At 62.8% G+C, this 113088-nt stretch carries 102 protein-coding genes, 2 tRNA genes and 1 pseudogene (2 of these 105 running past the window's edge); 40 read left to right on the top strand and 65 right to left on the bottom strand.

Translation table 11 applies throughout. The annotated features are described in order from the left end of the window. The 3 genes from EJ066_RS25750 to EJ066_RS25740 all read left to right on the top strand — a co-directional run. Positions 1-1179, top strand: partial view of a hypothetical protein gene (locus EJ066_RS25750; RefSeq protein WP_126042759.1) — the 3' portion only. The gene continues 57 nt to the left of window position 1, outside the view; 1179 of the gene's 1236 nt are visible here — the last part of the coding sequence; the start codon falls outside the window, past its left edge; its stop codon occupies positions 1177-1179. Between the two features lie 232 nt (positions 1180-1411). Beyond that, the gene (locus EJ066_RS25745; RefSeq protein ID WP_126042758.1) at positions 1412-3973 is read left to right on the top strand and encodes an FAD-dependent oxidoreductase; all 2562 of its coding nucleotides are present in this window, start codon (positions 1412-1414) and stop codon (positions 3971-3973) included. 129 nt (positions 3974-4102) lie between these two features. Beyond that, positions 4103-4951: a DUF1194 domain-containing protein gene (locus EJ066_RS25740; RefSeq protein WP_126042757.1), complete on the top strand. Its 849-nt coding sequence runs from the start codon at positions 4103-4105 to the stop codon at positions 4949-4951. A gap of 149 nt (positions 4952-5100) precedes the next feature. Here the strand turns inward: EJ066_RS25740 and EJ066_RS25735 are convergent, their stop codons facing one another. The 3 genes from EJ066_RS25735 to EJ066_RS25725 form a co-directional block, all read right to left on the bottom strand. Further along, positions 5101-6102 (bottom strand): GlxA family transcriptional regulator, encoded by a 1002-nt coding sequence (locus EJ066_RS25735; RefSeq protein WP_126042756.1) that lies wholly within the window; start codon positions 6100-6102, stop codon positions 5101-5103. Positions 6103-6394: 292 nt separating this feature from the next. Next, the gene (locus tag EJ066_RS32445) at positions 6395-6529 is read right to left on the bottom strand and encodes a hypothetical protein (protein ID WP_123152082.1); all 135 of its coding nucleotides are present in this window, start codon (positions 6527-6529) and stop codon (positions 6395-6397) included. Positions 6530-6844: 315 nt separating this feature from the next. After that, complete coding sequence (locus EJ066_RS25725; protein WP_126042755.1) at positions 6845-7054, bottom strand: hypothetical protein; 210 nt, start codon at positions 7052-7054, stop codon at positions 6845-6847. 231 nt (positions 7055-7285) lie between these two features. Between EJ066_RS25725 and EJ066_RS25720 the strand changes: the two genes are divergently transcribed. After that, entirely contained in the window at positions 7286-8185 is a 900-nt protein-coding gene (locus EJ066_RS25720) for a LysR substrate-binding domain-containing protein (protein ID WP_126042754.1), read from the top strand. Positions 8186-8411: 226 nt separating this feature from the next. Here EJ066_RS25720 and EJ066_RS25715 read toward each other — a convergent pair whose 3' ends face one another. The 11 genes from EJ066_RS25715 to EJ066_RS25665 all read right to left on the bottom strand — a co-directional run bounded on the left by EJ066_RS25715 (position 8412) and on the right by EJ066_RS25665 (position 17766). Continuing rightward, positions 8412-9419 carry an alpha/beta hydrolase gene (locus EJ066_RS25715; RefSeq protein WP_126042753.1) on the bottom strand — a complete coding sequence of 336 codons (1008 nt, stop codon included), beginning with the start codon at positions 9417-9419 and terminating at the stop codon, positions 8412-8414. 265 nt (positions 9420-9684) lie between these two features. After that, positions 9685-9870, bottom strand: coding sequence for a hypothetical protein (locus tag EJ066_RS25710; RefSeq protein ID WP_126042752.1), 186 nt, complete (start codon positions 9868-9870; stop codon positions 9685-9687). A gap of 191 nt (positions 9871-10061) precedes the next feature. After that, the gene (locus EJ066_RS25705; protein WP_126042751.1) at positions 10062-12131 is read right to left on the bottom strand and encodes an ASKHA domain-containing protein; all 2070 of its coding nucleotides are present in this window, start codon (positions 12129-12131) and stop codon (positions 10062-10064) included. A 128-nt stretch (positions 12132-12259) separates the two neighbouring features. Beyond that, positions 12260-13234: a methyltetrahydrofolate cobalamin methyltransferase gene (locus tag EJ066_RS25700; protein ID WP_126042750.1), complete on the bottom strand. Its 975-nt coding sequence runs from the start codon at positions 13232-13234 to the stop codon at positions 12260-12262. A gap of 75 nt (positions 13235-13309) precedes the next feature. Next, a complete protein-coding gene (locus EJ066_RS25695; protein WP_126042749.1) occupies positions 13310-14401 on the bottom strand; it encodes a methylenetetrahydrofolate reductase in 1092 nt (363 codons plus the stop codon). Further along, positions 14398-14997, bottom strand: coding sequence for a methylenetetrahydrofolate reductase C-terminal domain-containing protein (locus EJ066_RS25690; RefSeq protein WP_126042748.1), 600 nt, complete (start codon positions 14995-14997; stop codon positions 14398-14400). Before EJ066_RS25690 ends, EJ066_RS25695 begins: the two co-directional genes overlap by 4 nt. After that, positions 14990-15292, bottom strand: a complete 303-nt coding sequence (locus EJ066_RS25685; protein ID WP_126042747.1) for a virulence factor — start codon at positions 15290-15292, stop codon at positions 14990-14992. Before EJ066_RS25685 ends, EJ066_RS25690 begins: the two co-directional genes overlap by 8 nt. A 195-nt stretch (positions 15293-15487) precedes the next feature. Continuing rightward, positions 15488-15997: a GNAT family N-acetyltransferase gene (locus tag EJ066_RS25680; RefSeq protein ID WP_126042746.1), complete on the bottom strand. Its 510-nt coding sequence runs from the start codon at positions 15995-15997 to the stop codon at positions 15488-15490. Continuing rightward, the gene (locus EJ066_RS25675; protein ID WP_126042745.1) at positions 15985-16251 is read right to left on the bottom strand and encodes a DUF1778 domain-containing protein; all 267 of its coding nucleotides are present in this window, start codon (positions 16249-16251) and stop codon (positions 15985-15987) included. Before EJ066_RS25675 ends, EJ066_RS25680 begins: the two co-directional genes overlap by 13 nt. A gap of 58 nt (positions 16252-16309) precedes the next feature. After that, positions 16310-17092, bottom strand: coding sequence for a formyl transferase (locus tag EJ066_RS25670; protein WP_126042744.1), 783 nt, complete (start codon positions 17090-17092; stop codon positions 16310-16312). A 101-nt stretch (positions 17093-17193) separates the two neighbouring features. Next, the gene (locus EJ066_RS25665; protein WP_126042743.1) at positions 17194-17766 is read right to left on the bottom strand and encodes a DUF4893 domain-containing protein; all 573 of its coding nucleotides are present in this window, start codon (positions 17764-17766) and stop codon (positions 17194-17196) included. A gap of 156 nt (positions 17767-17922) precedes the next feature. Between EJ066_RS25665 and EJ066_RS25660 the strand changes: the two genes are divergently transcribed. Beyond that, positions 17923-18813 carry an NAD(P)-dependent oxidoreductase gene (locus EJ066_RS25660; RefSeq protein ID WP_245454978.1) on the top strand — a complete coding sequence of 297 codons (891 nt, stop codon included), beginning with the start codon at positions 17923-17925 and terminating at the stop codon, positions 18811-18813. 3 nt (positions 18814-18816) lie between these two features. On the opposite strand, the gene EJ066_RS25655 is transcribed toward EJ066_RS25660, so the two are convergent. Beyond that, positions 18817-19446: a DUF1638 domain-containing protein gene (locus EJ066_RS25655; protein ID WP_126042741.1), complete on the bottom strand. Its 630-nt coding sequence runs from the start codon at positions 19444-19446 to the stop codon at positions 18817-18819. Between the two features lie 56 nt (positions 19447-19502). Here EJ066_RS25655 and EJ066_RS25650 point away from each other — a divergent pair, with 56 nt between their 5' ends. Then, positions 19503-19643: an entericidin A/B family lipoprotein gene (locus EJ066_RS25650; RefSeq protein WP_126042740.1), complete on the top strand. Its 141-nt coding sequence runs from the start codon at positions 19503-19505 to the stop codon at positions 19641-19643. An 80-nt stretch (positions 19644-19723) separates the two neighbouring features. On the opposite strand, the gene EJ066_RS25645 is transcribed toward EJ066_RS25650, so the two are convergent. Then, positions 19724-20422, bottom strand: a complete 699-nt coding sequence (locus EJ066_RS25645) for a B12-binding domain-containing protein (protein WP_126042739.1) — start codon at positions 20420-20422, stop codon at positions 19724-19726. 309 nt (positions 20423-20731) lie between these two features. Here EJ066_RS25645 and EJ066_RS25640 point away from each other — a divergent pair, with 309 nt between their 5' ends. Together EJ066_RS25640 and EJ066_RS25635 are read left to right on the top strand one after the other, a co-directional pair. Next, positions 20732-22306 (top strand): trimethylamine methyltransferase family protein, encoded by a 1575-nt coding sequence (locus tag EJ066_RS25640; RefSeq protein WP_126042738.1) that lies wholly within the window; start codon positions 20732-20734, stop codon positions 22304-22306. 107 nt (positions 22307-22413) lie between these two features. Next, entirely contained in the window at positions 22414-23082 is a 669-nt protein-coding gene (locus tag EJ066_RS25635) for a 4Fe-4S dicluster domain-containing protein (RefSeq protein ID WP_126042737.1), read from the top strand. 28 nt (positions 23083-23110) lie between these two features. Here the strand turns inward: EJ066_RS25635 and EJ066_RS25630 are convergent, their stop codons facing one another. Continuing rightward, entirely contained in the window at positions 23111-23395 is a 285-nt protein-coding gene (locus tag EJ066_RS25630; protein ID WP_126042736.1) for a hypothetical protein, read from the bottom strand. 156 nt (positions 23396-23551) lie between these two features. On the opposite strand from EJ066_RS25630, the gene EJ066_RS25625 reads away from it, so the two are divergent. From EJ066_RS25625 to EJ066_RS25615, 3 genes are all read left to right on the top strand, one after another. Beyond that, on the top strand, positions 23552-24289 hold the full coding sequence (locus EJ066_RS25625; protein ID WP_126042735.1) for a dienelactone hydrolase family protein: 738 nt from the start codon (positions 23552-23554) through the stop codon (positions 24287-24289). Between the two features lie 89 nt (positions 24290-24378). Continuing rightward, positions 24379-24939 (top strand): RNA polymerase sigma factor, encoded by a 561-nt coding sequence (locus tag EJ066_RS25620; RefSeq protein WP_126042734.1) that lies wholly within the window; start codon positions 24379-24381, stop codon positions 24937-24939. A 2-nt stretch (positions 24940-24941) separates the two neighbouring features. After that, on the top strand, positions 24942-27032 hold the full coding sequence (locus EJ066_RS25615) for a VWA domain-containing protein (RefSeq protein WP_126042733.1): 2091 nt from the start codon (positions 24942-24944) through the stop codon (positions 27030-27032). Positions 27033-27134: 102 nt separating this feature from the next. Here EJ066_RS25615 and bmt read toward each other — a convergent pair whose 3' ends face one another. Both bmt and EJ066_RS25605 read right to left on the bottom strand, forming a co-directional pair. Continuing rightward, positions 27135-28151 carry a betaine--homocysteine S-methyltransferase gene (bmt, locus tag EJ066_RS25610; RefSeq protein WP_126042732.1) on the bottom strand — a complete coding sequence of 339 codons (1017 nt, stop codon included), beginning with the start codon at positions 28149-28151 and terminating at the stop codon, positions 27135-27137. Between the two features lie 89 nt (positions 28152-28240). After that, entirely contained in the window at positions 28241-29083 is an 843-nt protein-coding gene (locus EJ066_RS25605) for a helix-turn-helix transcriptional regulator (protein WP_126042731.1), read from the bottom strand. 228 nt (positions 29084-29311) lie between these two features. On the opposite strand from EJ066_RS25605, the gene EJ066_RS25600 reads away from it, so the two are divergent. Together EJ066_RS25600 and EJ066_RS25595 are read left to right on the top strand one after the other, a co-directional pair. Next, complete coding sequence (locus EJ066_RS25600) at positions 29312-30322, top strand: fatty acid desaturase (RefSeq protein ID WP_126042730.1); 1011 nt, start codon at positions 29312-29314, stop codon at positions 30320-30322. 84 nt (positions 30323-30406) lie between these two features. Continuing rightward, entirely contained in the window at positions 30407-31207 is an 801-nt protein-coding gene (locus tag EJ066_RS25595) for a PhnD/SsuA/transferrin family substrate-binding protein (RefSeq protein WP_126042729.1), read from the top strand. Positions 31208-31213: 6 nt separating this feature from the next. Here EJ066_RS25595 and EJ066_RS25590 read toward each other — a convergent pair whose 3' ends face one another. From EJ066_RS25590 to EJ066_RS25575, 4 genes are all read right to left on the bottom strand, one after another. Beyond that, positions 31214-32581, bottom strand: a complete 1368-nt coding sequence (locus EJ066_RS25590) for a Xaa-Pro peptidase family protein (RefSeq protein ID WP_126042728.1) — start codon at positions 32579-32581, stop codon at positions 31214-31216. Between the two features lie 57 nt (positions 32582-32638). Continuing rightward, positions 32639-34210 (bottom strand): glycosyltransferase family 39 protein, encoded by a 1572-nt coding sequence (locus EJ066_RS25585; protein WP_126042727.1) that lies wholly within the window; start codon positions 34208-34210, stop codon positions 32639-32641. A 56-nt stretch (positions 34211-34266) separates the two neighbouring features. After that, a complete protein-coding gene (locus tag EJ066_RS25580; RefSeq protein WP_126042726.1) occupies positions 34267-36852 on the bottom strand; it encodes an FAD-dependent oxidoreductase in 2586 nt (861 codons plus the stop codon). A gap of 96 nt (positions 36853-36948) precedes the next feature. Then, the gene (locus tag EJ066_RS25575; RefSeq protein ID WP_126042725.1) at positions 36949-38526 is read right to left on the bottom strand and encodes a trimethylamine methyltransferase family protein; all 1578 of its coding nucleotides are present in this window, start codon (positions 38524-38526) and stop codon (positions 36949-36951) included. A gap of 327 nt (positions 38527-38853) precedes the next feature. On the opposite strand from EJ066_RS25575, the gene EJ066_RS25570 reads away from it, so the two are divergent. The 4 genes from EJ066_RS25570 to EJ066_RS25550 all read left to right on the top strand — a co-directional run bounded on the left by EJ066_RS25570 (position 38854) and on the right by EJ066_RS25550 (position 45867). Then, positions 38854-40722, top strand: a complete 1869-nt coding sequence (locus EJ066_RS25570) for a phospholipase D-like domain-containing protein (protein ID WP_126042724.1) — start codon at positions 38854-38856, stop codon at positions 40720-40722. A 229-nt stretch (positions 40723-40951) separates the two neighbouring features. Further along, the gene (locus EJ066_RS25565; RefSeq protein ID WP_126044044.1) at positions 40952-42112 is read left to right on the top strand and encodes an MFS transporter; all 1161 of its coding nucleotides are present in this window, start codon (positions 40952-40954) and stop codon (positions 42110-42112) included. 83 nt (positions 42113-42195) lie between these two features. After that, the gene (locus tag EJ066_RS25560; RefSeq protein ID WP_126042723.1) at positions 42196-44265 is read left to right on the top strand and encodes a prolyl oligopeptidase family protein; all 2070 of its coding nucleotides are present in this window, start codon (positions 42196-42198) and stop codon (positions 44263-44265) included. Positions 44266-44487: 222 nt separating this feature from the next. Further along, on the top strand, positions 44488-45867 hold the full coding sequence (locus EJ066_RS25550; RefSeq protein ID WP_126042721.1) for an aspartate aminotransferase family protein: 1380 nt from the start codon (positions 44488-44490) through the stop codon (positions 45865-45867). Positions 45868-46196: 329 nt separating this feature from the next. Here EJ066_RS25550 and mmsB read toward each other — a convergent pair whose 3' ends face one another. Together mmsB and EJ066_RS25540 are read right to left on the bottom strand one after the other, a co-directional pair. Then, positions 46197-47081, bottom strand: coding sequence for a 3-hydroxyisobutyrate dehydrogenase (gene mmsB, locus EJ066_RS25545; protein ID WP_126042720.1), 885 nt, complete (start codon positions 47079-47081; stop codon positions 46197-46199). Between the two features lie 157 nt (positions 47082-47238). Next, entirely contained in the window at positions 47239-48405 is a 1167-nt protein-coding gene (locus tag EJ066_RS25540; RefSeq protein WP_126042719.1) for an isobutyryl-CoA dehydrogenase, read from the bottom strand. Positions 48406-48558: 153 nt separating this feature from the next. Here EJ066_RS25540 and EJ066_RS25535 point away from each other — a divergent pair, with 153 nt between their 5' ends. Both EJ066_RS25535 and EJ066_RS25530 read left to right on the top strand, forming a co-directional pair. Continuing rightward, positions 48559-49173, top strand: coding sequence for a dimethylsulfonioproprionate lyase family protein (locus EJ066_RS25535; RefSeq protein ID WP_126042718.1), 615 nt, complete (start codon positions 48559-48561; stop codon positions 49171-49173). After that, positions 49173-50648 carry a cobyric acid synthase gene (locus EJ066_RS25530; protein WP_126042717.1) on the top strand — a complete coding sequence of 492 codons (1476 nt, stop codon included), beginning with the start codon at positions 49173-49175 and terminating at the stop codon, positions 50646-50648. The genes EJ066_RS25535 and EJ066_RS25530 overlap by 1 nt, the downstream gene beginning before the upstream one ends. On the opposite strand, the gene EJ066_RS25525 is transcribed toward EJ066_RS25530, so the two are convergent. From EJ066_RS25525 to EJ066_RS25515, 3 genes are all read right to left on the bottom strand, one after another. Then, positions 50645-51067: a VOC family protein gene (locus tag EJ066_RS25525; RefSeq protein ID WP_126042716.1), complete on the bottom strand. Its 423-nt coding sequence runs from the start codon at positions 51065-51067 to the stop codon at positions 50645-50647. The genes EJ066_RS25530 and EJ066_RS25525 overlap by 4 nt on opposite strands. Before the next feature lie 106 nt (positions 51068-51173). Beyond that, the gene (locus EJ066_RS25520; protein ID WP_126042715.1) at positions 51174-52007 is read right to left on the bottom strand and encodes an AraC family transcriptional regulator; all 834 of its coding nucleotides are present in this window, start codon (positions 52005-52007) and stop codon (positions 51174-51176) included. A 99-nt stretch (positions 52008-52106) separates the two neighbouring features. Further along, positions 52107-52277, bottom strand: coding sequence for a hypothetical protein (locus EJ066_RS25515; RefSeq protein ID WP_126042714.1), 171 nt, complete (start codon positions 52275-52277; stop codon positions 52107-52109). A 145-nt stretch (positions 52278-52422) separates the two neighbouring features. Here EJ066_RS25515 and EJ066_RS25510 point away from each other — a divergent pair, with 145 nt between their 5' ends. Beyond that, positions 52423-52854 (top strand): TerB family tellurite resistance protein, encoded by a 432-nt coding sequence (locus EJ066_RS25510; RefSeq protein WP_126042713.1) that lies wholly within the window; start codon positions 52423-52425, stop codon positions 52852-52854. A gap of 22 nt (positions 52855-52876) precedes the next feature. On the opposite strand, the gene EJ066_RS25505 is transcribed toward EJ066_RS25510, so the two are convergent. The 5 genes from EJ066_RS25505 to EJ066_RS25485 all read right to left on the bottom strand — a co-directional run bounded on the left by EJ066_RS25505 (position 52877) and on the right by EJ066_RS25485 (position 59584). Beyond that, the gene (locus EJ066_RS25505) at positions 52877-54520 is read right to left on the bottom strand and encodes a dipeptide ABC transporter ATP-binding protein (protein WP_126042712.1); all 1644 of its coding nucleotides are present in this window, start codon (positions 54518-54520) and stop codon (positions 52877-52879) included. After that, entirely contained in the window at positions 54517-55386 is an 870-nt protein-coding gene (locus EJ066_RS25500; protein WP_126042711.1) for an ABC transporter permease, read from the bottom strand. Before EJ066_RS25500 ends, EJ066_RS25505 begins: the two co-directional genes overlap by 4 nt. Further along, positions 55383-56330, bottom strand: coding sequence for an ABC transporter permease (locus EJ066_RS25495; RefSeq protein ID WP_126042710.1), 948 nt, complete (start codon positions 56328-56330; stop codon positions 55383-55385). The genes EJ066_RS25500 and EJ066_RS25495 overlap by 4 nt, the downstream gene beginning before the upstream one ends. A gap of 318 nt (positions 56331-56648) precedes the next feature. Continuing rightward, positions 56649-58130, bottom strand: coding sequence for an ABC transporter substrate-binding protein (locus EJ066_RS25490; protein ID WP_126042709.1), 1482 nt, complete (start codon positions 58128-58130; stop codon positions 56649-56651). 164 nt (positions 58131-58294) lie between these two features. Further along, entirely contained in the window at positions 58295-59584 is a 1290-nt protein-coding gene (locus tag EJ066_RS25485; protein ID WP_126042708.1) for an acetylornithine deacetylase/succinyl-diaminopimelate desuccinylase family protein, read from the bottom strand. A gap of 207 nt (positions 59585-59791) precedes the next feature. Here EJ066_RS25485 and EJ066_RS25480 point away from each other — a divergent pair, with 207 nt between their 5' ends. Continuing rightward, positions 59792-60220: a L,D-transpeptidase gene (locus tag EJ066_RS25480; protein WP_126042707.1), complete on the top strand. Its 429-nt coding sequence runs from the start codon at positions 59792-59794 to the stop codon at positions 60218-60220. Here the strand turns inward: EJ066_RS25480 and EJ066_RS25475 are convergent. Next, positions 60217-60729, bottom strand: coding sequence for a hypothetical protein (locus EJ066_RS25475; RefSeq protein WP_348629265.1), 513 nt, complete (start codon positions 60727-60729; stop codon positions 60217-60219). The genes EJ066_RS25480 and EJ066_RS25475 overlap by 4 nt on opposite strands. Before the next feature lie 153 nt (positions 60730-60882). Continuing rightward, the gene (locus tag EJ066_RS25470; protein ID WP_126042705.1) at positions 60883-62286 is read right to left on the bottom strand and encodes a selenium-binding protein SBP56-related protein; all 1404 of its coding nucleotides are present in this window, start codon (positions 62284-62286) and stop codon (positions 60883-60885) included. Positions 62287-62605: 319 nt separating this feature from the next. Between EJ066_RS25470 and EJ066_RS25465 the strand changes: the two genes are divergently transcribed. From EJ066_RS25465 to EJ066_RS25455, 3 genes are all read left to right on the top strand, one after another. After that, entirely contained in the window at positions 62606-63688 is a 1083-nt protein-coding gene (locus EJ066_RS25465) for a substrate-binding domain-containing protein (protein ID WP_126042704.1), read from the top strand. 84 nt (positions 63689-63772) lie between these two features. Beyond that, complete coding sequence (locus EJ066_RS25460; RefSeq protein WP_126042703.1) at positions 63773-66028, top strand: ABC transporter permease; 2256 nt, start codon at positions 63773-63775, stop codon at positions 66026-66028. Continuing rightward, positions 66021-66800 carry an ATP-binding cassette domain-containing protein gene (locus EJ066_RS25455; protein WP_126042702.1) on the top strand — a complete coding sequence of 260 codons (780 nt, stop codon included), beginning with the start codon at positions 66021-66023 and terminating at the stop codon, positions 66798-66800. The genes EJ066_RS25460 and EJ066_RS25455 overlap by 8 nt, the downstream gene beginning before the upstream one ends. Before the next feature lie 203 nt (positions 66801-67003). Here EJ066_RS25455 and EJ066_RS25450 read toward each other — a convergent pair whose 3' ends face one another. The 8 genes from EJ066_RS25450 to EJ066_RS25415 form a co-directional block, all read right to left on the bottom strand. Then, positions 67004-67999 carry a lipid A biosynthesis lauroyl acyltransferase gene (locus EJ066_RS25450; protein ID WP_126042701.1) on the bottom strand — a complete coding sequence of 332 codons (996 nt, stop codon included), beginning with the start codon at positions 67997-67999 and terminating at the stop codon, positions 67004-67006. 4 nt (positions 68000-68003) lie between these two features. Beyond that, positions 68004-69032, bottom strand: coding sequence for a zinc-binding dehydrogenase (locus EJ066_RS25445; protein WP_126042700.1), 1029 nt, complete (start codon positions 69030-69032; stop codon positions 68004-68006). Between the two features lie 36 nt (positions 69033-69068). Next, on the bottom strand, positions 69069-70340 hold the full coding sequence (locus EJ066_RS25440; protein ID WP_126042699.1) for a beta-ketoacyl-ACP synthase: 1272 nt from the start codon (positions 70338-70340) through the stop codon (positions 69069-69071). A gap of 179 nt (positions 70341-70519) precedes the next feature. Then, the gene (locus EJ066_RS25435; protein ID WP_126042698.1) at positions 70520-71707 is read right to left on the bottom strand and encodes a beta-ketoacyl-ACP synthase; all 1188 of its coding nucleotides are present in this window, start codon (positions 71705-71707) and stop codon (positions 70520-70522) included. Between the two features lie 167 nt (positions 71708-71874). Beyond that, positions 71875-72159 (bottom strand): acyl carrier protein, encoded by a 285-nt coding sequence (locus EJ066_RS25430; RefSeq protein WP_126042697.1) that lies wholly within the window; start codon positions 72157-72159, stop codon positions 71875-71877. A 176-nt stretch (positions 72160-72335) separates the two neighbouring features. After that, entirely contained in the window at positions 72336-73478 is a 1143-nt protein-coding gene (locus EJ066_RS25425; RefSeq protein ID WP_189644362.1) for a slipin family protein, read from the bottom strand. Positions 73479-73855: 377 nt separating this feature from the next. After that, a tRNA-Leu gene (locus EJ066_RS25420) sits at positions 73856-73921 on the bottom strand. 1 nt (position 73922) lies between these two features. Further along, positions 73923-73992 (bottom strand) — tRNA-OTHER (locus tag EJ066_RS25415). A 256-nt stretch (positions 73993-74248) separates the two neighbouring features. Here EJ066_RS25415 and EJ066_RS25410 point away from each other — a divergent pair. Then, positions 74249-74503, top strand: a complete 255-nt coding sequence (locus EJ066_RS25410) for a hypothetical protein (RefSeq protein WP_126042696.1) — start codon at positions 74249-74251, stop codon at positions 74501-74503. Beyond that, the gene (locus EJ066_RS25405) at positions 74500-74952 is read left to right on the top strand and encodes an SRPBCC family protein (RefSeq protein WP_126042695.1); all 453 of its coding nucleotides are present in this window, start codon (positions 74500-74502) and stop codon (positions 74950-74952) included. The genes EJ066_RS25410 and EJ066_RS25405 overlap by 4 nt, the downstream gene beginning before the upstream one ends. An 840-nt stretch (positions 74953-75792) precedes the next feature. Here the strand turns inward: EJ066_RS25405 and EJ066_RS25400 are convergent. Then, on the bottom strand, positions 75793-76341 hold the full coding sequence (locus EJ066_RS25400; protein WP_126042694.1) for a histidine phosphatase family protein: 549 nt from the start codon (positions 76339-76341) through the stop codon (positions 75793-75795). 168 nt (positions 76342-76509) lie between these two features. Here EJ066_RS25400 and EJ066_RS25395 point away from each other — a divergent pair, with 168 nt between their 5' ends. From EJ066_RS25395 to EJ066_RS25385, 3 genes are all read left to right on the top strand, one after another. Then, positions 76510-77457, top strand: a complete 948-nt coding sequence (locus EJ066_RS25395) for an AEC family transporter (RefSeq protein ID WP_126042693.1) — start codon at positions 76510-76512, stop codon at positions 77455-77457. A gap of 202 nt (positions 77458-77659) precedes the next feature. Then, complete coding sequence (locus EJ066_RS25390; protein WP_126042692.1) at positions 77660-79117, top strand: NAD-dependent succinate-semialdehyde dehydrogenase; 1458 nt, start codon at positions 77660-77662, stop codon at positions 79115-79117. A gap of 6 nt (positions 79118-79123) precedes the next feature. Beyond that, positions 79124-80149: an aldose epimerase family protein gene (locus EJ066_RS25385; RefSeq protein WP_126042691.1), complete on the top strand. Its 1026-nt coding sequence runs from the start codon at positions 79124-79126 to the stop codon at positions 80147-80149. Positions 80150-80420: 271 nt separating this feature from the next. Here the strand turns inward: EJ066_RS25385 and EJ066_RS25380 are convergent, their stop codons facing one another. The 12 genes from EJ066_RS25380 to EJ066_RS25325 form a co-directional block, all read right to left on the bottom strand. Next, the gene (locus EJ066_RS25380) at positions 80421-81191 is read right to left on the bottom strand and encodes an isochorismatase family protein (RefSeq protein WP_245454977.1); all 771 of its coding nucleotides are present in this window, start codon (positions 81189-81191) and stop codon (positions 80421-80423) included. 91 nt (positions 81192-81282) lie between these two features. Continuing rightward, the gene (locus EJ066_RS25375) at positions 81283-82203 is read right to left on the bottom strand and encodes an MBL fold metallo-hydrolase (protein WP_126042690.1); all 921 of its coding nucleotides are present in this window, start codon (positions 82201-82203) and stop codon (positions 81283-81285) included. Further along, the gene (locus EJ066_RS25370; protein ID WP_126042689.1) at positions 82200-82748 is read right to left on the bottom strand and encodes a transporter; all 549 of its coding nucleotides are present in this window, start codon (positions 82746-82748) and stop codon (positions 82200-82202) included. Before EJ066_RS25370 ends, EJ066_RS25375 begins: the two co-directional genes overlap by 4 nt. 29 nt (positions 82749-82777) lie before the next feature. Beyond that, the gene (locus EJ066_RS25365) at positions 82778-83650 is read right to left on the bottom strand and encodes an alpha/beta hydrolase (protein WP_210211039.1); all 873 of its coding nucleotides are present in this window, start codon (positions 83648-83650) and stop codon (positions 82778-82780) included. Between the two features lie 25 nt (positions 83651-83675). Beyond that, positions 83676-84506: an alpha/beta hydrolase gene (locus EJ066_RS25360; RefSeq protein WP_189644561.1), complete on the bottom strand. Its 831-nt coding sequence runs from the start codon at positions 84504-84506 to the stop codon at positions 83676-83678. 146 nt (positions 84507-84652) lie between these two features. Continuing rightward, positions 84653-85621, bottom strand: coding sequence for an alpha/beta hydrolase (locus EJ066_RS25355; protein ID WP_126042688.1), 969 nt, complete (start codon positions 85619-85621; stop codon positions 84653-84655). A 75-nt stretch (positions 85622-85696) separates the two neighbouring features. Further along, complete coding sequence (locus EJ066_RS25350; protein ID WP_126042687.1) at positions 85697-88435, bottom strand: winged helix-turn-helix domain-containing protein; 2739 nt, start codon at positions 88433-88435, stop codon at positions 85697-85699. A gap of 609 nt (positions 88436-89044) precedes the next feature. Further along, positions 89045-90037: a nitronate monooxygenase gene (locus tag EJ066_RS25345; protein ID WP_126042686.1), complete on the bottom strand. Its 993-nt coding sequence runs from the start codon at positions 90035-90037 to the stop codon at positions 89045-89047. Between the two features lie 804 nt (positions 90038-90841). After that, on the bottom strand, positions 90842-91192 hold the full coding sequence (locus EJ066_RS25340) for an ethanolamine utilization protein (RefSeq protein WP_126042685.1): 351 nt from the start codon (positions 91190-91192) through the stop codon (positions 90842-90844). Positions 91193-91212: 20 nt separating this feature from the next. After that, positions 91213-91976, bottom strand: a protein-coding gene (locus EJ066_RS25335; RefSeq protein WP_126042684.1) for an IS5 family transposase whose coding sequence is annotated in 2 segments (ribosomal slippage) — positions 91213-91643 and positions 91643-91976 — 765 coding nt in all. Because the reading frame shifts where the segments join, the coding sequence is not laid out codon by codon here. Between the two features lie 129 nt (positions 91977-92105). Next, complete coding sequence (locus tag EJ066_RS25330) at positions 92106-93041, bottom strand: pirin family protein (RefSeq protein ID WP_126042683.1); 936 nt, start codon at positions 93039-93041, stop codon at positions 92106-92108. 174 nt (positions 93042-93215) lie between these two features. After that, positions 93216-94109 (bottom strand): LysR family transcriptional regulator, encoded by an 894-nt coding sequence (locus tag EJ066_RS25325; protein ID WP_126042682.1) that lies wholly within the window; start codon positions 94107-94109, stop codon positions 93216-93218. 154 nt (positions 94110-94263) lie between these two features. On the opposite strand from EJ066_RS25325, the gene EJ066_RS25320 reads away from it, so the two are divergent. From EJ066_RS25320 to EJ066_RS25310, 3 genes and pseudogenes are all read left to right on the top strand, one after another. Then, complete coding sequence (locus EJ066_RS25320; RefSeq protein WP_126042681.1) at positions 94264-94914, top strand: hydrolase; 651 nt, start codon at positions 94264-94266, stop codon at positions 94912-94914. A gap of 187 nt (positions 94915-95101) precedes the next feature. Beyond that, positions 95102-95443: a hypothetical protein gene (locus tag EJ066_RS31530; protein ID WP_189644361.1), complete on the top strand. Its 342-nt coding sequence runs from the start codon at positions 95102-95104 to the stop codon at positions 95441-95443. Then, positions 95416-95894, top strand: a pseudogene (locus EJ066_RS25310) (galactose-1-epimerase); the annotation flags it as partial. The gene EJ066_RS31530 and the pseudogene EJ066_RS25310, both read left to right, overlap by 28 nt. A 97-nt stretch (positions 95895-95991) precedes the next feature. Here EJ066_RS25310 and EJ066_RS25305 read toward each other — a convergent pair. Continuing rightward, positions 95992-96735: an amino acid ABC transporter ATP-binding protein gene (locus EJ066_RS25305; protein ID WP_189644560.1), complete on the bottom strand. Its 744-nt coding sequence runs from the start codon at positions 96733-96735 to the stop codon at positions 95992-95994. A gap of 243 nt (positions 96736-96978) precedes the next feature. Here EJ066_RS25305 and EJ066_RS25300 point away from each other — a divergent pair, with 243 nt between their 5' ends. Next, positions 96979-97950: an IS481 family transposase gene (locus EJ066_RS25300; protein ID WP_126039676.1), complete on the top strand. Its 972-nt coding sequence runs from the start codon at positions 96979-96981 to the stop codon at positions 97948-97950. On the opposite strand, the gene EJ066_RS25295 is transcribed toward EJ066_RS25300, so the two are convergent. The 4 genes from EJ066_RS25295 to EJ066_RS25280 are packed head-to-tail and all read right to left on the bottom strand — an operon-like array spanning position 97947 to position 102493. After that, positions 97947-99035, bottom strand: coding sequence for an amino acid ABC transporter permease (locus EJ066_RS25295; RefSeq protein ID WP_245454976.1), 1089 nt, complete (start codon positions 99033-99035; stop codon positions 97947-97949). The genes EJ066_RS25300 and EJ066_RS25295 overlap by 4 nt on opposite strands. A 2-nt stretch (positions 99036-99037) precedes the next feature. Then, positions 99038-100153, bottom strand: coding sequence for an ABC transporter permease subunit (locus EJ066_RS25290; protein ID WP_126042679.1), 1116 nt, complete (start codon positions 100151-100153; stop codon positions 99038-99040). Between the two features lie 59 nt (positions 100154-100212). Then, complete coding sequence (locus tag EJ066_RS25285) at positions 100213-101247, bottom strand: transporter substrate-binding domain-containing protein (protein WP_126042678.1); 1035 nt, start codon at positions 101245-101247, stop codon at positions 100213-100215. Between the two features lie 31 nt (positions 101248-101278). Next, on the bottom strand, positions 101279-102493 hold the full coding sequence (locus EJ066_RS25280) for a PLP-dependent transferase (protein ID WP_126042677.1): 1215 nt from the start codon (positions 102491-102493) through the stop codon (positions 101279-101281). A 78-nt stretch (positions 102494-102571) separates the two neighbouring features. Here EJ066_RS25280 and EJ066_RS25275 point away from each other — a divergent pair, with 78 nt between their 5' ends. Further along, on the top strand, positions 102572-103468 hold the full coding sequence (locus EJ066_RS25275; protein WP_126042676.1) for a LysR family transcriptional regulator: 897 nt from the start codon (positions 102572-102574) through the stop codon (positions 103466-103468). 388 nt (positions 103469-103856) lie between these two features. Further along, on the top strand, positions 103857-104645 hold the full coding sequence (locus tag EJ066_RS25270; RefSeq protein WP_126042675.1) for a thioredoxin family protein: 789 nt from the start codon (positions 103857-103859) through the stop codon (positions 104643-104645). A gap of 164 nt (positions 104646-104809) precedes the next feature. Here EJ066_RS25270 and EJ066_RS25265 read toward each other — a convergent pair whose 3' ends face one another. Beyond that, positions 104810-106750 (bottom strand): EAL domain-containing protein, encoded by a 1941-nt coding sequence (locus EJ066_RS25265; protein ID WP_245455235.1) that lies wholly within the window; start codon positions 106748-106750, stop codon positions 104810-104812. Between the two features lie 373 nt (positions 106751-107123). On the opposite strand from EJ066_RS25265, the gene EJ066_RS25260 reads away from it, so the two are divergent. Continuing rightward, a complete protein-coding gene (locus EJ066_RS25260; RefSeq protein WP_126042674.1) occupies positions 107124-108164 on the top strand; it encodes a class I SAM-dependent methyltransferase in 1041 nt (346 codons plus the stop codon). A 227-nt stretch (positions 108165-108391) separates the two neighbouring features. Here the strand turns inward: EJ066_RS25260 and EJ066_RS25255 are convergent, their stop codons facing one another. Then, complete coding sequence (locus EJ066_RS25255) at positions 108392-109321, bottom strand: sugar kinase (RefSeq protein ID WP_126042673.1); 930 nt, start codon at positions 109319-109321, stop codon at positions 108392-108394. A gap of 60 nt (positions 109322-109381) precedes the next feature. Here EJ066_RS25255 and EJ066_RS31525 point away from each other — a divergent pair, with 60 nt between their 5' ends. From EJ066_RS31525 to EJ066_RS25245, 3 genes are read left to right on the top strand one after another with little or no spacing between them, the layout of a single operon-like run. After that, the gene (locus EJ066_RS31525) at positions 109382-109615 is read left to right on the top strand and encodes a hypothetical protein (protein ID WP_189644585.1); all 234 of its coding nucleotides are present in this window, start codon (positions 109382-109384) and stop codon (positions 109613-109615) included. Then, complete coding sequence (locus EJ066_RS25250; RefSeq protein WP_126042672.1) at positions 109534-109983, top strand: FixH family protein; 450 nt, start codon at positions 109534-109536, stop codon at positions 109981-109983. The genes EJ066_RS31525 and EJ066_RS25250 overlap by 82 nt, the downstream gene beginning before the upstream one ends. Positions 109984-109996: 13 nt before the next feature. Beyond that, the gene (locus EJ066_RS25245; RefSeq protein WP_126042671.1) at positions 109997-111196 is read left to right on the top strand and encodes a cytochrome c peroxidase; all 1200 of its coding nucleotides are present in this window, start codon (positions 109997-109999) and stop codon (positions 111194-111196) included. Positions 111197-111408: 212 nt separating this feature from the next. Here EJ066_RS25245 and EJ066_RS25240 read toward each other — a convergent pair whose 3' ends face one another. Beyond that, on the bottom strand, positions 111409-111678 hold the full coding sequence (locus EJ066_RS25240; protein WP_126042670.1) for a GIY-YIG nuclease family protein: 270 nt from the start codon (positions 111676-111678) through the stop codon (positions 111409-111411). 211 nt (positions 111679-111889) lie between these two features. Next, positions 111890-112342, bottom strand: coding sequence for an Lrp/AsnC ligand binding domain-containing protein (locus tag EJ066_RS25235; protein ID WP_126042669.1), 453 nt, complete (start codon positions 112340-112342; stop codon positions 111890-111892). A gap of 162 nt (positions 112343-112504) precedes the next feature. On the opposite strand from EJ066_RS25235, the gene putA reads away from it, so the two are divergent. Further along, positions 112505-113088 carry the 5' end (the start) of a bifunctional proline dehydrogenase/L-glutamate gamma-semialdehyde dehydrogenase PutA gene (putA, locus tag EJ066_RS25230; RefSeq protein ID WP_126042668.1) on the top strand. The gene runs 3028 nt beyond the window's last position, so 584 of the gene's 3612 nt are visible here — the first part of the coding sequence; the start codon lies at positions 112505-112507; the stop codon falls past the right edge of the window.

Below are 113088 nucleotides of genomic sequence, written 5' to 3'. Positions count from 1 at the left end.
CTGGCATGGGGTGAGGGCACCTATGCGCGCCTTGCCGCGCCGATCGGGGCGGCGGCCTTTGCGCTCTACATCCTTTTGACCGCCGTGATGGCATGGTTCATGCCCGACGCCAATTGGGACATGCTGCCCTATCTCGCGGTCGCCGAGGAGGGCGCCTATCCCGATGTGCAGGCGCTGCACGACTATGCCTATGGCACCGTCAAGGCCGGTGTGTCGGCTGATGAGTACAAGATATTGACGGACGATAGCGGCGGCTTTCGCAGCCATATGGCCGGGAATGCCGCCGACTTCCATTCGCTGCTCGGCATGTACCGGATCAAATTCCTCTATGCCGAGATCCTGTCGACGATGAGTTCCGTGATGTCGCCGGTCGAGGCGATGCGCGTGGTCTCGGTTTTGTCAGTGCTGCTGTTCGGTACGATCGCGCTGCTCTGGCTGCGGTCCGAAGGCGCGCTGGCGCTGGCGCCGGTCGTCGGCGCGGTGCTGATCATGGCCGATTTCGGCGACGCGGCGCGGGCTGCGACGCCGGATCTGCTATGCTCGGCCCTGTTCCTCGGCGGGCTCTTTGCCTATGTGCGCGGTCGCGAAGTGGCGACGGCGATCCTGCTCTTCCTCGCCTTCATGGCGCGGCCCGACAACATTGTCTTCCTTGCCATCTTCGCCGTGCTGCTGGTCGCCTTCCGGCAGAAGGCGTGGGGCGCGCTGGCCGGCTTTGCCGCCTCCCTGGCCGCCTATTTCGCCATCTCTCATTGGGCGCAGCATCCGGGTTGGTGGTCGCATCTGTGGTTCTCCTCGATCGAGCAGCACTACAATATGGACGGCTTCGATCCGCCGTTCTCGGCTGTCGCCTATCTCCGGGCCTTTGCCGTCTCCATGGCCCGCGCCGTCAGCCTGAACAACTGGGTCGGCGTCTCGGTGCTGGCGCTGGCTGGATGGTTTGCCTCAAGCCGCGCCGGCTTCAAGCTCGACTGCCGCGCCGGCATCCTGTTTGCGGCATTGGTGCTCGGCGTGCTGGCGAAGTTCACCGTCTTCCCGATCCACGACACCCGCATCTACTTTCCCAATCTGATCCCGCCGTTCCTGCTGCTCGCTGGCCCATTCATGGCGCTGTGGGCGTCAGCGGGCATCAAAGGGCGTCGCGCCGCGGTGTTGCACGTGGTTCCAGGAGATAAATCATAAGCTTCCGTCTCCAGCTGGCACGCGTCATTTCGCGTGCAAGAACGCTGTAGAACTTTTCTCCGCGCATAATCCCCAGCGAAAATCGGTTCCGATTTTTCAGGGCCGTGCGCCGGGGTCGCGGCGCACCTGCAGCGTGTCGCAAACAGGCGGTAGCGCGATGGCCGTCGCCTGCATATTGTGCGCCGGTCAAGCGGGCGCCGGCGCCCGTAACAGCACTTTGGAGTCACGGGCAATGGCAGGGTTTCCGGAAAAGGCGAAGGTCGTCATCGTCGGGCTGGGCGGCATTGTCGGCGCGTCGGTCGCCCATCACCTGATCGAGCGCGGATGGGACGATATCGTCGGCATCGACAAATCAGGCATCCCGACCGATATTGGCTCGACAGCGCACGCCTCCGACTTCTGCTACACGACCAGCCATGATTTCCTGTCCTGCTGGACGACGCTCTACTCCATCGATTTCTATGAGAAGATGGGCCATTATGCGCGTATCGGCGGCCTCGAGATCGCCCGCGTCGGCGACGACGATCGCATGGAGGAGATCAAACGCAAGATCGCCTCTGCAAAGGCCTTCGGCACGCGTGCCCGCCTGATCGGTCCGGCCGAGATCAAGCAGAAGTTTCCGCTGATCGAAGAAGAGATGGTGCAGGGCGGCCTGTGGGATCCCGATGCCGGTCTCGTCATCCCGCGCTCGCAGACGGTCGCCGGCAAGCTGGTCGACCAAGCGGAAGCCTCCGGCAAGCTTAGATCTTTCGCCAATACGCCGGCCAGGTCGCTTATCGTCGAGAACGGACGCATCAAGGGCGTGGTGACCGACCGCGGCACCATCGAAGCCGACTACGTGATTGTTTGTGCAGGTATTTGGGGCCGGTTGATCGCGGAAATGGTGGGCGAGGACCTGCCGGTCATGCCGATCGACCATCCGCTCACCTTCTTTGGGCCGTATACGGAGTTCGCCGGCACCGGCAAGGAGATCGGTTGGCCGCTGCTGCGCGACCAGGGCAATTCGGCCTACATGCGCGACACGGGAGACCCCAAGACCGCCGAAGGCGGGCAGATCGAGTGGGGCTATTACGAAGAGACCAGTCCCCGCCTTTGCCATCCGCGCGACCTTCTGGAGAAGAACCAGGCCCGTCTTTCGCCGTCGCAGCGCGACCTCGACATGGAACAGATATTGGCGCCGCTCGAGCGCGCCATGGAACTGACGCCGATCCTGGGCGAACTGGGCTACAATGAGAGCCATTCCTTCAACGGGCTTCTGCAGGTGACGGCAGACGGCGGCCCCTCGATGGGCGAGAGCCAGAAGGTGCGGGGCCTCTGGTATGCCGTTGCGATCTGGGTCAAGGACGGGCCTGGCATGGGCAAGCTCATCGCCGACTGGATGACGGACGGCCGGACGTCGATCGACCACCACGCCATCGACTACTCGCGCTTCTATCCGCACCAGACGCAAGAGCAGTTCATCTGGGACCGCTGCACCGAAACGGCGATGAAGGTCTACAATCCGGCGGTGCATCCACGCGAGCCTTTTTCGAAGGGCCGCAACATCAGGCGCTCGCCGTTCTGGGAGCGCGAAAAGGAACTCGGCGGCTATTTCATGGAACTGGGCGGGTGGGAGCGCGCCCATGGCTATGCCGCCAACGAGCACCTTTTGGAGAAGTACGGCAACCGGGTGCCGGTGCGCGAAAACGAGTGGGACAACCGCCATTTCTGGCGCGTCTCCAATGCCGAGCATCTCGCCATGAGCGAAGATTGCGGCATCGTGAACCTGTCGCATTTTGCGATGTACGACGTGGAAGGCCCGGATCATGTCGCGCTGATGGAATGGCTGTGCGCGGCCAAGATCGGCGGCGATACCAATATCGGCAAAGGCATCTATACCCACTTCCTCGACGACGAGGGCATGGTGCGCGCCGACCTGACCGTGATCCGCATGGCCGACCGCTGCCGCGTCATCGACGGCGCTGATGCCGGCCCGCGCGACTTCCAGTACATGCGCAGGACGGCACGAGACAAAGGTTTCGATGCCACCGTCACGGATGTGACCGAAAAATACGTGACCATCGGCATCTGGGGTCCGAACGCGCGTTCGGCATTGCAGAAGGTCGTTGAGAATCCGGACGGGCTGACGCCGGAAAACTTTCCGTTCGCCGCGATCAAGCCGGTCAGAATCGCCAGTAAGGACGTGACCGCTTTCCGCATCTCCTATGTCGGCGAGCAGGGCTGGGAACTGCATATGCGATACGAGGACGGCCTGGCCGTCTGGGACGCGCTGCGTTCGACCGGCGTGATGGCCTTTGGCGTCGAGACCTACGCCAACAGCCGCCGCATGGAGAAGAGCCTGCGCCTGCAGAATGCCGATCTTCTGACCGAATACAATCTGCTGGAAGCCGACCTTGCCCGGCCGAAAGTCAAGGAGGCCGATTTCAGCGGCAAGGCAAAGCATCTGGACTATCGTGCTCGCGCGCATCGGCCGGCCATGCTTTGCACGCTTGTCATGACTGACAATGTCGATTCCAAGGGCATTGCCCGTTATCCGGTCGGCACGATGCCGGTGATGGACCCGGAAACGGGTGAGACGCTGGTCGACGAACTCGGCCGCCGGTCTTTCACGACCTCGGTGGCCTACGGCCCGACCATCGGCAAGAACATCGCGCTGGCCTACTTGCCCTGGGCGTATTGCCAGGAGGGCCGAAGGCTGACTGTCGAGTATTTCGGCGAGACGTATCCGGTCGAAGTGACCGCTGTCGGCTACAGGCCACTCTATGACCCGGAGAACCTCAATCCGCGCAGCTGAACGTTGATTGCTTGCCGATCCTCCCACAACGGAGGGTAAGGGGCGGACTCGCAAAAATGTGACGCAAAGGCCTGGTCCGGCGCCGGGCTTTTCGCTTTGTGGCACGACGATTCTCGCTTACCTTGCGGCATGTCTGCTTTTGCCCGCACGAGACATCTCCTCTCAGGCGCCGCCGTGCTGGTGCTGTTGCTCGGGCTGGCGCCAGAATCCCTCGCTGCCGAGCCGGTCGATATCGAACTGGTGCTGGCGGTCGATGTTTCGCTCTCGATGTCGCCGGCTGAACTCGAAATCCAGCGTCAAGGCTATGTAGCGGCGCTGACGCACGACACGGTGCTGCAGGCCATTGCCGACGGCGCCTATGGCAAAATCGCCGTCACCTACGTCGAATGGGCCGGCACGACCTGGCAGCATGTCATAGTGCCGTGGACGGTGATCGCCAGTCGTGCCGACGCCGAGCGGGTGGTAGAACAGCTCTCCGCCCATGCGCCCAACAGCGCCCGGCGCACCTCGATTTCCGGTGCCCTGGAATTCGGCAGCGATCTCTTCGCCGAAAGCGGTTTTCAAGGCGTGAAGCGCGTCATCGACATTTCAGGCGATGGCCCCAACAATCAAGGTGCTCCCGTCGACATCACCCGTGACAGGCTGGTCAAGCAAGGCATCACCATCAATGGCCTGCCGCTGATGACCCGAAGCGGCTTCACCAGCGTCTACGACGTCAATTATCTCGACCGCTACTACACCGACTGCGTCATCGGTGGGCCTGGCGCGTTTATGATCCCGGTCAATGATTGGACGCAGTTTCCGGAAGCGATCCGCCGCAAGCTGATGCTCGAGCTTGCCGGGCCTGCCTCGCCGCAATGGGTGGCGGACGAAGCTGCGCATCCGCCGGTGGTGCTGGCACAAGACGAGCCGGCCACCGACTGCCAGGTCGGTGAGAAAATGTGGCGCGACCGAAGCTGGATGTACGACAGCCGCTAGGGCGGCGGGACTTTCAAGTCGAAGTGTACCGCCGCTCTATCGCGTCTTGTTTGAGCATCGGATCCTCCCAAAACCGGTATCCACTTTTGGGTCCGATGCTCCAGATTTCGAGCACTCCTCGCCAGAGGCTACGCACCGAGATGTCGCCTTTACGCGACCAGCAACTGCTTGCGGTCGACGCGCTCCTGCTGCGGCGAGCGCGCATAGAGTTCGCGGTAGCATTTGGAAAAATGCGAGGCGGAGACGAAGCCGCAGGCGACCGCCACCTCAACCACCGGCAGTGACGACTGGATCAGCAGGTGCCGGGCCCGGTCGAGCCGGATTTCCAGATAGTAGCGGGCAGGGGATCGTCCCATCTCGGTGCGGAACAGGCGCTCGATCTGCCGGCGCGACAGGTCGACATGATCGGCGATCTCGATCAGCGACAGCGGCTCGGAAAGGTTTGCTTCCATCAATTCGATGATGGTCAGCACCTTCGAGTTCTGCACGCCAAGGCGCGCGCGCAGCGGCAGGCGCTGGCGATCGGTCGGGCTGCGCACGCGGTCGGTCAGCACCTGCTCGCACACCCGGTTGACGAGGCTCTCGTCGAAATCGTCTCCGATCAGCTTCAGCATCATGTCGAGCGCCGCGGTGCCGCCGGCGCAGGTGTAGATGTTCTGGTCGATCTCGAAGAGGTCGGCGAAGACATTGGCCTTCGGGAACGCCTCGGAAAAGCCCGGCAGGTTCTCCCAATGGATGGCGCAGCGCTTGTTGGACAACAGGCCGGCGGCGGCCAGTATATGTGCGCCAGTGCACAGGCCGCCGACGGCGACGCCGCGGTTGTATTCCTCGCGCAGCCAGGCGAAGGCCGACCTGTTCTGGTAGCGCTCGACATTGATGCCGCTGCAGACGACCGCCATGTTCGGTCGCTCGGGGCCGGACATCTTCTTGCGTTCGTCCTCCAGCGAGGTGTTTACGGCGCATTCGACGCCGTTCGAGGCGCGCACCGGCTTGCCGTCGATGCTGGTGAGCCGCCAGCGGTAGGCCTCGTAGCCGAGCATCCGGTTGGCCGAGCGCAACGGATCGAGCGCCGTTGCAAAGGCGATCATGGTGAAATCGGGGACCAGGAAGAATACAAACGATCGCCTGATCGGATGATTTACGACGTTCACAGAGAGACCCTCACGCTGCAATGGCGCGAACAGGATGTCGCGATCAGCATAGCGACATCAGGAAAAACCTTTCCTGTCAATCGGCTAGGCGGCAACGAAAGGACTTTATTTGCGACACGGGTCGCAAATGGGCAATCGATATGCGATTACGGGCTCAACATGCTGCCGGATTGAGCAAAAACATGCCGCATATGGTTGGCGCACGACAAAAGCACCGCCTCGGCAAGACCGAAGCGGCGCTTTGATCAACTACGAAGCGGCCACAGGGAGCGCCGCTTGCGGGCTTGTCAGATCAGGCGACGAAGCCAAGACGCGCGGCGGCCACGGCTCCGGTCTGGCCCGGCATAGTGTTGGCAAGGCGCTGGCGCTCGAGCGCGGTCGTCAGGTTCATTTCACGGCGAGCGAAAAGGCGGGCAAAGAGCTTCACGATCAATCTCCATTCGGTTGCTCAGACGGGTCGCCTTCGCTTGATGGAGTGGGGCAGCTCGTTGGCTGGCGTTGATATAGGCTTACGTGAGGGGAAACTAAATCGCAAAAGCGAAGCACTTGATAGGAAAAGCGACACGGGATGCGACAAATTTGGGCACTCTGCCCAAGGTTTACGATTATTTACAAGGCGTTAGTTCGAAATGTCGGCTGCTATGCAGCCCGTTCATATGCGCCATGCAGCAGCGGCATGGCTCGGAAAGTCATTTGACTGCAAATAAAAAGGCCTGCCGGGCAGCGTCTGCGCGGCAGGCCTTCAGCTTTGGATACACACGATCCATTTTACTCCACCAGCCCAGGATCCGACGCCATAACGAGTGCCGGTCTTGGTGTCGGCGGCTTCAGGCCAACCGATATCCTTTTGCAGTTCGATCGGCAGAGAGTGGATGGCGCGTTCGGTCTGGTAGCGGGCGCGGGCCGCGCTGATTTCGGTCGCAATGCGGCCGATGGACGACAGGATGGACATTTCATTCTCCTTTGCGTTGGACCGGGAGTTTTCCGGTTGCTCCGCGTACGAAGCGCTACGTCAGGTTTGTTTCAGCTTCATTTCGTATCGATTGCAGATCCATGTCATGGTCGTTTCAAGACCGCTTTCGATACGTCCGCCTTCGATGGTGTTGACTATCCTCCCAAAGTGATGTTCAATCAAACGAAATGGAATGATCGTTTGTATCAGAAAAATTGAAGGTCGATCCCGATGAACGCCCCACTCAATCATCCATTGCCGCTGCTCGATCTCGACGTCTTGCGCACGTTCGTGGCGATCGCCGAGACCGGCAGTTTCACGACCGCGGCCAATGCCGTCTTCCGCACGCCGTCGGCCGTCTCCATGCAGATCAAGAAGCTGGAGGACATTCTCGGCCGTTCGGTGTTCGCGCGCGACGCGCGTTCGGTGACATTGACCACGGATGGCGAGATGCTGCTCGGCTACGCCCGGAGGCTGTTGTCGATCAACCGCGAGGTGGTGTCGAAGTTCATCATCCCCGACATTGTCGGGGTGGTGCGGCTCGGCTCGCCTGACGACTATGGCGAGCGCGTGCTGCCGCATGTGCTGAAGCGTTTTGCGCAGTCGCATCCTTCGATCGCGGTCGACGTCACCATCGACCAGAGCAGCAATCTGCGCCGGCGCATGGACGACCGGGCGCTCGACATCACGCTGCTCACCAACTCCTACAAGACCAGCGCGCTCGGCGCCGAAGTGCTGCTCACCGAACCGATCGTCTGGGCCGGCGCCAAGGGTGGCTGCGCGCATCTGCGCGAACCGCTGCCGGTCTCCTTGTGGGAAGAGGGCTGCGCCTGGCGGGCGGGGGCGCTCGAAGCGCTCGGCCGTGAGGGCCGCAACTACCGCGTCGCCTATATGAGCGCGCATACGGCCGGCCAGCGCGCCGCGATCCTGTCCGACCTTGCAGTGGCGCCGCTGCCGAAATCATTCCTCGGCAACGACATGGTGGAGCTTTGCCCGAAGGACGGCATGCCGGATATCGGCACCTATAGCCTCGCCATGATCGTGGCGCCGGATGCCAGCGCCCCGGTCAAGGCCGTCGCCGACCATATCCGCGCGACCTTCGAAGTGTTCAGGGAAACCGGGAAGTTCTGACGGACGTCATGAACCGGGTTTCGGTGCTCAGCGATCTCGTTGCGTTCGCGAAGCCAGTTGAGCGGCTGGCTGAAATGATTGACGAACTTGGCTGGTCGGACACGCCGGTCATTGTCCTTGGTACTGATCACATAGTGACGACGCTCCGTCGTTTTCTGACGGGCGAGCTTGCAGCCTCCGATGTGGAGGCATGGGCAGACCTGATCGAACTCAGGGACGATATCGGCTACCAGCCGGATCGAAACGATGAAATCGCGGACGCGATCTTCGTGCTTGCGAATCCGCTCATCAACGGAGCCTTCGACAAGGCCTTGGCCGACGAGTTGACTGTCTCCCTTTCGGCCTGACTATCCCTGAGGAACGATGCAATGCGTTCTCGTGCTCGCCGCGCCTCTGGCATGTCGACCAGCGGCCAGACGTGGAACATACCTTCCTCGTAGACGACCTCGACGTCGACGCCGGCGGCACGCGCCTTTTGCGCGAAAATCAGATTGTCGGGTGTCAGCATATCACGCGAGCCGGTCAGAAGCAGCGTTTTCGGCAGCACCGAGAGGTCGCCGTAGAGCGGGCTGATGCGCCAGTCGCTGCGCTCGAAACCGGCGCTGTAGAGCCGGACCGCCTCCATTCCGCCCGGAATGCCCAGCCACGGATCGTGGCGTTCCGCCTCGAACACTTCGGGGTTGGCGAGCGACACGTCGAGGCCCGGGGAAATCAGTACGTGGCGCGAGGGCAGGGACTGCGCGTCTTGCGCAGCCATCATGGTCAGCACCACGGCCATGTTGCCGCCGGCGGAATCGCCCATGAAGACGATGTCCTGCGCTTCCATCTCGTCGAGCATCTGACGGTAGACCTTGCCGACCATGCCGAACATGGCATGGAAATCGTGTTCGGGAGCAATGGGATAGATCGGCACAGTGATGCCGAAGCCCAGCCGGTCGGCCATGTCGGCGATCAGTCCCCAGTGATAGGACGTGATTTGAAAGACATAGGCGCCGCCATGCAGGTAGAGAATACGCTTTCGCTCGCCGGCCTTTGGCGCGATTTCGTAGACGGGAAAGCCGTCAACGCTGCGCGTCGTAATGTCGAAACGCGATCGCAGCGAGGCGGGCGGCCGGTGGTCCTCCGTCTTGCGCGCATAGGCGATCCAGCGCTGCAGATTTTCCGGGCTGGAAAATGCCTGCTTGCGGCTATGCCTGAGGACAAATGACACGACGTGGCTTTTGAGGCTGGGCATGCGGACACACGGACTTCGGCTGAGCCGACTAAGAGAACCCCCACAGTCTCCGAAGATCGTGCCTTCGCCAAGAATGTCAAGATTTGCGCGGTATCAACACGCTGGTGTGATCCAGTTGGCAATCAAGGCCGCATCCTGGTTGCTTCCCACCGCAACGCTCAGCGCCGAGGCAAGAGCGCGGCGCGCAGCCGATTGTCGGCTGCTGCCGGAGCCGCATGACGGCTCTGGCGCCTGGCCAGCAGCTTGCATCTGTCGGCGAAGGTCATCAGCGCGCCGAGCCGAGAAGCAGGGCCGCCAAGGTGGCCTGCGGGTTATTGCGCGGCGAGACGGGCCAGCCGATGTCCTTCTGGATTTCGGACGGCAGGCTGTTCAGAGCCCGGACAGACCTGTTCCTGATGTGTGCGTGCTTGATGGCCGCACCATAGCGGCCGAGGCTTTCGAACATTGACATCTTCATCTCCCGTGGAGCGCTGCGGCGGCTGGAAGATGTTTCCTGCCTGCCGTTCAATGCCGGTTAAATGCTCCGAGCATGTATCTGGCGGATTTCACGAAAACAGCGTCTTCGTTTCCAGATCGGCCGATCTGGAAACATTCGCATACAAATGAAATCGACGGTGAAGGGCCGCTTCCGCCGGCGGGATGTTACCCCCGGCCGCGCCGGGCGGCGTGGCCTTCGCGCGAACGCCGCCGCGGGGCGGCATCGCCGGCAATGCCGTCCTCGCTGACCGTCTTGCGCGGTGGCAGTTTCACCGCCGCCGACAGTTTTGGGAACGGGTCGATCTTGTTCGGCAGCGCCATGGCGTAGACGAAGTGCTCCTGGAACTTCGGCTCCAGCGCGGTTTCGATCTTCTCGATCCGGCTCACCGTTTCCTCGATCTCGCGGCGATAGCCGCGATTGAGCAGCGCCATGCGTGCGCCGGCGCCGGCGGCGTTGCCGACGGCCGAAACCTTGTCGAGATCGCAGTCGGGGATCAGCCCCAGCACCATGGCGTATTTCGGATCGATGAAGGAGCCGAAGGCGCCGGCGAAGTGAATGCGGTCGACATGGTCGGTATGCTGCTTTTCCATCAGCAGCTTGGTGCCGGCATAAAGGGCGGCCTTGGCGAGTTGAATGGCGCGCACGTCGGTCTGGGTGATGGTGATCCTGGGCTCGCCTTCCTTCAGCAAATAGGAGAAGGTGCGGCCGCTGGCGATGACGCGCGGCGAGCGCGCGGCGAGCGATCCGTCGATGACGCCGTCCTCGGAGATGATGCCGGCCAGATACATCTCGGCGATCACTTCGATGATGCCGGAGCCGCAGATGCCGGTGACACCGGTCGCCTGCACGCTCTCGATAAAGCCAGCCTCGTCGGACCACAGGTCCGAGCCGATGACCCGGTATTTCGGCTCCAGCGTATCGGGATCGATGCGGACGCGCTCGATGGCGCCGGGCGCGGCGCGCTGGCCGCCGGAGATTTCCGCACCCTCGAATGCCGGGCCAGTGGGCGAGGAGGCCGCCACGACCCGCTGGCGATTGCCGAGCACGATCTCGGCATTGGTGCCGACGTCGACGATCAGCATCATCTCGTCCTGGCGGTGCGGGCCTTCCGAGAGCGTCACTGCGGCCGCGTCGGCGCCGACATGGCCAGCGATGCAAGGCAGCATGTAGAGCCTGGCGCCCTGGTTGAGCTTCAGGCCGAGATCCGACGCCTTGATGTGCACGGCACCCGAGACGGCCAGCGCGAAGGGCGCGCCGCCGAGCTCGGTCGGGTCGATGCCGAGGAACAGATGGTGCATGATCGGATTGCCGACAAAAACCGAATCCAGGATGTCGTTGCGCTGGACGTTGCCTTCCGCACAGACCTTGTCGACAAGGCCTGAGATCGCCTCGCGCACCGCGACCGTCATGCCTTCGCGGCCGTCCGGGTTCATCATCACATAGGAAACGCGGCTCATCAGATCCTCGCCAAAGCGGATCTGCGGGTTCGACGTGCCGGACGAGGCTGCGACGCGGCCCGACAGCAGCGACACCAGATGCATGGCGATGGTGGTCGAGCCGATGTCGCAGGCAAGCCCATAGGCCTCGTTCTTGAGACCGGGCCACAAAGAGATGACCCGCGCGGTCTCGCTGTCGGCATCCTTGTGGATGGCGGCGGTCGCGGTCCAGTTGCCCTTGTGCAAGATGCCCTGCACCTGCGGCAGGAGATGGAAATCGAAGTCGAGGCTCTTGAGACCCCAGTCCTTCATCAGTGCGATCTTCAGGCGATCGAGATCGCCTGATGGATTGTGCATGTCGGGCTCTTCGATCTCGACGTAGCACATGTGGATTGCCGAATCGCGGGCGATGACCCTGGTGTCGGCGTCCTTGCGGATGGTCTGCGCGTTGATGACCGTGTCCTGCGGCACGTCGACGACGAGGTCGCCGAGGATTTGCGCCGAGCAGGACAGGCGGCGGCGTTCGGGAAGGCCGCGCACGCGTTCGTAGCGCTCTTCCTTCGCCCCTTTGGGTGAAATGTGGTCGTTGGAGGAGATGATCTTGTGCTTGGCGAAATTGCCTTCCTGCACCTCGATCTGGCAGCGCCCGCAGGTGGCGCGTCCGCCGCACACGCTCTCGACATAGACGCCGAGCTGGCGCGCGGCATCGAGCACCGGCGTGCCGACCGGAAACCGCCCGCGCTTGCCGGACGGCATGAACAGCACGAGCGGATCGGTGATGTTGGCAGGAGAGTTCATCCGTTCCAGACTTTACTTTCTAAGTTGCGCGAACTTTGAAACCTGGGCCGCGACAGCGGTGCCGCCGCGGTTCGAACCCGTTCCTCCCAACAGTTCTAAGCACCATATCGTGTCGGCCAAGTCATGGCTCAACCCCGGGCCATGCGGGCTTCGCGGCCGCCGCGGCGGCGGCCGCCATTGCCGCCGCCTTCGCCCGGCGCGTTGACCGCCGTCGGGGCCGCCACCGCCTGGCCGCCTTCGGCCGGCTTGTAGTCCTTGTAGGTTCTGATCCAGTTGGTGCAGTTCTCGTCGGTGCCATTCAGCACGTTGGCGCCGCGCACGGCTTCCATCTCCTGCAGGCGCACCGGGTTCATGATCGCCGAGGTCATGCCGGCGCCGATCACCATCGGGATGAAGGCTGCGTTGATGCCGTGGCGATGCGGCAGGCCGAACGAGATGTTCGACAGGCCGCAGGTGGTGTTGACCTTGAGCTCTTCGCGCAGGCGACGCAGGAGGGCAAAGACCTGGCGGCCGGCGTCGCCCAGTGCGCCGATCGGCATGACCAGCGGGTCGACGACCACGTCATGCGCCGGAATGCCGAAATCGGCGCAGCGCTCGACGATCTTCTTGGCGACGGCGAAGCGCACGTCCGGATCCATCGAAATGCCGGTCTCGTCGTTGGAAATGGCGACGACCGGAACGTTGTATTTCTTGACCAGCGGCAGGATGGCTTCGAGCTTTTCTTCCTCACCGGTGACGGAATTGACCAGCGGCCGGCCCTTGGCGACCTTGAGCGCCGCCTCGATCGCGGCGGACACCGAACTGTCGATCGACAGCGGCAGGTCGACCAGACCCTGCACGATCTCCAGCGTCTGCACCAGCAGCGCCGGTTCGGTTGCGTTGGGATCGACGGCGGTGACGCCGGCATTGACGTCGAGCATGGTCGCGCCGCAGGCGGCCTGTTCCAGCGCGTCCTTGATGACGGTCTCGAAATTGCCCGCCACCATCTCCGCGGCCAGCTTCTTGCGGCCGGTCGGGTTGATGCGCTCGCCGATCACGCAGAAGGGCTGGTCGAAGCCGATGATGATTTCTCGTGTCGCTGAGGCGACGATGGTGCGGGTCATGAAAACCTCTCTCCGTCGTGATATAAAGACTTCTTTATATCGCTATCTGATCTTCTATCAAGCGAATGGCCGCCGTCAATGCGCGGTCTTGACCATGTCCACCTGGGTTTCGGTAATCTCGTCATGCAGTATGTGGTCGAGCCGGTCGGCAACGAGCTGGTCGTCGCGGCGGATTTCGCGCTTCCACGGCCGCCGGCCCTTCAGCACGCCCGATTCATCGACGATCTCGGCGACGTATTCCTCCTGGCGGTAGGCCATCACATGAACGCCGGATACGCCGGGAATTTCCTTAACCTCGTTGATGATGTCGATGCAGAGCTGCTTGCCTTCCTTCTTCTGGTCCTGGGCACCTTCCAGCCGCTTGACGACCTGATCGGGGATATGAATGCCCGGCACGTTGGAGCGAATCCATTTGGCGGTCTTGGCCGAGGCCAGCGGCCCGACACCACACAGGATAAAGCATTTTTCGGTGAAGCCGAGATCCCGGACCCGCTGCATGTAGGCGCGGAACATCGGCACGTCGAAGCAGTACTGGCTCTGCACGAATTGTGCGCCGGCAGCAATCTTCTTGCCCAGCCGATGCGGGCGGAAATCGATCGGCGGCGCGAAAGGATTGATCGCCGCGCCGAGGAAAAGCTGCGGCGGCGTCGTCAGCTTGCGGCCGGACAGGAACTTGCCGTTATCGCGCATGATGCGGCAGGTTTCCAGGAGCGACATGCAGTCGAGGTCGAACACCGGCTTGGCGCCGGGCTGGTCGCCGGCCTGTACGCCGTCGCCGGTCAGGCAAAGCATGTTGGCGACGCCCATTGCTGCCCCGCCCAGCACGTCGCCCTGGATGGCGATGCGGTTCCTGTCGCGGCAGGCGATCTGCATGATCGGGGCATAGCCCATGCGGGTCAGCAGCGCACAGATGCCGACCGAGGACATGTGGCAGTTGGCGCCCGACGCGTCGACGGCGTTGATGGCGTCGACCCAGCCGTCGAAGATTTTGGCGCGGTTGTAGACGTCCTCCGGATCGGCGCTGTCGGGCGGGTTAAGCTCGGTGGTCACCGCGAACTCGCCGCGCCGAAGCACGCGCTCCAGCCGTCCGCGCGATGTGTGGCCGGGCAAGGGGTCGAGCGGCAGATGGATGCCGGCCGGGTTCTCGTCGCGCTGGCGGCCGATCATGCCGATGCCCCAGTCTTGGCGGCGTTTTGGGCGGCTTCGCGCGCGGCGGCGGCCTGCGCGGTCACCCGCAGCCAGGCCGAGGTTTCGCGCAGCGACTGGTCGACCGGCTTTTGCACGTCGAGGATCTTGTCGCCATGCACCATGTTCCGGGAGCCTTCCCAGGCCTTGACCCAGACGCAAGGCATATCGGGTTCGACCTCGCAATTGCCGTTGGCGCGGACGCCGCCGCAAGGCCCGTTGCGCAACTGTTTGGGGCAGTTCATCGGGCACGACATACCGGTGGAGGAGAGCACGCACTGGCCGCACATGCGGCAGTCGAACATGAAGCCCTTGACGCGTTTTTCGACGAATTTGATCGGCCCCTCGACGCGGCCGTAGCCGATGCCCTTCCATAGCGGATGCAGCAGCAGGAACATGTCGGCGAACCGGCTATAGAACCATTCGAGCAATCGCGAATGGCGGATCGACCACAGCCGCACCGCAAAAGAGCGCTGGACGCGCCGCTGCGGCGACACGTCGGCCGGCTTATAGTCGGATTTCGGCGCTGCCTTCTTGACCAATGTGGCCTGGGTAACCGCCGGTTGAATTTCAGACATTTTCTTTTCCGCCCGCCTTGACCAGAGCGACCAACCGCTCGCGGTGATATTTCGCGTCGAGGTCCTGGAGGGCTTTTTCGGCCTCGCTTTCAAGATCGTCGCCGACCGGCACGGGATCGGCCTTGCGCCATTCGGCCAGGTAGTCGTCGGTGCCACCAGCGCCGGTGCGCATGGCGCACATGTCGATCGCCTCGGTAAAGCGCAGCGGCAGTTCGCGCTTGGCGTTCTGCCGGCCCTTCTTGACGATGACCTGGGCGGGGATGTCGCGCCAGTAGACGACGATCAGATCGGCCATGAATTGTTACTCCTCGACATTTCGAGCATTGCCGGAAGCGCTGTTGGGCTGCTTGTTATGGGACGACGCGCGCGCATTCAAAAGCGACGCAATTGGAGACCGTGAAATGAAAGCCGGGGATATTTGATCCTTGCCTTGCTGAAAGGGCAATCAATGTAACAAGGGCTGGCCAAGGAGCATCGGCATAAGCGCTCGTCATTCCTCGCCGAAGCCGCTCTGTCTCAAATCGGCAATGCGGACGATCATGCTTCGTTTCGGCTCGAATGGGAGATCCTGGAAATCGAAGTCGCGATAGAAGCCTCTCACGGCCTCGTCGAGTGGGTGTGTGAGGACGCCAAAGCAGCCGATCTCGCTGGAGAACCGAACCGCGGTCCTGAGCGCGAACAAAAGAAGGGAGCGCCCATAGCCGCGACCCTGATATCTGCGGTCGACGGCAAGTTGACCGAGCAATATTACGGGGATGGGATCGGGCCGGTTGCGTTGCGTTGGTTTTGGCAAGTATGCCCGTTCGATTTGACCGGCGCTCAGAGCAACATAGGCGGCAATGCTGGCGGACGCGCGAATAACGCTCGTGCGCGAGACCCCATCCTGCTGATTGCGCCAGGCATGGCGGCGAAGCCAGCTGTTGAGCGACTCGCGACCGCAATCGAAAGTATCCCTGTCGTCATCTGCGGCAAGCGGCCGAGGCGGCGTCAATCCTGCCATACCGGCCGTGACGCCGCGAGCCTACGCAATCCGGGAAGGGTCTTCGGCGACGATTTCGCCCATTCCTCGAACTTTTCCCAATCGACTGCGGGAATCGTCACGACGCGCCCGTTCAGCACCTCCATTTCGGCGGCTTCGACGGCCTTGCGCCGGATGAAGTCGCTGAGGTTGGTGTGGGCCTGCTTGGCGGCGGCTTCGAGAATGTCACGCTCGTCGGAGGTGACGCGAACGCTGACGGGGGCCATGTTGGACATCAGGTAAAATCTCGCTCTCTGTATGACAATAGCATACAGAGATTCGCGGCACTAGCCCTTACCACACGTTGCGACGCAATCCGGTCCAGAGATAGAACCAGATCGTTGGATGGTACCATTGTTTCGAAGGCAGGCCGGGATCTGATGTGGCAAGTTTGCCGGCCAGTGCGTCCCTGACCGCCTCGACGCAGATGTCGCGCGAGAACGCCGCCTGCCGCAAAGCGTAGCTTGAAATCGTATCGCCTGCCGCAGGTTTGCCACGCACCTGCCGCAGCACGCCGCCGGTGTCGACGCCGGCGTCGACCAGATGCACCGTGGTGCCGAAATTTTGCGCATCGCCCGAGGCCAACGCCCAGTAACCGCCATTCATGCCGCGATATTTAGGAGCGATGCCGGCATGGTAATTGAGGACCGGGCAAGGGATCCTCGCCAGAGTCTGGCTTGACAGCAGGCGGCAGCCGGCGAGCAGCACGACGCCGGGCTGGATTTCCGCGATCGCCTGCAGGCACTCCGGCGCGTTGGCCGAGGGAACGTGGATGATCGCTTGTTCGGGCTTCGGTTCCGTCTGCAGCTTCTGTTCGGCCATCATGCGTGCTGCGTGCCCGGCGAAAAACCGCTTGCCAAGCCGCGTCAGCACCATCGTGCCAAGCTGCCCGGCGGCCTGTAACCAGCCTTGGCGGCGAGCACGCCCGATCAGCAATTGCTTTTTGGATTCAGGGGTTTCGAGGATGACGCTGACAGGACCCAGCCGGTCACTGATGGCGTTGACGATGGTCCAGATATGCGGCCCGCCTTCGGTGACGACGACTATCGGCCGCAGGTTTGATTTCTGGGGTTTCATGGTTCGCGACGTGCCGCCCGTGAAGACATGGTCTTAGCGCGCGGGATGCTAGACCGCCCGGGTTAATCCTTGGTGATCGGCTTGGTGTCAGGGCTGCAGGCTCAGCGCTTGAGCTCAAGGATGTCGAGCTTCGATTCGTAATAGGGCGCGGGGAATTCGATGCGCCATTCGTCGACGCTGTTGCGAAAGGCGTAGCCTACCTGGTCGCTCTGTGGGCCGCTGCCATAGGGTTTTGCCGGATCGTTGTTGACGGAGAAGGAGGCGAGATAGATCGAGCGCTTTTCGCCGTCATCAAAGAAACGGCCCTTGGTGCGTTGCGAACCGGTGATCTTTTCCAGCATCCAGCCCGAACCATCGTCGCTCACCTTGCACTTGAACCAGCCATAGATGACGAGCGGGCTTAGTCCGCCGGCCTTGATGGTACGGCACAGCCAGTTCCCGGTCAGGTCCGCGTCGGAAAACGAGACCAGCGGCTTTGCCAGCAAGGCGTCGAGCTGCTTGACCTCGGCGGCGTCGCCGGCCCTGGCTTCATCAAGGGCTGTCTTGCGCGTCTCGTCATACTTGTCGAGCCGTGCCTTGTCGGCAGGCGTGATGAGCTTCTGCACCTCGCCGTCGGCGAGCGCGGGCAGGGTGAAGCAGACAATTCCTGCGGCAATCATGAGGCGAGCGATCATCGGTGCGTTTCCTGGTCGATGGCTGGAACAGCCTGTTTTCTCATTTGGCTCATAACTTACCTGCTCGCGGCGGCCCGTCATCCATGCTTAACAGTGGCCAGGTTAAAAATCCTGGCTTCACCGATGCGGATATTACTTACGGGATCATCAGGCTGGTTGGGCAGCGCGCTCGCGCCGCGGCTGCGGGCGCTTGGCCATGACGTCGTCGGCCTCGATCCCGTCCCATCGGCGCAGACGCAGATGATCGGCTCGGTCACCGATCGTGACCTGGTCATGCGGATGGTCGGGGAAAACCGCATCGAGGCGATCGTCCACAGCGGCGCGCTGCACAAGCCTGATATCGAACACAACCGCAACGAGGATTTCGTCGAGACGAATGTGCGCGGCACGCTCAACCTGCTCGACGCGGCGGTGGCATCGGGCGTTCAGCGCTTCGTCTTCACGTCGACGACCTCGTTGATGATCTCGAAAGCCATACGCGCCGGCTTCACCGGCGGCGCGCGCAAGGCCGCCTGGCTGACGGAAGACATGTCGCCCGAGCCGCGCAACATCTACGGCGTCACCAAACTTTCGGCCGAGCACCTTTGCCGCCTCTATCACATCCAGTCCCGATTGCCGGTGATCGTGCTGCGCACCGCCCGGTTCTTTCCCGAGGCAGACGACATGGCGCACGCCATCGAGCAGTCGGACGCCAACACCAAGGCCAATGAGCTGCTGTTTCGTCGGCTGACCGTGGAAGATGCCGCCGAGGCCCATATCGCGGCGTTGGACAAGGCGCCGCAACTGGGCTTCGATATATTCATCGTCTCGGCCCCAACGCCGTTCCGGCTCGATGATTGCGAGGCATTGATCGCCGACGCGCCGTCAGTCGTCGCGCGTTATTTTCCGAAGTTTCCGGCGCTCTATGCGCGGAGGGGCTGGACGATGTTTTCCTCGATCGACCGCGTCTACGACGCCTCGCGGGCGAGGGACAGGCTTGGCTTCGTCTGCAGGACGAGCTTTGCCGATGTGCTCACGGCGATCGCGGCAGAAGAGGCGCCTCCCTGATCGTCAGGGGATGGTTGCGGCTTGCGCCAGCTCCGTCGTCAGGTCGCCATAACCGGTCGAGCGGCGCTCATAGGCGAGGCCAAGCATTCTCGCGGCGTTCTCGGCGACCTTATCGAGTTCCGGATCGTCGGTCTGGGCGATGTAGACCAGCTTCTCGTAATTGCCGAAATAGTCCTTGATCAGCTCCGGATGCCTGTCGAGGCCAAGCGGCTTCATGAAGAAGGCGTCGAACTGCCGGCACAGGAAGTCGGTCATGTAGAATGACATCATGTCGTCGTCGGCGACCTTCGCATAGGCGTCCATGCCCTGGTAGAAGGCAAAGCAGTGCGGCCCGGCCATGCGCTCGACGCCGTGCTTTTCGCAGACGCGGTCAAGCAGGCCGCCGGTGCCGCAATCGGCATAGCCGACGAAGATGTTTCTGTAGCCGTCCGCCTTCGCCTTCTCGATTGCCTTGTCCATGGCCGGCGCGATGCGGTCCGGGTAGAAATGGAACTCCGCCGGCAGGCAGGTCAGGTCGAGATGGTCGAGCGCCAGCTGCTCCTTGACGGCAAGAACTTCGCGCGCAATCATCCCGCAGGCGATGACGAGCAGCCTGTCGCCTTGATCGGGTTGTGGTTTTCGCACGGCGCTCATAGAACGGTTTCGTTGCTAATGATTTTCGAATCTATCGAACGAGGGAGACACCGTCCATGAAACTGTTGCGCCTTGGCCCCATCGCCATTCTTGCTTGCGCCCTGGCTCTTTCGGCCTGCGCCAACACGATCCGCGGTGTCGGCAGGGATGTCAAATCGACAGCCAACGCGGTTGAGGATACCGTCGAAAATCCTTGACCCGATACTGACATCTGGGAACAACAAAGCCGCGCTGCAAGGCGCGGCTTTGTTTATTGTCCAGGCCGAATCCGCCAAGCTCAGGCCGAAGCGCGGACGTTGTGCTTGCGCTTCATGAAGTCCTTGGCGGTCTCGACCGCCACCGCCGCGTCGCGGCAATAGGCATCGGCGCCGACGGCCTTGCCGAATTCCTCGTTGAGCGGTGCGCCGCCGACCAGCACGACATAGTCGTCGCGGATGCCCTTTTCCTTCATCGTGTCGATGACGACCTTCATGTAGGGCATGGTCGTGGTCAGCAGCGCCGACATGCCGATGATGTCGGGCTGGTGCTGTTCGATGGCGTCGAGATATTTTTCGACCGCATTGTTGATGCCGAGGTCGATGACGTCGAAGCCGGCGCCCTCCATCATCATGCCGACAAGGTTCTTGCCGATGTCGTGGATGTCGCCCTTGACCGTGCCGATCACCATCTTGCCCTGCTTCGGCGCGCCGGTGGCGGCGAGCAGCGGGCGCAGGATGAACATGCCGGCTTTCATCGCGTTGGCTGACAGCAGCACTTCCGGCACGAACAGGATGCCGTCGCGAAAATCCTCGCCGACGATGCGCATGCCTTCGACCAGCGCCTCGGTCAGCACCTTGTAAGGCGCCCAGCCGCGATCGAGCAGGATCTGCGTGCCTTCCTCGATCTCTTCCTTCAGCCCGTCATAAAGGTCGTCATGCATCTGCTGCACGAGCTCGTCGTCGGAAAGCTCGGAAAGGATGATCTCGTCGTCGGCCATTTTTTCTCGGGCTCCTTGCCGTGCGGAAACAATCACGGCACCTGAAATGCAACGGTAATACCTAACCCGCAAGGGGCGTGTATCCATAGCTGATTTGCGACTTCCCGCAAAAGGAAAGCGACCGCAAATCTATTGGAATTCTTGTCGATTTTGCGACAGGCGTTGGCGCTGGCGGGCCGTTTCGAATAGGGTGCATGACTACGATCCGGCCAGAAGCCGCGATATGCGGCCGCATACGGATTTCGCGCCAGAACAAAATTCAGGCCGGAGCAAAATCAGGGCCAGGACAAAAGTCAGGGAAGAACGATCATGAGTGAAAACGCGCCAGTCGATCAGGAAGCGTCAAACGCCCGACGTGGCCGCGCTGCCAGCGGCGGCGCCGCTGCTCGGCGGGCGGCGCGCTCGGGCGGCGGCCCAGGCACCCAGCTCACTTACATCAAGCGCAAGATCAACGTCTATGAGGTGCTGGACGAGGAAGGGCTGGCGCTGATCGAAAAGAACACCGACACGGTGCTCGAGGAGATTGGCATCATCTTTCGCGACGACGCCGAGGCGCTGCAGCTCTGGAAAGAGGCCGGCGCCGACGTCAAGGGCGAGCGCGTGCATTTCCCGAAGGGCCTCTGCCGCTCGCTGCTGAAGACCGCGCCGTCCCTCTATACCCAGCACGCCCGCAATGCCGAGCGCTCGGTACAGATCGGCGGCAACGCCACGGTCTTCGCGCCGGTCTATGGGCCACCCTTCGTGCGCGACCTCGACGGCGTCAGGCGCTATGCGACGATCGAGGATTTCCGCAATTTCGTGAAGCTCGCCTATATGGCGCCGTCGATCCACCATTCGGGCGGCACGGTGTGCGAGCCGGTCGACGTGCCGGTCAACAAGCGCCATCTCGACATGGTCTACAGCCACATCAAATATTCCGACAAGCCGTTCATGGGTTCGGTGACCGCGCCGGAGCGGGCCGAGGACACGGTGGCGATGGCTAAGATCGTGTTCGGCGACGATTTCGTCGAGAACAACACGGTGCTGACCAGCCTGATCAACGCCAATTCGCCGATGGTGTTCGACGAGACCATGCTGGGGGCGCTGAAAGTCTATTCGCGCCACAACCAGGCCTGCATCGTCACGCCGTTCATCCTCGCCGGCGCGATGAGCCCGGTGACGGTCGCCGGCACGCTGACGCAGGTGCTGGCCGAAGTGCTGGCTGGCGCGTCGTTCACGCAGCTGATCCGGCCGGGCGCGCCGGTGCTGTTCGGCACCTTCGCCTCGTCGATCTCGATGCAGTCGGGCGCGCCGACCTTCGGCACGCCGGAGCCGTCGCTGGTTTCTTATGGCGCGGCGCAGCTCGCCCGCCGGCTTGGCCTGCCGTTCCGCACCGGCGGCTCGCTCTGCGCCTCGAAAATCCCGGACGCGCAGGCGGCCTATGAGAGCGCCAACACGCTGAACTCGACGATCCTCGCCGGCACCAATTTCGTGCTGCACTCGGCCGGCTGGCTCGAGGGCGGGCTTGCCTCCTGCTATGAGAAATTCATGATGGATATCGACCAGCTCGGCATGACGCAGAAATTCTCCGAAGGTGTCGACCTGTCGGAAAACGGCCAGGCGATGGATGCCATCCGCCAGGTCGGTCCCGGCAGCCACTATCTCGGCTGCGACCACACCCAGGCCAACTTCCAGACCGCCTTCTACCGTTCCAACATCGCCGACAACAACTCCTATGAGCAGTGGCTGGCCGAGGGCGAAAAGACCGCGCCGCAACGCGCCAACGAACTCGCCCGCCGCTGGCTGGAAAGCTACGAGGCGCCGCATCTCGATCAGGGCATCGACGATGGGCTGAAGGACTTCATCGCCAGGAAGAAGGCGTCGATGGCCGACGCCTTCACCTGAAAGGAGCCCGAGTCAGGCGGGGCTAAAGTCGCCAACATCATCCACAAGGAAGTCTGGCGGAGCGCCTTCTCTGATCCGGACAGGAAGGGGTGAGTGTTGCGCGCAGCATGATCGAAGATATAGCGGCAGCGCTTTCCGCCTACGGTCTCATGCTTCGCGGCGGCTTCAATTTTGCCGATGGCGAGGACACGCCGTTCGGTCTCTCCAGCGCTCCCGCCAAATCCATCGTGCTGGTAGGGCAGGCGGGTGCAGCACCTTGGCCGCATTTCCTGCGCTGGCGCGAGAGCCAGTCGCGGGTCATCGCCAATCCGCTCGACACATGGTCGCGCGAAGTCATCGGCGCGGTGGCGAACGACTTCGGCGCGCGTGCCGTGTCGCCGTCCGACAGGCCCTATCTGCCGTTCCAGCAATGGGCGATGCGGGCGGAGGGACTAAAACCATCGCCGCTCGGCATCCTCATGCATCCGCGATACGGGCTCTGGCACGCCTACCGCGGCGCGCTGCTGTTCGAGGCCGAGATTGCGTTTGAGGAAACTCGCGAAGCGATTCATCTTTGCGATGCATGTGTCGAAAAACCTTGCCTGAAATCCTGCCCTATCGAAGCCTATTCCGTGCGCGGTTTTGCCTACCAATCCTGTCTCGGGTACGTGCGCGGCGCCGATGGCTCGCCTTGCCGCACGGGTGGCTGCCTCGACCGCAATGCCTGTCCGTATGGAACATCCTATCGCTATCCGCCGGAGGTTCAGGCCTTCCACATGGCAGCTTTCGCGCGCTAGCTAGGCGGCTGAACGAGACCTGTCGGTCTTAGGATTTTCGGCCGAAAGCCAGCCCCGCTGCATGAAAGAGACCCATCAGCAGGACCCCGATGGCGCCCGAAACCAGCGAGACGGCGGGATACTGTGCGAAATCGGTCGCGTAGACGAAGAGGGTCGCCACGACGAAGCTAGCCCAGCCGGCTATCAGATTGGGGATAGCAGAGTTGCCGAAGAGGCAAGGGTAGGAACCCTTGGTTATCCCGCTGACAAAATGAGGGACGCCATTGGCGCCAAAAACACCCGCGAAAAAAGCTAGGAAGGCCGTCAGCCACATATGAGCTCTGTCCTATGGCCAAATTGAAACGCGCTGTTCGCTGTCAGGCCATCGTAGCCTGGGAGATACGCATTTGTGAACGTGGCGGATCCACCATTGATTTGCCCAACCCTCCGGCACGGATATGTATCGCACGGCAATCAAATGGAGCAGGCAATGGCGAAGCAGGACATTCAGATCAAGACCGAAGACGGCATCGCCAAAGCGGGATTGTTCCGCTCGGCAACTGCTCCATCGTCCAAGGTCGCTATCATCCTCTACATGGACGCTTTTGGCCCGCGTCCCGCGCTCGACCAGATAGCTGAGAAACTCGCAGGGCAGGGCTATGCGGTGCTGGTCCCGGACCTTTTCTACCGCAACGCGCCCTACGGCCCCTTCGAGGCCAAGACCGCCTTCAGCGACGAGAAGCGCAAGGCTGTCATCACGGGTCTCCTCAGCGGCACGACACAGGACATGACCATCCGCGACAGCGGCGCTTTTCTCGATGCGCTCGATGCCGAAGGCCTGACCGGACCGGTCGGCACTGTCGGCTATTGCATGGGTGGGGCGCGGGCGCTGAACGCCGCCGCGACCTATCCCGATCGCATCGTTGCCGCCGCCAGCTTCCATGGCGGCAATCTGGCCAGCGACGCCGCCGACAGCCCGCACCGGAAGGCTGCATCGATCAAGGCGCGGGTCTATGTCGGCACCGCGGGCGTGGACAGAAGTTTCCCCCCGGAGCAGGCGGCGCGGCTGGCCGAAGCGCTGCGCGCGGCTGAGGTCGATCATGTCATCGAGAATTACGCCGGCATGGCGCATGGCTGGTGCGTTCCGGATCACAGCGTCTTCAATGCGACCGGCGCCGAGCGCCATTGGAAGCGGCTGACGACGCTGTTTGCGGAGACACTGGAGTAGTGCGCCGGTGGTCCCCTCTGACCGCCTCCCAAAAAAATCTTTCCACCGCCCCAAGGAATCGCCATTAGCCTTCGTCCAACAAGCAAATGATGGCGCTGATGCTGGATGAAAGCGAAGCCTCCGACGCCGAGCTGATCGGGTGGGCGAAAGGCGGAGACAGAAGGGCTTTCGGCAGATTGCTCGAAAGGCACTATGATTTCGTCTATCGCGCCGCCTATCGCTGGTGCGGGAAAAAGGCCGACGCCGAGGACATCGCCCAGGAAGTCTGTGTCCGGCTCGGCCGGGCGATCCGCGACTATCACGGCAGCGGCGCCTTCACGACCTGGCTCTACACCATGACGCTGAACGCAGCGCGCGACATGATGCGCAAGACCGCCCGCGAGACGGTCAAGACCGAAGCCTATGGCGCTTACGCATTGATCTCGGGAGAGGCTTCGGCCGATCCCGAGGATCCGGCCGAGGCGCTTTGGGCGGCGGTGCGGATGCTGCCGGACAAGCAGCGCGACGCGGTACTGCTCGTCTATGGCGAAGGGTTGAGCCACGCCGCCGCCGCCGAGGCGATGACGATCTCGGAGACGACGGTTTCCTGGCACATCCATGAAGCGAAGAAACGGTTGAAGACGCTCATGCGTTCAGCCGGGGAAGTGTGACCATGGTCGACGACAACGAACTCAGGAGGCTGCGCGACATCGCAGCACCGGCGCCGGGTACCGACGCGAAGGCGCGTGCCTTCGAGGCCGCCATGCGTGCCTACGAGGCCGACATGGACGAAAAAACTTCACCTGCCGCCCAAGGATCGGCGAACGGGCTTCGTCTCACAGAGCGAGCACAAAAGCTCTGGAGCGAAATCATGCAAAAGAAACTCATCGCCACGCCGGCCATTGCCGGGCTCGTCGCCCTGCCGATCGCCGGATACGCCGCCATTTATATGTTGCAGGAGCAGTCATTTCATTCCGGTGGAGACGGCAAGATAACCGAAACGCTGGCCGACAAACCGGCGGCTGAACGGCCGGCCACGGTGAGACCGCTTGCCGTAGCCGAGGCCGACAAGCAGAAGAAAGCCGACGCCGACAGCGAAAGCCGCGTCGCGGCCGAGGCGCTTGTCGCGCCGGCTTCGCCGCCGAAGTCCGAATCGGCGGCCGTTGGCGGCCTGGCGAACCAGGATGCGCTGACCCGCAATGCGCCGACGCCCGCGCCGAGCGGCCAGTTCGCACAGGACGGCGGTGCAAGCGCCCAGCCCGGCACGACAGCCGAATCCAAGCTGATGGTGCAGCCGCAAGCCATGCCGGCCGACCAGATGCCGCTGCCGGAGCAAAACCGCGACCGCGTCGAGGATTTCAAGACCAATCCGGTGCGCGCAGCACTCGAAGACCCGATCTCGACCTTCTCGATCGATGTCGACACCGCCTCCTATTCCTTCGTGCGCCGTTCGCTCAGGGAAGGTTTCGTGCCGCAGGCCGACACTGTCCGCGTCGAGGAGATGATCAACTACTTCCCCTATGACTGGAAAGGGCCGGATTCTGCCTCGACGCCGTTCAATTCGACCGTCAGCGTCATGCCGACGCCGTGGAACGAGCACACCAAGCTGATGCATGTCGCCATCAAGGGTTTCGACGTCAAACCGGCCGAGCAGCCCAAGGCCAATCTGGTGTTCCTGATCGACGTGTCGGGCTCGATGAACGAGCAGGACAAGCTGCCGCTCTTGCAGTCGGCCTTCCGGCTGCTGGTCAGCAGGCTGAAGCCGGACGACACGGTCTCGATCGTCACTTATGCGGGTGATGCCGGCACCGTGCTCGAACCGACCAAGGTCTCGGAGAAGGACAAGATCCTCAATGCCATCGATACTTTGAGGCCCGGCGGCAGCACGGCCGGCGAGGCGGGCATCAGGCAAGCCTACAGCCTGGCGCAAGAGTCCTTCGTCAACAACGGGATCAACCGCGTGATGCTCGCCACGGACGGCGACTTCAACGTCGGCCAGACCGACGACGACGATCTGAAGCGGTTGGTCGAAAAGGAGCGTAAGACCGGGGTGTTCCTGTCGGTGTTCGGCTTCGGCCGCGGCAATCTGAACGACCAGATGATGCAGACCATCGCCCAGAATGGGAACGGCACTGCCGCCTATATCGACACTTTGGCCGAGGCGGAGAAGGTGCTGGTCGAGGATGCGTCCTCGACACTGTTCACCATCGCCAAGGACGTGAAGATCCAAGTCGAGTTCAACCCGAACAAGGTCTCGGAATACCGGCTGATCGGCTACGAGACCCGTGCCTTGAACCGCGAGGATTTCAACAACGACCGCGTCGATGCCGGCGAGATCGGCTCCGGCCATTCGGTCACCGCGATCTACGAGGTTACGCCGAAGGGCAGCGGCGGCGAGCAGATCGACCCGCTGCGCTACGGCCAGGCGTCGGTGAACAATGGCGGCGTCGCTAACGCCGACGAATATGCTTTCGTGAAAATCCGCTACAAGCTGCCGAACGAGGATGCCTCGAAATTGATCACCACGCCGGTGACATCAGCCAACGAGGTGTCGAGCTTCGATCAGGCCAGCACCGACCAGCGTTTCTCCGTCGCCGTCGCGGCCTTCGGCCAGAAACTGCGCGACGAGGATGCGACCGCGAAGTTCGGTTACGACAGGATCATGGAGATTGCCACTGCCGCCCGGGGGGCCGACCCGTTTGGGTATCGGTCCGAGTTCCTCTCGCTTGTGCGCCTTGCCTCGGCGCTTGGCGGCAATCGGTAGTGGCGATACGGCCCGGTTTCCTTCATCTAGAATAAGGAACCAGTCCACGGGCGGGTGAGGCAGGCCGGCAAGGGAAACCTCGCCGGCCTCTTTTCAGCGTTGTCAGGCACGGCTGCGCCGGCGCTCGCGACGGGCTTCGCTGGTCTCGGCGGTGTTGACTGTCGCCTGCTTGTTGCGCATCGGGCCGATGCGCTCGACGATTTTCTCGACGGTCGGGCGATCCGACCTGGTATGCGCGTCGAGCGCCTTGCGCATGGCGGCCAGATGGGCGAACGAGGTGCCGCAGCAGCCGCCGACGATCTTTGCGCCGGCATCGACGGCAAGCCTGACATAATCGGCCATCAGTTCGGGCGTGCCGGAATAATGGATCTCGGCGCCGCGGAATTCCGGAATGCCGCAATTGCCCTTGACGATCACCGTCGCCTCCGGCTTCGCCTCGGTCATGTCGAGCAGTGAGGCGAGGATGTCGGAAGCGCCGACACCGCAATTCGCGCCGACCCCGAGCGGCGCCTGCGACAGCCCATCGGCGACGCCGTGGATGTCCTTCGGCAAAAGCCCCATCATGGTGCGCCCGGCGGTGTCGAAGGAACCGGTATAGGTATAGGGCAGGCCGACGCGGATCGCGGCTTCGGCAGCGGCGCGGATTTCGTCCGGCGCCGACATGGTCTCGATCCAGGCGACTTCGGCGCCGCCGGCCTTCAGGCCCTCGATCTGTTCGGCAAAGGCCTCGACCGCCTCGTCATAGGTCATGGCGCCGAGCGGCACCAGCAACTCGCCGGTCGGGCCGACCGAACCGGCCACGATGATCTTGCGGCCGGCTCCATCGGCGACAGCGCGGGCGATCTCGGCGGCGCGCTTGTTCAGCGCATGCACACGATCCTGTGCATGGTGCAGCTTCAGCCGGTGGCGAGTGCCGCCGAAGGAATTGGTCAGGATGATGTCAGCACCGGCATCGACGAAGTTCTGGTGCAGGCTGGTGATGGTGTCGGGTGCCGTCTCGTTCAAGAGTTCGGGCGCCTCGCCGGCCTCCAGCCCCATGGCGAACAGGTTGGTGCCGGTGGCGCCATCGGCGAGCAGAACGCCCTTTTCGGCAAGCAGCGCGTCGATCGGATTGGTCATTGGAAATACGCCTTCCGGGAATTTTCTATCGGGATAAACATATAAAGAACTCTTTATATGCCGTCAATGTCAGCGCGGGAAACAGACCGTCAAAATCGCATTTCCGCCAGCCTTTGCGTGAAGCTGGCGGCCTCATGCGCGTTGACGTCGGCGGCGCGGATCAGATTGTCGAAATGGCTGGTCAGCGTGCGGACTGGCTGGGTCGCGTTCAGCACCAGATACATGTCGCCGACATAGATGGCGGCGCGATAGGGCCCGAAGATGGTGTAGGGGATTGAATAGCGCATCCGCCCGTCATAGAGAAACAGGCGGAAGGTCGGATAAAGGTCGTCGAGCAGCGTCGCCATATGGAGAAGCTGCTGGTGGCGGTCGGCCTCCGGGAAACGATCCCACACGCCCAGCCCGCGCGCAAAGATCTCCAGCGTGTGGCGCGGCATGCAGACTTCCATGTCGGTTTCCGGCCGCCGGTTGTAGTCGATGCGATACTGCGTCTCGCCGGCCTGCGCTTCGCGGCTCTTGTTGGCGATGCCCGCCTCGTAGTCGACAAGCGCCTCGGTGCGCAGAAGATCGGGGATGCCGGCCGGCACGTAACGGATTTTCGTGCCCGCGGCCTCGGCATGCCATCTGGCCAGCAGCGTGCGGTCGAAACCGTCGGGCGCCTCCTCGATCTCCAGGCTTTCGCGGATTTCACCGGTAACGCCTTCGTCCTGGCTGAGGCCGAGCAGCCAGTCGAGCGACACCTTGAATTCGGCAGCGATGTTGAGCAGCGTTTCGGCGCGGGGAAGGCGCGTCGAGGCGCCGGACAGAAGCTGCGAAAGCGCGGAACGGTCGATGCCCACCGCGGCCGCGAAGGCTGACTGGTTCAAGTCGGACCGTGTCAAGAGCATTTTCAGGCGCTCCCGAAAGACCGTCGACAGGTCGCGTTTGTCCATATCGTCATTCCTGCCGTTAGGAGGAAAAAAATTCGCCAAATCCGCCAAGGCGGCGTCTCAGGCGTAAATGAATCCTCTGACTTGTTTACAATAGATAACATATGCGGCTGAAAATGCGCAATCGCAACATCTAGTGCGCTTTGTCGCGTTGCAGCAACTCAACGCTCCTGACACAATGTTGTCAGGAATCACGGAGTTCCGGCGACTGGAAGGGCAGTGGTCGATCGCATGACGAACACAGGTAGTAGACGACGCAGCGCACCGGCCATCGAATGGCCGACCGTATTTCTCGCATTCTTCTGTTATGGCACCTGGCTCGCCGCCGGCTTGCTCCTCTGGCCGTCCTACCCGTTGCTGGCGCTCGTCGCTCTGGCCTTGATGGTCGCGCTGCAATCCTCGCTGGCGCACGAAATCCTGCATGGCCATCCGACCCGCAATGCGCAGCTCAACGAAGCGTTCGTCTTCCTGCCGATCGGCCTCGTTTGGCCGTTCCGCCGTTTCAAGATCATTCATCTGCGCCATCATGCCGACGAACGGTTGACCGATCCGCTTGACGATCCCGAAAGCTACTACAAGGCGCTGTGGCACCATGACGAATTGCCGCCGGCGATGAAGTTCCTGCTGAAAATAAACAACACCATGATCGGCCGCCTCGTGTTTGGCCCGTGGCTGTCGTGCATCGGCTTCTTCATCGACGATGCCAAGCAGATGCTTGCCGGCGACAGGGTGATCCGCAAGGCATGGCTGCTGCACGCGATCGGCCTCGCCGTGGTGTTGCCTGTCGTGCAGTTCGGCTTCGGCATCCCGCTGTGGCTCTACGTCCTGGTGCCGGTGTGGCTCGGCCAGTCGCTGATCTCGATCCGTACCTTCGCCGAGCACCAGTGGTCGGAGCATCCGGAAGGTCGCACGGTGATCGTCGAGCGTTCGCCGCTGTCCTTGCTGTTTCTCAACAACAACCTGCACCTCGTCCATCACAAGAGCCCGACCGTGGCCTGGTACCGGCTGCCGAAGCTGTTTGCCGAGCGCCGTGACGAATGGCTGCGGATGAACAATGGCTACGCCTTTCCGAATTATTTTGCATTGCTCAAGGCATATGCCTTCAAGGCGAAGGAGCCGGTCGTCCACCCGGTGCTGCGGCGCACGCCGGAACCGGGCCGGGCGTTCAAGCCGCGCGTCAGGGCGCGCAGCCTCAATGGGCTTGGCAGCGCGCCGGTGCCTGCCGAGCCGCCGAAGGAATGAATTTGCGGCATCGCCGGCGGCGATGCCCAGGTGCGCGTATCAATGGTCTCGTCAGTTTCTCAGCGTAAAGATCAAAATCCCGGCATGAGCGATTTCGTTGCCGCCTTGCCGATGTATGACTGGCCCGAAATGCGCGGCGAGGTCGATGCCCAATGGGCGCGGCTGCGTGATGTCTTCCGGCAAAAAGGCATCGACGCGCCGCAGACCATCGCTCGCGTCAACGCTGATTTGCGGCCTGTAGAAGGCGGCATCCGCGACGCCGCCGGAAAGGTCATCGCGCCCGATCCGGCGACGCTGCCGCCGGACGAACTGGATTTTCACGGGCTCTGGCTGCATCCGGCGTTGCTGTTCGCGCAAACCTGCTGGGGTCCGATGGAAATCGGCCTGTCGGAGCATGTCCAGGTGATCGGCCAGCCGAATTACGATGCCTTCGAAGGCGGGCAGGGCGAACTCTATTCGAGCGCCCTCGTGATGCGCGCGGACGGTGCGCCGTCTGCTCGATCGCCTGATGACGGCAGCCCTCTCGTTCCTCTCGACCTGCTGCGCAGCATGCGCTTCACCTTCAACAGCTCCGATTCGATGTCGGGCCTCGTAGGGCTGACGCGCGATCTGAAGGCGATGGGCGAGAGCCTGGACATCTTCTCAGAGCGCAGCGAAAGCGGCGGCCACCGCGCGTCGATCGTCGCGATTGCCGAGGGCAGGGCCGATGTCGCGGCAATCGATTGCCTGAGCTGGGTGCTGGCGCAGCGCTTCGAGCCTGCGGCACAGAAGCTGGCAGTCGTCGGCTGGACAAGGCGGCGCAAGGGCCTGCCGTTCATCACCTCCAGAGCGACACCGGAAGAGATTGTCGCTGCGATGCGTGAGGCCGTCGCGGCGGCCGGCTGAGAACGCTCAGCCGCCGAGCAGCCGCTCGTCGAGCGGATAGGTCGAAAGCTGCTCGTTGCCGGCTGCGGTGACCAGGATCTGTTCCTCGATCTTGACACCCTCGTGGCCGCCAAGCCGGCCGATATAGCTCTCCACGCACAGCACCATGCCGGCTTCGAGAACACCGTCCGGCGTGTCCTCGGTCCAGTCGTCAGCATGCGGCAGCGTCGGGTATTCGTCGGCCAGACCGACGCCATGATAAAGCACACCGTAGCGCGTCGGGAAACAGTCCCCAGGAGGCACTGCCGAGCGTTCGACGAGGTCGCGGAACGATATGCCGGGCTGCATCAGGCCGGTGTTGTGGGCGATCTGGTCGGCGGCGATGCGAAACAGGTCGCGTTGCGCGTTGGACGGCTTGGCGTCGCCGCAGAGCCAGGTGCGCGACAGGTCGGCGCAGAAGCCGTAGGGGCCGATCAGATCGGTATCAAAGGCGACGAGATCGCCGGCTTCGATCGTCCGCGACGAGCATTCCTGAAACCACGGATTGGTGCGCGGGCCGGATGACAAGAGCCGGGTTTCGATCCATTCGCCGCCGCGCGCAATGTTGCCGCGGTGAAGCTCGGCCCACAATTCGTTCTCGGAAATGCCCGGGACGAGCGCGGCTTCCATCTCGCGCATCGCCGCCTCGCAAGCGACGATCGAGCGGCGCATAGCCAGGATTTCGTCGGGCGATTTGATCAGCCGCACGTTCTCCATCACCGCTTCGCCATTGCCGATCGAAATGCCGAGGCGGGCGAGTTCCTCGACACCCTCGGGATTGATGTGGTCGACCGCGATCCGGTTGTTGCCGCCGCCATGCTCCCTCACCAGATCGGCGATGCCGGCCGCCCAGCGGCGGACCTTCAGTTCAGTCAGCTCGCCGCCGTAGAGATACGTCCACGACACTGCCGGCCGCACCTCGTCGACGACGCCGGAATGTTCGGAAAGGTGCTCGCAGGAAAAATAGTCGAACAGCACGACCGGCCCGTCAGTGGCGACGAAACAATGCCGTGTCGGATTGCGCGCCACCCACAGCTGCATGTTGGTCGAGTCGGTTGCGTAGCGGATGTTGATCGGATCGTAGAGCAGAGCTCCCGCGTAGTCGCGACGCCTCAGCTCGGCGCGGATGCGGTCGAGCCGGTATTGCCGCATGGCGGCCAGGTCGGGGGCGGCGATGTCGGCGGCTTGCCACTCGGCTTCCGCCAGTGCGCCATAGCCAAGCACATGCTGGTTGAGCTCAGCAGCCTTCTGCCGCGACTTCCGGCGCAGCGCATCGATGGAGCCCGCTTCGTCCGGGTCGAACGGCATGATCTTGCGGTGGCGACCGAATCGTCGCTCGACGCCTTGCTCACTCATTTTCCGGTCCTTGTGCCAGATCCGGTCATCACAGATGGCCAGCCGATCGCCGGACGGTCATTTTGCCTCCTGCCTTTTCAACTTGGCGACGGTCACAAGCCGGCCGTCGCTCGAGCCGAAAAATTCGGGAACCCTGAGGGTGCGGGTTTCACCATCCAGGACGAAACCCGCCTGATGGATGCGGTCGAGGATTTCCGGCGCCGGGTCCGGTTTATCGAGCCAGATCAGAATAGCCGGTTCCTGCAGCAATGCAGCGAAACCCGGCACCTCCTTTCCGAGCACGACAAGGTCGGGATCGACGAGCCTGAGGTTGCCCACCCAGTGCCAGTCCGACGTAACCGTCTTGATCGCGCCATCCGCGGTCAGATCATGATACAGCGTCTGGTAGTCCAGACGGGCGACACGTCCCATACCTTTTCCGCCATAGACCTGGTAAGCCCACGACGCCGGCAAGACCAGCACGGCCAGCGTGGCTGCAACGGCGATGGTGAGGTATTGCGCGGTCCTGCCTTTGTCGCCAAGGGCATCCATGCGGGCAGCGAACGCGACAGGCAGAAGAAACAGGACCGGCAACAGCCAGCGCGCTCTGAACATGGTGGCGCCGCTGGCGATCACCAGGATAGTCGTGATGCAGAGCCCGAAGCCGAGAACGCGCCACAAGAATTTTTCCGAATCTGGAAGCCGCTGGCGAAGCGTCGATGGAAGGATCCGTCCCGCCAGCATCGCCACTGCAAAAGTCACGAACGGCACGATGGCAAAATTCCGTACGGCTCCGGCGAAGTCGACGATGCCTTTCAACGCGACGAGGAAAGCACCGTCGCCTTCATCGATGCCGAACTTATAGCTGCGCGCCAGCAATTCGCTCGGATGCATGGCGGTCCAATACAGTGTCGGCAGGCACACCAGCAGCGCCACGGCCATGCTGATCATGATTTGCGGACGCAGGATGACCTGGCGGGTTTCGCGCATCGACAAGGTCGCCAGCAGCATCGCGGCAAGCAGGATGACGTTGTTGTATTTCGCCAGCACAGCCGCACCGATCGCCAGGCCGAACAAGGCGTAGGCCAGCAGCGATTTGCGCTGCAGAAGCTCGATAAGCGCAAGCAGCAGCAGCGCCGAAAAGCAGAATGCGGCAACGGTATGCGACAAGGTGTGCTGCATTTCCCAGGTCAGCTGAGGAAACAGCAACAGACCTAGAGTAGCGGCAACCGCTGTGCGCTGGGAATAGCCGAGTTTGCGCACCGCGACGAAGACCGAGGCCAGGGCCACGAAAATCAGGGAATATTTCAGTACTTTAAGTGCGAGGATGTTGGTTCCGAAAACCGATGACGCCAGCCAGCCGAGCCAGGAGTAAAGCGGCGGCTGAGCGCCGCCATAGCCCGCCCACAAAAACCGCATATACATCAGCTGTTCGGAGTCATCGACGCCGACCGCGGTCCCCGCCCAAAGGCTCACGAGCGGCAGCACGACAATCTGTGCGCAGCAATAAAGCGCGATCATGACGATCGCTGCGGGGAAGGGGCCGATCCTGCCCTCGGCAAGCCATTCGGCCCACTTCATCGAATACTTCGAGGAATACTTCAAGGAGTTCTCATCGCCGGTGCCGGTTACCGCCGGCTCCGCTAGCATGAAGACCGTACCCCGCACAATGTGGATAGCGGCCCGCACCCTTCGGGCGACATGCATCAGGTCCGCATTTTCTCGCCGCTCGGGTCGAAAGGCGGCTCGACATTGATGCGGGCCGGCCGCCGGCTCCCGAGGATTTCGATCTCGAACAGTCCGGCGCTCTCGTTCTCGGCCAAGGCAGCCGGCACATAGCCCTGCGCCATCGACTTTTGCACGTAATGCGCATAGCCGCCGGAGGTGACCCAGCCGACCACGCGCCAGTCGCCGTCGACGATGCCGCGCACTGCCGAGGCACCTTCCGCTGCCTTGGAGCCACGTACTTCCTCGCCTGATGTGTCGAAACGCGGCGCGCCATAGCCGTGCGGCTTTTCCACCGTGTCGTAGTCCTTGTCGCCGACCTTGGCCCAGATCGGCTCGTCGCCCATCACATCGGCATCCGCGGCGTCGACGACGAAGGAGACGCGGCGCAGCTTCGGCCCTTCGGCCTGTTCCCTGGCTGCCGCCTCGCGTCCGATGAAGTCGTTCTTCTCCAGCTTGACGAAGCGGTCCATTCCCCCTTCGAACGGCCCGTAGATCGGGCGCAGCTCGCGGAACCAGGTCGGAAAATTCTTTTCCAGGCGCATCGAGAGCAAGGCGCGCATGCCGAAATCGACGAGGCCAAATTCTTCGCCGGCGTCCTTGATCGCGCGATAGACAAGGCGCTGGTAGGCCGGCGCCATCCAGATCTCGTAGCCGAGATCGCCGGTATAGGTGATGCGATTGACCATGCAGGGCGCGCCGCCGACCGCCATCTCGCGGAAATCCATGAAGCGAAAAGCCTTGGTCGAGATGTCGACATCGACCAGTTTCTGCAGCAGGTCTCGCGATTTCGGTCCGGCGATCGAGAGGCCGACAAGCGTCTGGTCGAAGCGGTGGATGCGCACCTCTGACGCCCTTGGGCCATCCTTCGGCAGATGCTTCTCGAACCAGCGCATATGGTATTTCTGAGCGGCGGACGAGCTCCAGATCATAAAACGCTCTTCACCCGCCTTGGCGATGGTGAAGTCGCCGATCAATTTACCGAACTCGTTCAGCATCGGTGTCAGCACGATGCGGCCGGCCTTCGGCATGCGGTTGGTCATCAGCCGGTTGAGGAAATCTTCCGATCCCGGCCCGGACACTTCGTATTTGGCGAAATTGGCGATCTCGGTGACGCCGACCTTCTCGCGCGTCGTGCGCACTTCCTCGCCGATCGGCCTGAAATCGTTGGAGCGGTGGAACGAAACGATATCCTTCGGCTCCGAACCTTTCGGCGCGAACCAGAGCGGGGTTTCGAGGCCCCATGAGTCGCCCATGACGGCGTTGTTGGCCAGCATGGTGTCGTAGAGCGGCGTCGTCTGCGCCGGTCTGGCTGCCGGCAGTTCCTCGTTGGGGAAGCGGATGGAGAACCGGCGCGAATAGTTTTCGCGCACCTTGGCGTTGGTGTAGCGCAGGCTCGCCCACTCGCCGAAGCGGGCGACATCCATGCCCCAGACATCGAAGCCTGGGTCGCCATGGACCATCCAGTTCGACAACGCCAAGCCGACGCCGCCGCCCTGGCTGAACCCGGCCATGACGGCGCAGGCGCACCAGAAATTGGTCAGGCCCTGCACCGGGCCGACCAGCGGATTGCCGTCCAGCGCGAAGGTGAAGGGACCGTTGATGATCTGCTTGATGCCGGCCGTCTCGATACCGGGGAAATGCTTGAAGCCGATTTCGAGCGAGGGCGCGATGCGATCGATGTCGGGCTGCAGCAGTTCGTGGCCGAAATCCCATGGCGTGTTGACCGGCGACCACGGCTTGCAGGCCTTTTCATAGGTGCCGAGCAGGATGCCGTTGCGTTCCTGGCGGGTGTAGATCTCGCCCTTGAAGTCCAGCACGCCGATCATCTCGCGGCCGGTCGACCTGTTGAATTCCTCGACCTCCGGCATCGGCTCGGTCAAAAGATACATATGCTCCATGGCCAGCACCGGCAGTTCGACGCCGACCATGCGGCCGATCTCGCGCGCCCACAGGCCGCCGCAGTTGACGACATGCTCGGCCTTGACCGTGCCTTGCTCGGTAACGACGTTCCAGGTGCCGTCGACCTCCTGCGTCAGCTCGACGACGCGGTTGCGCAGCACGATCTCCGCGCCGAGCTTCCTGGCGGCCTTGGCATAGGCGTGGGTGGTGCCGGAAGGGTCGAGATGGCCTTCGACCGGATCCCACATGGCGCCGACGAAATTCGTCTCGTCCATCAGCGGGAACATCGCCTTGGCCTCGGACGGCGTGATCAGTTCGGTGTCCATGCCGAGATAGCGGCCCTTGGCGTGGGCAAGGCGCAGGAAGTCCATGCGTTCGGGCGTGTCGGCCATCATCACGCCGCCGGTCAGGTGCAGCGAGCAGGATTGGCCGGAAAGCTCTTCAATCTCCTTGTAAAGCTGCACCGTGTAAGCCTGCAGCTTGGCGACGTTGGGATCGCCGTTGAGCGTATGAAAGCCGCCCGCCGCATGCCAAGACGAGCCGGAGGTGAGCTCCGAGCGCTCGATCAGCATGATGTCGGTCCAGCCGGCCTTGGCCAGATGGTAGAGCACCGAGCAGCCGACGACACCACCGCCGATGACAACCGCTTTTACGTGAGATTTCATGAAGATAGTTCCGTTTTTGCGTAAATTGAATCAGATGCTTTGGTCAGCTGGGAACCGCGCCTCGGCGCTGAAGTCAAACCCGCCGCTGCGTGTCGATCAAAAATCGGTCGGTGCGCCGCCTTCGGACCGGCGCTTTTCGACGAAGGCGTCGAGCTCCTCGCGGATGGCCGGGTCCATGTAAGGCTCTTCATAGGACGCCAGCCGCTCCTTCCACACACGGTTGGCCTTTTCGAGCGCCGTCGGCGACCCGGCTTCCACCCAGGTCTCGAAATTGCGCCAGTCGGAGATGACAGGCGCGTAGAAAGCGGTCTTGTAGCGATCCTGTGTGTGCTGGGTGCCGAAGAAATGGCCGCCTGGACCGACGGACTGGATGGCATCGAAGCCGAGAGCCTCCTCGGAAAGGTCGAGCGGGGTCAGGAACTCGGCCACCATCTGCAGCAGATCGATGTCCACAATGGTCTTCTCGTAGGAGCAGCGCAGGCCGCCTTCCAGCCAGCCGGCCGCATGCATCAGCATATTGCCGCCGCCCTGTATGGCGCCCCACAACGAGAACACGCTTTCATAGGCGGCCTGTGCGTCGACCGTGTTGGCGGCGCAGGTGTTGGAGGTGCGGTAGGGGATTTGATAGCGGCGGGCGAGCTGGCCGCCGACCAATTGCGCCTTCATGTATTCCGGCGTGCCGAATGCCGGCGCGCCGGATTTCATGTCGACGTTCGAGGTGAAGCCGCCATAGCCGACCGGCGCGCCCTTCTTCACCATCTGCGCGAAGGCGATGCCGGACAGCGCTTCGGCATTCTGCTGCACCAGCGCGCCGGCGATGGTCACCGGAGCCATGGCGCCCGACAGGGTGAACGGCGTCACGATGACGACCTGGCCCTTGCTCGACATCTGGATGATGCCTTCCAGCATCGGCACGTCGAGCTTGAGCGGCGAATTGGTGTTGATGATGGTGAACACGGACGGCTCTTCGAGGAGCTGTTCTTCGCTGATGCCGCGCGCGATCCTGGCGATCTCGATGCCGTCGACATTGCGTTCCTTGCCGAGCGAATAGATATGGAACACCTTGTCGGTGAGCACGCTCAAATCGCGGATGCATTCGAGGTGCCGGACGGACGGATGGATGTCGATCGGCTCGACCGGATAACCGCCCGTGCAACTCAGGATGTTGTGCATCTGCGTGAGCTTGAGGAAGTTGCGGTAGTCCAGCTGGTTGCCAGGCCGGCGGCCGCGATCGATGTCGGAACAGTTGGGCGCCGACGCCATCATCGCGATGATCAGATTGTCGCCGCCGAAGCGCACATCGTGCGCTGGATTGCGGGCATGGATGGTGAATTCCGACGGGCAGTGCGAAATGAGTTCGAGGATCATGTCGCTGTCGAAGCGCACCCGCTCGCTGCCTTCGTGGACCTCGGCGCCATGCGCCTTCATGATGCGCCTTGCCTCGTCGTGCAGCACGTCGACGCCGATCTCCCTCAGCACGCGCAGCGAGGCGAGATGGATCGATTCCAGCTCGTCGTCGGAGACCAGCTTCGTCGGCGTCAGCGGGATTTTCAGCTGGCGGAAAGGTGGCTGCGCGAACGCCGACGCTGCGCCGACGCGTTTGCCCGCGCGCCCGCCGCGGCGGGCGCGGTCGGTTGCCAATGCCGGTTCGGCGGGATGAAGGGCGGCGGTCATGACAGGCCTCGTACGCTGCGACAATGCGGCGACATAATGGACCGCCGGCCGTCCCGCCATTGCGGAGGCGGCGACCACTAGGACGAGGGAAGCGACATGGCTGAAGGACGGTTGATGCCGTGAGAAGCGCCCAGAGCCTGGTCCATTTCGATAGATTCGGGATGGGCCTCCATCTTCTTGTTCGACAATGATCATTTCCAAAAACCGGTTTTCACCTTTCGGCATCATGGTCTAAGATCGAGCAAGATGCCGGAATGTGGAACGCGTTACAGTTCTGTCTTTTACTTGTGACATACTTGGCTGCTGAGCGTCTTTCGGGAGATAGCGATGCCTGACGTCATCAAAGTACGTGCAGCGACCAACAACGAAGTCGCCTTCATTGCCTGGGATATTGACGGAATGATCCCAGGCTGTCTCGGCTTCGAGATCGTTCGTATCTATCCCAGTACCGGCGAGGAACGCTGCCTGGCGTCCTGGGTGCCTTTCAAGGGGCAACGGAACAAAGACTGGATTCCGCAGGATACCGGCGTCTGGCCGGTGCAGAAGACATTCTGGCGTGATCTTACGGTGCGGCGGCGCCGCGACAGCCTCGAAATCAGGCCGGATGGCGAAATGGTGGCCTACCGGGTGCGTCCGGTTGGCGACATGCGGCCCGGCCTCGATCCGGTGCCGGTGCGCCCCGAGAAAGCCTATACCGGAGCGGCGCGGCCGCTCGGCTATCTTGGACAAGGTGCGGTCAGCCCGACCATCTTCCTGGGATCGATGTTCGGCAAGGCGCGGGTCGCCTTCACCAACGGCGTGCTGTCGACGCAATGGCTGTCGCGCGCCCTGGAGAACGCCGGCATCAAGGTCGGGCAGCGCGATAAGATCAGAGCTGAGCTTCAGCGTCCCGGCAGCAAGATACGCGCCTATCTTCACGGCGAGGTTCCGGATGTGCTCACCAGCCTGATGAAACGGGCCAAGGCCGAGGGCGGCACCGTCAGGCTTGCCCTCTATGAGCTTGGCGATGACGAGTTGTGCGATGCGATCATCGACGCCAAGGATGTCGTCGACGTCATTCTTTCAAATTCGGGCAGGGATGAACAAACGAAGGCCTGGGACGTGGGCAACGCGCCCTTCAGAAAGCGGCTGCGCGACGCGGGCGTCGTGCTGACGAACCGTCTGTTCAACAACAACCATATCGGCCATAACAAGTTTGCCGTCTACCGCGACGCCCAGGGCAATCCGCAAGCGGTCATGACCGGCAGCACCAACTGGACGTCGACGGGCATTTGCGGACAGTCCAACAACGCCTTCATCCGCGACGACCCTGCCATTGCCGAAGTGTTCGATGCCTATTGGGAGCGGATGAAGGCCGACGTGTTCCCGCCGCCAGCGAGCGAAAGTGCCGCCGGACGAGTGGCGCAGACGCAAGGCAAGCCGTTTCGCCTGAAGAATCGCTCACCGAACCATGTCGCTGGGACCACCATCTGGTTCTCGCCAAACGATCCCGACCGCAGCAAAAAGGACATCTCGGTGCGGCCTGTCGATCTCGAAGACGTTTTCGCACGGATCACGGCGGCGAAGGAGGCGGTGCTCTTTCTCGTGTTCAATCCTTCGCGGCTTGGCAACAATTCGGTCATCGATCAGGCGGTCGCGGCGGCGACTGCGAATCCAAAGCTGATCGTGCAAGGCGCAATCAGCGATCACACCGCCATGCCCAACTACATCCCCCCGACAAGAGATCCCGTCACCGGCAAATCGAACAAGGACGGCAAATCGCCGTTCGTCTTTCCAGAGAAGGTCTGGGAGGCGCCGAACGTCTCCATCGTCAGAGCGGCCAACCTGACGGGGGCCTCCGTTGCGCGGGATTTCCAGGCGGAGGTGCTGACCGTCGGCCATGCGATCGTGCACGACAAGATCGTCATCATCGATCCGATGGCCGACAACGCGACCGTTATCGCCGGCAGCCACAACCTCGGCTACAAGGCGTCCTATGAAAACGACGAGAACATGGTGATTGTGGAAGGCGACAAGACGTTCGCTGCGGCTTTTGCGGTGCATATGCTCGACGTGTTCGACCACTACAAATTCCGTGCCTGGCGCAGGACGATTGGAGAAGGACCGTCGGACAATGACGGGCTCTCCATCGATGACAGGTGGCTGAAGCCTTACGCGGACGGCAGGAAGGGGGCGATTGCACGCTATTTTCCGTAGCGGTTCGAACGGCGTCAAACACGCGCCATGAATCGCGCCGCGCCGCAACGGATGGTTGGCGCAAATGGATTTCCTCCTCCGGCCTGTGGTGTTCGCCTTGTACCGGTCCTTTAAGCGGCGGAGTTCTTGAACAAGTCACCCTCTGGCTGGCGTAAGCGGTTTTCGTCACCGGTGCTTACTGGCACGCCGCCGAAACGCTAATCCTGCAGGTTCCCATATGGTGCAGATCATGGACCTGGCGGAAACGAACAGAGGCGAGAGAATGCAGTGGGCAGCGATCACCGGCGTGATCGCGACCGTCTCGGTATTCGCCATCGCGCAAGGGCTGAGCTATCCGCTATTGAGCTTCATCCTGCAGCGCCAGGGCGTCTCGCCGGCCATGATCGGCCTGTCTGCGGCAATGACACCGGTCGGCTTCATCGTCTCGTCGCCGCTCATCCCGGCGCTGGCGCGCCGGTTCGGGGCAGGGCGCACGGCGCTTACTTGCGCGGCCCTTTCGGCGATCGTGCTGGCGCTGATCGGCTGGACACAAAATGTCTATCTATGGTTTCCGCTGCGCTTCCTTATCGGTGTGGTGACCAATCCGCTCTATGTGCTGAGCGAGACCTGGGTGATCGCGCTGGCACCACCGGCGCGGCGCGGCCGCGTGATGGGGATCTATTCCACAGTCATTTCGGCAGGTTTCGCGGCCGGTCCGCTGTGCCTGCTTGCCGTCGGCACCGAAGGATGGCCGCCGTTTCTCGTCGGCATCGCCGCATTCGTCTTTTGCGGCGCCTGCCTGACTTTGGTGATGGGACGGCTGCCGAAGTTCGATGAGACCGGGCACCGGGTTTCGGTTATGGGCTTCATGCCGATGGCATGGCTGCTGTTGTCCGCAGTCGTCGTGGCCGCTGGTTTCGAACAGGCAGTGCTGGCACTGCTGCCGGTGTACGGAACGCATTACGGCCTCGCGGAGGCCCGCATGTCGGCGCTGCTGTCCGTGATGATCGCCGGCAACATCGCCATGCAGGTGCCGCTCGGCCTGCTGGCGGAACGGCTGACGGCGCGCCTGGTGCGGTTCATCTGTGTGTCCCTGACAGTGCTCGGATGCGTGCTGTTGCCGGCTCTCATCGAGACGCCGCTGACCTGGCCATGCGTCTTTATCTGGGGCGCGGTTTCCTACGGCATCTACACGATGTCGATCATCGAGCTCGGCGATCGGTTCACTGGCTCGGCGCTGGTCGCCGGCAACGCCGCGTTCTCGCTGATGTGGGGCGTCGGCGGTATCGCCGTGCCGCCGCTGGCGGGCGGGGCCATGGATATTCTCGGTGTGGACGGCCTGCCGATCACGCTTGGCGCCATTTGCCTGGTGCTGGCGGTCACAACCGTCCTGCGGCGGCGGATCGTGTGAATCGAAAAGCAGCCGGCGTCTTGAATATCGGAGGCGCCATGTCGATGTTGGCGAGGCCGACGCCTGATTCAACCGGAGACCGCATGACCAAGTCGAACACGAAAACGCAGCCGAATTCGGCGATTGAAGATCCGTTTCTTTGGCTGGAGGACAGGACAGGCAAGGAAGCGCTCGATTGGGTTCATCGTCAGAACGAGATTACGGTTGGTGAATTGCAGGGCGATCCGTCCTACCAGGCCTCCTTCCAAACAGCACTCGACCTGATGACGGCCGAGGACAACATCGCGGTCGGCTCCGCGCTCAACGGCTATGTCTACAATTTCTGGCAGGATAAGACCAATGTGCTCGGCCTCTGGCGGCGCACGACGGTCGCTTCCTACAAGACCGAGAAGCCGGACTGGGAGACGATCGTCGACTTCGACAGTCTATCGGCCAAAGAGGGCGTGAAATGGGTGTTCAGCGGCGCCAGCCGGCTCTATCCCGACTTTACACGCTGCTTGCTCAGCCTGTCGCCGGATGGCGGCGACGCCAGCGAGATGCGCGAATTCGACATCGACACCAGATCCTTCGTCGAGGACGGCTTCCGCGCTCCCGCCTCGAAATCGGGTTTTTCCTGGCTGGACAAGGACACCGTCATCGTCTCGGCCGCCTTCGAGGAGGCGGACAAGACCCAGTCCGGCTATCCGCGCGTGGTCAAGCTGTGGCGGCGCGGCACCAGGCTGGAGGATGCGACGCCGATCTTTGAGGCGCAGAAGCAGGATCTCGCTGCCGGCGGTTCCGTCGAATTCGACGGCGACAAGCGGCATCTGTTCCTGACCCGGACACTCGACTTCTTTGCCTCGCACAGTTTTCTGCGTTTGCCTTCCGGCGATAACAGGCGCATCCCGCTGCCGGACGACGTCACCGACACGGCGCTGTTCAAGGATCAGTTCGTCTTCGGTGTTCGCAGTCCATGGACGGCGCCGGACGGCACGCTATGCCAGCCTGACGGCCTCTATTCGCTGGACTTCGCGCGCTGGATCGAAACCAATGCGTTGGGACCTGTCGAAACAGTGCTCAAGCCGGCGGATCGTGTCTCGATCGCCGGCATTGCCCGCACGCAAGACCGGCTGTTCATCAATTTGATGGACAATGTGCGTGGCAAGGCCATCGCCTGCCAACGCGGCGACAGCGGCTGGTCGCTGCAGCCCGTGGCGCTGCCCGAAAACGGCAGCGTCGGCATCAGCCACGCCGAGCATTTCGGCTCCAGCGTCGCCTTCTCCTTCACCGATTTCCTGACGCCGAGCTCGATCATCTGGTCGGACGACAATGCCGCGACGCTGACGACGGTGAAGGCGCAGCCGGCGCGTTTCGATGCGTCGTCCCTGGTCTCGGAACAGTTCGAGGCGCGCTCGAAAGACGGCACCATGGTCCCTTACTTCGTCGTCAGGCTGCGCGACCAGAACGGGCCGGTGCCGACGCTGCTTTACGGCTATGGCGGCTTCGAGGTGCCGCTCTTGCCCGGCTATGCCGGCGTGCGCGGCAGGCTGTGGCTGGAAAAGGGCAACGCCTATGTGCAGGCCAATATCCGCGGCGGCGGCGAGTTCGGCCCGAGCTGGCACCAGGCCGCGCTCAAGGCCAATCGCCAGAATGCCTTCGACGATTTCGCCGCGGTCGCGCAGGACATCGTGAAACGCGGCATCGCCACGCCGGCGACGCTCGGCATCCAGGGCGGCTCGAATGGAGGCCTGCTGACCGGCGTTTCGCTGACCCAGCATCCAGCGCTGTTCGGCGCGGTGATCATCGACGTGCCGCTGCTCGACATGCTGCGCTACACCGAGCTGCCGCCCGGCGCATCCTGGATGGCCGAGTATGGCGATCCGGCGAAGCCGGAAGAGGCCGCCTGGCTGGCCGCCTACTCGCCTTATCAGCATGTCGAGGCCGACTGTGCCTATCCGCCGGTCCTGCTGACGACCTCGACCGCCGACGACCGGGTCCATCCCGGCCATGCCCGCAAGATGGCCGGGCGTCTGCAGGCCGCTGGCCACGCGAAGACGCTGTTCTTCGAGGAGACCGAGGGTGGCCATGGCGGGCGCGGCGATCGCCGGCCGCAAGCGGCACAGGCCGCGATGAAGTATGTCTTCCTGCAACGGGCCCTGACCGGCATTGCTTGAACGGAACGGCTTGAACTGGTCGCATTGGACGGCCTAAGGTGCAGCCCATGGCTCGGATGAGGACATGTCGCGCATTTGGGGTCGCGGTGACGCCGTCGCCGCGCACCCTTCGCGCCGAGCTTTTGCGGCTTTGCGCCCGCATCGGCTATTCGCCGCCCGCCTTCCCTTAGCGAATCCGCCCCGGCTGCAACTGCCGGATTGGTTCAAGAGGAAAGATCAGACATGACTTATCAGAATTACTCGCTGAAGCAGCTTCAGCAGATCGATGCTGCGCATCACCTTCATCCGTTCACCGACCACAAGGAGATGCGCGAGGCCGGCTCACGCATCATCACTCACGCCAACGGTCCGTTCATCTATGATTCCGAAGGGACGGAAATCCTCGACGGCATGGCTGGGCTGTGGTGCGTCAACATCGGTTACGGCCGCGATGAACTGGCCGACGCGGCTTATGCGCAGATGAAGGAGCTGCCTTACTACAATTCCTTCTTCAAATGCTCGACACCGACGCCGGTGCTGCTGGCCAAAAAGCTGACGGAACTGGCGCCGAAGCACGTCAACCAGGTCTTCTACGGCTCGTCCGGTTCGGAGGCCAACGATACCGCGCTGCGGCTTGTCCGTCACTATTGGGCGCTGGAAGGCAAGCCCGAGAAGAACCGCATCATCTCGCGCAAGTCGGCCTATCACGGCTCGACCATCGCCGGGGCGTCGCTGGGCGGCATGGAACAGATGCATAACCAACTCAACGGCGCGGTGCCCAACATCGTCCATGTGATGATGCCCTATGCCTACGAACTGGCTCTGCCCGGTGAAAGCGACCATGATTTCGGCCTGCGTGCGGCCAAGGCCGTCGAGGATGCCATCCTCGAAGCCGGCGCCGACAAGGTCGCCGCCTTTATCGGCGAGCCGGTGATGGGGGCCGGCGGCGTGAAAATACCGCCGATGAGCTATTGGCCGGAAGTGCAGCGCATCTGCCGCAAATACGATGTCCTGCTTATGCTGGACGAGGTCATCACCGGCTATGGCCGCACCGGCGCGTGGTTCGCAGCGCAGACCTTCGGCATCGAGCCCGATACCATCACCACCGCCAAGGCGCTGACGTCAGGCTATCAGCCGCTGTCGGCGCTGCTGGTCGGCGATCGCATCGCCGCGACGCTGGTCGAGAAGGGCGGCGAGTTCTATCACGGCTACACCTATGCCGGTCACCCGGTGGCCTGCGCGGTGGCGCTGAAGAACCTCGAGATCATGGAGCGAGAAGGCCTGGTCGAGCGGGTCAAGAACGACACCGGACCCTATTTCGCCAAGGCGCTGCAGGAACGCATTGGCGGTCACGATCTGGTCGGCGAGGTGCGCTCGATCGGGCTGATGGGGGCGATCGAGATCGTCAGGGACAAGGCGACCAAGGAGCGTTTCCTGCCGGCCGGGAGTGCGGCCGTACTTGTCCGCGACCACGCAGTCGCCCAGGGCATGATGCTGCGCGCCACCGGCGACACGATGATCCTGTCGCCGCCGCTGATCTGGACGCGCGAGACGATCGACATGGCCTGTGACCGTATCGCCAAGGCGCTCGATCTGGCGCAAGCGGATTTGCGCAAGCGGTAAGGTAGAACGATCGCCGGGCGTCCCGCAGTCGGACGCCCGGTGTTTGAATGCCGCATTCTGCCGAGGAGCTCGCCAGGCGAGGAAACGCAAAAACCGCGCTCCGTCGGGAACGCGGCTTTGCCAGATACGCATGGCGCTTCGCTACCAGAATACTTGCGAAACTTACGGGCTCCGGTACGCGAGACCTGATCCGGAGCGCCGGGCGGGATTGCCGCCTCGCATTCCGTTCTACAGGCACATCGTTACCGCCGGGTTATCGAGAGCTTAAGCAAATCTAAATTTGCGATCGTTCTTGCCGGAAAAACCGAAAGCCCTGTCGAATTTGGGGCTTACACAGGGGCACCGCGCAGGAAATTTATGATGCCGGAAAAATCGGCGCCGGCATTCCCCTGAGCATTGAACAGCGCATAAAGCTGGGCTGCCTCGGCGCCGAGCGGCGTCACCGCGCCGGCACCCTGCGCGGCTTCCTGCGACAGTTTCAGGTCCTTCAGCATGAGGGCTGCGGCAAACCCCGGCCTGTAGCCATTGTTGGCCGGCGATGTCGGCACCGGGCCGGGCACAGGGCAGTAGGTGGTCAGCGACCAGCATTGGCCGGAGGAGGTCGAGGCGACGTCGAATAGCGCCTGATGCGACAGGCCGAGCTTTTCCGCCAGAACGAAGGCCTCGGCGACGCCGATCATCGAAATGCCGAGTATCATGTTGTTGCAGATCTTTGCCGCCTGTCCGGCGCCATCGTCGCCGCAATGGACGATGCGGCCGGCCATCGGCTTGAGGATTGGCTCGGCTTTGGCGAAGGCGTCCTTCGAGCCGCCGGCCATGAAGGTCAGCGTGCCGGCGGTGGCGCCGCCGGTGCCGCCGGAAACCGGCGCGTCGATCGACAGCAGCCCGTGCCTGGCAGCGATGGCGTGGGCTTTTCGTGCCGATTCGACGTCGATGGTCGAGGAATCGATGAACAGCGCGCCTTTTTTCGCCTTGGGCGCGATGTTCTCATAGACCGACAGGACATGCTTGCCGGCCGGCAGCATGGTGATGACCACATCGGCATCCTTGACCGCGGCAACGGCATTGGCCATGACGACGACGCCATGGTCCTTGGCGACGACGAGGTTTTCCGGCATCAGGTCGAAGCCGTGCACGGCATGTCCCGCCTTGACGAGGTTGGCGGCCATCGGATTGCCCATATTGCCGAGGCCGATGAAGGCGATGGTGGTCATAATGGCACTCCGCTCGGTTGGTGAATGGTGAATAGTGAAATGGTGAATAGTGAATAGTGAATAGTGAATAGTGAATAGTGAGTGGGATTGGTGTGAGTAGATAGCGCTATGGCTGAATGTTAGCATTCACCATTCACTATTCTATTCACTAAATTCTCTATCGCCCAATCAGGGTGCGTGCGATGATGACGCGCATGATCTCGTTGGTGCCTTCGAGGATCTGGTGGACGCGCAGGTCCCGCACCAGCTTTTCGATGCCGTAATCATGCAAATAGCCGTAGCCGCCATGCAGTTGCAACGCGTCGTTGGCGACGTTGAAGCCGATATCGGTGACAAAGCGCTTGGCCATGGCCGACCATTTTCCGGCATCCGGTGCCTTGCGGTCGAGCTTCGCGGCAGCGGCGTAGAGGAAAACGCGTGCGGCCTGCAGCTCGGTCTCCATGTCGGCGAGCTTGAACTGCAGCGCCTGGAACTGGTTGATCTTCGTCCCGAAGGCCTTGCGCTCGGCGGTGTAGGCGAGCGCCTTGTCGAGCGCCGATTGCGCGCCGCCCAGCGAACAGGCGGCGATGTTGAGCCGGCCGCCGTCGAGCCCGGCCATCGCGATGCCGAAGCCGGCGCCTTCGGCTGACAGCAGGTTTTGCGCCGGCACCCTGCAGTCCTCGAACACGACCTGGCGGGTCGACTGCATGTGCCAGCCCATCTTGTGCTCGTTGGCGCCGAAGGACAGGCCGGGCGCATCCTTCGGCACGACGAAGGTGGAAATGCCTTTCGGCCCGTCGGCGCCGGTGCGCGCCATGACGATGTAGATGTCGCTGTCGCCGGCGCCCGAGATGAACTGCTTGGCGCCGTTCAGCACATAGTCACCGCTGCTTTTCACCGCGCGCGTCTTCAGCGCCGCCGCATCCGATCCCGAGCCCGGCTCGGTCAGGCAGTAGCTCGCCAGCCATTCCATCGAGGTCAGCTTCGGCAGGAAGCGCTGGCGCTGCTCGTCGCTGCCGAAGCGGTCGATCATCGACGCCACCATGTTGTGGATCGAGATGAAGGAGGAGAAGGCCGGATCGGCGCGCGAAAGCGCCTCGAAGATCAGCACGGCGTCGAGCCGGCCGAGCGCCGAGCCGCCGACATCGTCCCTGATATAGATGCCGCCAAGGCCGAGCGGCCCCGTCTCGCGGATCACGTCCGCCGGAAAATGCTTGTTGCGGTCCCAGTCGAGCGCGTTCGGCGCGACGCGGTCGGCAGCGAAGGCCTCGGCCATCTCCTGGATGGCGCGCTGGTCCTCGTTGAGTTCGAACTGGCTGGTGCTCGCATCGACAGCGGCGTCCATGGCGTGCTCCCTGATGTGCTTCGGCCTGCTGGCCTGTTGTTTTTGGCTTTGCGCGCGCATCAATCTAGACCAATGATGCCGCCGCGCAAGCCGACCATCTCTATTCAACCATCTGGGGAGCGGCCGTGCGCGAATGCGTGTCTGGAGCAAGGCGTGACGACAAATTTCGATGAACTGCTCGAATGTTTCCATACCACTCTTGCAACGTTCGATGATGCGCTGGTGCGCGATGCCGTGGCCCGGATCGGCTGGGCCATGCCGGCGCGTCCGCTCGAGCCGCATCCGCTCGCCTGCCTGCGCCAGCTCGAACGTATCGTCGAACTTGTTCCGGCAGGCGCCAGGCCGCTGGCGCGGTTGCTGGCCGAGCGTCGCAACGATCTGCGCTGGGGGCAGACCTACAGCGAGGCGGATTTCGGCAAGACATTCATCGACAATTACGGCTGGCTGGAGGTCTTCGGCACGCGCGGCCATTTCGTCAACGACGAGGTCGCGGCCGGTTTGCTGATCCTCGGACCTGATATCGTCTATCCCGATCATCACCACGTCGCCGAGGAAATCTACCTTCCGCTGACCGGCGGCACGCAATGGCGCATGGGCGAAGGCGGCTTTCGAACGCGCGAGGCGGGCGAGGTGATCCACCATGCCTCTGGTGTCAGCCACGCCATGCGCACCGGCAAGGAACCTCTCTTGGCACTCTATATCTGGCGCGGTGGACCGCTGGCGGCGAAGTCCACGATCACCGGCGCCGTTTCACAGGACAGGAATTGATGGCGACCAAGGCGATCATGCTGCAAGGCACGGGCTCCGATGTCGGCAAGACGGTGCTTGTCGCGGGCCTGTGCCGCGCGGCGAGGAAACGTGGACTGAAGGTGCGGCCGTTCAAGCCGCAGAACATGTCGAACAACGCCGCCGTCGCCGATATTGCGGGCGACAACTCAGGCGGCGGCGAGATCGGCCGCGCCCAATGGCTGCAGGCGATCGCCTGCGGCGTGGCGCCCTCCGTCCACATGAACCCGGTGCTGCTCAAGCCGCAGACCGATGTCGGCGCGCAAGTGGTGGTGCAGGGCAAGGTGTTCGGCGAGGCGCGGGCACGCGACTACCAGGCGCTGAAGGGCCGGCTGATGGATGCTGTGCTGGAGTCCTGGGCAAAGGTCGGGGAGGGCGCCGATCTCGTCATCGTCGAGGGCGCCGGCTCGCCGGCCGAGATCAATCTCAGGAGCCGAGACATTGCCAATATGGGCTTTGCCACGCGCGCCAACGTGCCGGTGATCCTCGTCGGCGACATCGACCGCGGCGGCGTCATCGCCTCGGTCGCCGGCACCCATCTGATCCTGCCGGAAGAGGACCGGCGCATGATCGCCGGCTATCTCATCAACAAGTTCCGTGGCGATGTCTCCCTGTTCGATGACGGCATCAAGTCGATCGAGACATTCACCGGCTGGCGCTGCTTCGGCGTCGTGCCGTGGCTGAAGGCGGCGGCGCGATTGCCGTCGGAAGATTCGGTGGTGCTCGAACGTCTGAGCTCTGGCGAGAGGCGCGCGCTGAAGGTCGCCGTGCCGATGCTTTCGCGCATCGCCAATTTCGACGATCTCGACCCGCTCAAGGCCGAACGCGAAGTCGAGGTGGTCTTCGTGCCGCCCGGCCAGCATTTGCCGGAGGACGCGGGGCTGGTGGTCATTCCCGGCTCGAAATCCACGATCGGCGATCTCTTGAGATTTCGTGAGAACGGCTGGGACCGCGACCTCGTCGCCCATCGCAAGCGCGGCGGCCACGTGGTCGGCATTTGCGGCGGCTTCCAGATGCTCGGCCATGTCGTACGCGATCCCGACGGCATCGAGGGCAGCGTGACCGAGACGAAAGGCCTCGGCCTGCTCGACGTCGAAACGGTGATGGAACCGGAAAAGACGGTGCGCAATGTCAGAGCGCGCTCGGTGCAATTCGACCTGCCGCTCGAGGGCTACGAGATCCATCTCGGCCGTACCACCGGCCCGGACACGCTGCGGCCGTCCGCCGTCATCAACGGCGTCGATGATGGGGCCATATCCGCCGACGGCAAGGTATCGGGCACCTATCTGCACGGGCTGTTTTCCGCCGACGCTTTCCGAGCAAGGTTCCTGGAAACCCTCGGCGTCAAAGGCGGCGGCATCGATTATCGCGCCGAGGTCGAACGGGCGCTGGACGAGATCGCGGCCGAGCTGGAAACCCACCTCGACTGCGACGCCATTTTTGGCCTCGCGCGTTAGCTCGCGGGCTCGCCTGCCTTCGGCCGGTAAGTTCCAAACGACCAGACATTGCCTTCCGGATCGCGGCAGATGAACTCGCGGCTGCCATAATCACGGTCGGTCAGTTCTTCCAGTATTTCGGCGCCGGCCTTTTTTGCTTTGGCATAAGCGGCATCGGCATCGTCGACGGCAACATAGATCGATCTGCCACCGCCCGGGCTCGGTGCACCGATCATCTGGCCAAACTTGTCGTCGCGTGCAGTGCCCAGCATGATCATCGAGGAGCCGAAAGACAGTTCGGCGTGATGGACGATGTCGCCTTCGCCATAGCGGGCATGAACGGCAAAGCCGAAGGCTTCAACCAGCCAGTCAATCATTTTCGCGGCATTTCGGTAGCGCAAGGTCGGATAGAGCCTGGGCGGTTCGACTGACATGGTCATGGCGATTTCCTTCGGTTGGGTTGGTCGATAACCCAGTCTGGGCGAAGGCTGTTGCGGCGTCTTGAAGAAATGTTACCTGAGCGTTCTGCAGAGGACCCTGGGCGGTCTATGCCTGGGCGGCAAGCATCGTCGGTGTCTCGCCGGCAAGGTCGCGGAATTCGCGCACCAGATGCGCCTGGTCGGCATAGCCGCAGTCGGCGGCGATATCGGCCCAATCGCATCTGTCCTGCCTCGAAAGGCCGAGCGCCCGGTTGAAGCGGACGATGCGCGACAGCGTCTTGGGACCGACGCCGATCGCGTCGGAGAATTTTCCCAAGAGATGTTTGCGGCTCCAGCCCAGCCTGTCCGCGAGCGATGAGATGCGAATGCGGCCGCCCGACACGACGATCCGGTCATAGGCCCAGGCGATTTCGGCCCGCGTTTCCCGGGCCTCGGCCAGCCGAGTGGCGACGAACGTCTCGACGATGGCAAAGCGTGCGCTCCAGTCGCACGCATTGCCAAGTCTTTCGCGCAGCGCGGTGCCTTCAAGGCCGAGCACATCGTCCAGGCCGACCATGCGGTCGGTCAGTTCGCTCATCGGAAGGCCGAAGAAGCGGCGGGCGCCGAGCGGGGTGAAATTGACCTGGACGCAGCAGGCGCCGCCGAAGGACTCGATCACCACCGGACCGGCATAGAGGCCGGCGGCGAAACTGGCGAAGCGGTCGTTGTCGCCTGGACCCTTGCCGAGCCCGATGGCGAAGGGTTCGGCAAAGCTGATGACCAGCGGCACGGTCAGCGATGCAAATTCGACGTTGCGGAAACGGCCGGGTGCCGTTTCGCGATAGAAGCATAGGTCGGTGACCGCGCTCCGGAGCCCAGAGCCTGGCGCGCGCCGCACCATCTCGAACCGATCGGCGACCGAACGATCCAGTTGATCATGATGCTGCATCTCGACCGGCATTGGCCATCCTTGTGCCCCAGGAGTCTAACAGATCATCCCCCGGAATCAAAAGCGCCCGGCTTGTGGCCGGGCGCTCCGAGTTGCCTGAGATCTGAGTGCTTAAGCGCCGCGCATCAAGCAGCCGACGGCAAGCACGATGTAAGCGATGAGGACGATCCACACCGCGGCAAGTGGAATAAACGCAAGAACGCCGAGAGCGGCGAGAAGGCCGATGACGGCGATAACAACGGATATAATGAAAATAAGCTGTGTAGGCGCACTGAGATTCATGTGTGGCTCCTCCAACATGATTCGTACAGCCGCATACTATCAGGCAGGTGATCATACACCAATCAGAGCGCGACGCGATCGGCCACCCGTTTGCGCAAGGCCGATTCCGCGCTACCTATTTGGGACGAATCGGAAAGGGACGCTGATGGCATTCGCTTTGCTGGACCAGATACGCGCGATCTTCGATGGCGACCCCGGCGTGCGCAAGGTTGCGGACGATCCCGTGCTGTCGGCGGAACTGCTCATGCTGTTCCGCATGATCCTGGCCGACGGTTCGGTCAGCGAGAGCGAAATGGTCGCCTTCAGGCGCATCTGCCGGGAAGCCTTCGGCATTCCGGAAGCCAGCATCGACAGCGTCATCGAATATCTCAACGACTTCGGCTACGAGACCAACAGCTCGCAAGCCATCGCGCAGTTCCGCGACCTCGACGTCGAGCGGCGCAAGCTGCTTGCCCGCCACATGGCCGAGATCGCCAAGGCCGATTCGCAACTTGCCGGAAACGAGATGCAGCTCTTGCGACGCACGCTCGACCTGCTCGACATCAGACCTGCCGATGTGGTGAAGCCGCAAGAATAAGCCTCTCTGAACGGCTGGCTGTTCACCCCTGTTCCTGCAACCGGCGCGCGATCGACCTGTGCAAATCGGGCGCCGCGGCGACCAGCGCCTTGGCGGCTTCGGATTGCGGATGGTCGAGAACCTCGCTCGTCCCGCCGCGCTCGACGATCCTGCCGTCATGCATGACCATCACCTGGTCTGACATGGCGCGGGCGACGGTCAGATCGTGGGTGATGAACAGATAGGCGATGCCGAGCTTCTGGTTGAGCTCGGCGAACAGGTCGAGAATCTGGGCGCGGATCGAGACATCGAGGGCCGAGACCGGCTCGTCGGCGACGACCAGTTTGGGGCGGGTGATGATGGCGCGGGCGATCGACAGGCGCTGGCGCTGGCCGCCAGAAAACTCGTGCGGATATTTGTTCATGTCGCGTGGGCTGAGGCCGACCTCGTGCAAGGCCCTTGCCACCAACTCGCGCCGCTCGGCATTCGTCGGCTTCTTCTCCAGGACATGCAGTGGCTCGGCCACCAGTTTGTCGACCTTCTGGCGCGGGTCGAAGGAGCCGTAAGGGTCCTGGAACACCACCTGCATGTCGCGTCGCGCCGGCTTGAGCTCAGCCTCGCTCTTGCCGGTGATGACCTCGCCGCGAAACCGGATCGTTCCCGATGACGGCTCGTCCAGCGCCAGGACCATGCGGGCCAGCGTGGACTTGCCGCAGCCGGAACGCCCGACCAGCGCCACCGACTGGCCCGGCGTCATCGAAAATGAGACATCGTCGACGGCGCGGATTGGGGCCGCGCGCTTCAGCAGCGATATGCGCCGCCCGGGATAGTCTCGCGTCACGCTGTCTACCTGGAGCAGTGGCTTGGCCACCGTAAGCGCGGGGCCGCCTTGGCCAACCTCATATATGCTGGCGCGCGCCGGCACATGCATCGAAGCCTGCGCCAGCTGTCGGGTGTAGGGATGAAGCTGTTCGGACAAGGTGCGTGCCGTGTCGCCGGCTTCCATCACTTGGCCATGGCGCAGGATGGTGACGCGATCCGCCATCTCCGTCACCACCGCGAGGTCGTGCGAGATCAAGAGCAGGCCCATGCGGTTTTCCGCGACGAGGTCGCGCAACAGGTCGAGGATTTGCGCCTGCAGCACCACGTCGAGCGCCGTCGTCGGCTCGTCGGCGATCAGCAGTTTCGGTTTCAGCGCACAGGCAATGGCGATGACGACACGCTGGCGCTGGCCGCCGGAAAGCTCATGCGGATAGCGCGACAGCGGGAATTGCGCCGCCGGCAGCCCAACCCGCTCGAGCATTTTTCGCGCACGGTCTTCCGCATCGGCGCGGCTTGCCTTCGTATGCCAGCGGATGCCTTCGGCGACCTGCTCGCCGATGGTCTTGACCGGATTCAGCGCCGTCATCGGCTCCTGGAACACCATGCCGATGTCGTCGCCGCGCAGCGCGCACATCTGGTCCTCGCTGGCCGCAAGGATGTCGATGCCGTCGAAGGCGACGCGCCCGGTGGCGCGCGCCGCCCAGGGCAGAAGCTGCATCACGGTGAGCGCCGTCATCGACTTGCCGGAGCCGGATTCGCCGACCAGCCCCATCACCTCGCCGGGCGCGACGGAGAGTTCGACATCCCGGAGGATCGGCGTGTCACCGATCGACAGCGACAGGTTTTCGATTTCGAGCAGGCTCATCGCTGCCGCCGCGACCGGGGATCAAGGATGTCGGCAATGCCGTCGCCGAGCAGGTTCAGGCCAAGCACGGTGACGGCGATCGCCATGCCCGGAAACAGGGCCATCCACGGCGCCGCCACCATGCGCGTCTGCGCATCGAACAGCATCCGGCCCCAGCTTGGCATCGGTGGCTGTGTGCCGAGACCGACATAGGAAAGCCCGGCTTCGGCCAGGACGCCCAGCGCGAACTGGATGGTGCCTTGCACCAGCAGCAAGGTGACGATGTTGGGCAGCACATGTTCCAGCGTGATCAGTGTTTTGCCCTTGCCGGCGGCGCGCGCGGCGAGGATGAATTCGCGCGGCCAGATCGCCAGCGCGCCGGCGCGGGCGACGCGGGCGAAGACCGGGATGTTGAAGATGCCGATGGCGATGATCGCGTTGAGCGCGCCCGGCCCGAAGATGGCGGTGATCATGATCGCCGAGAGCAGGGCAGGGAAGGCGAAGACGAGATCGTTGAGCCGCATCAGCGCTTCGTCGACGATGCCGCCGCGTGCCGCGGCAAAGGCGCCAAGCGGCACGCCGACGCCCATGCCGATGCCGACCGCCACCAGCGCCACGGCGATCGAGTTGCGGGCGCCGACCATGATCATCGACAGGATGTCGCGGCCGAAATGGTCGGTGCCGAACCAATGCGCCAGCGAGGGGCTTTGAGTCTTGTCTGCGATGATCAGCCTGGTGACGTCGTAGGGTGTCCAGAAGAACGAGACGATGGCGACCGCCGCCACCAGCGCGGTGATGACGAAGCCGGCGAGGAACGAGCGGTTTCGCAACGCCTTGGCCAGGACGCCGGCAAGGTTCTCCTCCGGGATGTCGATATGCAGCGTCATTGGCGGCTTCTCAGGCGCGGGTCGACGACCGCATAGGAGAGATCGACAAGCAGGTTGACGGCGATGACGGCGGCGACCAGCAGCATGACGATGCTTTCGACGACGATCAGGTCGCGCTGGGTGATCGCCTGGAACACCAGCCGGCCGAGACCGGGCAGATAAAAGACGTTCTCGACGATGATGGTGCCGGCGAGCAGGAAGGCGAACTGCAGGCCGAGAATGGTCAGCACCGGGATCATGGCATTGCGCAGCGCGTGCCGCCACAGCACCGCGCGATAGGGCAGGCCCTTGGCGCGGGCGGTGCGGATGTAGTCCTCGTGCAGCACCTCGATCAGCGCCGAGCGGGTGACGCGGGCGAGGATCGCCGCTTGCGGCAGAGCGAGGGCGATCGCCGGCAGGACCAGTGATTTCAGCGCCGGCCACACACCGGCGCTCCAACCGGGAAAGCCGCCGGCCGGCACCAGCCGCAGCCAGACGGCAAACAGATAGATCAGCATCAGCGCGAACCAGAAGTTCGGCACGGCGACGCCAAGCTGCGCGGCGCCCATCGCGATCGTGTCGCCGGCCCGTCCGCGCCGGCTGGCGGAAAACAGCCCGACCGGAATGGCAATGACGGTGGACAGGGCGAGCGCGATCAGCGCCAGCGGCAGCGAGACGACGACACGCTCGCGGACCAGGTCGATGACCGGCACCGAATAGGTGTAGGAGCGGCCGAAATCGAGGCTCAGCAAGCCGCCGGCCCAGCGCAGATAGCGCGCGGCAAGGGGCGCGTCGAGGCCCATCTGGCTGCGCAGCAACTCGACCTGCTCGGCGCTGGCGTTCAGGCCCAGCATCAGCCGCGCCGGGTCACCGGGAATGATCTCCAGCACGGCGAAGACCACCATGGAGGCGAGAACCAAGGTGACGACGGCGATGGTAAGGCGTTTGAGGAGGTAGGCGGTCATGGCGGAAAGGCCGCTGTATCTTTTCTGGAAAGCTGCGTTGGCGGGCCATTGCTTCGTCTGCTTTGGCTACAGGTCACCATGGCTTCGTCATCCTGGGGCGGAGCAGGAGCGAAGCGACGTCGCGGAGACCCCAGGATCCATGCCGTGACACAAACCGAAGAGCGCAGCGGTCCAGAACGGCATTGCCCCTTCGTGTTTCCATCTCAGTCTCCCAAATTCTGCGTCGCCGGAACGCTCATAGGTCACGGAATGGATCCTCGGGTCTGCGCAGTTCGCTGCGCTCCTGCTTCGCCCGAGGATGACGAAACCGAGCGAGGCTCACTCCGTCCACTTCACCTTAGTCAGGTCGTTGGCCTGGATCGGCGCGTTTTCCCAAAAACCCTCGAGCTTGGCGTCCCAGACGCCGGCTTTCGGCAGTTCGTAGAGGAAGCCGACCACGGCATCGTCGGCCAGTATCTTCTGCGCTTCGCCGAGCAGCGTCATGCGCTTTGCCTCGTCGGAGGTGAGGTTGAGTTCGGCGATGATCTTGTCGAAGGTCGGATTGTCGTAGTTGAAGTAATAATCCTTGCGCGAATAGATATCGATGTCGTTAGGCTCGGTGTGGGACACGATGGTCAGGTCGTAGTCCTTCTTGGTGAACACCTGGTCCAGCCACTGCGCCCATTCCACGGGCACGATTTCCAGCTCGATGCCGACGTCGCGAAGCTGCGAGGCTATGATCTCGCCGCCAAGCCGCGCATAGGGGGGCGGCGGCAGTTTCAGCGTCGCCTTGAAGCCGTTCTCGAAGCCGGCTTCCTTCAGCAATTCCCTGGCCTTCGCCACATTGTGCGGATAGAGGCCGGCGAGGTCGACATAGGCCTTGCTGGCCGGCGACATATGCGAGCCGATCGGCACGCCGAGACCGACCGAGGCGCCGTCGATGATCGCCTTGCGGTCGAGCGCAAAGGAAATCGCCTGCCTGACCTGCAGTTTGTCGAAGGGCGGCTTCTTGTTGTTGATGGAGAGGATGGTCTCGCCCTCGGTCGCGCCGATCACCACCTTGAAGCGGGGATCGCCCTGGACCTGCGCGACGCTGTCGAGATCGGGGAAAAAGGGAAAGGCCTGGACATCGCCGGAAAGCAGCGCCGGCACGGCGGCAGCGGCATCGGGAACGATGCGGAACTCCGCCTTGTCGAGGGACACCGGTGCGCCCCAGTAAGTGTCCGACTTGATCAGCGTGATCGATGAGCCCTTGGCCCAGTTCTGGAATTTGAACGGGCCGGTGCCAACAGGCTTTTCCTTGTTGGTGTCGGCTGTCTCAGGCGCGACGATCACCGCATCGCCCCAGCCCATATTGTAGAGGAAGGAAGCTTGCGGGTTCTTCAGCGTGATCTTGACCGTCGCCGGATCGACGATTTCGACCGTGTCGACGGCGGCGAACAGCCCCTTTTGTGCATTCACCGAGTTGTCGGCACGAGCGCGGTCGAGCGAGAATTTCACGTCTTCGGCGTTGAAGTCGGTGCCGTCATGGAATTTCACGCCGGTGTGCAGCTTGAAGGAATAGACCTTGCCGTCGTCGGAAATGGCCCAGCTTTCGGCGAGATCCGGCAGCACCTCGCCGTTCGGGCCGATGCGGGTCAGCCCCTCGAACACGTTGGCGTAAAGCACTTCGTCGATCGCCGCCGCAGCACCTGCGGTCGGATCGAGATGCGGGGGCTCGAGCGTGACGCCGATGACCAGGTCGGTTCGCGCGGCAAACGCCGAGGCGCCAGTAGCCAGCACCAAAGCCGCAGCGGAGAGAATGGTTTTCCACAATTTCATCATGCAACTCCCGATATGCTCAAAAACGTGCTCAAAACCCGGTGGATAGAAGCGTGATTTCGCGGAGGAGTAAATTGCGTTTCGTGCTTTCCGGCAGCGCCGGCAGGAATGTTTTTCCGTGAGCCGCCGAGTCAAGCGACTGAGCTTGCCCCGTCGCTGCCAGATTAGCGGGCGCCGGCGCCCCTGAGCAGCACGTTGAGCCCGATCGCCATCACCTTGGCCGCGTCCACCATGTCGGATATCCCGACCCATTCGTCGGGCCTATGGGCGAGGTCGAGAATGCCCGGGCCATAAGCGATGCAGTCGTAGATGTGGCCGATGCGGGCAATGTGCTTCTGGTCGTAGGTGCCGGGTGAAATCACGTAGTCGGGCTCGCGGTCGAATATCTCCATGATCCCCTGCGCCACCGCCTTCACCACCGGCGCATCGCGTTCGGTCATCAGCGGCAGCACCTCCATCAGATCGCGGATCTCGTAGTCGAATTTCTTGCGCTCGCGCTTCAGCCGGTCGAGGATATCGGTCACTTCGCTCTTGACCGTGCCGAGGTCTTCCTCGAGCAGGAAGCGGCGGTCGATGGTCAGCCGGCAGGAATCGGGAACGTTGGGCGAGGGCAGGCCGGGCCGGAAATCCTCCGTCTGGCCGCCATGGATCGAGTTGATGTTCATGGTCGAGCGCTTTGCCCCTTCGGGCACGACCGGCATACGCGTCATCTTGCGGTCGAGCGCAGGGAACAGCTCGTCCTCGAACGCCTGCAGCACGGCGCCCATATGGCGCACCGCATTGTCGCCGAGGAACGGCATCGAGCCGTGCGCGATCTCGCCCTTGGTTTCGATCTCCGCCCACCACACACCGCGATGGCCAAGGCAGATGCGGTCCTTGTTCAACGGCTCCGGAATGATGACGTGGTCGACCTTCGGCTTGGAGAAATAGCCGAGCCTGGCCAGATGGCCGACGCCGCCGAAGCCGCCGGACTCCTCGTCGACCGTGCCCGATATTTCGATGGCGCCCGGAAAGTCGGGGAAGACCTCCATGAAGGCCTCGGCTGCGATGATCGAGGAGGCCAGACCGCCCTTCATGTCGCAGGCGCCGCGGCCATAGACCTTGCCGTCCCTGACAATGCCGGCAAAGGGATCGAGGCTCCAGCCGTCACCGGCTTCGACCACGTCGATATGCGAGTTGAAATGCACGCAGGCGCCGGGCGAGCGGCCATCGAAGCGGGCGACGACATTGACGCGCGGGTAGCGATCGGTGTCGCCGGGCGTGCCTTCGGCGCGGATGAATTCGATTTCGAAACCGCGCTGCTTCAGCCGCGCTCCGACATATTCGGCGCATGGCCGATAGGCTTCGCCGGGCGGGTTGATGGTCGGAAAGCGGATCAGGTCCGCGGTCAGCGCGACCAGATCGTCGACCCGGTCCTCGACCGCTTTCAGGAGACGTTTGTTCTTTTCGTTCATTCGGCGAATTGAGCAGCCAACGGTGCGTTTTTGCAAGCCTGTTGGCGGATGTGTCGCTGTAGCAACTATCGCGGGAAATCGTTCAAATTTGCTGCTTTGGATTGGTGAATTCGTCAAGGAGTATGTGGTTACCTCGTTCACTTGAGATTAAAAATGTGAAAAATAGCGTGAAGGGCAGCAGGCAGGGGCAATCAGGGGGGTGTTCGCATGAAGAAAACCGTTCTCATGGCAGCGGTAGTGGTAACGATGCTGTTCGGCTCTTCGGTCGAGGGTTGGGCCGGCAAGCTGGTTGCAAGGATCGACGTGTCATCGCAGACGATGACTGTAAGATACGGGAGTGCGGTTTACCGGTGGCCGGTGTCCACGGCGCGCAAGGGTTATATCACGCCGCGCGGCAGCTACCGGCCGCAACGGACGGCGCGGATGTGGTATTCGCGCAAATACGACATGTCGCCGATGCCTCATTCGGTGTTCTTCCGCGGCGGCTACGCCATCCACGGCACGGGCGCGGTGAAGTCCCTCGGGCGTCCGGCCTCGCATGGCTGCGTGCGGCTGCACCCCTCCAATGCCGCCGCCTTCTATTCGATGGTGAGGCGAGCCGGCTTCCGCAACACGCGGATCGTCGTGACCAATTAGAGCGCGGAAAACACGCCGATCGCCCCGACCAGCACTAGGCTCAGCGCCCAGATCACATCTAGATCAAACCAGCTTTTCGAAAGAAACCTTAATCCCAGCCACCGATAGACGCCGAAGGCCAAAGCGCCGCCCGCAGTGATCATCGCGCCCGTGTGGACCGCTGCCACGCCGATCGAGAGCGCTGCAGTTCGTGCAATGAGGGCGGTCGCGGCACGGTGCCCGGCATCCGTTTCAACGACGCTGCACAGGCCGAGGTAGATCGGCACCAGCATCAGGCCGGCGCCATGCGCGATGGCGACCAGAAAGGACCATAGCGCCAGTCGCGACGGCGGCACGCGCGCCAGAAATCTAGGATGCCGCCGGTTGAAGAGCAGCCAGACTCCGAGCGCGACGACAACTAGACCTGCGCCAACGCGGATCTCGGTTTGCCAATCAACCAGCGCAGTCATCAGTGCGAAGGGCAAGAGGACCACCGTCATGGCGACAAGATGCCCGAACGCCAGCGCCATGAGTGCGCGCGGCAGCGCATAGGTTCGCCGTTCCATCAGGGCGGCCGAAACGGCAAGCGGCCAGCCCATACCCGGGTTTACGCCATGGTAAATCCCGCTGGCGACCACGGCAAGCCAGAGGCCGGCTGTGGTCGAAAGGAGTTCGGGCGACACCTAGACCGATGGGTAGCAGAAACTGTCGGTAGAGCAGTCGCCGCCTTCAAGTCGGATCTGGTGCGTTCGATAGCCTTTGGGGAACTCGACGAAGAAGTTGGTGTCGAGCGTCAGGCCACCATTGGCGCCAACATCGGCCTTCACCATCGCCCCGCCGCGCTCACCGGGATAGAACTGATCGTCCCAGGTCGAATAGAGCGAATTGGTCCAATACACACGCTTGCCGTCGCGGCTAATCTCGACCATCTGTGGCCCGTAGCCGAAGACTTTGCCACAGGGGTGCTTGGTCTTCTTGACGATCCCACCCAGTTCGACCTTGCCCGCCAGAACCGGCTTCATTGGGTCGCTGACATCGTATTGATGCATCTCACCCGTTCCCCAACAAGCCACATAGAGATATTTGTCGTCGAGGCTGAGGTCGATGTCGGTGACCAGCGGCGGCACCGCCGAGAAACCCTTCAGAAGATCCGGCAGATCGTCGGCATTGGCCGGTTGAGGCGGGATGGTCGCCGTCTTCTTGGCCTGGAACTTGCCATCTGCGTTGCGCCACCAAGTCCAAATCGAGCCTTCGAGATTGGTGGTATCGACCACAACGCCGCAGAAGCCGTATTGCTGGACTGGATCATGCGCCGGGCGGATTTCGAGCGCCATTTGGTGATTGGCGCCCAGATCGATCGTCTGAATGTTCTTACGCGCACGCAGATCCCAGAAATGCATGCGGTGGCCGTATTTGTTGGACAGTAGATCCTCCGGGACGATGCCGTTTTCGAACTGCGGCGGCAAGGCCCATTCGGAACTGACCATGTAGTCGCGCGGCAGGTTCCACCAGAAATCGTAGTGCTTGTCCTGGGCGCCGCGATCTATCTCATAGCGGCCAATGACATCGAAGGTCTGGCAATCCATGATGAAAATGCCCGGAGGACCGTCGGTACCGTCCTTGCCGCCGCCGCCGAGGGTCGAGACATAGATGCCCTCGGGTCCGCAGTGGATCGTATGCGGGCGAGAATAGCCCGTCTTGGCAAAGACTTCTGCGGGTTCGATGATCTTGTGAATCTTGGCGGCTGTCGGCCCGCCCTTCACATCAATTATGTAGATGCGCGACGAACGCATGCCCGGAATGATCAGATAACGACGCTCCAAAAAGGCGTGGCCGGTCAGTGGTGATAGCGCCGAAGAACACGCATTCCAGCCGAAGTGATGAAACTCATCGCCCTTGTTTGGCATGATCACAGTGTGGACGATCTTGCCGAAATCCGGCGAATTTGGATCGACATTCACCACAGCCAGCCCGTCGGGTTGCGAGAAGTCCGGGCTAAGCATCAACGTGTAGGCCAGAGTTTCCGGCGGCCCTTCCATAGCCAGCTTCGGTGACGGATAGAATGTGGGGTCTGGTCGCAGATTCATTGCGGTATCCTCCCTACGCGTTTGTGAAATTCTGTTTTTGTTGCTCTCTGTGTCGCTCCCTTTGAATGCGGCCCAGGTAGGGTTCATAGTACACCAAGTCTCCTCGTCTGTCTGACACCGCGTCGCGCTACATCAACGCTAGAAACCGCCGCGCCCGGTCAGAATGACGGAACCGCCGACCAATTCGTCGGTGAAAGTGGGAGCACTATTTACGTGGGCAGGCTTTGGGCAGAATATACGGGGTGGGAGGAAGCATTCGGAATCCCTGAATAAATGCGCCCGAACGGCTTCCGACCGTTGGTTGCAAGGGAGGATAATCATGAAACGTATTTTCTCGCTCGCGGCGTGTGCCGCGGCGTTATCGCTCGGCGTATCGTACGCCTACGCACAATCGGGCGGCGTCGATAAGGCGGTCGGCGGCTACAGCTTCGAAGAAGCCGCAAAGGAGGCCCCCGGTACCAAGGATTTCCATTCGGCCGATGGTCACCTCACTTTCGCTATCGTGACACACACTGCCGGCAATGGCTTCTTCGATCCGGTCTACGTAGGCGCGACCGTCGCCGGCAACCTGATCGGCGCCAAGATCCTGCTGCTCGGCTCGGAATCGCCGACCGACGACCCTGCCCGCGAGATCGAAATCCTGAACCAGATCGTGCAGGATCCGACGATCGACGGGCTGATCATGACAACGCCCCAGGTCGGCGCCTATAACGACATCGTCAAGGCCGCCGAGGCGAAGGGCATACCGGTCGCCACGACCAATTCCTTTGACGGCACGATCCTCAACCGCAGCGGCATCGGCCATACCGGCCAGGACGCCTCCGCCGCCGCAATCGCCGGCGAGGCGCTCGTCAAATGCCTCGCAGACAAGGGTATCGAGAAGGGTTCGATCGTCCTGCCGTCGTCGACCGCAATGGGCAACATCGAGGTGAACAATCGCGTCACTTCGGCTTTCAACGCCATCGTCAAGGGCTTGAAGGATGCCGGCAAGCTTGATGCCTTCAAGGTCGACGCGGGTCCGGAGAACACCGGTATCGACACCAATCCGAATGACCCGGTGAACGGCATCGTGACGCTGTTCGAATCGCGCGGCGACGTCGTTGGCGCGTTCGCCGGCAACAACGTGTTCACGCCGGCGCTTGCCAAGGCCGTCGCTCAGGCCGGAATGACCGGCAAGATCTGCGCCTACGGTTTCGACCTGGGCCCGGCCCAGCAGGATGCAATGAAGAGCGGCGATCTGACCGGCGCGCTCGGCCAGCAGCCCTTCTTGCAGGGTTTCTGGCCGGTCATGCAGCTTTATCTGGAGATCGATCGCGGCATCGCGGCGGCCAACCTCGACACACGCGCCCAACTCGTGACGAAGGAGACCGTCGAGGACGTCGGCAAGCGCTTCGAGAACTGAGTCCGCTCGGAACGTCTGAAATCACTGCGGGAGGGCGCAGGCTCTCCCGCAATGCGGCAGCAGGGAAATCGACCAGAAGAGACCATGGCGCCCACCGCGACCACATCGCTCGGCCGTGCGCCGTCCCAGATTATCGGCGGCTGGGAGGTGGGGCTCGTTGCCTTGCTTTTGCTGCTCTATCTCGGCGGCGCTCTCGTCAATCCCGCGTTCTTCGGGTCAACAGGAGCGTTTCACTCGCTGCTCCGCGACACCTCACGGGTTGCGATCATCGCGGTCGGAGTGACCTTCGTCATCGTCAACAAGGACCTCGATCTTTCGGTCGGTTCCACTTACGGCTTGGTCGCCGTCGTCTTCGCCAGGCTGTTCGCGCCCAGCTTCCTTGACCTCGGCGTCGTCACGTCGGTAGTCCTCTGCCTGCTGCTCGGCGTGTTTATCGGGCTGATCAACGGCGTGCTCGTCACCATCCTGAAGGTGCCGGCGTTCATCGCCACGCTGACCATCCTCTTCATCGGCCGGGGCTTCGTGCTGGCGCTCACTCACGGCCAGGCGATCTACTATCCCGCCAAGGCGACCGGCTATCCGCTTTTTTTTCACCTCGGCGAGACGAACCTCCTCGGGTTCAACAACCAGATCGTGATCTTCGTCGTTGTCGCCGTGATCGGGGCCTATGTGCTCGCCAAGACGCGCTGGGGCTACGAGACCTTCGCCACCGGCGGCAACGAGCAGGCGGCGTCCTATGCCGGCATCCCGACCAACTGGGTGCGCATTCGAGCCTACCTGATCTCCTCGCTCTGCGCGGCGCTAGCCGGCTTGATGTCGGCTGCCCAGGACAAGGGCGTGACGCCCCTCTACGGCGTCAGCGGTGAGCTGATCGTCATTGCCGCCGTGATCATCGGCGGCGCCTCGATCCTCGGCGGCCGCGGCCGGGTCGCCGGATCCTGCCTTGGCGCCCTGCTGGTGGTGCTGCTCGACAAGGTGCTGCGCGAGGGCTGGCCGATCACGCGCGTCATCAAGATCGGCGACGAGGAGATCACGGTCAACGCCGTCTTTTCGCTGCCGGTCGGCGCGGTACCGGTGTTCCTTGGGCTGCTGCTCGTCGTCGCGGTGCTTATCGAGCCCTATCTCATCCGTCGCCAGGTGGCAGGGCGCCTCTGGGCCTGGCTCCGAGGCCGGCCGCCGCCACCGGCCTACGAGATCGGCGGCATCGCGATCGAGGGGGTGCAGACCAAGGGCGCGATGGCGACCGACATGGCGCTGTCGGCCACCGGGTTGGGCAAGTTCCTCGCCCGGCGCGACGCGCTCGCCATCATCCTGACCGTGTTCCTGTGGCTGACCGGCCTCGCGCTCCGGCCGGACTATTGGTGGAACCTGTCCAACAGCTTCGCGATCTTGCTCAACTACACCGAGCTTGCGCTGATCACCATCGGGCTCACCTACGTCATCGCCGCCGGCGATATCGACCTCTCCGTCGGGGCGGTGCTTGCCCTCGCCGGCAGCACCGCCGCCTATTTCCTCAAGGTCCTCGGCGCCGACCCCGTGACCGCCGTGGCGATGGGCCTGCTCGCGGGCATGTGCGCCGGCCTCGTCAACGCGATCGTCACCGTCGGCTTCAAGCTGCCGGCCTTCATCGCCACGCTCGGCATGTTCTACATCGCCCGCGGCCTCGCCGCCTGGTTCGTCGCCGGGCAGCAGCTCACCGGCTGGCCCGAGGGCTACAACCTGCTTGGCCGCAAGGTGAACGACATCCTGCTGCACTATCGAATCTCGCTGCCGGACGGGCTGCCGCGCTCGATCGCCGAGGTGGTGAGTGTCCAGACCATCTGGATGTTGCTCGTCGCCCTCATTGCCGGCGTCGTGCTCGCCTACATGCCGTTCGGGCAGAAGGTCTATGCGACCGGCGGCAACATTCGCGCCGCCGCTTATGCCGGGATCAACACCAACCGGGTGCGGTTCCTCGCGCTCATGCTGGCGGCACTGTGCGCGACAATGGCCGGAATCATCAACGTCGCCTACTTCCGCAGCTTCAACCCGGTAGCCGGCCAGTTTCGCGAGCTCGACGCCATCGCCTCGGTGATCATCGGCGGCGGTTCGATCTTCGGCGGCTACGGCACCGTGATCGGGGCGCTCGCCGGGGCGGCGGTGATCACCCTGATCCGGGCGCTGTTGCAGCTCAACGTCCAGGGCTTCGCCATGCCGCAGCACTGGATCAACGTCTTCATCGGCGGCATCCTGATCGTGGCGGTGCTGATCGACATCTGGGTGCGCCAGGCCAACATCTTCGGCCGCCTACGGGCACGCCTGGCGCGGCGCACAAGGACGGCGGAAACCACCCATGCGTGACGCGACCAAACCTGCACCGATCGTAGAAATGTGGGGCATCGAAAAAGCCTTCGGTGCAGTGCAGGCGCTCCGCAACGTCGACCTCGTGCTCTATCCCGGCGAGATCCTGGGCCTCGTCGGCGACAACTCGGCCGGCAAATCGACGCTGATGAAGATCCTGACCGGCGCCTACCAGCGCGACGCCGGCGAGGTCTTCGTCGCCGGGCAGCCGGTGCACTTCAAGAGCCCGCACGAAAGCCGCGACGCCGGCATCGAGATGATCTACCAGGATTTCGCTCTTTGCGGGAATATGGATGTCGGTCAGAACATCTTTCTTGGCCGTTGGCCGCGCAGGGGGCTTTTCGTCAATCGGCGGAAAATGTACGCGGAAGCCGACAGCGTGCTGAAGCGGCTCAAGGTCGACGTGAACTCCGTTTATCAAAAGGTCGAGAGCCTGTCGGGCGGCCGCCAGCAATCTGTGGCGATTGCCCGCGCTATCTCCTTCCAGCCGCGCGTGGTGATCCTCGACGAGCCGACCGCCAATCTCTCGGTGATGGCGACCGAGCGGCTGCTCGAAACCATGCTGGAACTGAAAAAGCAGGGCGTTGCCCAGATCATCATCTCCCACCGCCTCGTTGACATCTTCGCTGTGGGCGACCGCGTGATGGTGCTGAAGCGCGGCGAGAACGTCGGCGATCGCTACATCAGGAACACCGACGAGCATGAGGTCCTGGAGATCATCGTCTCCGGCACGCGAGAGCACGCACTTACGGCCGATGAGGCAAGGCTTTGACCGATCAGGATCACTTTTCTCCAGGCGTGGCTGTCAAACAGCTTTTTCATTGCGGACGAGCTAGATTCCCACCAAGGAGCGATCGAGGGCCGAAAACAAAAAACCCGCCTCGGCGGGCGGGTCGTTGGCGCAAATCAACACCATGCCCAAACCGATAGCATAATTGCCGGCACAAAGCAAGAACAAACTTGCCCAGGTTCTGCTCAGGCGGCTTCGCCGCGCTGTCTCGCGTGGCGGCGCCTTTTGCGCCGGCCGCTCATTTCCCATCTTTTGTGGAACCACATCCATTGGCCGGGATCCTCGCGCACCCAGCGCTCGACCACGTCGTTGAGAAGCTGGGTGGTGGCGCGGACGTCGACACTGCCGTCTGCGGTGCGGGGCAAGGTCAGCTTGTCCTCGATCTCGAGCCGGAAGCGGTTGCCCGGCAGGCGCATGCAGCGCGCCGGATAGACATCGCAGTCATAGTGCCGCGCCAAAGTGCCCAGGACCCGGTTGCTCTCGCATGGGCGGCCGAAGAAGGTCGTTTCAAGCCCGCCCGAGAATTTCTGGTCTACCAGCACGCCGATATTGCCGCCGTTCTCCAGGATAGCAGCCAGCGCGAATGAAGCGCCGGCCGAGGAGGGCAGAAGCGACCCCATGGTCGAGCGGCGCGTCGAGAGGATGTAGTCGGCAAGGTAGGGGTTGTTGGGCGGGCGAAACAGCGCCGTGATGTTCATGCCGAAAGTGGCTGCCGCCACCGGGAGCAGCTCGAAATTGCCGAGATGCCCGGTGAAGATGATATGCGGTTTTTGCTCGCCGGCGATCTCAACGAAATGATCGACGCCGCGGACCTCGACGCGGCCCGGCTTCGTCGCTTTCGGGTCGTAATCGAAGAGCGCATCGAGGAAGACATATTCCGCGGCGAGGCGAGCCATGTTGCCCCACATGTCGGAAGCGATGGCCTGGATCTCCTTGTCGCTCTTCTGGGGATAGGCCTTGCGCAGATTGGCGACGGCGACGTTGTGGCGCCCCACCCACGGGCCAATGCGGCGGGCGGCGCGGTCGGCGAAATTGAGCGCCCTGTCGACCGGCAGCAGACGCAGCACCCAGATCATCGTCATCGCGGCGCGCGCAAGCAGCCAGTAGTTGAGCTGGCGCAGCCGCCTGCCGTGGCGGAACGCCAAGTCCCTGCGGAGCTTCCTGAAGGCGTTGCCGAGCAAGGGTCTAGCCGACGCGCAGGATGATCTTGCCGAACACGTCGCGGCCTTCCATGCGCTTCAGCGCGGCGTCGATGCCGTCGAAGCCGACTTCGGTGTCGATAACCGGAGAAACCAGCCCCGCCGCCATTTTCTGCATGGCGTCGGCCATGTTTGCCATGCGGCAGCCGAAGGAGCCGAGCAGCTTCAGCTGCTGCTGGAACAGCTGCATCAAATTGATCTGCGTCGACACGCCGGAGGTCGAGCCGCAGGTCACCAGGCGGCCACCGCGTTTCAGGCACAGCATCGAGGCGGCAAAGGTATCGGCGCCGACATGCTCGAAGACGACGTCGACGCCCTTCTTCTTGGTCAGCTTGCGCACGACGCCTTCGAAACGGTCCTCGCGATAGTTGATGACATGGTCGGCGCCAAGCGCCTTCGCCTTGTCGACCTTGTCGTTCGAGCCGACCGTGGTGATCACGGTGCAACCCATCTTCCTGGCAAGCTGGATCGCGGCGGAGCCGATGCCCGAGCCGCCGGCATGGATGAGGATCGTTTCGCCGGGCTGCAGCCTGGCATTGTCGAACAGCATGTGCTCGACCGTGCCGAAGGTGACGGGCGCGACGGCAGCGCCGATGTCCGTCACGCCGGGCGGGGCGGGGACCAGCAGGCGCGCCGGCAGGTTTATCTTCTCTTGCGCAAAGCCGTCGAGATGGAAGCCGTGAACCCCCGAGACATGCTCGCAGAGATTGTCGCGGCCTTCGCGGCAGGCGCGGCAAAGTCCGCAGGTGCGCGCGCCATAGATCGACACAAGCTGCCCCGGCACCAGGCTGGAGACGCCGGGGCCGACCGCCTCGATCTCGCCGGAGGCTTCCGCGCCGACGACCAGCGGCAGCTTGCGCTTGGCGAAAGCCATGCCGCGCCAACCCCAGACGTCGATATGGTTGAGCGCCACGGCCTTGATGCGCAGCGTCACTTCGCCCAGCGCAGGCTGCGGCGGGGGCGGCAGGTCCACCGTTTCAAGGCGGCGGTCCTCGATAAGTTGCAATGCGCGCATGGGCCTGTCGGTTCTGTTGAGCGGGAAAAGGCTCGCTTAGACCGGTTCCCGCGCCATGACAAGGCAGGTGTTCTGGCCGCCGAAGCCGAAGGAGTTCGACAGCACCGTGCCGACCTCGGCGTTGCGCTTCTTGTTCGGCACCACGTCGAGCACGATCGCCGGATCGGGATTGTCGTAATTGATGGTCGGCGGGATGACGCTTTCGCGCATGGTCATCAGCGAAAACGCGGCCTCGACGGCGCCGGCCGCCGACAGCGTGTGGCCGATCATCGACTTGTTCGACGAGATCGGCATCGAGCCGGTCCGCTCGCCGAACACGGTCGACAGCGACAGATGCTCCATCTTGTCGTTTTCCGGCGTCGAGGTGCCATGGGCGTTGACATAGTCGATCTCGTCTTCGCCCAAGCCCGCATCGGCCAAGGCGGCGCGCACCGCGGCGATCGCCGGCGAACCGTCCGGCTTCGAGCGGGTGCGGTGGAAGTCGTCGGCCTTCTCGCCGCAGCCGCGCAGGATGCCGAGAATGGTCGCGCCGCGGGCGAGAGCCGCCTCCAGCGATTCCAGCACAAGCGCGCCCGAGCCCTCGGCTAGCACGAAGCCGTCGCGATCCTTGGAGAACGGCTTGGACGCCTTTTCGGGGATGTCGTTGTGCGTCGTGAGCGCAGAAAGCAACGAGAATCGAATCAGCGCCTCCGCGGTTGCCGAGCCGTCGGCGCCGATCGACAGCGCCCGGTCGCATTCGCCGCGGCGGATCGCCTCGACGCCGAGCTGGATCGCGGTGGCGCCAGAGGCGCAAGCCGTCGACAGCGTGATCGGCAGGCCGCGCGTGCCCAAGCGGTCGGCGAGCCGGTCGGCGATCGAACCGAATTGGGTGGTCTCGAAAATATCGAGCTCCTTCAAACTCCGCGCCACCCGAAGCAGCCTTTCGGCGCCGATGTCGTCCTTGTCGGAATTGTAGAGCGAAAAGCGCTCGCTCCAGTCGAGTTCGACCGGCGGCGAGGCCAGGAAAAGCGGTCCGCCGAAATCGCCGGAATTAAGACCCGATTCCGCGATCGCTTCCTGCGCGGCGATCTCGGCCATTTCGTAGGTGAGGGGGCTGGCGCCCCTGGAGCTCGACGGCAGGAAATCGACCATGCCTGAGATGCGGGTGTTCAGATGATCGACCGGAAAGCGGGTGATCGGATGAATGCCGGATTTGCCGGCGGTGAGCGCCGCCCAATTGTCGGCCTTGCCGACGCCCAGCGACGTCACCACGCCGATGCCGGTGACGGCGACGATCGGCCTGCCCATGTGATCGTTCAGATTGGCCATGTTGTTGTCCTGAGGCTCTCGACCGTTTCCTTGAGTTGGAGCAGCGGATTCATCCGAAAACCGCTTCGCCCCGACGTTCTAAGCAGGTTCCGCAAAGTGTTCCACGGTTTTGCGGCAAGAACCTGCGACAAACAAAAGAATCCAAACAGGCATTCGTGGGCCTGCCGACGAATGCCTGCTTAGGCGGCGTTGACCAACGCCATGCCCTCGAATTGGTGATAGCCGATCGCCGTTGCAAGGACAGTCCTGGGAATGCCGTTGAACGGCTTCTCGTTGGCAGCGTCAAAAACCGGGTAGGCGGCCTTGCGTTCGACAGCCAGCGCGGCCAGCGCCACGGCGAAGGGAAACTGTGCTTCCTTCATGTGGCCGGTCAGCGTCGAAAAGCCGCGTGCGGCAATCGCCGGATTGGCGTCGAGCGCCGATTTCTCGGCGGCAGTGGCGGCATGCGCGCCCGAAGCGCCTGAAATCGCCAGCAACTCGCCGTCCGGCAATGCCGCCTGCTTGAGCAGCGCGGCAATCCCGGCATCGAGCTCGCCCCGCCGCCGTTTGGCGCGTCCAGATATGACCGGCCCGAGTTCGGCATAGATCTTTCGCCCGCGGCCGATCGCGTGTTCGCGCTGTTCCAGGACGAGAAACGCGCCGCCGGATCCGGTCACCACGCCGCCGCCTTCGGCGCCCTGTCTTTGCCAGACTGGCTTCCAGGGGCCGCGATGCAGGTAGCCGGCCAGCTCATAGCCAAGCAGCATGTCGGAATGTTCGGTCTGGAAGGCGCCGCCGACCAGTATATGCGTCGACTGGCCAGAGCGGATGCGGGCGGCGGCCGTCTCGACGGCGGCGACGCCCGCACCTTCCTCGCCCATGAAGGTGCGCGACGATCCCGTCACCTTGTGGACGATCGAGATGTTGCCGGCGAGCAGGTTGGAAAGCTGCGCCAGAAACAGCGTCGGCCGCAATTCGGTGGTCAGTTTCTCGTTGAGCAGCACGTCGCGGTCGTTGCGGCTTTCGGACGCTGCGAGAATGTCGGCGTCGACTGTCTCGTCGCGCTCGCCGCCGCCGGCAGCCACCACCATGTCCATGGTCGTGCAGAGTTCGTCATTGCCCTTGATGCCGGCGTCGTCCAGCGCCATGCCGGCGGCGTAGGTGCCGAGCCTTTGCCAGGTTTCCATCTGCCGCTGGTCGCCGCGCTTGGCGATCTGCAGGTTCCAGTCGATCTCCGGCAGCGGGTGAACGGTGTAGGGCGGGAAGCGCGCGGCGTCGAGCACGGGTTCCAGGCCCGGCTGGACGAGTTTGCGCCAATGCGCATCCGGACCTTCTCCCAGCGAAGAGACGAGGCCTATGCCTGTAATGACGACGTGGTGGGGGCTCATGGGCGAGGCTTCATGGGGCGGCTGTTGTGGGTCAGGCGACTACAGCGCCGCGCATCCTCTTGGATGCGCAAAGGACGCTGTAGCATTTTTGATTTTGCGCATGATCCCCAGCGAAAATCGATTTCGATTTTCGGGGTCATGCGGCAAGGCGCGTCAAGGGCGCGCACTCACGCGGCGCTCTTGGCCGCGACCAGTGCGTCGATCTTGGCGCACAGGTTCTTCATGACGAAGTAATCGTCGGTCGAGGCCTTGCCGTCATTGACCTCTTGCGTCCACTTTTCCAGCGGCACCTTGATGCCGAATTCCTTGTCGATGGCAAAGACGATGTCGAGAAAGTCGAGGCTGTCGATGCCGAGATCGTCGATGGTGTGGCTTTCAGGGGTGATCGTGTCGATATCGATCTCACTGGTGTCGGCGATGATCTTGGCGACTTTGTCGAACGTGGTGGACAACGGCTTTTCCTTCGGGTTGCGGGCGGAATCTGTCCGCATGTGTTTGGGCGCTGTCTAATCGGTTTTTCCGGGCAGGAAAAGGCCTGATGCGCCGGGCGCAGATGGGATGGTTACTTGGCGAACGCAAGAAGGGCCGCCGGTTGGCCCGGCGGCCCTTTGCATGATGTTACTTCAGCTCAGCTCTCGCGGAGCTTGACCAGGTCGTTCAGCAGCCCGCCCGTTCCGTTGTGGACGGTCAGCCGCTCGACCTTGCCGGCGATGGTTTCCAGAGCCTCGAGCTCCTTCAGCCGCAGCATCACCGGGTTCTCGGCCATCACCTTGGCCGTGTTGAGCAGCGAACGCGTGGCGTTCGTCTCCTCACGGCGACGGATGACGTTGGCCTCGGCCTGCTTCTCGGCCGACACCACCTGGTTGAGGATCTCGCGCATCTCGCCCGGCAGGATGACATCCTTGAGGGCGATATCGCTGACCTCGATCCCGATCTCGGCCATGTCGGCACGGACCTTGCCGGCGGCTTCCTCGTCGATCGTCACCTTCTTCTCGAGGATCTGGTCGAGCGTCAGCGCGCCGAGCGTCTTGCGGAAGGCGTATTGCAGGGCGCGGTAGAGGGCTTCGGAGAAGTCCTTCACCGCGCTCACCGCCTGAACCGGGTCGACGACACGGTATTCGGCGGCGATGTTGACGCGGATCGTGACACGATCCTTGGTCAGCACTTCCTGCCCGGCGACGTCGAGCGACTGGCGCTTGAGGTCGACGACCTTGATCTGCACCATGCGCCCGACGTTCCAGAACCCATGCACGCCCGCCGTCAGCGTCCGCACAAGGGCGCCGTCGACGAAGAGCAGTCCGGCCTGCCCATCCACGACCGGATGGACGGACATCAGCTCCGCCTTTCGGGCCTGGCCGAGCCGGCGCATCACAGCCGGATCGATCGCGAGATCGGTGGCGGTGTCGATCACCGTCACCGTCCACGGCCCGGCGTCCGTCCACAGGACGAGCTTGCGGTCCGGCGCCAGAACGGCATGGAGGCTGCCGTCACGCTCGATGACGGCGACTTCCGTGCGCCCGGTGCGAACGACGGTGAAATGACGCGCGGCCACATCCGGGAGCTTGTCGAACAACGCCTTCTCGTACGCCGAAACAAATTCCGGGTTCTTCAGATCATGCCGCGACACGTCAAGGCTCTGGCGCCGGTTGGCGAGCCAATGCTCGCCCGGCACCAGAACAGCCTTGATCTCGCCCTTGTAGAGCGTGATGGCACGTTCGTTTTCCTTTACGAGGACGCGCTCGCGCCCAAGAACCTTATCGAGAACAGTCATTGTCATTACTCCTGTCGGGCATGGCCCCATGCGAGGCGTCAAGTCATGCGTCGATCATCCTTTCGCTTCTCGTTTCACGTCGTCTCTCACGTCACGTTCCGGGCACGAATGATCCGGGGACCGGTGGCATCCGCCCATGGCGGGCCTTCGGGAGCGGATCGCGAGGCAGCAAAGCGGGCGCCGGAGGCCTTGACCTCCCTTGCCGGCGATGCTGCGCCTTGATCGTCACCGCGGGCCTGGCCGCGAGCCGATGGCGAAAAACCCTTCGATCCGGCCCGCGCCCACAGGTTTGGGTCGTCCGTCAGGTCTTTCGCATTCCAGTCCCCGGACCGTTTTTCAGATAACACCACCTGAAGGTGCTGGCTTTCGAGGCCAAATGGAGAAGGATTTGAACCTTCGACAATCAGACCCTAAATCTGACGCTCTACCAAACTGAGCTATCCGTGGTGGGTGGAAGGAATTGAACCTCCGGCCTCCGGACCCAAGTCCGGCGCTCTTCCGCTGAGCTACACCCCAATCCCAATCTCCGAAACGGCGCCGTACACAGGACGGTAATGCCGCCTGCGCGGGCGGAGGCAAAAAGCTCCAACCGTTGTGCTCGCTTCGGTTTTCGTGACCGGGATCGCGCCTATAGCCGCTGCGACCGGTTGTCGCAAGCGGCATTGTCGTGGCGGAATCGCGGCTTCCTTCCGCGGTGGTATTTCGGCAACACACATGCCTGCCATCGGCGAGCGGTTGTTTGTACCAATGTACCATGGTAGAACCTATTTATGACCATAGAACGCGTGCAGACCGGGGTGCGCCTGGAAAAACGATTGGTGAAGGTGCTCAAGGCCTTGGCCGAGCATCGCGACATGAGCCTGGGTGACCTCATCGAGGGCATCGTGCTGCACGCCTTCGAAGGCCGGACGCCGTTTTCCCCCGCGACCCTGGAAACAATCAGCCAATTGAAGCGGATCTACGGGCTGGAGCTTGGCGCGGCGGACAGCCACCGTCTGGCGGAAACCGGCGGGGAGGGCGGATGACGAACCATCTCGAGCGCAGCCACGGCATCGTGCTTTCGGGGCCGGTCGACCGCGTCTTTGCGCTGTTCACGCCGATTGGAGAGACGCTGTGGGTGGACGGCTGGAACCCGGAGTTTCTGCATCCGCAGGACGGGGAGACGCGTCAGGGCATGGTCTTCCGGACCGCCCACGGTGACGAGACCACGCTCTGGGCCTGCACGGACTGGGATCCCGTGGCGCATCGTGTTCGCTATGTCCGGGTTACGCCGGATTCGCGCTTCGGATTTGTCGAAGTGGCCTGCCAGCCGACCGCTGACGGAGGCACGGAGGCGTCGATTGCCTACACGTTCACGGCCCTGAACGCGGCAGGACAATCGTATCTGTCCGAGCTGACGGAGGATGCGTTCGTGCACTTGATCGAGGGGTGGAAGCTCCGTATCGACGCATGGCTGCTAGCGGTGAAAATCTAACGCTAGGTAACGGGTGGTTAGCCGTCATCCGCATTGGCTGGAACGAGCCAGGTGCGCCAGAACAGGGCAATCCGCTATCGGATGCTTTCCCGTGTTGCGAACGCGAACGTCCGTTCAGCGAAGCGAGCTGTGCGACCGAATTTGTCACAGCTGCGCGCCTTGCCGATGTCGATTCCGGCAACGACGCGCAGTATTTTTCTTAACGCGGGAGAAATAGAGAGACATCGACACGAGGCGCGAAAAAGCAACGCCAATACAGATTATTGGTTACGGCGTAGGTATTCTCGCAGATATGGTATTGGCCGTCTGGGGATTCCTGTACACGGTCCCGTGGGATGGTGAAATTATGCGGTAAATAAGTGTAACCACCGTCTATCCTGGACTGCACTGAAGACCGAGGTATGGCGCGGCAATCAGAACCACCGCAACACTTGAATTTCGTCTGTGGGTCAACCCTGTCTTTGTACCAATCATGGGCGTTAGCGGATGTTGCTGCGGCGATACACATTGCCGTGAAGATGAACCTTCGCATGGCATTCCTCAAGTATTTGGCAGGCGCTGCTCGTTCGAGCCTCCTTGTATATTAGCGTTCCATTAAAAATACCATTGGCCTCCAACTGACGAACGCAGCTCCAGCAAGCGACGCTCGCAACGGAAAGACCGCATTGGGTCACGGCTTCCCCTCTCCGAAGGAATGGCAGAGAAGGGTCGAAACCGGTATTCCGCTCAGGCAGCAAGCGCTAGACTTTCACCACTAGCGAACGCTTTAACCGGCTCCAGCGCGGACTAAGGTGTATTGAGATTCAGGTCAGGCCGGCATCACCTGAATATCAACACACCTTAGAAAGTGACGCGGCCGAGCACGCGCAGGCTGTCGCCTTGCGGCTCGACGATCACGGCTTCGCCTTCGCGCGGCGAGATGCCGGTGAGGGCCATGATGTTCTCCAGATGAGTGACCATGACCAGATTGTCGGAGCCGGAATAACCGCGGATCTCGTCCATGACCGCGGCGAGCTGGGCGGCTTTCTCGCCCGCCTCGGTTTTCAGCAGGTCAAGCGGGGGGAAGGGCTCCGCGTCGCTTTCGAAAGCTATGCGGGCGGTGTCCATGCAGCGGCAGTAGCGGCTGGACAGCACACGCTCGATTGGTGCCGCGCGGGCGCCGAACAGCGCGCCGATCTTGCGCGCCTGCTGCTTGCCGCGCGTCGAGAGATTGACCTGGGTCGCGCATTTTTCGATGTCGAAATTCGCCGGATCGGTGGTGCCGGTGACCATGGCATGGCGAAGCAGCACCACATGTCCGCCGTCGCGCAACAGCGCCCAGCCGGCTTCCGTCGCATGGGCCGCGGCGGGAACGACGAGCAGCAATAGCGCCAGTACAAATCGAAGCATCAGACGTCCTTTTCCGGTGACCGGCAGGTGGGTAGCCGGTGACCGCATATAGGGAGGCAAAGCCGGCTGAAAGACAAGGCATGACCAGGCCTGGCCGTTTTGCGAGGACAGACCGCTCCGCAAGGCGGGCGATTGCGCTGCGATCCCGGCTCGCCTATCAGGGGAAAAATGTCTCCACTCATCGAAACGGTCCTTTTTGTCTTCGGCCTCGTCGCGCTCGGCTATCTGGCCGGGCTCACCGGCTATCTCAGGGCCGAGGCGGGCGAGGCCATCGCCGAGTTCGCCGTCGGGGTGGCGATGCCGCTGCTTCTGTTCCGCACCATGGTCAACGCCGATTTCCATGGCTCCGCGCCCTGGTTGTTCTGGAGTGCCTATTTCGCGGCGGCGGCAGTCACGTGGGCCGCAGGCCATCTGGTCATCACGCGGGTGTTCGGGCGCGATGCGCGTGCGGGGGTCGTCGGCGGCGTGTCGTCGGCTTTTTCCAATCTCGTCCTGCTCGGCATCCCATTCGTCCTCGGCACATTCGGGCCAAGTGGATTCGAAGTGCTGTCGCTGCTGATCTCCGTGCATCTGCCGACGATGATCATGGCGTCGATCATCCTGTTTGAAATTTTTGGCCGCCGTGACGAGCACGTGCATCCGCTCCGCGTCATCCGGAGCTTCTTTCAAAAAATGTTCTCCAATCCGCTGATCATCGGCATCATGGCCGGATGGGTATGGCGTATCGCCGACCTGCCGCTGCCGGCACTGGCCGTGCGGCTGGTCGATGCGTTGGCCAACATCGCCGGACCGGTCGCGTTGTTCGCCATGGGGCTTGGCCTGTGCCGTTTCGGCATCTCCGGCAACGTGCGGCCGGCTCTGGCGCTGTCGGCGCTGAAGCTGCTGCTGATGCCGGCCGTCGCACTCGGCCTGGTCTGGCTGTTTGGCCTGCCGCCGCTGTCGGCGAAGGTGGCGGTCGTGGCGGCCGCGCTGCCATCCGGCGTCAATTCCTACCTGATTGCCACGCAGTTCGGAACCGGCCAGGCGCTGGCATCGAACCAGATGACCATCGCCACCGCCTGCGCGGTCGTCACCACGGCCTTCTGGCTGACGGTGGTCGTCCATGTCTTCGGATAGCAACGTGTTCGGACAGCAACTGGGGCGCAGGTTGCTCTCGCCTTGGCTGGCCCAAACCCTATATGCCATCTTGCGATTGATTGCGGGGCTTGCCCTAGGTAAAGAGCAGTGGCTCCAGGCGTGCCGGCATCGATGCCAGTGCGCACGCCCACCAAAGAAATCCAGATACCGGCCCGTCAGTGCGCCGAACGGAGGCTAGACCATGCTTCAGAAAACCAGCCATTTCATGCGCCAGGCCAATCTCATCAACGGCGAGTGGGTGCAGGCCGACAGTGGCCAGACGGTCGACGTCAACAATCCGGCCACCGGCCTCAAGATCGGCACCGTGCCGAAGTCGGGCAAGGTCGAGACGCGCCGCGCCATCGAAGCCGCCGACGCCGCCTTCAAGACATGGCGCAAGACCACCGCGCTCGAGCGTTCGAAGCTGTTGCGCAAACTGCATGACGCGATGATGGACAATCAGGACGTGCTGGCCGAGCTGCTGACGATCGAGCAGGGCAAGTCGCTGTTCGAATCGAAGGGCGAGATCGGCTCGGCCGCGTCCTACATATTGTGGTTCGCCGAGGAAGGCCGCCGCACCTATGGCGATGTCGTGCCGTCGCCCTGGGCGGACCGCCGCATCCTGGTGACCAAGGAGCCGGTCGGCGTCATCGCCGCCATCACGCCTTGGAATTTCCCGTCCTCGATGCTGGCCCGCAAACTTGGCCCGGCGCTTGCCGCAGGCTGCACGGCGGTCGTCAAACCGGCGTCGCAGACGCCTTATTCCGGCCTCGCCTGGGGCGCGCTCGCCGAGGAGGTCGGCTTCCCCAAGGGCGTCATCAACATCCTGACGGGTGCGGCCGGCGAGATCGGCGACGAGATCTGCGCCAACCCGCTGGTCAAGAAGATCACCTTCACCGGCTCGACCGAGGTCGGCAAGATCCTGATCCAGAAGTCGTCGACGACCGTCAAGAAAGTGTCGATGGAGCTTGGCGGCAACGCGCCGTTCCTGGTCTTCGACGACGCCGACATCGAACGTGCCGTCGCCGGTGCGATCACGGCCAAATACCGCAATTCCGGCCAGACCTGCGTCTGCACCAACCGCTTCCTGGTTCAGGCTGGCGTCTACGACAAGTTCGTCGAAAAGCTCGCCGCCGCCAGCAACGGGCTGAAGGTCGGTTCCGGCCTCGAGGACGGCGTGCAGCAGGGGCCGCTGATCGACGAGAAGGCGGTGGAAAAGGTCGAGGAACTGATCGCCGACGCCACCGACAAGGGCGGCAAGGTGGTCGCCGGCGGCAAGCGCCATGCGCTCGGCGGTTCGTTCTTCCAGCCGACGGTGATCGCCGATGCGACGCCGAAGATGCGCTTCATGAAGGAAGAGATCTTTGGCCCGGTAGCACCCGTGTTCAAGTTCGAGACCGAAGAGGAAGCCGTCGCTCTTGCCAACGACACCGAATTCGGCCTCGCCTGCTATTTCTACACCGGCGATCTCGGCCGCGCCTTCCGGGTCATGGAAGGGCTGAAATACGGCATGGTCGGGGTCAATGAGGGGCTCATCACCACGCCTGAGGCGCCGTTCGGCGGCGTCAAGGAATCGGGCCTCGGCAAGGAAGGCGGACATCAGGGCATCGAGGACTATCTGGATACCAAGTATGTCTGCATCGGCGGCCTCGGCCTCTGATTAGCGATGAAGGACGGGGAGGTCTTCGGCACGACGCAAGCGGGCGAAGCTGTCCGCCGCTTCGCTATCCGTGGCGGCGGCCTCACCGCCAACATCATCGGGCTGGGCGCCATCATCCAGGATCTGCGCCTGGCCGGGCACGATGCGCCGCTGGTGCTCGGCTATGACAGTTTCGAAGCCTATGAAACGGACACGGCCTTCTTCGGCGCCGTCATCGGACGCTATGCCAACCGCATTCGCGATGGCCGCTTCACCATCGCCGGCCAGCGCCACCAGACCGAGCGCAACTTCCTCGAAAAGCACACGCTGCATGGCGGCTCGCAAGGCTTTTTTCACCGGCCGTGGGAGGTTTCGCTGCATGGCAAGGACTTTGTCACGCTGACCTTGCATGATCCCGACGGCACGATGGGTTTTCCAGGCGCGCTCGACGTGACCTGCACCTACCGGCTGAAAATCCCCGGCACGCTCAGCGTCGAGCTGACCGCGACCTGCGAGGAACCGACGCTGTGCAACCTCACCCAGCATTCCTATTTCAACCTGGATGACGGCGGCGCCGGCGATATCCTCGATCACCGGCTGATGCTGAACGCCGGCGCCTACCTTCCAGTCGATGGCGACCTGATCCCGACCGGCGTCGTCAAGCCGGTCGACGGCACGCCCTTCGATTTCCGCCAGGCGCGGCCGTTGCGCATGGAGAACGAGGGCGAGCAGTTCCCCTACGACGAGAATTTCTGCCTTGCCTCGGGGCGCGGGCCGCTCAGGCAGGCATCCTGGGCGCAAGGGGCCAATTCCGGCGTCGAGATGGAGCTCTGGACCACGGAGCCGGGCGTCCAACTCTATACCGGCCAGTATCTGGCGCCGCCTTCGCCGGGCCTCGAGGGACGCCGTTACAAGGCTTTTTCCGGCTTCTGCCTGGAGCCGCAGGTCTGGCCGGACGCGCCGAACCGGCCGTATTTCCCGCAGGCCACGCTGTGGCCTGGCCAGATCTATCATCATGTCACGGAATACCGGTTCCGATTGCCTGGCGCATGAGCCCGATTTTGCTGCGCTGACGTCGGTTCGGAAGGGATCATGCCCGCCGTCCGTGTCGCTGAAAGCGACGCCCACACTTCAGATTCTGAACGGCGGCTCTGCGCCTCATCTCGGCCGTTGAGATCAGTTTTGGTGCTTCCTGGAAGCAGACGATGGCGGCGAGTAGGCTTGAGATCTTGAACACGCCAGAAGCGATCGTGCGAGACCCAGTTCGCAGAACCGGCCGCGTCGAGCGACGCGACCGGATTCGTCCTTGTATTCAGCCCGTTACTCACTCGGCCGCAGCAGCAACTTCCTTCACCTTGGCGTAGCTTTCGATGACCGCTGCATAGTTCGGTGCAACCAGTGCATAGAGCTTTGCGAGTTCGGCCGCCTCCGGTCTGTCCCAGGTCCGGTGCGCCTCCGACAGAACGGCGTTGGTTGTGGTGGGAACAACGCCTGCCTGCGCAAACCTTGCGACCGTCGTCCGCGAGACCATGTCGCTCGGATCGCCAGAGGCGTCGATGACAGCGTATACGTCATAGCCTGCAGCCTTGGCATCCAGCGCGGGGAACATCACGCAAACACTGGTCCAGACACCGGCCATGATTAGGGTCTTGCGCCTCGTAGCCTTTACCGCCGCCACGAAGTCCTCGTTGTCCCAGGCGTTGACCTCGCCCTTCCGTGGGACATAGACCGCGTGCGGTGCAAGTTCGTGGATCGCGGGCATCAGGGGACCGTTGGGGCCTGCCGGTTCGGATGCGGTGGTGATCACCGGGATGTCGAGCAGCTTGGCCAGCCGGGCAAGCATTTCCACATTGCGTCGCAGATCTGCAATTTCGATGTCCTGCACCGTCTGGAATAGTCCGGACTGATGGTCGAGCAGCAGGATCGCCACGTCGGAAATGTCGAAGAGTGCTTTACCGCCGCCGGTGGGCAGAACACTCGCCTTGGGTTCCCTGGGTTCGAGCGCCTGTGCGTGGGCAAGTACCGATCCCGATCCGGACAGGATTGCTGCGACCAGACACAGGGATCTTAGGGCCTTCTGGATGGATGTCATCATGATGCGACCTTTCTTTGTTTGGAGGTTGGTGTTCCGTCAGCGGCCGTTTCTGTGTCCGCTTTCGTCTGTCATGGGGCTCGCGGCCGTGGGCTTAAGTGTCCGCGACGAAACGAAACGCGTTCCCCGCCCGCTCGACCCGGCCCAGGCCGGGATAGGCGAAATGGTAGCCGAGCAGCCGGAAGCGATCGGCTGCCGACTGGTCGACGAAGCGCTTGCGGGTGGCGATCGCGGCCTGCTTGTCGGTGTCGTTGCCGAAGCGCCAGGTCGGATGCTCGAACGAGACGATCTCGTTCGTGACCACGTCGCCGGTCACGACCAGCGTTTCCGGTCCGCTAACGGCATAGGAGAAATGTCCCGGCGTATGTCCCGGCGTGGCGATCGCATGAACTCCCGGTGCGACCTCATCGCCATCCTTGATGGTCACGACGCGCTCGCGGATCGCACCGAGGTCCCGCTGCGAGCCGTCCGCGAAAGCATGCAGCGCTTTGGGCATCGCCGTCGCATAGTCGGGAGCCATCCAGAAATCCCACTCGGGGGCGCCGATATAGTACGCTGCGTTCGGGAAACGCGGCTTGCCGTCAGCTCCCAGCATGCCCCAGAGATGGTCGGGGTGCGCGTGCGTCAGCAGCACTTTCGTGACCGCCAACGGATCGTGCCCGGAGGACAACACTGCGCCTTCGAGCTGTCCTTCCGTCGGCTGGAACTTGCCGCCTCCGCCGAGATCGACAAGGATCAGCTCACTCCCGGTTTCGATCAGGGGGACGTTGCATCTCGCGTCGATTGCGCCGCCGCTGCCGCCCAGCCTCTTCTCAATGTCCACCCATTCGGCCGGCATCGCATCCGGCGCAACGATATCCGCTGGCAGTTTGAAATGCCCGTCACTCAAGACGGTGATATCGAAGGAGCCGTGACGGAATCGGTGGAGGGCCGCGGCGGTTGCGCGTCGCGGCGAAAGCGAGCCGCCGACAAACGCGGCGGCGCTGGCAAGAAAGGTGCGCCGATCAAGTTTCATGGTTCAATCTCCCCTATCTCGAGTTGCCTGGCGGCTGCGGCAAGCAGCGCAGCGACCCCGGCAGATGGCGGCCAGGTGCCGTCGCCGAGGATAAGCAGGCCGTCTCCCGCGCCATTGGGAAGGATGTCTAGCAGGCTCGGCAGAACGGCGACGGGCTTGCCCGCCCGCAGGAACTGGGCGACCAGCGCCCCGGCCGAGTTGCGATCGGGATCGCGCCAGAGTGCGCCCGGCTCGCCGACGCAGAAGCCGCCGTGAAAATCCTCTTCAAACAGCTCGCCAAACTTGAGCGTATTGGCGAGATCGTCACGGGCGCCGCGGTCGGCCTGGAACCGCCTTGCCAGCGCGTCGGCGTCGGCTTCCGCTTCCCGTCGCGTGAAAGGTGTCGGCCAGGGGTGGCCGCCGCACATCGATGCGACAAGCACCTCGGCGCCCGCATCCTGAAGCGCGTAGTAGACCCCCAGGAACTGCTCGAGCCCGATGTTGCCGGCTTCCGAGGACGAACTGAGCATAACGGCTATGCGAAGCGGCGCGCCCGTGGACGTCATTTTTTGTGCCAAACTCGGCCTCCTGACAATCACTCGACACCGGCCAATGCCACCCGGACCGGCAAACGCGCGCCGATCCATCCCAGCACGTCGGCGATCACCTCCTCGCGGCCGAGATCGTTCAGCAGGTCGTGGAAGTGGCCCGGATAGAGATTCAGTGTCTTGTCGGCGGAGCCGGCGGTGTCGAAGAACAACTGGCTGCCGGTCGGCTTCGTCGCCTTGTCGGCCGTGCCGTGCAGGATCAGGACCGGCAGCGTGATCAGCGGAAAGTCGTGCTTCAGCCGCTCGTCGGCGCGAACCAGCGCGGCGACCGTGCTCGTCGGCTGTACCTCGTTGTCGATCAACGGATCGCTGTTCATCGAAGCCACGACCGCCGGATCGCGCGAAAAGTCCTCGTTATTCAGCCGCAGCACATGGAGATGCGGCGCGATGTGGCTGAGACCCTTGACGACCGCGAGAGCGAAATCGGGAGCGTAGACCTGGAACGCAAAGCTCTCACATATGAACCCGGCAAGCTCGGCCTGATAGTCCAGCGCATAAGTGGCGGAGACGACGCCGCCTGCACTGTGGCCCAGCAGGAAGACAGGCAAGCCCGGTTCCCGCTGCTTGGCAAACTGGATCAGCATCGAGAGATCGTCGACATATTCGTCGACGCTCTCGATGAAGAACCGATCGCCGTCGGACTTCCCCCGACCGCGCAGGTCGAGGGCGTAGACGGCGTGGCCGGCGGCGGCCATCTGCTCGGCGGCCCAGAAGTACTGACCGCTGTGCGAGTTCACGCCGTGACAGATCGCCACGACCGCGCTCGGGCGAGACGCGGGACGCCAGCAGCGGACGAAGATCCTTGGGCCGTCCGCGCGCTCCAGATATTCCTCCGCCATCGCGGTCGTTGTCGAAGTCATGGCAAGTCTCCTCTTTCGCTTGCAGTCAGCTCTTGATGAAGGCGAGCAGATCCGCGTTGACGACGTCGGGGTGCGTCGTGCACAGGCCGTGCGGAAGCCCTGCATAGGTCTTCAGCGTCCCCTTCCTGAGAAGCTTGGCGGACAGCGGAGCGGAGTCGGCGTAAGGGACGATCTGATCGTCGTCGCCGTGCATGACCAGCACCGGGATGTCGATCTTCTTCAGATCCTCGGTGAAGTCGGTCTCGGAAAAGGCCTTGATGCAGTCGTAATGCGCCTTGGCGCCGCCCATCATGCCCTGCCGCCACCAGTTGTCGATGACGCCTTGCGATACTTTAGTGCCTTCGCGGTTGAAGCCGTAGAAGGGCCCGGACGGCACGTCGTAGTAGAATTGCGCGCGGTTAGCGACGAGCGCGGCCCGAAACCCGTCGAACACCTCGATCGGCAGGCCGCCCGGGTTCTTGTCCGACTTCACCATGATCGGCGGCACGGCGCCGATCAGCACCGCCTTCGCAACGCGGCCCGGTCTGGCGCGGGCGACATAATGAGCGACCTCACCGCCGCCCGTCGAATGGCCGATATGGACGGCGTTCTTCAGGTCGAGCGCCTCGGCGAGCTCGGCGACGTCGGCCGCGTAGGTGTCCATCTCGTTGCCGATATCGGTCTGTGTCGATCGGCCGTGGCCGCGGCGGTCATGCGCGATGACCCGGTAGCCGTTGTGCAGAAAGAACAGCATCTGGTTGTCCCAGTCGTCGGCGCTGAGCGGCCAGCCGTGGTGAAAGACGATCGGCTGCGCGTTCTTCGAACCCCAGTTCTTGTAAAAAATCTCGGTGCCGTCCTTCGTGGTGATGAAGCCCATGGTCTGTCCTCCTTCGCTGGCTCGACTGTTGGATTCGGCGGAAATCGCCTGCGCGACGTATGTCGGCAGAAGTGGCACCGCTCCGGCGGTAATGCCTGCTACGAGCATCTCGCGGCGGGTGAGTTGGAATGGATGCAGGGTAGCGCTCACGGCTGTGACTCCTCGCCAAGGAAACGAGTGACCTCGTCGCCGAACTCGCGCGGGTACTGGAAAAGGAAACCGTGACCGGAGTCTGGATAGATGACCAGTCGCGCATTCGGGATCGCCTGCGCCAGGGCGTAGGACTGGAAGGTCGGAATCATGATGTCCTCGATGCCGTTCGCTACCAGCACCGGCTGGCGGATCGCCCCGACACGGTTGAGAAGCGACGTTTCCGGCCTCCCGACGTCGCTTCCGGCGGAGAGCATCGCCTTCCAGGTCTTCTCGCTTACCAGTTTCGCAAACGCATCCTTGCGTTCCCGCAGTCGGGCGAGATGGGCGCGTCCGGCCGCTTGGCTGGTCTGCGTGTCCTTGAAGAACAGGTAAAGGAAATCCTCGTCCGTGTTGGCCGGTTTGGTGGCGACCTCGATCGCCTTGGGATTGAGGTTTGCGCCCTCGACATAGCCCGCGCCGCTACCGGCGATGACGAGCCTGCGGACGAGATCAGGACGCTGGAGCGTCAGTTCCTGCGCGACCAAACCGCCGAAGGAGAAACCCAGCAGATCGACCTGCTTGAAGCCAATTCCATCGATGAAGGCTCCCGCATTCTTTGCCCAATGGGTCATGCGGAGAGGGGCCTCCCCGCCGGAGCGGGCCACGCCGGCATTGTCGAATATGACGACGCATCGGCTTGCCGCGACATGATCGAGGAATGCCGGGTCCCACTCGTCCATAGTCCCGCGAAAGCGGTTGAGGAGAACCAGCGGCGTTCCGGACGGCGTCCCGAGCGTCCGGTAAGCGTAGGCGACGCCGCCGACGTCCAGCGTCCGCGTCTCCACGCAGGCAGCGCTACACGAGGCAGCCTGGCTCTGCTCCGCCGCGGCTGCCGGATCGGCCGCCCCCGAGGCGATCAGTGCAGTGCCGGCCAGACTGGCCACGACCGCCCGACGCAAGGATGTGCTACACTTGGAGGTCATCGCTCTTCCCTCTGCGCACTTTGTTCGATGACGAGACAGTCGCGCAGTGGAGCGGTGTGAACCAGTTAATCGTTGCTAAACGGCGCTAGCCAACGTGCTTAGCGCCGCCAGACTTGCGGCCGAACGCGCTTCCAGAGCCAACGCGCCCTGATCTCGCGCCATTTTGATTGATTGCTCGAAGAGCAGACGGGCGTCCGCGAGGCGCGAACCCTGTCCCGCCAGGATCTCGCCTTTCTGGCGCAACAGTTCCGGGCAATACCAAGCCTCGCCGGTCGATGCGCATCGCGCCAGAGCGCCGTCCAGCAGCGCCACTGCTTCCGACTGCTGACCAAGTACGGCCAGCCCGGAGGCGAAGATCGACTGGAAGACCGTGTGGTAGAGATAGAACCCGGCATGATCGAGCCGGCCGAGAGCTTCGCGAACGAGGGTGGTGCCCGCCGCGGCATCGCCGGTCCGGATCAGGATGTCGCCCTCGAAACACTCGGCATAAGCGTGCCAGACGTCGAGCGCGTGGTCCCTCGTGCGCCGATGCAGCATGTCTGTGTAGCGCTCGGCCCGTGCGAGATCGCCTGCCATCAGCGACACCGGACAGGCGGCGTCTGACAGGGCGTGGCACAGTGTGAGATTGTGGCCGGCGGCCAGCGCGGCCTTGACCATGTCGTCGATCTCGCGGAGAGCCTCTTCGCCCTTGCCGCGCAACCACCGCACGCGCGCCAGCGTGATCCGCGCGGTGATGCGCTGATCGTATTGAAAGCGCGCCAGATGCGATCCGTTCGACGGTGAGCGATAAGCATCCAGCATGCGCCGCACATGGCTTTCCGCGGCTGGCTGATCGCCAAGCAGATGCAGCGCCCTTGCCTTCATCCTCTCGCCGATCAGCCGGTCCGAGACGTCGGCCGAACGCTCAGACAGCGCGCAGAACTCTTCTGCCCTTTCGAGCGCGCCACGCGGTTCGCCACCGTTCGTCCGATCTACCCACAACGCCCAGAGGGCACGCAGCTGGAAATCGATGTCATCAACCTTTCGGGCGATCTCAAGCACGCGCGTCCAGGCTTGCGCGCCACCGGGACGGCCCGAAACCGCGCGCATGTGCGGAAAGCCAAGCGCCGCGTGCAACCGCATCAGGTGTTGCTCATGGGCGTCGGTCTGCTGTTCGAGGCAATCCAGCGCCTGCCTTACCCGCAACAGGCATTCGTCGACCCGTGACAGGTGATACCAAAGCGGAATCGCCGCGACCGTCATCGCGACGCCGGCCGCCGAGTCGCCGCCCGGCGAGAAGCACCAGTCGAGCGCGGCCCTGAGATTGCCGACGTCGCGGGCGAAGCCGTCCGGCCAGCTGGCGTCCTGCTCGGCCTGCCACTGCGGCGCGGCGCGTTCGAGCAGGCTCCGGTAGTGGACTGCGTGGCGGCGCGAAGCGTCTTCCCGCGACACGGCGACCGAAAATTTCTCGGCTGCGTAGGCGCGAGTCATGTCAAGCAGGCGATAGCGCACCGGATAGGCATTGCGATCAACGACCACGAGCGACTTCGCGGCAAGGTCAATGATGCACTCTTCGACGTCGCCGCCACTTTCACCCGACACCACTGCGCGCGCCGCCGCCAACGTAAAATCCTGATTGAACACCGAAAGCTGCGCGAGAGCGGCCTGCTGTGCCGGGGAAAGCAGGGAAAAGCTCCACTCCATCGTCGCGCGAAGCGTCTGGTGGCGTGGCAGAGCCGTGCGTCGTCCACGCGTCAGGATGTCGAAGTTAGACCGCAGCGATTCCGCAACGCCGGCAATGCCGAACGTATCAACGCGCCCCGCAGCCAGTTCGATAGCGAGCACGATGCCGTCGAGGCGGCGGCAGATATCGGCCACGACCGGGGCGTCGGCGTCGCTCAGAGCATAGCCTCCAAGGCTTGCCGAAGCGCGCTCGACGAAAAGCTGGACCGCAGCAAAATCCAGTGCCCTTGCCGCATCCAGCTTCTCGTCCGGTCCCGGGCAGTCCAGCGGCGGCAAGCGCAGAACCCATTCGGGCGCGACCCGAAGCGGCTCCCTGCTGGTCGCCAGGATCGTCACGTGCCGCGTCCTGGTGATCAGTTCCTCGGCGATCGCCGCGACATCGTCGATGAGGTGCTCGCAGCAGTCGAGGACGAGGAGCATCGAGCGATGACTAAGCTTGTTCACCAGCTCAGCGAGCGGATCGGTCGAGGCGAGCACTAAGCCCGCTGCGGTGGCGATCAGCTCGGTGATCAGCGCTCCATTGGCAATCCCGGAGAAATCGACGAACGCTGTGCCGTCCGAATAACCATCATGCAGGCGTTGAGCAAGAGCGAGCGCTACTGTCGTCTTTCCAATGCCTCCCGGACCGACGAGGGTGAGCAGCCTTTGCTCGGGCAGCTGCCCCTCGAGCTGATCGAGAAACGCCTCTCTCCCGATGATGCGGCTGGCCAGCCGGGGTAGCGGCAGTCGGGCTATCGCGGGTTGCTGGCCATCGGCCCGCGTCGGCGACTCCTTGCGCGTGACCGGCGCCACGAAGCTGTAGCCGCGATTTGGAATGTTCGAGATATATTGCTGCGCCTCGGGGCCTTCGCCGAGAATCTTGCGGAGCGACGTGATGTGGACGCGCAGGTTGTTTTCCTCGACGAACATGTTTTGCCAGACCTGGGAGACGAGATCGTCTTTGGAAACGATCTCTCCGGCGCGCGACGCCAGAACGATGAGGATATCCAGTGCGCGGCTGCCAATCCGCAGTCTTTCGTCGCCCCGCATAAGCAGGCGCTCGGCCGGCACCAGCGTAAACGAACCAAAGGAGAGTGCGGCGCCCGGTGTCATTCCAAACCTAGTGGGTGCAACGAAGTTTCAGATTTCCACGAGAAGCAGGTCTGTGTGAAGCTATACCTTGGATTCAAGACTTGCACGCCTCGGTTCTAACGTTCGCTTCGGCCCCCGATTCTGACGGTCGGCAACGCGCCAATGTCGGGCGTTGGCACGGTCCGGTTCCTCCACCAAAAGCGGACATCGTCGGTGTCCAGGCCATAAGCTAGTTTGCGCCATGAACGGTCTTTCAATTCTTGCGATTGATTGGCTGCTTTGACCGAATTAGCCGACCTCTGTGCCAGTCGCACTGTTCGACATAACAGTTCGAATCTCTTGCGGCGCGCCAAACTTACGAACCAATTGATTTTGAAAGTGTATTCGGACCATGCGTCTGAACAAAAGAGAGAACTGTTTGGAGAGCCGTTCGCCGTCCGCTTAAGGCAGCGCGGCGTTGCCGTTTTGAACGCGAAGGTTTGACCCTGAACTGCCATACCTCGGCAATGGTCGACAATCTGCAACAGGTGGGGAGCGGACGTCCGGCACCGCACCGATAGCAAAGCCCTTGACCAAAAAGCCTCCTTGTCGCGGTATTCGGGAAAGCGGAAGCCGAAATGCCGTTTGACGCTATGTCCTCGACCGGACTATGCGCTGCGGGCCTTCCCCGAGAGCCCGCTCTGCTTGTGCAACCATGTCGTCCAAGATGCGGGCAGCGGGCCGTACATCTAGAATCAACCCCGCGGCCTCGCCCATGAAGACGCCAGTGTTGTCCGCGTCTCCCGAACGAAATGCGCTCCAATAGCGCTCATTCTCATCAGCATTGATCGCGGGCTCGGCAAGGACGTCCTCGCGTCCATGCCAAGAAGTAACAAAGCGGTTCCTGAGCGCTCGACCGCTGAATTCGCCAGGCCATTCATAGTTGCGTACGATGTCGACCACGGCTGTCTTGATTGTCGAGTCACCGTCGGCGGCAACGATCGCTTGCTGAAATCCCGGCGGCGCCGCCGCTTCGGAGCTGGCGATCAGTCTCGAGCCGATCAGCACGCCGTCGGCGCCTAAAATTAGGGCTGCCGCGAGTCCCCGGCCGTCGGCGATGCCGCCCGCTGCGACAAGAAGTGTGTCCGGTGCCGCATCGGCGAGAAGGTCAGCGACTTCGGGCACAAGAGTAAGCGTTGAACGGCTCCCGCCATGGCCACCGGCCTCACCGCCCTGCGCGACGATTACATCCGCACCAGCGTCGACGGCCTCCCGCGCATGTGCCATCGATTGCACCTGACAGATCATTGGCACTCCGGATTGCTTGATCCGCGCGGCGAACGGAGCGGGCGATCCAAAGGACAACATGAGCGCCGCCGGTGACCTGGCCAAGACCTGATCCAGCAGTTCCGGCTTCTTCTCAAGCGACCAACTGATGAAGCCGCACCCCACACGAACATTGCCTGCTACGGCAAACTCGCGATCCAGCCAGTCGCCATCGCCATAGCCGCCGCCGATCAAACCGAGGCCGCCGGCATGCGATACGGCCGCCGCCAGCTTTCCACCGGCCAGAAGGCCCATTGGGGCCGAGATGATCGGATGTTCAATGCCGAGCCGTTCTGTCAGACGCGTTCGCAAAGGCATCCGTTCGCCTCCTCAGTTCCCCATTCCATAAAAAAGGACTATACGGGAACTGGGCTGAGATTCCCATTTTCCGGTTTTGGCGTGCTCGTGCTGCAATTCCGGAGGGCCCGCTAAGGTCGGATCGCGACGCTCGCGAAGCTGACTGCCACTGTCGGGAAGTGGCGCTTCTGTCTGGTTCGGCCCGCCTTCGACACCACAGCGAGCCTGCCAGTCCGATCCAAGCTGATCGCTAGCGGTCGTTTGGGTCTCGTAGGCTTTGTTGTTGGCAGGGGTGGTCATCAGGTCGCCATTCATCCGGGCAATTCATCTCAAAATGACCGTCGCCGGCCACATATCGCATTGGGGGCGGAAATCAGTTAAGTTTTACAAGGAGATGAAAGTTCTCAGGCTCATCTTCTTTGGCGCCAATTCTGTCATTTCCACCACGCCAAGAGCGAGTAAGGGGCGAAAAGCGTGGTAACGGTGAAAGTTCGAATCGCTTACAGTCCAATGACGTATTCTGGCCCAAGGCGGAGCTCACGCGTCGGCGTTGGATGGCAGCTTTGCGCCCGCCGTTCAGTTTGCCGTGGCGGCATCCGAACCTTGCCGCCCGTTATCACTGCCGTCGCTGCCTCAACGACAGCAGCTTCCAGACGGGCGCGAGGTGTTCGTGGACGGCGGATTTGCACAACTTTCAGCCTGCGCGCGCGAGGCGTCGCTGGGACAAAGTGGAGAGGTCTCGCGCCAGATCCACACAGGCCTCAGCGCCTACTCGGTTGAGCATGATCGGCGTGTACGTCGAGCCTGCGGCGTCGCCCGGAGGACTTACCCCCGTGCCTCCCGCCAGTGGGGATAGGTGACATAGGCGGTGACCGCGCCTTGCTCGTGCGAGCAGATCGTGACGTTCTGGCCTTTGGGCATATGGAAGATCTCGCCTGGCCCTGCGGTGACGCTGCCTGCCTTTCCGGATACCGACAGTCGCCCCTCGAGGACGACCATCACATCATCGACGGCCATTGTCTCCTCGAGTGTCTGGTTCGGCCCATAGCGCCCGTACCCGATGGTGATCGGGGAGGCATGGCGCTGGTCGACCAGATTGCCCACAAACACCTCGCCGTCCTGTCCCGGGGAACGCTCCAGCGCTGCGTCGGTGATGGTGAACTTGCGAACCTTCATGGGAATTGCTCCTTCTAGGGTCAGGACTCATTGATCCAAAAGATGAATGCTGCGGCGAAGGCAATGGCTGACAGGAAGGTGTGAGCGCATCGGTCGTAGCGGGTGTGGATGCGACGCCAGTCCTTGAGCCGGGCGAACATGTTCTCGATCTTGTGGCGCTGTCGGTAGAGGATTGGATCGTATACGTGCTTTGTGCGGTGTTTGGCATGAGGAGGAATGCACGGCGTGATGCCTCGATCTGCCAGCGCCTGCCGGAAGGCAGCGGAACTGTAGGCCCTGTCGGCGAGCAGGAAGCTGGCGTGCGGTAGCTGCTCGAGAACTGCGGCAGCAGTCTTGTGATCGTTGGCCTGTCCCTCGCTCAGATAGAGTAGCAGCGGCCGCCCCTTGCCGTGGCAAACCACCTGCAGTTTGGTGGTCAGCCCGCCCCGGCTGCGTCCGATACATCGGGGTAGAGCCCCTTTTTGAGCAGGCTCGCCGCCGTTCGATGCGCCTTGAGATGAGTGGCATCGATCATCAGCCTCTCGGTACCGCCACCTTGCGCGGCTAGCTCGGCCAAGATGCGGTTGAACACGCCCAGCCGGCTCCAGCGGATGAAGCGGTTGTAGATGGTCTTGTGCGGACCGTAGCCGGCAGGGGCATCTCGCCAGCGCAATCCATTGCGGATCACAAACAGGATGCCGCTCAGCACCCGCCGGTCGTCCACGCGTGGAACCCCATGCGAAAGCGGGAAATAGGGCTCAATCCGGCGCATCTGCTCCGGGGTCAACATCAGCAAATCAGTCAAGGTGGCATCCTCCTGCCACCTTGAATCATCACCCAGCCGACAACTCAACCAATTAATGGGTCCTGAGCCTAGCTGGTGTGCCGTCCTCGACCGCCCGAGCCGTGTCCGGGATCACCTTATCAGCGCCGGTCAGTCCGGAAGAGGAATGTGCTCATCCCGGTCATCGACCGGGAGATCGAAGCGCCCCTTGCCCCAGTTCTGCGCGCGCCATTCGGCCTTGGCCTCTTCGATGCGCTCCTGCGAAGACGCGACGAAGTTCCACCAGATGTAGCGCGGCCCCGGAAGGGTCGCGCCGCCGAGAATCATCAGGCGCGCGCCTCTGTCGCCGGCCGCGACCGTGATCCTGTCGCCGGGACGGAAGACCATCATCCGACCTGCCTCGAACTCCTGGCCGGCGATCGAGATCGAGCCTTCGACGATGTAGATGGCCCTGTCCTCGTGATCGTCCGGCATGGGCAGCCGGCTTCCCGACTCGAGTTTCACGTCGGCGTAGAACGTCTCGGAGAACATCGTCGCGGGCGCGACCTTGCCGTAGGCGTTTCCAAGAATGAGCCGAACCGAGACGCTCGTGTCCTCGATCATCGGCAGGGCCTTCTTGCCGTGATGTTCGAAGGTGGGCGCCATATCCTCATGGGTGTCGGGCAGGGCCAGCCATGTCTGGATCCCGAACAGACTGTTCGGACCGCTCCGGGCAGCCGCGGAGGTGCGCTCCGAATGGGTAACGCCACGCCCGGCGACCATCCAGTTCAGCGCGCCAGGGCGTATTATCTGGTCGGCGCCGGTGCTGTCGCGGTGATGGAAGTCGCCGCGATAAAGGTACGTGACGGTGCCCAGCCCGATATGCGGGTGCGGACGGACATCGACGCCTTGCCCGGTCAATAGTTCGGCGGGGCCCGCCTGGTCGAAGAAGATGAACGGCCCGACCATCTGCCGCTTCGGTGCTGGCAGGGCGCGCCGGACCTCGAAGCCGCCGAGGTCGCGGGAACGGGGAACGATGAGGGTTTCGATCGCGTCGATTCCGACCTCATCGGGGCAGCCCGGTTCGATTGCCGGGTTCCAACTCATGCGCGCCATCCTCTCTTGGGCTTCCGGAATGTCTAAACTGGCGCGCGACCGTCTACCGAACTAGCCCCGTAATATGTCAAGCTGTGTTGCAGCAAGTGGAACGTGCGGGCCATGTCGCCGAATAGTGCCACCGTCGAACACGGTTCCTTGACAATGCTTTGAACCGTTCGCGTTCTAGCCGTCGGAACCCCAAAGTTCCGGGTTCCGTTTGAAATACTCGGCCAGCATTTCGGTGAGCACCCGCACTTTCCGCGTGGGATGCTGACCCGGCGGGCGGACAACATAGGCGGCCCCTGGAGGGACCGGATAGCGTGTCATGATCGGGACCAGCGCGCCGGAGGCCACATATTCATATGTGATGCAATCGGGGAGCCAGGCGATGCCGAGACCTGCCGCTGCCGCAGCGGCAAGCGCCGTGGCGCTGTCGGCCTTGAACTTGCCCTGCGGCTGAACCGTGACGATCTTGCTACCATCCATGAACTGCCAGGCTTCCGTTCCCTGCATGAGGGCCTGATGGGTGACGAGTTCGTCCAGAGTCGCTGGTGACCCGTGCACCTCGATATAATCGGGGCTTGCGACAAGCTTTCCATGGATCGGCCCGACGCGCTTCGCGATCAGGTTGGAGTCATGAAGGTAGGCGCCCCGGATCGCGCAATCGAAACCCTCGGCGATCAGGTCGACGAAGCGATCGCTGTAGGAGGTATGAATGTGGAGCTGCGGGTGCTGGCGCGCCATTTCCGCGAGCACGGGGGCGAAGTGGGTCGGGCCGAAAGTAAGCGGCATGGCAACCCTCAGGCGGCCACGAAGGTCGCCGGTCGGGAGGATCGTTTCCCTGGCGGTGTCGATCTCGGCGCTGGCTCTGGCCGCATGATCCCTGAACGTGATTCCCGCTTCGGTGAGCGCGGCGCCACGAGTCGTTCGTGCGAGAAGCTGGACGCCAAGCTCCGCTTCAACTCGGAAGAGCCGACGACTGACGATCGACTTGGAAACGCCGAGCCGGCGCGCGGCGGCCGAAACGCCCCCGGCATCGGCCACTGCGACGAATGTCTGTAGATCTTCGATGTCCAATTCGGCGTTCCTCGTTTCGCGACACAGCTTGCCTGACTATGGCACTACCGCATCACCAAAAGGAACAGCAAATTGCGCCCAGGCAACGTCGCCCGCTGGCGCATGTCTCCCGTGAACCCATCGCCGTCCATAGCGGCAGAGAAAGGAAGTCTTGATGACCCCTCGTAACGGCCTCGATTCGCTTCTTCGCCCCGAAGATTCGGTCCTCGTTCTGATCGATCACCAACCTTATCAACTCGCGAACCTGAACAGCCATGATCCGCAAGCTGTGGTCAACAGCACGACCGCGCTGGCGAAGCTGGCTAAGGCGTTCGAAGTCCCAACCATTCTCACCAGCGTAATCGCGGGCCGTGGCGGTCTTCTTTTCAAGCAGATCACCGACGTATTTCCGGACCAGGAAGTCATCGATCGCACCTGGGTGAACACCTGGCAGGACGAGAATGTGGTGAACCTCGTCAAGGCGACCGGCCGCAAGCAACTGATCATCGCCGGCCTGTGGACCGAGGTCTGCGTCGCAATGCCTGTGATCCAGGCCGCCGGCGAGGGCTGGGACGTGACCGTGGTCACCGACGCGTCGGGCGGGATTTCGAAGGAGTCTCACGAAGTTGCCATCCAGCGAATGATCGCGGCCGGTGCGAACGTGATGACCGTGATGGCGCTCGCTGGCGAATGGCAACGCGATTGGGCGCGCACCGGGCATGTCGAGGCGCTGACCGAGATTCTCATCCAGCACTTCGCCGGCAGCGGCATCGCGTATCTTTGGGAGCAGCAGCTTCTCAACACGCCGGCGCCGCGCGAAGGCTGATCCGGGCCGGGATGGCGACCATTTCGGTGAGTGTCGGGATCGATCCATTTGCCGGCCCTCGCCATCCTCGCCCTTCCGGTTTCAATCTTCGTGGTCGTGAAGCTCGTGGTTCCCGGCGGCTATGCGCTCGGAGCCCGGCACGTCGTCCGACTGCTCCGTAAGCCAGAAACTTGCGAGGCACGGACGGATGCAGACCGGCATCATCTTCGTGGCCTTTTGTGGCGCTGATGATCTGGTCTGCCCCAACCACCGCGTAGAGCCGGGGGATTTAGAAGCAGGTCTTCTTCCCACCATAGCCCCCGATTGCAACCAACTCAGCCGGGCTCTCTGTCACCTCAAAGGAGTAACTAAGAGAATGTCTATGGATCGTTTCCCGGTTGGATTGGAAATGGATGTCACCTATTCGAACTTCCAGGTCAGTCTGACGCTCATGTCAACTTCGCAATTGAAGTTCGAGATCAAGGAGGGACCATTCGCCCGGATCGAGCGCGTCGATATTCAGCCGGCGATATCCTCGACCACCGGCTGATGCTGAACGCCGGCGCCTACCTGCCGGTCGATGGCGACCTGATCCCGACCGGCGTCGTCAAGCCGGTCGACGGCACGCCCTTCGATTTCCGCCAGGCGCGGCCGTTGCGCATGGAGAACGAGGGCGAGCAGTTCCCTACGACGAGAATTTCTGCCTTGCCTCGACGCGCGGGCCGCTCAGGCAGGCATCCTGGGCGCAAGGGGCCAATTCCGGCGTCGAGATGGAATTGTGGACCACCGAGCCGGGCGTCCAACTCTATACCGGCCAGTATCTGGCGCCGCCTTCGCCGGGACTCGAGGGACGCCGTTACAAGGCTTTTTCCGGCTTCTGCCTGGAGCCGCAGGTCTGGCCGGACGCGCCGAACCGGCCATATTTCCCGCAGGCCACGCTGTGGCCCGGCCAGATCTATCATCACGTGACGGAATACCGGTTCAGATTGCCTGGCGCATGACACGGAAGCCGGAATCGATTCCTTGCTACGCTCCGTTCGGTTTGGACAGGATCATGTCCGCCGTCCCCGTCTATGTCGTTGGGAACGCGGGAGTTAGCTAATGCAGGATCTGGGCCAGAAATAGCTTGCTGCGCTCGTGGCGCGGGCTCGAGAAGAACTCGGCCGGTGTGTTGATCTCGACGATTTCACCCTGGTCCATGAAGACGACACGGTCGGCCACCTGTCGGGCGAAGCCCATCTCGTGGCTGACACACAGCATTGTCATGCCCTCTTCGGCCAGCGAAACCATTGTGTCGAGCACTTCCTTGACCATTTCAGGGTCGAGCGCCGAGGTGGGCTCGTCGAACAGCATGATCTTCGGGCTCATGCAAAGCGAGCGCGCGATGGCCACCCGCTGCTGCTGGCCGCCTGAAAGCTGCCCGGGATATTTGTGCGCCTGATCCGGGATCTTCACGCGATCGAGATAGTGCATGGCGACCTGCTCGGCTTCCTTGCGCCGCATCTTGCGCACCCAGATCGGCGCCAGCGTCAGGTTTTCCATAATGGTGAGGTGCGGGAACAGATTGAAGTGCTGGAACACCATGCCGACGTCGCGGCGGATTTCATCGATCTTCTTCAGGTCGCCGGTCAGTTCGATACCGTCCACGACGATGCGGCCCTGCTGGTGCTCTTCCAGTCTGTTGATGCAGCGGATCATGGTCGATTTGCCTGAACCAGACGGTCCGCAGATCACCAGTTTTTCACCGCGTTGGATGGTTAGATCGATACTTTTCAATACGTGGAAGGCCCCGTACCACTTGTTCACGCCGACCATCTCGATGGCGGTGGGATCGTTTGTCATGGGCAGGGATGGAACGTGCCGGATGGCGGATACGGAAGTCGACATTGCAGCATTCCTAGGGTTTTGCAGCCAAGTGGAATCACTTGGCGTCGCAAAAATGCGGCTAAAACAAATAGATAGAGCGGGATGCCCAGTTCAATTTGAACGCATCCCGCTCTAGTTGTGAGTTTCCAGAAGGTTGTCCATTCGGGCCCGACCGAGGAGACTGGAGTTACCACACTTCAGATTCGTCGGAGGACCCGAATGAACATTCATAAGAATGCCCGTCTCACGCCGCTTCGTCGAGAGGAGATGGCGCTTGCGGTCATGGAAGGCGACCTTTCCCAAGCCCAAGCAGCGTTGAAATTCGCGGTGACGGCGAAGGTCGTGAAGCGATGGGTCGAGCGTTACAAGGCCGAAGGCCGTGCCGGCATGGTCGACCGCTCGTCGCGACCCAGGCGCAGTCCGAATGCGACCGAACGGGCTGTGGCCGATCGGATCGTTGCGCTGCGGCGCCAGCGCCTCACGGGCAAGCACATTGCAAGTGTGGTCGCCGTCTCGCCGGCGACGGTGAGCAGGGTGCTGGCGCGGGCCGGGCTGTCGCGGCTGAAGGACCTTGAGCCAGCAGAGCCGGTGCGTCGATATGAGCGTGACGAGCCGGGCGACATGATCCACATCGATATCAAGAAGCTCGGCCGTTTCGACCGCATCGGCCATCGCATCACCGGCGATCGCACCGGCCAAAGCAATGGCCGGACTTCCCGTAAAGGCGGCGCGGGCTGGGAGTTCGTCCACGTCTGCATTGACGATGCCTCCCGCATCGCCTTTAGCCAGATCCTGCCCGACGAGAAAAAGGAAAGCGCCGTCGCCTTCCTCAACGCCGCCATCGCCTACTATGCCAGCCTTGGCGTCACCACCTCACGGGTCATGACCGACAACGGCGGCTGCTATAAAAGCCGCGCCTTCCGCGCCGCCTGCAAAGCCCTCGGCCTCAAACACATCCGAACCAAGCCCTACACGCCCAAGACCAACGGCAAGGCCGAACGCTTCATCCAGACCGCGCTCAGAGAATGGGCCTACGCAAGAGCCTACACGACCTCAGATCGCCGTGCTGCCGAGCTGCCCGTCTGGCTGCACCGATACAATTGGCACCGCCCGCATGGCAGCCTAAAATCCAAAACACCCATCAGTCGCCTCGGATTGTCCGAGGACAACCTGTTGAGGCTCCACATCTAGTGAGCGGCCGGGCCTCGCCGCTCCAGGAAATCGGCGAAGCGGGCGAAGGAGAAGGACAGCGCAAAGAAGATCGCGCCAATGAAGAGAAAGGTCTTGGCGGCCGGCGACGGCCATTCGGGGTCGGCCAGTGCAGCCTTGCCTGAACTGATCAGGTCGAACAGCCCGATGACCAGGACAAGGCTCGTATTCTTGATCATAACGATGATGGTGTTGGCGAGCGCTGGGATCACCACCCGGATGGCTTGCGGCAGGATGACGAGACGTTGTGTGCGCCAAAAGGGCAGGCCGAGCGACGCTGCTGCCTCATACTGCCCGTTCGGAATGGCCTGCAGGCCGCCGCGGATCACTTCGGCGAGATAGGCAGCCGCGAAGATGGTGAGCGCGACAAGCGCGCGCACGAATTTGTCGGGCAGTAGCGCCTCGGGCAAGAACAGCGGCATCATGATCGACGCCACGAACAGGATGGACAGCAATGGCAGTCCACGCACGGATTCGATCAGCACCACCGCGCCGACCCGGACGGCCGGCAGCGTCGAGCGCCTTGCCAGCGCGAGCAGGATGCCGACCGGAAAGGCGATGCCGATGGCGACGATGGTCAAGATCAGTGTCACCGGCAGGCCGCCCCAGGATGAAGTCGGCACTTCGGCCAGTCCGAAGCCTCCCCCCATCAGCCAGAAGATCAAAATGAACGCCGCCACCCAGAGCGCCAGCAATCGTGACGTCCAGCTCGCCGGACGCACCGACCAGCCGAGCAGCGCCAGAATGAGCAGGCAAACAATGGCTGGGCGCCAGCGTTCGTCGAACGGATAGATGCCGAACAGAAGTTGGCCGGATTTGGCATAAATGAAGCTCCAGCAGGCGCCAGTGGCTGCTCGGCAGGCATTCGGGTCGGGGTCGAAGAGCACCGCATCGATCACCAGCCAGCGCAGCATGGGCGGCACGGTGACGAACAGCAGCGCGCCGAACAGCAGCGTGAGCGCAGCGTTGAGCGGTGTGCCGAACAACAGCTTGGCGGGACGCCGCAGGCCGGCGAACCGGAAATGGTCCGGCCCTGCCTTGGAGGACATGGGAAGGGACATGGCCATGGTCACCGCTCCACGATGGCGATGCGGCGGTTGTACCAGTTGGCCGCGCTCGACAGGGTAAGATTGAGGGCGAGATAGGCGCCGAGGATGATGAAGACGCCTTCGATCGAGTGGCTGGACTTGCTGATGATGGTATTCATCACCGCGAGGAAGTCCGGGTAGCCGACGGCGATCGCCAGCGTCGAATTCTTGACGACATTGATGTACTGGCTGTTGAGCGGCGGGACGATCACCCGCAGCATCTGCGGGATGACGACCAGCCGCAGGATCTTGCCACGTGACAGGCCGAGCGAATGGCCGGCGTCCCACTGGCCACGACCGACCGACAAAACACCGCCGCGTACGATCTCGGCCACGAAACCGGTGGTGTAGATCGTGAGGCCGACGAGGATGGTGCTGAGCTCGGGCGTCAGTTCACTGCCGCCCCGGAAGTTCGAACCCGTGAAGACCGGGAAATCGACGGCGAAGCGAATATCGGCGAGCCACAGTCCCACGACGCCGGCAGCCAGGATCGCCGGCACAACCAAGGGCGACAAGCGACCACTCCGGGCGAGATCGTAGCTGAGCGCGGCGAGCGTCAGGGCGAACAGGATGATCAGTGTGCCTGTTATACCGATGTCGATGCTGAAGGCCGGCACGACGAAGCCGCGCATCGATGCGTAAACACCGGGCAGCGGATTCAGCGCTTCGCCGACCGGCGGCAGCACCTTCCACCACAACGAATAGAGGAAAATCAAAAGGACGATCGGCGGTGAGTTGCGGGCTATTTCAACCCAGACCCGGCAGGTACCCGCTGCCAGGGGATTGCTGCTCAGCCGGGTGATGCCGACGACCAGGCCAAGGACGGAGGAGAAGACGATGACAAGAGCGGAAATGAAGACCGTGTTGGCCAGCCCGACAACGATCGCCCAATAGTAGGGATCGCGCGATTTATAGGTGAGGATGGCCTCGGAAATGATGATCCTGGACGGCATCGTCAGGAAATCGAAGCCAATCGGGATACCGCGCGCCCTTAGATTGGCGAAGGTGGTGGAGACCAGCAGCGCAGCGCAAGCGATGACAGTCGTCACCAACACGCTTTGAATGATGATCGATCTGGTCTTGGCTTCGCTTAGCATACCGGCCTCGGTTCTTCAGTTGAAGGGAAGGGCGCGCGCTCGGCACGCCCGACCAAGGCTCAATCCCATGGGAAGGGATAGTTGAGACCGCCGTCTTTCCACAGCGCATTCATGCCGCGTTCGACCTTGAGCGTGCTGTCCTTGCCGAGGTTCCGGTCCCAGATTTCGGCATAGTTGCCCATCTGCTTGATGACGTTGTAGGCCCATTTGTCGTCCAGCCCGAGCGGCGCGCCAAAGCCGGGCTCTTCGCCAAGCACCCGTTTGATCTCCGGATTGCCCGCAGCGAGCTTTTCATCGACGTTCTGCGCGGTGATGCCGTTGGCTTCGGCCCAGAACAGAGCGTTCATTGTCCAGCGCACCACGTCGAAGAGCTGGTCGTCGCCGCGCGCGACAGCCACGCCATTGGGTTCAGCGGCGTGACCGACCTTGAGGATGTCGTAGTCGTCCGGATTCTTGGCCACCGAGGCACGCTGGCCTGCCGCGGCGGTGCCGTCGGTTACGTAGGAGTCGCAACGACCACCGAAGAAAGCGTCACGCGCCTGAATGGTCGAGTCGTAGTAGACCTTCTTCATGGAAATCCCGAATTCTTCCTCGGTTTCCTCAATGGCCTTTTCGGTCAGGGAGCCGCCGCCCTGCAGGCAGACGGTCTTGCCGTCGAGCAGTTTCGGCTCAGTGATGTTGTCGGCCTTGCGCACCAGCACACCGTCCGTGTCGTAGAGGTTGATCCAGACGAAACGGACAACCGTATCCCGGGTAAATGTGATGGTGGATGTGCGCGACAGAATGTCGATCTCGCCCGTCTGCAGTGCCGGGAAACGTTGGCCGGCATTGAGGGGCACATAGCGGATCTTATCCTTGTCGCCGAGGATAGCGACCGCGAACGCGCGGCAGATGTCGGAATCGAAGCCGCGATAATAGCCTTTCTCGTCCGGGCGCGAGAGACCTGGCACGCCTTGGCTGGCGCCGCAGCTCACATAACCGCGCTCCTTGATCTTGTTGACGACGGCCTGCGCCGACACCTCGCCGACGCCGGCGGCCAGACCCACTAGTCCGATCGCGATACCGGTGATCCATTTCAAACTTCTGGTTTTCATCGTTATTCCCCTTGTTTTGTTGAGTTTGGCGTCACTCGGCAGCCTTGGCATCGGCCAAGGCAACTCCGTTCTGCAGGGCTTCGGCAAAAAGGTCGAAGGCTTGGGAAAGATCGGCCAGCAGGTCGTCGGGTGCCTCGAGGCCGATCGATAGGCGCCAGACCGGACCACGCTTCAGCCAATCGGGGCTGGGCCGATCTCTTCGCGGATCACTGATCGCGATCAACGAATGCACACCGCCCCAGCTCGCGCCCAGCCTGAACAGGCGCATGCGACCGAGAACTTTGGATTGGAGCGAGGCCAGTTCCGGCCGTAGCACGAAAGAGAACACCCCCGCCGAACCGGCGAAGTCGCGTTTCCAGATAGCATGGCCGGGATGGTCCGGCAGGCTCGGGTGCAGGAGCTGTGCGATTTCGGCCCGCCCCGACAGCCACTCCATGATGCTGCGGGCCGTGGCGTCGGCGTGTCGCATGCGCACCGGCATGGTCATCAAGCCGCGCTCGCACAGCGCGCAGTCCTCTGGCGAAACGCCGTAGCCGAGAAATCGCGCCGTATCCTTGAGGCGCCGGAACAGAGCCTCATCACGCACGGCGACCGAACCCATTAGCAGATCGCCATGGCCGCCGGCATGTTTGGAAAGCGCTTGCATAGAAATGTCGACGTTGTGGTCGAGCGGCTTGAAAAGCAGGTGCGAAGCCCAGGTATTGTCCGCCGCCACCAACGCGCCGGCCTTGTGAGCTACTCCCACGATGGCCGGCACGTCCTGCACCTCCAAGGTGGACGAGCCCGGCGATTCCATCCACACCAGCCGTGTCGTGTCGTCAAGCAGCGCAGCTATTCCAGCGTCGAGCCGGGAATCATAGGAAACGGCGTCGATGCCGAGCGGCCCTAGAAAACGGGCCATCATGTCGCGCGCCGGACCGTAAAGTGTTTCAGGCATCAGCACCCGGTCGCCGCCGCGGCAGGTGGCCATGGTCGCCAGCACGATGGCGGCCATGCCGGACGGGACGACAAGCGCGCGCGTCGCGTGCTCCAGCACGGCGATATGATCTTCCAACTGACGGCTGGTCGGCGTGCCGTAGAGCCCGTAGCTGAAGCCGTCATACAGACGCTCGACGCGACGTTCGAAGGATTCGAGATCGTCGAAGACGACGGTCGACGCACGCTCGACGGGCATCGCCAACGACTGGAACGGCTCTTGCGAACGCATGGGAGGATGGACATGGCAGGTGTCGTCGCGCTGGGTCATAGGCAACCATAGCCATCTCGCCCATTGCTATCTATGACCGCAACGATAAAGTTCATCCGTTTTTGATATGGCCTATCCATGAACCTGCACGACGTCGATGTCTTCAACGCAATCATGATCACGCGCGGAGCTAGCACTGCCGCAACGCTGCTCGACACCTCGCAGCCAGCGATTAGCCGTTCGCTCGCGAAGTTGGAGGCCGAACTCGGCTTCAAGTTGTTCGACCGCATCCGCGGCAGACTGGTACCCACGCGCGAAGGCGAACTTTTCCATGCAGAAGTGAAGGCTAATCTAGTCGGTCTCGATCGGCTGAAGCTGCGCGCGGCCCAGATCAAGGAAGTGGGCACGGGGACGATCCGCGTCGCCAGCCTTTCGGCGCTGGGGCATGGGCTAGTGCCGCGCGCCATCGTGGCCTTTTCGCGAAAGCATCGGCAGGTGCGCATCAGCTATCAGGTGCGCACCTCCAACGTGGTGCGCGATCTGGTGGCATCAGGGAGTTTCGACATCGGGCTCGCCGCAGACGAGGTGGACACGAGCGGTGTGATCCACAGCGTCTTCAACACGCCGCGCGCGGTTTGCGTGATGCCGAAGAACCATCGGCTGGCGGAGAAGGCGGTGATCACGCCAACCGATCTCGCCGACGAGGCGTTCCTGGCATTGTCACCGGAGGACACGGTGCGGGTTGCGATGGACAAGGTCTTCGCCGCGTATGGCGTGCGCCCGCGCATCCTGATCGAGACCCCCTATGGCCTAACGATCGCCATTCTTGCCGCAAAAGGCATGGGAGTCGGCCTGGTTAATCCGTCCGTTATCGCCGACCGCATGATTGCCGGCATTATCGCAATACCGTTCGAGCCGGCGGTCCATTTCCGCGCGCTGATCCTGCGACCGCCAGACGGCATCAACTCGGCTCTGATTACCGATTTCACGGCGGAACTCTATGCCGCGCGCAATGCGCTGTCGACCGAAGAGTAGGAAGCACGGTCCAGAGGCGAGGCAGCGCCAATACCTGTCCAGCATAAGATAAACGAGTTCCTCGAAACCGTTAAAGTTGGCCGCTGGCCTGCGCTTGCGCGACAGCGGCGAACAGACTTCCGCGCGGCTTGCAAACCCCGATCGCCGAAGTAGCGCAATCACATGCGCGCAACGCCACGCGGTTCAAAACGCCGAGGGGTCACCCGCTTCCAGCGCACGCCGCGGCCGTCATCAGCGGCTCCATCGGAATAACGCCACACTTGTTACTCCCACCGTCCGCTTTCCGGTGCCAAACTATCTCACGACCAACAGCGAGCGACGAGCAGCGAATGGAATCGCGCTTCAGCCACGAGGCGCGGGCATTCGCCAAATCAGGAGGTTTTGAGCCATGACTGCATCAGCCGAGAACGGACGGAAAAGCGGACAGCCTGCCATGCACACGCCACCGGTGGTGTCGCCGCAGGCGTGGGAGGCGGCCCGCGAGCAGTTGCTCGTGAAGGAAAAGGCCCAGACCCGCGCCCGTGACGCCCTGGCCGCCGAGCGGCGGCGGATGCCGTGGATGGCGGTGGAGAAGACGTATGCGTTCGAGGGGCCCGGCGGAAAGGCGAGCCTGCTCGACCTGTTCGAAGGCCGCCGTCAGCTGATCGTCTACCGCGCCTTCTTCGAGCCCGGCGTGTTCGGCTGGCCCGACCACGCCTGCCGCGGCTGCTCGCTCGGGGCCGATCAGGTCGGCCACCTCGCCCATCTGAATGCCCGCGACACCACCCTCGTATACGCCTCGCGCGCACCGCAGGCGGACATCGCGCGCCTCAAGGCGCGAATGGGCTGGGAGATGCCCTGGTACACCATCACCGACAGCTTCGATGCCGACTTCGGCGTGGACGAGTGGCACGGCCACAACGTGTTCATCCGCGACGGCGAACGGGTGTTCCGCACCTACTTCATCAACACTCGCGGCGATGAGGCGATGGGGACGGTCTGGAGCTATCTCGACGCGACGCCGCTCGGCCGCCAGGAGGTCTGGGAGGATTCGCCCGAGGGCTATCCCCAGACCCCGACCTACAAGTGGTGGAACTGGCACGACAGCTACGCCGCGGATCCAGCAGCCGACAAGAAGTGGGCCGAGGTGTCGGAGGCCGGAGAAGCGGCGTTCCGGGAGGCGAGCACGAAGCCATGAGCCAGGCTGGTGGGGTGTAGCGCGAAGCTACGTCGGGCGGTCGCGAATGTCCGGAACCGGCGCTTCAAAAGATGCACGCACTCGCCAAGACAAATCCGCTGGACCATCTGCTGAGGGAGGCGCGGCGACGCCGACTTGCAGGAGTTCAGATCGCCCGCCGCTGTTCATGCGGACTTGACAAGTGAAAGTGAGCGTTTGTGGGTAGTCGGCCTCGCGCGGAACCTCGTGGCGGGAACGGGACGGCCGAGATAAAAGCCTTGGACTTCATCTATGCCAAGTTCGCGTACAAGGGCCATCTGCTCGTCGGTTTCCACCCCTTCGACCAGGATTTTATGGCCGCGATTTCTGACCAGGGCAATAATGTCCTGCAGCATCGCCTTGCCCCTCGGGGCGCCGCAGTCATGAAGAAATGAGCGGTCGATCTTCACCGTATCGAAATCGATCAAACGAAGCCATGAGAGGCCCGCGAAGCCCGTCCCGAAGTCATCAAGCCAGATCCTGATCCCCAGCAGCTTCAGGTCGCTGATACAGCGAAGAATGTCGGAGTGTATCTCCATCTCCAGCCCTTCGGTGATTTCGAAGGCCAGCCTGCTGCCGGCTACGCCAGTGTCGCTCAAAATGGTCGCAACGGAAGCTGCGAAGCCGGGCGTCTTGAGCTGAATTGGAGAGACGTTGACACTGACGACACGGACGTGATCCTGCGCCAGGAGCTCAGCGCACACCGTCCTTATTGCCCAGCGCCCGAGCGCCAGGATCGCGCCAGTTCGTTCCGCCACGGGAATGAACAGGCTCGGCGGAACCGATGTACCGTCCAGCATGTTGAGGCGCATCAGAGCCTCGACGGCTTCAACTCGGCCGGACACGACATTCTGGATTGGCTGATAGACGAGTGAAACGAGATCCTGGCCGATCGCGATCTTCAGCAAAGCCGCAATGTTCTCGCTCTCGTCGCTGCTCTGGGGATCGTTTGGATCGAACAGCCGGGCACAATTTCGACCGCCTGCTTTTGACAGATAGAGCGCGCGATCGGCCTCGTGGATGATCTTCTCCAGCTTGGCGCCAGTCTGCGGCCTGGTGAATGCAGCGCCAACGCTCACCGTCACAACCGAGGTGCCGTCCCTGCGATGCTCATGGGCAATCGCGAGGTTCTCCACCGTGCTTCGAATGGCTTCCGCGATATCCGCGACCTGTTCTCTTTTCTCCATGTGAGCCAGGACAATGAATTCTTCACCGCCGTAGCGGCCGATCGAGCCATTGTGCTGCTTGACCATATCGGCAAGGGCATTGGCGACAAGAATAAGGCAGCGGTCGCCTTCTTGATGCCCGTAGAAGTCATTGAACCTTTTGAAGAAGTCCACGTCGATGAGGATCGCCACAAAACCGCTGCCATACCTTTGCCAGTCGCTCCAGTAGTGCCGCAGCTTCTCGTCAATCGCACGCCGATTCTCCAGCCCCGTAAGCGGATCGGTTCTCGACAGGTTCAACAGCGCCTGTCCGCGTTCAGTGGCTTCCTTGTGCTGGATTTTGGCCTCGAGGGCGTTCAGGAAGACGTTGTAACGCTCCTGGTTCAGCTTCCAGTTCACGTAGGACGTGAAAACGAAGCATGAGAGATAGAAGGTGCCGAAAGCGATCTGATACGACGTGTCGTGCGGATAGAGGACCACCATGGCCAGGAAGAAAACGGAAAACACAAGGCTCGAGGTTATGACCGACAACTGAAATTGAAAGCTGAAAAACAGGTTCGCGCCCATCATGAAAATGGCGCCGAAAACCATGTAGTACGACATGTTTACCGTGTGCTCGGTCATCATCGACGGGACGAGCCAGATCAAATATCCGAGGAAGACGGCCGCGGCGCAGAGCCGGTCCAACCAGGCGGATCTGCCGTTCCAGCGAAACAGCAACTCGAATATCGACAACATGACCACGCCGAACGTGAAGCGCGCGGCGACGGTGTAGGCCGCGACGTCCGGCACCAGCAGGATATCGGTGATCGAGAAGAGCATGTAGACGAGAAACGAGGACCAGATCCCTAGCCTGGTCGCCTTCGTTCCGTATTCGTCGTGGTACTGCCGGTAGAGAACGGGAAGCTCATCCCGCGACAGTTGGCGCCGCTGCGGCAGACCTTCTTCGACACGATCGGTCGACGGTTCTGGCACGGACTGACCCAGCGGATTGCCCCCTCGCGCAACGCGATTTGTTACACTTCTCGGTTGGACGGCGTTCGACCTCGATGTTCGTCGCACGCCAGACAGACTGATCCCCCGACCCGACCGCAACTCGTTTCAGGCTCCAACGAGACCACCATAGCAGATGCCTCATTACCGAAGGTTCTTCGGGATTACGCCAATTTTCATCAAATATTCGGTGGCAACGGGCGCCGGCTGCGACCGTACAGGAGAATTTGCTTTCGTCCTCCTTGGCAAACGCTTTCATTTAGCCGTAAGGTTAATGGAGTATTAACATAAAGGTTACAGTATGAATCAAATGTCGTTCGACGGGGAAAGTCTTATCACTCCCGAAGCAATCGCGGACGCGTTGATTTCCCCGCGCCGCCCCCGTCGGCATGACGAGCAGTTCGAAGCCGGCAAGGCCGAGCTGGCGCTGATCCTGGGGTTTGCCGGGCAAAGGTTCGAACGGGAGAGCGACACGGCCGCGATCATCAATCGCGCCAATGTCGATCTGCATGCATTGCGCGGCAAGCTGCATCCGGCGGTCTGGCAGGAACTCATCCCGATCGCCCAGAACCACCCGGCCCTGGAGTTCTTCCTGCAGGATCCTTTCACGCGCTGGTCGTTCGAAAAGCCCAGGGGGTATTCGGGCGACGCCCATCTGCTTGACTTCATCTACGGCCATCCGAGCGTCGCGGCGGAGATCGCCGGCGCCAGCCCGCTCGGGAAGGCGCTTTACGACAGCACGAAGGATTCCCTTTCCTCGAACGCCGTGAGGGAGCGGCGCGATCTCCTGGCGCGGCATGTCGACGAAACCGCGGCTCTTCAAGGGCGGGAGACGGAAATCCTCACCATCGCCGCGGGACATCTGCGCGAAGCCGATCGTTCCGCCGCCCTTCGCGAAGGGCGGATCAAGCGGTGGATTGCACTCGATCAGGATCCCCAGAGCGTCGGATCGGTCGCGCGCGACTTTCGCGGAACAGCCGTTGAGGCGCTCGACGGCTCCGTTAGTGGCCTGCTGACCAACGCCTACGAACTCGGCCGGTTCGATTTTATCTATGCGGCGGGTCTCTACGATTACCTTACCCACAAGGTAGCCGTTAAGCTCACCCGGTGCTGCCTGCACAAGCTGAAGCCGGGCGGGACCTTTCTCTTCGCCAATTTCTCGCCGGAAATGATCGACGACGGCTTCATGGAGACGGTCATGAACTGGGCGCTGCTGCAGCGCTCGGAGGCCGATATGTGGAACATCATCAATGCCAGCGTCGACCGCAACACCGTCGAGGCGCAGGTGTTCTTTGGCGAGAACCGCAACGTTCTGTATGGCGTCATCGAAAAGCGCGGATAGCGACCAGCTTGGGCTGCACGCCAGCGGACGTGAAAACCTCAAGCACTTTCGGCCGGAGTATTCACGCGTGCGGCTAATGCATGTCGCGCAAAAGTGTGCAGCGGTTTTGCGATAACGACATGTATAAAAACAAGAACTTAAAGCGCGTCGCATGAATCCGTTCAAACGCGACGCGCTTTAGCAGCGATGGCTCGCACCAGCGGAGCGGAGTTCGACCTCCGCTCTCATCAGCCTGCCTGATCTTCGAACGCCGCCCTCAGCGTCTCGAACGGCGCCAGCGCGCCGCGCACCTGGACGACGCTTGCTGCGACGCGATGCGCGCGCAGCACGGCCTCGGCCGGGGCATGGCCGGCAAGCCGGGCGGCGAGATAGGCGCCGTTGAAGGAATCGCCGGCGCCGGTCGTGTCAACGGGGGCGGCGACATGCACGGCCGGCACGGATTGCGACGCTCCGTTCGCGGCGATCAACGCCGGCTCCTCGCCGTTCTTGACGACGACTTCGCCGACCAATTCGCCAAGCCGTTGCGCGGTTGCCCGCGGCGTTGCGTCGCCGAACAGCATCTGCTCGTCGGGAAAGGTCGGCAGCGCGATGTCGGCGACTGCGAGCGCATCGAGGATCGCGGCCTGCGCTTCCTCCTGTTGGCGCCACAACCGTGGCCGGTAGTTGGGATCGAAGGCGACAAGTGAGCCGGCGGCGCGTGCCTTGGCCGCAACTGCCAGCAATGTCTTGCGCGCGGCGTCATCCAGAATTGCCAAAGTGATTCCGGAAAAGTAGACAAGCGCCTGATTTTCAAGGCTTTTCTCCAAGGCCGCCGCGTCGGAGGCAAGCTGCCTTGCGGCCGCGTCGCCGCGCCAGTAGGTGAAGGAGCGTTCGGCGCCGGTCAGCGTGATCGCATAGAGGCCGGGCCGTGCGCCTGCTATGACCGGGCTGGCGCCGATGCCGATGCCGTTTTGCGCGAAGAAATCGATCTGGTCGCGCGAGAACGGGTCGTCGCCGAAGGCCGAGACATAGGTCGCCGGCCGGTCGCCGCTCAGCGCATGCAGCGCCCACAGCGTGTTGAACGTGTCGCCGGCAAAACCCATGCGCCAGTTCGGCCCCGCCTGGCCTGAAAGTTCGAGCATGCATTCACCGATCGAGGCGACGCCTATTCCAGTCATGAATCTCTCTCTCCTGGTGCATGTCGTCCAAAAGCGCGCAGCGGTTTTGGGGGTAACGACATGCACGAAACCAAAGACTGCGCTGCTGTAGCTTTTTGCGGCTGGCAGCGCCATGCTTGGCGTCAGCGGATTTTGCGCCAGATGCGTTTTCTCAACGGCGCGGCGGGACGCGATCTGCCCACCAAGACGTTATCTCTGGAGAAGGAACCGGTTTGGCATCGTTATGGCGTTATGTTCTGGCAGGTCTTGGTCTGGCTGCCTTGCTGGCTGGCATTCTTGCCGCCGTCTATCTGACCGTGCCGCAAGCGCCGCAGCGTGCCGGCTCCGAGATTGCCCGCTCGAAAAAGACGACGAACGGGTTGTTCGTAGCCAGTTTCGAGCCGGAGCGGGGCGTTATCCGGCAAGGCGAGCTGCAATCCTGGCTGCTGACCCTCAAGACAGTTGCGGGAGCCCCGGTGGAGGGCGCCGCGATCACGATTTCCGGCGGCATGCCGCAGCACAGGCACGGTCTGCCGACCAGCCCGCAAGCGACCGATTATCTCGGCGACGGGTGCTATCGCATCGACGGGGTGAAATTCACGATGAGCGGATTGTGGCAATTGCATTTCGCCATTTCCGCGGCGGCCGGATCCGACACGGTCGTCTTCAACGTGCTGCTGTGAGAGCCGGAGCAAGATGAGCCGCCTTTCGCGTCTTCTCGCGCTGCTGGCGATGGCCGTGCTCGCCGGCTGCGGCAAGCCGGCGTTTTCCGATGCCGAGAAGAAGACCATCGCCTCGCTGGCGCTGTCGGCGCTGCCACCGCTGAAGACCGACACCACCAACCGCTTCGCCGATTTGCCGGCCGCCGCCGCCCTTGGCTCGACGCTGTTCTTCGACGTCGGGATGAGCGGCGACGGCATGGTTTCCTGCTCGACCTGCCACAGAATAGACCGGCAGTTCCAGGACGACCTGCCGCGGGCGGTCGGCGTCGGACGCACCAACCGGCGCACGATGCCGCTGGCCGGCGTCGCGCATGATCCATGGTTCTTCTGGGACGGGCGGCGCGACAGTCTTTGGGCGCAGGCGCTGGCGCCGCTGGAAAATCCGCTGGAGCAGGCCGGCAACCGCGCCGCCTTCGCGCACTATATCAAGGCGCGCTTCGGCGAGCGCTACGAGCGCATCTTCGGGCCGCTGCCCGACCTTTCCAAGGTGCCGGCCAACGCCAGCCCGCTCGGCAACGCTGCCGAGAAGGCGGCGTGGAACGCCATGCCCGCTGCGCAGGCCGAGGGCGTCAATCGCGTCTTCACCAATATCGGCAAGGCGATCGCCGCATTTGAGCGGTCGATCGCGCCGCCGCGGACGCGCTTCGACCGGTTCGCTGCCGCCTTGGCTACCGGTATACAGCCGCAAGGTGACGATGCCTTTTCGCCTGAGGAAATCCTCGGGCTGAAGCTGTTCATCGGCAAGGCCAATTGCGTGACCTGCCATACCGGGCCGCGTTTCACCGACAGCGGCTTTCACAATACCGGCGTGCCGCCGGTTGCGAATTTGCCGCCGGACCGCGGCCGCGTCGACGCGGTACGCCAAGTCGAGGCCGATCCGTTCAACTGTTTCGGCGCCTTTCGCGATGGCGACGCCGGCGCCTGTGGCGAGCTGCGCTTCATGGTCAAGGCGGGACCGGAGCTGATCCGCGCCTACAAGACGCCGTCGCTGCGGGGTGCGGCCACCCGCGCGCCCTACATGCATGCCGGGCAGTTCTCGTCGCTCGACGAGGTGGTGGCGCATTACTCGAAGGCGCCGGCAAGTGTCGAGGGCGTGTCCGAGGTCCACCCGCTGCAGCTTTCAGACCGCGAACGCGCGGCTCTGGTGGCGTTCCTGAAGACACTGGCGGATTGAGTTTTGGGGTTTGTCTGCGATACGCAGGAGAGATTCGCGATAATTCCTGTCAGCGGCTAATTTCAGTGGCAGGTCGCAAACCTCCGGGATTGGCCGAACCATTTCCTCCCTTCGTCATCCCAGGGCGGAGTAAGGAGCGAAGCGACGCGGCGCAGACCCTGGGATCCATGCCGTTACCTCGCGGCAGTGCTCCAGCGGCTAAGGACCGAACGCTACCAACCCGTTCCGCGAAAAAGCTCGAACCACTCTGGATTGGCCTTCTCGATCAGTTCGATCTTCCACTGACGCGGCCAGCGCTTCAGCGACCTCTCGCGCTGGATGGCATCGCGAATGTCGAAATGCTCCTCGTACCAGACCAGACGCTGCACACCGTAGCGGCTGGTGAAGCGCGAGCCTTGGCCGGATTTGTGCTCCGGCATGCGGCGACCGAGATCGTTGGTGACGCCGATGTAGATCGTGCCGCGCTTCTGGCTCGCGGTCATATAGGTGTAGCCGGTCGTGGTGGAAGGGTAGCTGTCGCCGTTGCGGATGCAAGCGCCGTTCTGGGCCGCTGCATTCTTCGGCGGAGGTTACGGCATGGATCCCAGGGTCTGCGCGACGGAGCTTCGCTCCTGCTCCGCCCTGGGATGACGAAGCGCAGTGGCCGGTGGCCAATCGCAGATGTTGCAGGGTCAATCCTCTATGCGGAGGCGCCTACCGATCCTTCACCGTCTCCATCGCCACGAAGGTCGAGGTCTGGGCGACGTGGGGCAGGGCGGAGATGCGCTCGCCGAGAACGCGGCGATAGGCGGCGATGTCGGTGGTGCGGACCTTCAGCAGATAGTCGAAGCTCGACGCCATCATGTGGCACTGCTCGATCTCCGGCACCGCCTGCACGGCGCGGTTGAAGGCGTCGAGCGCGGCCGAACGGGTATCGGACAATTTCACCTGGACGAAGGCGACATGGCCTTCGCCCATGCGCTCGCGGTCGATGATCGCCTGGTAGCCGCGGATGACGCCGTCCTTTTCCAGCCGCTTGACCCGCGCCTGCACCGGCGTCTTCGACAGGCCGACCTTTGCCGCCAGTTCCGACATGGAAAGCCGCCCATTGCTGCCCAGCGCCGACAGGATGTTCCTGTCGATGCGGTCCAATTGGTCTTCTGTCATCGGATTCGTGGTCAATCTGGAGAAAAACAGCCCGAATGATAGATCAATCGACCTATCCTGTCGATTTCTTTGGACCGACTGAAATCGGGCTTTGTGCTAGCTTGCGCCATTCGGTCCGGTGACCGCCGGCCCGCTCCCTGTTGCTCGCTCCATAGGACCGCCATGCCAGCGCTCGATGCCATCCGCCAGCAGATCCGCGCCAATTATTTGCCCGACGAAGACGAGGCCGTGAAGCGGCTGGCCGAGGCGACGGAGCTTTCGGGGAAAGACCGAAAGGCGATCTCGGCCCGCGCCGCCGATCTGGTGCGCGCGGTGCGCGGCTCGTCCGATCCGCGGCTGATGGAAGTCTTCCTGTCCGCCTATGGCCTGTCCACCAAGGAGGGCGTGGCGCTGATGTGCCTTGCCGAGGCGCTGTTGCGGGTGCCCGACACCGAGACGATGGACGACCTCATCGCCGACAAGATCGCGCCGCACGACTGGTCGGCGCATTCGGGCGGCTCGAGCTCGATTTTCGTCAATGCGTCGACCTGGGCGCTGATGCTGACCGGCCGGGTGCTCGACGAAGGCGAGGGCGGCATCGAAGGCACGCTGCGCGCCATGGTGCGCCGGTTGGGCGAGCCGGTCATCCGCAAGGCGGTCGCCGCAGCGATGCGCGAAATGGGCGAGCAGTTCGTGCTCGGCCGCACCATCGCCGAGGCCGTCAAGCGCGGCCGGCAGATGACCCAGAAGGGCTATCTCTATTCCTT

This window comes from Mesorhizobium sp. M9A.F.Ca.ET.002.03.1.2 (assembly GCF_003952365.1).
Lineage (GTDB): Bacteria > Pseudomonadota > Alphaproteobacteria > Rhizobiales > Rhizobiaceae > Mesorhizobium.
Note: the sequence above shows the minus strand (reverse complement) of the source record. Positions and strands in the feature narration are given on the sequence as shown.

What these genes read in the sequence shown, in the direction of transcription:
- EJ066_RS25745 (WP_126042758.1), top strand. Translation starts at nt 1,412, where the DNA reads ATGGCAGGGTTTCCGGAAAAGGCGAAGGTCGTCATCGTCGGGCTGGGC.
- EJ066_RS25740 (WP_126042757.1), top strand. Translation starts at nt 4,103, where the DNA reads ATGTCTGCTTTTGCCCGCACGAGACATCTCCTCTCAGGCGCCGCCGTG.
- EJ066_RS25725 (WP_126042755.1), bottom strand. Translation starts at nt 7,054, where the DNA reads ATGTCCATCCTGTCGTCCATCGGCCGCATTGCGACCGAAATCAGCGCG.
- EJ066_RS25720 (WP_126042754.1), top strand. Translation starts at nt 7,286, where the DNA reads ATGAACGCCCCACTCAATCATCCATTGCCGCTGCTCGATCTCGACGTC.
- EJ066_RS25715 (WP_126042753.1), bottom strand. Translation starts at nt 9,419, where the DNA reads ATGCCCAGCCTCAAAAGCCACGTCGTGTCATTTGTCCTCAGGCATAGC.
- EJ066_RS25710 (WP_126042752.1), bottom strand. Translation starts at nt 9,870, where the DNA reads ATGTCAATGTTCGAAAGCCTCGGCCGCTATGGTGCGGCCATCAAGCAC.
- EJ066_RS25705 (WP_126042751.1), bottom strand. Translation starts at nt 12,131, where the DNA reads ATGAACTCTCCTGCCAACATCACCGATCCGCTCGTGCTGTTCATGCCG.
- EJ066_RS25700 (WP_126042750.1), bottom strand. Translation starts at nt 13,234, where the DNA reads ATGACCCGCACCATCGTCGCCTCAGCGACACGAGAAATCATCATCGGC.
- EJ066_RS25695 (WP_126042749.1), bottom strand. Translation starts at nt 14,401, where the DNA reads ATGATCGGCCGCCAGCGCGACGAGAACCCGGCCGGCATCCATCTGCCG.
- EJ066_RS25690 (WP_126042748.1), bottom strand. Translation starts at nt 14,997, where the DNA reads ATGTCTGAAATTCAACCGGCGGTTACCCAGGCCACATTGGTCAAGAAG.
- EJ066_RS25685 (WP_126042747.1), bottom strand. Translation starts at nt 15,292, where the DNA reads ATGGCCGATCTGATCGTCGTCTACTGGCGCGACATCCCCGCCCAGGTC.
- EJ066_RS25680 (WP_126042746.1), bottom strand. Translation starts at nt 15,997, where the DNA reads ATGGCAGGATTGACGCCGCCTCGGCCGCTTGCCGCAGATGACGACAGG.
- EJ066_RS25675 (WP_126042745.1), bottom strand. Translation starts at nt 16,251, where the DNA reads ATGTCCAACATGGCCCCCGTCAGCGTTCGCGTCACCTCCGACGAGCGT.
- EJ066_RS25670 (WP_126042744.1), bottom strand. Translation starts at nt 17,092, where the DNA reads ATGAAACCCCAGAAATCAAACCTGCGGCCGATAGTCGTCGTCACCGAA.
- EJ066_RS25665 (WP_126042743.1), bottom strand. Translation starts at nt 17,766, where the DNA reads ATGATCGCTCGCCTCATGATTGCCGCAGGAATTGTCTGCTTCACCCTG.
- EJ066_RS25655 (WP_126042741.1), bottom strand. Translation starts at nt 19,446, where the DNA reads ATGAGCGCCGTGCGAAAACCACAACCCGATCAAGGCGACAGGCTGCTC.
- EJ066_RS25650 (WP_126042740.1), top strand. Translation starts at nt 19,503, where the DNA reads ATGAAACTGTTGCGCCTTGGCCCCATCGCCATTCTTGCTTGCGCCCTG.
- EJ066_RS25645 (WP_126042739.1), bottom strand. Translation starts at nt 20,422, where the DNA reads ATGGCCGACGACGAGATCATCCTTTCCGAGCTTTCCGACGACGAGCTC.
- EJ066_RS25640 (WP_126042738.1), top strand. Translation starts at nt 20,732, where the DNA reads ATGAGTGAAAACGCGCCAGTCGATCAGGAAGCGTCAAACGCCCGACGT.
- EJ066_RS25635 (WP_126042737.1), top strand. Translation starts at nt 22,414, where the DNA reads ATGATCGAAGATATAGCGGCAGCGCTTTCCGCCTACGGTCTCATGCTT.
- EJ066_RS25630 (WP_126042736.1), bottom strand. Translation starts at nt 23,395, where the DNA reads ATGTGGCTGACGGCCTTCCTAGCTTTTTTCGCGGGTGTTTTTGGCGCC.
- EJ066_RS25625 (WP_126042735.1), top strand. Translation starts at nt 23,552, where the DNA reads ATGGCGAAGCAGGACATTCAGATCAAGACCGAAGACGGCATCGCCAAA.
- EJ066_RS25620 (WP_126042734.1), top strand. Translation starts at nt 24,379, where the DNA reads ATGGCGCTGATGCTGGATGAAAGCGAAGCCTCCGACGCCGAGCTGATC.
- EJ066_RS25615 (WP_126042733.1), top strand. Translation starts at nt 24,942, where the DNA reads ATGGTCGACGACAACGAACTCAGGAGGCTGCGCGACATCGCAGCACCG.
- bmt (WP_126042732.1), bottom strand. Translation starts at nt 28,151, where the DNA reads ATGACCAATCCGATCGACGCGCTGCTTGCCGAAAAGGGCGTTCTGCTC.
- EJ066_RS25605 (WP_126042731.1), bottom strand. Translation starts at nt 29,083, where the DNA reads ATGGACAAACGCGACCTGTCGACGGTCTTTCGGGAGCGCCTGAAAATG.
- EJ066_RS25600 (WP_126042730.1), top strand. Translation starts at nt 29,312, where the DNA reads ATGACGAACACAGGTAGTAGACGACGCAGCGCACCGGCCATCGAATGG.
- EJ066_RS25595 (WP_126042729.1), top strand. Translation starts at nt 30,407, where the DNA reads ATGAGCGATTTCGTTGCCGCCTTGCCGATGTATGACTGGCCCGAAATG.
- EJ066_RS25590 (WP_126042728.1), bottom strand. Translation starts at nt 32,581, where the DNA reads ATGAGTGAGCAAGGCGTCGAGCGACGATTCGGTCGCCACCGCAAGATC.
- EJ066_RS25585 (WP_126042727.1), bottom strand. Translation starts at nt 34,210, where the DNA reads ATGCTAGCGGAGCCGGCGGTAACCGGCACCGGCGATGAGAACTCCTTG.
- EJ066_RS25580 (WP_126042726.1), bottom strand. Translation starts at nt 36,852, where the DNA reads ATGAAATCTCACGTAAAAGCGGTTGTCATCGGCGGTGGTGTCGTCGGC.
- EJ066_RS25575 (WP_126042725.1), bottom strand. Translation starts at nt 38,526, where the DNA reads ATGACCGCCGCCCTTCATCCCGCCGAACCGGCATTGGCAACCGACCGC.
- EJ066_RS25570 (WP_126042724.1), top strand. Translation starts at nt 38,854, where the DNA reads ATGCCTGACGTCATCAAAGTACGTGCAGCGACCAACAACGAAGTCGCC.
- EJ066_RS25565 (WP_126044044.1), top strand. Translation starts at nt 40,952, where the DNA reads ATGGACCTGGCGGAAACGAACAGAGGCGAGAGAATGCAGTGGGCAGCG.
- EJ066_RS25560 (WP_126042723.1), top strand. Translation starts at nt 42,196, where the DNA reads ATGACCAAGTCGAACACGAAAACGCAGCCGAATTCGGCGATTGAAGAT.
- EJ066_RS25550 (WP_126042721.1), top strand. Translation starts at nt 44,488, where the DNA reads ATGACTTATCAGAATTACTCGCTGAAGCAGCTTCAGCAGATCGATGCT.
- mmsB (WP_126042720.1), bottom strand. Translation starts at nt 47,081, where the DNA reads ATGACCACCATCGCCTTCATCGGCCTCGGCAATATGGGCAATCCGATG.
- EJ066_RS25540 (WP_126042719.1), bottom strand. Translation starts at nt 48,405, where the DNA reads ATGGACGCCGCTGTCGATGCGAGCACCAGCCAGTTCGAACTCAACGAG.
- EJ066_RS25530 (WP_126042717.1), top strand. Translation starts at nt 49,173, where the DNA reads ATGGCGACCAAGGCGATCATGCTGCAAGGCACGGGCTCCGATGTCGGC.
- EJ066_RS25525 (WP_126042716.1), bottom strand. Translation starts at nt 51,067, where the DNA reads ATGACCATGTCAGTCGAACCGCCCAGGCTCTATCCGACCTTGCGCTAC.
- EJ066_RS25520 (WP_126042715.1), bottom strand. Translation starts at nt 52,007, where the DNA reads ATGCCGGTCGAGATGCAGCATCATGATCAACTGGATCGTTCGGTCGCC.
- EJ066_RS25515 (WP_126042714.1), bottom strand. Translation starts at nt 52,277, where the DNA reads ATGAATCTCAGTGCGCCTACACAGCTTATTTTCATTATATCCGTTGTT.
- EJ066_RS25510 (WP_126042713.1), top strand. Translation starts at nt 52,423, where the DNA reads ATGGCATTCGCTTTGCTGGACCAGATACGCGCGATCTTCGATGGCGAC.
- EJ066_RS25505 (WP_126042712.1), bottom strand. Translation starts at nt 54,520, where the DNA reads ATGAGCCTGCTCGAAATCGAAAACCTGTCGCTGTCGATCGGTGACACG.
- EJ066_RS25500 (WP_126042711.1), bottom strand. Translation starts at nt 55,386, where the DNA reads ATGACGCTGCATATCGACATCCCGGAGGAGAACCTTGCCGGCGTCCTG.
- EJ066_RS25495 (WP_126042710.1), bottom strand. Translation starts at nt 56,330, where the DNA reads ATGACCGCCTACCTCCTCAAACGCCTTACCATCGCCGTCGTCACCTTG.
- EJ066_RS25490 (WP_126042709.1), bottom strand. Translation starts at nt 58,130, where the DNA reads ATGAAATTGTGGAAAACCATTCTCTCCGCTGCGGCTTTGGTGCTGGCT.
- EJ066_RS25485 (WP_126042708.1), bottom strand. Translation starts at nt 59,584, where the DNA reads ATGAACGAAAAGAACAAACGTCTCCTGAAAGCGGTCGAGGACCGGGTC.
- EJ066_RS25480 (WP_126042707.1), top strand. Translation starts at nt 59,792, where the DNA reads ATGAAGAAAACCGTTCTCATGGCAGCGGTAGTGGTAACGATGCTGTTC.
- EJ066_RS25475 (WP_348629265.1), bottom strand. Translation starts at nt 60,729, where the DNA reads ATGGCGCTGGCGTTCGGGCATCTTGTCGCCATGACGGTGGTCCTCTTG.
- EJ066_RS25470 (WP_126042705.1), bottom strand. Translation starts at nt 62,286, where the DNA reads ATGAATCTGCGACCAGACCCCACATTCTATCCGTCACCGAAGCTGGCT.
- EJ066_RS25465 (WP_126042704.1), top strand. Translation starts at nt 62,606, where the DNA reads ATGAAACGTATTTTCTCGCTCGCGGCGTGTGCCGCGGCGTTATCGCTC.
- EJ066_RS25460 (WP_126042703.1), top strand. Translation starts at nt 63,773, where the DNA reads ATGGCGCCCACCGCGACCACATCGCTCGGCCGTGCGCCGTCCCAGATT.
- EJ066_RS25455 (WP_126042702.1), top strand. Translation starts at nt 66,021, where the DNA reads ATGCGTGACGCGACCAAACCTGCACCGATCGTAGAAATGTGGGGCATC.
- EJ066_RS25445 (WP_126042700.1), bottom strand. Translation starts at nt 69,032, where the DNA reads ATGCGCGCATTGCAACTTATCGAGGACCGCCGCCTTGAAACGGTGGAC.
- EJ066_RS25440 (WP_126042699.1), bottom strand. Translation starts at nt 70,340, where the DNA reads ATGGCCAATCTGAACGATCACATGGGCAGGCCGATCGTCGCCGTCACC.
- EJ066_RS25435 (WP_126042698.1), bottom strand. Translation starts at nt 71,707, where the DNA reads ATGAGCCCCCACCACGTCGTCATTACAGGCATAGGCCTCGTCTCTTCG.
- EJ066_RS25425 (WP_189644362.1), bottom strand. Translation starts at nt 73,478, where the DNA reads ATGACTGTTCTCGATAAGGTTCTTGGGCGCGAGCGCGTCCTCGTAAAG.
- EJ066_RS25410 (WP_126042696.1), top strand. Translation starts at nt 74,249, where the DNA reads ATGACCATAGAACGCGTGCAGACCGGGGTGCGCCTGGAAAAACGATTG.
- EJ066_RS25405 (WP_126042695.1), top strand. Translation starts at nt 74,500, where the DNA reads ATGACGAACCATCTCGAGCGCAGCCACGGCATCGTGCTTTCGGGGCCG.
- EJ066_RS25400 (WP_126042694.1), bottom strand. Translation starts at nt 76,341, where the DNA reads ATGCTTCGATTTGTACTGGCGCTATTGCTGCTCGTCGTTCCCGCCGCG.
- EJ066_RS25395 (WP_126042693.1), top strand. Translation starts at nt 76,510, where the DNA reads ATGTCTCCACTCATCGAAACGGTCCTTTTTGTCTTCGGCCTCGTCGCG.
- EJ066_RS25390 (WP_126042692.1), top strand. Translation starts at nt 77,660, where the DNA reads ATGCTTCAGAAAACCAGCCATTTCATGCGCCAGGCCAATCTCATCAAC.
- EJ066_RS25385 (WP_126042691.1), top strand. Translation starts at nt 79,124, where the DNA reads ATGAAGGACGGGGAGGTCTTCGGCACGACGCAAGCGGGCGAAGCTGTC.
- EJ066_RS25380 (WP_245454977.1), bottom strand. Translation starts at nt 81,191, where the DNA reads ATGATGACATCCATCCAGAAGGCCCTAAGATCCCTGTGTCTGGTCGCA.
- EJ066_RS25375 (WP_126042690.1), bottom strand. Translation starts at nt 82,203, where the DNA reads ATGAAACTTGATCGGCGCACCTTTCTTGCCAGCGCCGCCGCGTTTGTC.
- EJ066_RS25370 (WP_126042689.1), bottom strand. Translation starts at nt 82,748, where the DNA reads ATGACGTCCACGGGCGCGCCGCTTCGCATAGCCGTTATGCTCAGTTCG.
- EJ066_RS25365 (WP_210211039.1), bottom strand. Translation starts at nt 83,650, where the DNA reads ATGACTTCGACAACGACCGCGATGGCGGAGGAATATCTGGAGCGCGCG.
- EJ066_RS25360 (WP_189644561.1), bottom strand. Translation starts at nt 84,506, where the DNA reads ATGGGCTTCATCACCACGAAGGACGGCACCGAGATTTTTTACAAGAAC.
- EJ066_RS25355 (WP_126042688.1), bottom strand. Translation starts at nt 85,621, where the DNA reads ATGACCTCCAAGTGTAGCACATCCTTGCGTCGGGCGGTCGTGGCCAGT.
- EJ066_RS25350 (WP_126042687.1), bottom strand. Translation starts at nt 88,435, where the DNA reads ATGACACCGGGCGCCGCACTCTCCTTTGGTTCGTTTACGCTGGTGCCG.
- EJ066_RS25345 (WP_126042686.1), bottom strand. Translation starts at nt 90,037, where the DNA reads ATGCCTTTGCGAACGCGTCTGACAGAACGGCTCGGCATTGAACATCCG.
- EJ066_RS25340 (WP_126042685.1), bottom strand. Translation starts at nt 91,192, where the DNA reads ATGAAGGTTCGCAAGTTCACCATCACCGACGCAGCGCTGGAGCGTTCC.
- EJ066_RS25330 (WP_126042683.1), bottom strand. Translation starts at nt 93,041, where the DNA reads ATGAGTTGGAACCCGGCAATCGAACCGGGCTGCCCCGATGAGGTCGGA.
- EJ066_RS25320 (WP_126042681.1), top strand. Translation starts at nt 94,264, where the DNA reads ATGACCCCTCGTAACGGCCTCGATTCGCTTCTTCGCCCCGAAGATTCG.
- EJ066_RS31530 (WP_189644361.1), top strand. Translation starts at nt 95,102, where the DNA reads ATGCAGACCGGCATCATCTTCGTGGCCTTTTGTGGCGCTGATGATCTG.
- EJ066_RS25305 (WP_189644560.1), bottom strand. Translation starts at nt 96,735, where the DNA reads ATGACAAACGATCCCACCGCCATCGAGATGGTCGGCGTGAACAAGTGG.
- EJ066_RS25300 (WP_126039676.1), top strand. Translation starts at nt 96,979, where the DNA reads ATGAACATTCATAAGAATGCCCGTCTCACGCCGCTTCGTCGAGAGGAG.
- EJ066_RS25295 (WP_245454976.1), bottom strand. Translation starts at nt 99,035, where the DNA reads ATGGCCATGTCCCTTCCCATGTCCTCCAAGGCAGGGCCGGACCATTTC.
- EJ066_RS25290 (WP_126042679.1), bottom strand. Translation starts at nt 100,153, where the DNA reads ATGCTAAGCGAAGCCAAGACCAGATCGATCATCATTCAAAGCGTGTTG.
- EJ066_RS25285 (WP_126042678.1), bottom strand. Translation starts at nt 101,247, where the DNA reads ATGAAAACCAGAAGTTTGAAATGGATCACCGGTATCGCGATCGGACTA.
- EJ066_RS25280 (WP_126042677.1), bottom strand. Translation starts at nt 102,493, where the DNA reads ATGACCCAGCGCGACGACACCTGCCATGTCCATCCTCCCATGCGTTCG.
- EJ066_RS25275 (WP_126042676.1), top strand. Translation starts at nt 102,572, where the DNA reads ATGAACCTGCACGACGTCGATGTCTTCAACGCAATCATGATCACGCGC.
- EJ066_RS25270 (WP_126042675.1), top strand. Translation starts at nt 103,857, where the DNA reads ATGACTGCATCAGCCGAGAACGGACGGAAAAGCGGACAGCCTGCCATG.
- EJ066_RS25260 (WP_126042674.1), top strand. Translation starts at nt 107,124, where the DNA reads ATGAATCAAATGTCGTTCGACGGGGAAAGTCTTATCACTCCCGAAGCA.
- EJ066_RS25255 (WP_126042673.1), bottom strand. Translation starts at nt 109,321, where the DNA reads ATGACTGGAATAGGCGTCGCCTCGATCGGTGAATGCATGCTCGAACTT.
- EJ066_RS31525 (WP_189644585.1), top strand. Translation starts at nt 109,382, where the DNA reads ATGCACGAAACCAAAGACTGCGCTGCTGTAGCTTTTTGCGGCTGGCAG.
- EJ066_RS25245 (WP_126042671.1), top strand. Translation starts at nt 109,997, where the DNA reads ATGAGCCGCCTTTCGCGTCTTCTCGCGCTGCTGGCGATGGCCGTGCTC.
- EJ066_RS25240 (WP_126042670.1), bottom strand. Translation starts at nt 111,678, where the DNA reads ATGACCGCGAGCCAGAAGCGCGGCACGATCTACATCGGCGTCACCAAC.
- EJ066_RS25235 (WP_126042669.1), bottom strand. Translation starts at nt 112,342, where the DNA reads ATGACAGAAGACCAATTGGACCGCATCGACAGGAACATCCTGTCGGCG.